Genomic DNA, 114,588 nt, shown 5'->3' with positions numbered 1-114,588 from the left:
TTACTGGCTCAGTTGGTGATTGGTACAGGCCAAACGCTACTGCAAACTGCGGTGAATCCCTATGTAGTTCGGCTTGGGCCTGAAGAAACCGCTGCAGTTCGAGTCAGTATTATGGGTATTTTAAACAAAGGCGCAGGCGTCATTGCTCCTTTGGTCTTTACCGCTCTGGTGCTTGGTAGTTTCACCGCTCCGGCTGGTGCCGAACTTACTCAGCCACAGATTGATACTATGGCCGACCGGATGGTGCTTCCCTATCTCGGGCTGGCTATCTTTCTGGGGTTATTGGCAGTAGCTGTGCGTTATTCGCCATTGCCAGAACTGATCAGCGAAGAATTAGCACAAGATGCTGTTAATGAAGGGAAAAGCCCATTAAAAGCCGCGCTGGCAATTCCATCGCTGGTATTTGGTGTGGTCGCGTTATTTGTCTACGTCGCCGTAGAAGTAATTGCCGGTGATACCATTGGTATGTACGCCTTATCGCTAGGAGTCGAACGCTACAGTGTGATGACCTCCTACACCATGGTATGCATGGTGGTGGGCTATTGCCTTGGGATTGCCTTGATCCCCCGGGTATTGTCGCAGCAAACCGCGCTATCTATTTCGGCTGTATTGGGCGTGGTGCTCACGCTGTCGGTGGTGTTTGGCAACAATGAATCCTATGCCATCGCCAATGCAGTGTTGGTTCCCTTTGGTGGTGTAGCCTTACCCGATACTCTGATGTTTATTGCTTTGCTAGGTCTTGCCAATGCCATTGTGTGGCCTGCGGTTTGGCCGCTGGCACTATCTGGCCTTGGGCATCTGACCAGCATTGGTTCGGCGTTATTGATTATGGGCATTGCCGGTGGTGCTTTTGGTCCCTTATTCTGGGGCATCTTCAGTGGAACAGGTCTTGGACAGCAGGGGGCTTATATTGTGATGTTGCCTTGCTACGCCTTTATTCTGTTTTATGCGCTCAAAGGACATAAGATAAAAAGCTGGAAATAATCATGAATCAACCAGCAGTCCAGCGTTTTGTCGCGCTGGATGCCCTGCGCGGGCTTGCCATTGCGTTGATGATTCTGGTGAATACACCCGGCTCCTGGAGTCATGTGTATTCACCGCTGCTCCACGCCGAGTGGCACGGCTTTACATTCGCCGATATCGTTTTTCCGATGTTTTTGTTTGCCGTCGGGGCCGCCATGGCTTTTTCCATGGCAAAAGCGCAGCCATCGGCGGCGACCTTGCTGAAAATCAGCAAACGCACTCTACTGCTGTTTGGTTGTGGTGTATTCCTGCACTGGTTTCCCTTTACCAGCAGTTTGGTTGAACTGCGTATCCCTGGTGTACTGCAACGCATCGCGCTTTGCTATGGCATTGCGGCAGTACTGGTATTGTATTTCAAGCCCAGAGGCTTGTTGCTGTTAGCCCTGCTGCTGCCTTTATTGTACTGGGGGCTGCTCTGGCAATTTTCGTTGCAGCACCCCTACGAGCTCACCGGCAATGCGGTGCAGCGCTTTGATCTCTGGTTGCTTGGCCCTGCGCACCTGTACCAGGGGTTTGGCGCGGCCTTTGATCCGGAAGGGTTACTCAGTACCCTGCCAGCGATTAGCTCGGTTTTTATTGGTTATCTGGTCGCTGTTGAGTTAAGGCGCACTCACAAAGACAACAGTGTCTACTTGCTGACCTTGTGGGGCCTGGCGCTTGCTGTGGTTGGATTGCTTTGGCATCTGCTTTGGCCCATCAATAAGCCGCTCTGGAGCGGCAGCTATGTGGCGTTTTCCAGTGGTCTGATTTTGTTGTTGTTGGCGGCTATGGTTTGGCTGATGGATATTCGGCAAAAAAACTGGCTGCAGCCGCTGGTGATCTATGGCAGCAATCCGCTGTTTATTTACATGCTGTCCTGGCTCTGGGCATCGGCCGCCAGTCAGCTGATCCACTTTACGCATGATGGGCAACACATCAGCCTGTACCAATTTGGCTTTGACAGTCTACATGTGTTGCTACCCGCCAAACTGGCATCGCTGCTGTTTGCCTTGCTGCATGTGTTGCTGTTCTGGCTGCTGTCGTACGTGCTGTATCAGCGGCGGATTTTTATAAAGCTCTAAACCGTTTCCTGTTGCCGCAATCGCAATTCCAGCCGTCGAATTTCACGGGCGGTATGGTTGCGGTTGGTTTCCATAAAAATCCACAGCTTAATGGCTACCTGGGCCTGAAAGGCCAGTATCAGCCAGACACCCCAGAATAACTGTTGCTCAGGGCTAGCGACCACAAACTGGTAACCACACCAGAAAATAACGGCCGTCAGCACGACGGCCATCACATAACTCAGTTTCATCACCCAGCTAATGCCAGAGACGAAACCAGTTTTCAGGTAGCCTGCCAGGCCCTCTTGTTGCTGCATCATCCGATCCAGTTCAGCGGCTTGTTCGGCCAGATCTTGTTTGATTTTATCGTCGATAGTCATGGTATTTTCCTCTGTAGGTATTAATTAGCTTCGCCGTATAGCTGCTGTAACTGCTGCCTGGCCCGATGCAGGCGAGATTTCACAGTGCCTTCCGGCAGTTGCAACGCCAGCGCCGTTTCATGCACGGATAAATCGTGTAAATAATACAGCTCCACCACATCCCGCTCGTTGGCAGGCAATTGCTGCAACAGTGGTAACAGTGAGGGCGTCTCATCCGGCTCATCGCTCACGGCATGCGCTTCGGTGATGGCATCATGCGGTTGATTGCCACGTGCTTTGTGAAAGTCCATTAACTCCCAGCGCAAGGCACGATACAGCCAGCTGCGAAAGACCCGCGGGTCGTCCAGACTACGAATGCGCTGATTCACTTTTAACCAGACATTTTGCACCAGATCGTCCGCCACCGAGCTATCTGCTAAGCGACCCGCCGCAAAACGACGCATGCCGGGGTAAAAGTAGCGGTACAACAGCGTAAACGCTTTGCGCTCTCCGTCTTGAACCGCCAGTACCAGCAGCTCTATCTCTGCATCATGCATTCATGGTTTCTCCTGTAGTCTGGTTAAAAGACGAGGCACAAGACGGTTTGGTTCGCGGCAACAAAAATAAATGCATGAAAGCGGCTAAGCGTGCGGTTTGCAATGCTTAGGGCTACACAAAATCGCCCAATGCGGAGGCTTTAATTCGAGCTATATCTTTCTTGGGAGGCATGCCGAACAAGCGGGAGTATTCTCTGCTAAATTGAGCGGGTTCTTGATAGCCTACTTCAAATCCAGCTTGTGCGGCATGGTACCCTTTGGCAATCATGAGCTTTCTGGCTTTCACTAAACGCAGGCGGTTGCGGTATTGTAATGGGGAAATTCCGGTTACAGCTTTGAAGTGCGTGTAGAAGCTGGACAAGCTCATACCCGCCAGCTGCGCTAAGTGCTCCACGTTATCCGACTGCGCGAAGTTCTCTTCAAGCCACTTGATGGTTTTATACAAGGCATACTGTTTGCTGTCTTTTACCAGCTGTAGCAGCAGTGTCTCGAGTGGCACCTGCTGTAACAGACGCCAGTAGATTTCTTTTTGAATGAGGGGAGCCAATGCCTGAGATGTGGCTGGCGAATGCAAGGAATCCAACAGTCGGCCTACCGTATCCATCATGTATTCATCCATTTTGGCAACTGCCATGCCGGAGACAGGCTGGCAGGGCTGCTGTGCCAAGGCTTGGCTATCGACCAATTCCGCAATCACCTTTGAGTCGATATCGATGCGCAAACAAAGGTAGGGGCTGGTATCAGAGGCCTCCATTACCGCCCCCAATACCGGTAAGCTCAGAGCACCTACTACATAGTTTGCAGTATCGGTCTGATAAGTAACCTGTTCCAGCCGGGTCTCTTTCTTGCCTTGCAAAACGATGCAGACGGAGGGCTCATACAGCACCATTTCAAAGGTGGTGGGCTTGTTAGAGCGAACAATGCTGAGCCAGGGGAGGGCGGTTGTGTGCAAGCCTTCCTTGCGAGTGAAGGATAGCGTTTTTTGCACTGCATACTCTAAGTTACGCATAGCTATGGCCTTGTGATATCAAACCAGATGAAATCGCTGATTTGGACAATTGTACAAGAAATAGAGAGTTGAATGATATCGATATTCGCCTGACCCCCGGTAAAGTACCTGCTCTTGTTACAACACAAAGAGGTTTCAAATGAGTAAAACATGGCTGATAACCGGTGCAAACCGAGGCATTGGATTGGAAATTGCGCAATCTGTGTTAGCTAATGGTGACAATGTGGTGGCGACAGGCCGAAGCTTAGCAAAACTGGAAGCTGCTTTAGGCAAGCCTTCGGCGCAGTTAGCTTTTGCCCAACTTGATGTACAGTTCCCAACGCAGGCGCAAGGTGCAGTCGATGTTGCGCTGCAAAAGTTTAAACGGATAGATGTATTGGTAAACAATGCTGGTTATGGACAGTTAGGACATTTCGAGACGGTGTCTGATGAAGCAGTAGCTCAGCAGTTCTCAACCAATGTGTTTGGCTTAATGCATGTGACGCGTGCGGTTCTCCCGGTGATGCGTGCGCAGCGTTCAGGTCATCTGTTCAACTTGTCCTCTATTGGCGGCACATTAGGATTCAACGGTGCTGCTATTTATTGCGCTACCAAGTTTGCGGTAGAGGGGGTATCGGAAAGTCTGGCACTTGAGTTGGCTCCTTTTGGTATTAAGGTAACTATCGTTGAGCCAGGGTTCTTTCGCACCGACTTTCTGGATATTTCCTCCGTGAAATATGGTGATCAAACCATTGAGGATTATGCTGAGGGTATTAGGCAGCAACGGGCAGAGTTTGATAGCTATAGCCATGCTCAGCCCGGTGATCCACGCAAGTTGGCAGAAGTCATGGTTAGGCTATCTAAAGAGGATGCGCCGCCATTAAGGCTGGTTGCTGGCTCAGATGCACTGGAAATGAGCCGGAGTTTACTGGCTGCTCGGTTGGATGAACTTGAAAAATGGAGTGATACTTCGGTATCGACCGCCCATGAGTAACATAGTGCGTACGGTACTCACTGTGTTGCTTTTGGGGGCATTCGCTCCTGCTCAGGCGGAACAGCTGAAAGCTATGGTTGCCGACAAGTTTTCAGCCTGGCAACAGGGTTCTGGTTCACCTTTTGAATTACTGGCTGATTCAATGCTATGGCAGGTTGAAGGGGAAGGGCCTCTGGCAGGTGTCTATAACAAAGATACTTTTTTGCAAGAGTTGGTGCTGCCGTTTAATAGCAAATTAGCCCAGCCACTTGTTCCGACAGAGGCTGAGTTTTATCAGGATGGGAAGACGGTGATTGCATTGTTTTCTGCAGAAGCAACCTTGCATTCCGGGGAGTATTACAGCAACAGGTATGTATGGGTTATGATCTTTGAAGGCAATGAAATTGTGCGGGTGCATGCGTTTTTGAATTTACCCGCCTTTGAGCGGGTGATGTGATGTAGTTGATACTGGCTTAAGCTTCTGAGCGGTGCCAGTATCTTCATTATCTATAACTGTATCTATAACTGTATTAATACAGTTAGTCTAACTTTCGCGTTAAATTTAAATTAATAATTTGTTTTTTTATGTATGTTGAAAAGTATAGGCACAGAATCTCCTTTACTCTTCTGATTCTGGTAGAATCTATATAACCCTGCCATCGTGGTGATGGTACTGGTTTGACCTAAGACTAGGATTTATTTTGACTACCAATGATATTTTGCGCCGTATACGCTATGTGTTTGATTTAAAAGATAGCGACATCAAAGATGTGTTCGCTTTGGCCGATGTGAGTGTGACCAGAGAGCAAGTGATCGCTTGGCAGAAAAAAGAAGAAGACGAAGCCTTTATCAGCATGACTGACCCTGAGTTAGCTGCTTTTTTAAATGGGTTTATTGCGCTCAAGCGCGGTAAGCGTGATGGCGAGCAGCCGAAGCCTGAAGCAAAACTGACCAATAACATGGTGTTCCAAAAGCTTCGCATTGCTCTAAATCTTCAGGCGGAAGATATTCTGGCCATCATGCAGCGGGTTGATTTTAACTTAAGCAAGCATGAATTGAGCGCTTTTTTCCGCAAGCCAGATCACAAGAATTACCGCGAGTGCCAAAACCAGGTACTGCGGAATTTCTTAATGGGCCTACAGCGTCAGTTGCGGCCGGGTGACATGGCTGACGACGCTTAACAATATGTTGTAATCAGATTAAAGCGCGTAGTACCGTTGCGCGCTTAACTATCGTCATTGCCACCATTCATTACTACCAATAAAATTCATTATTTATATCTGCTATAGCGAAATAAATTATCTTAATATATCGATTTATCTATTTTGGTGGATGTTTCATGCCAAATCATCTACTATTACACAATAAATTGAATAATATGGCTGATTAGTATGCTAAAGCAGAATTAATCTGTGCTTTTTAACTGAAACGCAGGACGTGGTGATGAGCAACAAGACAATAATCGCAGAAGAAAAATCCCTGGCCAAAGACGCGTCAGCAGGCTCGAACATGCCCGGTGTAGCACCTGCTGCCGACAGTGTGCGGCTTATGCTGATGCAACGAGATCAGATGATGGCGCAGCTAAGGCAGATTGATGAGCAGATCACCGAGCAGTTAACCAAAGGCGCGAACAACAGCTATCAGCCACTGTCGCAAACATCTATCAAGCAAATGATGGAACAAAATATCGGGAGCCTGAAGGTTGCAGAGCTTTGCATGGTCTCCGAACTGGCCCCGGCAACCTACTACAATGCCTTATCCAAACTTGATACCGTCAAAGTCGGCTCGATACAGCGATTACTAAATGCAGTAGGGCTTGATCTGTTTATTGGCAAGAAAATAAACGCGCCTGTCGTGAGTGATAGGGATGACTAAAGGTCGGGTTGGTTACATCTACAGCCATCAGCACTTTGTTGGCGAGCTGGCTGAGGTCAATACACCAAAGGGAAGCGAATACCACTTTTCTTATGCGGCCTCCTATCTGGCTAAAGGGCTTGCGCCGATTGGCTTTCATTTGCCGTTAACCACTGAGCCTTACATCAGAAACAGCCTGCCGCCATTTTTTGCCAACCTGATGAGTGAGGGCTGGGTGAAACGGCATCAGGCACGTCGCGCAAGGTTGGATCAAGACGATAAATTTGGCCTGCTGCTTGGCCATGGTGCTGAGCTGATAGGCCCGCTGTCCATTGTCACGGCCTTTCAAGGGAATGAACTGACCACTCCAGGGCGGGCACTGCCGTCGCCGGTCAGAAAGCTCGATGGTTACAGTATCAACTTTGCCCGCGCTGAATTTAATGATGTGGCTTTTGAGTCATTGGATAAAGCATCCATCTCCGGGGTGCAGCCAAAGATGTTTTTGAAGGTAATGCCGAAAAAGCATGGGCTCAGTTTGACCAATGCAGTGGGCATGGGCCCATACATCGTCAAGCCATCACCTGCCGGCCTTCCTGAGCTTGCAGAAAACGAATACATGATCATGCGGCTATGTAAGCGAGTGGGTTTTGATGTGGCCGATCATCACCTGGTGCCATTTAGCTGTGGTGAGCTTGCCTATGTGACGGGTAGGTTTGATCTTGAAAGAAAAGGCAAGCGTCCTGAGTTTATCGAGGATATGGCCTCGGCACTTGATGTCGCGCCGGGCAATAAAAGCGATGATAGCTTGTCTTATGAACGAACCTTAATAGCTGCTCATCAGCTATGTGGTGGCCATGCCCAGGTACTGATTATGGGATTCAGGCAGGTGGTGATGGCGTATATCGTCGGCAACAACGACATGCACCTGAAAAACCTGGCGTTACTACGCCCGATGGATAGCCTTACTGCCACCGGCTTTACCAAAGTGTACGATATGCTCTCGGTAGCGCCTTATCGGTTATACGATAGGGCAGGATATCTCAGCTTATGCCTGCTGGAAGCAGAGGCTACAGATAGCGAATTCACCTCATCCTATGAACACTATGGCTATTACACCCGCCATGATTTTATACAGCTGGCGAAAAAAATAGGCCTGGGAGAAAAGCTGGGTGACAAATTGATATCGCAGCTGTGCGAGAAGGTCGGGCGCGCGGCAGAGGATGTTATCCTGAAATCCCCCGGCTCAGATGCGCTCAAGCACGTGATACTTGAACGGATCAAAGAACGACTAAAAGTGCTTAGGCAACCAGCTTTCTAAGTGCTTCCCTATTGCCCAAACTTAGCCTTCAACGCCGCTTCCACCGATGGGCAGACAAAGCCGCTGACATTGCCGCCGTGGCGGCAGACTTCTTTCACCAGAGTGGAAGAAATAAAGGTGTTTTTTTCCGACGGTGTCATAAAGATGCTGTCGAGCTCTGGGTTGAGTGTACGGTTCATGCTGGCGAGCTGAAACTCGTACTCAAAATCTGCTACGGCGCGAACACCGCGGATCAGCACCTGGGCCTTTTGTTCTCTGGCTAAGTCGGCCAGTAAGCCTGAAAAACCAATCACTTTGACATTGTCATGCCCTTCAAACAATTGCTTGGCCAGCTGTACCCGTTCGCCTAAGGTAAATAATGGTTTTTTGCTTGGGTTGGCGGCTACGGCAACCAGTACGGTACTAAACAAGCGGGCAGCCCGGAGTACCAAGTCGGTGTGGCCATTGGTAAAGGGGTCGAAGGTGCCTGGGTAAATGGCGATAATATTCATCAGTGAGTGGTTATCCTGTCGGGAAAAATCTCTGACTAGAGTTTTTAGTCAGTTTAGCGTTACTATACAAAGAAAGCGCCCAAAGAAAAACAACAAAGACAGGCACCGATGGAAAAGAAACTTCGCACCAAAGATAAAATCGTGCAGGCCAGCATCGAGTTATTCAATGCTCAAGGCGAGCGTGCGGTCACCACCAACCATATTGCGGCCCACCTTGGCATCAGCCCTGGTAACCTGTATTACCACTTTCGCAATAAAGAAGATATTCTGCGGCATATTTTTAAAGAGTACTGCAAGCTATTGGATAGCCGCATTCAGCCACCAGGCGATCGCAGCGAAGCCTTGGATGCGTTGGCTAATTATCTGGATGTGGTGTTTGAATTAATGTGGCGTTTTCATTTTTTCTATGCCAATTTACCGGATATTCTGGCGCGCGACCTGTCGCTCCACAAAGAGTATCAGGCAGTGCAAGAGCAGGTACTGCAGCGGGTGGTGAAAATTTTGCAGGCTTTGCGTCAGGCTGGAGTGCTTGAACTGCCGGAGGCCGATTTGGCTGAGTTTGCCCACACCATTAAATTGCTGGTGACTTTCTGGATCAGTTATTTAAAAACGCAGGCACCGGATAAAAGCATTGATCAGGCCAGTGTGTATCAGGGTGTGTTAAAAGTACTGTTGTTGTTTAAGCCTTATGCCAGTAAGTTAGCGCAACCACGTATTCAGCAACTGCAAGAGCACTACCAACAGCTGGCCGAGCAAACGGCGACTCCAGCGCTCGTATAGCAATCTTTACGAGCGCAGCGATGTTCAACAGGTCTGCTGTGAAAAAGACTGCAGTTTCAACGCCGAGTTAGTACAATATGCACTACTTGCGAATGACCATGCAGTTTTTCAGGAGACCCCTATGCCAGCCAATGCATTCTTGCAGCATCTTCAGCACCAAATTGATGACGTCAAAAGCGAGGGCTTATACAAAGCCGAGCGCTTGATCCGCTCACAGCAAAGTGCTTCCATCCGAGTCGGTGAGCGCGATGTGCTGAATTTCTGTGCCAACAACTATTTAGGCTTGGCCAATCATCCCGATTTGATTAAAGCCGCCCAACAAGGGCTTGATAGCCATGGTTTTGGTGTCGCTTCAGTGCGCTTTATCTGTGGTACTCAGGATATTCATAAACAGCTGGAACAAAAAATCAGTACCTTTCTGGGCATGGAAGATACCATCTTGTATTCGTCCTGCTTTGATGCCAATGCCGGCTTATTTGAAACTTTGCTCGGCCCGGACGATGCCATTATTTCCGATGCACTGAACCATGCCTCCATTATCGATGGCGTGCGCTTGTGCAAAGCCAAACGCTATCGTTATGCCAATAACGATATGGCCGAGCTGGAAAAACAATTGCAGCAAGCCAATGCTGATGGCGCGCGCTTTAAATTAATTGCCACCGACGGGGTATTTTCGATGGATGGCGTTATTGCCGACTTAAAATCCATCTGCGACTTAGCCGATAAATACGATGCCATGGTGATGGTAGACGATAGCCATGCCGTTGGCTTTGTTGGTGCCCATGGCCGCGGCACCCATGAGTACTGTGATGTGATGGACCGAGTGGATATTATCACCGGCACACTGGGCAAAGCCTTAGGCGGTGCCTCAGGTGGCTTTACTGCGGCGAAAAAGGAAATTGTGGAGTGGCTGCGCCAACGCTCGCGGCCTTATTTGTTCTCCAACTCGTTGGCACCCTCCATTGTCACGGCCTCGATTAAAGTGCTTGAAATGCTTGCAAGCGGCGACCAGTTACGGGCGCAGTTGTGGCAGAACGCAACCTATTTCCGTGAACAAATGCAGGCGGCTGGCTTTACGCTGGCGGGTAAAGATCACGCCATCATTCCTGTGATGCTGGGCGATGCCAAAGTGGCTGCTGAAATGGCGCAGCGCATGCTGGATGAAGGGATCTATGTCGTAGGTTTCTCCTTCCCGGTGGTGCCGAAAGGGCAGGCGCGTATTCGCACGCAAATTTCTGCTGCCCATACACGTGAGCAACTGGATCAGGCGATTGCCGCCTTTATTCGCATTGGTAAAGATATGGGAGTGATTGCATGAAAGCCCTCGCTAAACTGAAAGCTGAACCGGGTATTTGGCTGACGGAGACTGACAAACCGGACGTTGGCCCCAATGATGTGTTGATCCGCATTCATAAAACCGCCATCTGTGGCACCGATGTGCATATCTATAAATGGGATGAATGGGCGCAGAACACCATTCCACATGGCATGGTGGTTGGCCATGAGTACGTCGGTGTGGTGGAAGGTATGGGCTCCGAGGTGCGCGGTTTTCAGGTTGGTGATCGGGTGTCTGGCGAAGGCCATATTACCTGTGGTCATTGCCGAAACTGCCGCGCTGGTCGGGTGCATTTATGCCGTAATACCACCGGCGTCGGCGTCAATCGCCCAGGTGCTTTTGCTGAGTACCTGGTGATCCCCGCCTTTAATGCCTTTAAAATTCCGGACAACATCCCGGATAACATTGCCTCCATTTTCGACCCCTTTGGTAATGCAGTGCATACCGCGCTGTCGTTTGATCTGGTCGGCGAAGATGTACTGATTACAGGTGCTGGCCCGATTGGAATTATGGCTGCTGCGGTTGCACGCCATGTTGGTGCCCGCCATGTGGTGATCACTGATGTGAATCCATACCGGCTTGAGCTGGCGTTGAAAATGGGCGCCACCAAAGCGGTGGATGTCAGCAAACACAAACTGACCGATGTGATGAAAGAGCTAGGCATGACCGAAGGCTTTGACGTCGGTTTAGAAATGTCCGGTGTGCCTTCCGCGTTTAACAGCATGCTAAGCACCATGAATCACGGTGGCAAAATTGCCATGCTGGGTATTCCCCCCTCGGATATGGCGGTGGATTGGAATCAGGTGATTTTTAAAGGACTGATTATCAAAGGTATTTATGGCCGCGAGATGTTTGAAACCTGGTACAAAATGGCCAGTCTCATTCAATCGGGCCTGGATTTAAGCCCGGTGATCACCCACGAAATGTCGGTGGATAACTATCAGGAAGGCTTTGAAATCATGTGCTCCGGCCAGTCGGGAAAGGTCATTCTGAACTGGAGTTAATTCGCTCTGCTTTCTTAACCCCTCGGGACCCCGAGGGGTTATTGCTCATCAGCCAACTGAAACAGCCAGCGCATGCCGTTACGGTAGCTTGCCGTGCTATCGGCAGCATGGGTACCACCTTCAATAACCCTCATCTCCAGCTGCCAAGCTTTATTGTCACGGTCTCTCCAGTAAGCAAACCATTCGCTGGCTGCTGCCCGCAACTCCGGCCTGTCGGCTGAGCCACTGGTCACCATGAGGCGTAAATCGTCACGGCCGGCAACAGCAGGTGCTGAGAAAAATAGCTCACGACCAGGGGCAAAGGCCGGGTTGCTAGCAATTCGGCCCCAGAACAAATCCGGCTCGGTAAAGGCTGAGTAGAGCACCATGCTGCCGCCCCGGCTTTGACCAAATAACACGCGTTTGCTGGCATCGGCTCGGTAACGGCTTTCTACTTCGGGCAGCAATTCGTGCTTTAAAAATTGCAAGAAAGTGGCGGCAGCGCCATCCCCAGCGATCCCATCCGCTGCACCAGGGGTAAAGTCCAGGTGCCTTTTATTGATCTCCGGTGAAAAACCGCCATAGGCAATGCCAACCACGATGGCTTCCGGCAACTGGTCGTCATAAGTGAGAAATAAATGATTCGCCGCCAGAATTGGAAATAAGGAGTCGCCATCCAGCAGGTAGACTACCGGGTACTGGGTCTCGGCGTTGCTGTCATAGCCTTCTGGCAAACGGATATAAATATGAAAAGCACGGTCAACGGTTTCGGAGTGCAGCTTAAAATAGTCGCCCTGAAGAGCGGGCAGATGGTTCAGCGGCACCAGAGTCTCTGCTGGCTTCGTCAGTGGTGTATTCGTGGGCACTTCAGGAGGCTCCGCTATGACGGCTGCTGGTTGTGCAGCCGTAACCAGCAGCGTTAGGGCAATAAACAACGAGCTTGAGCGATAAGCTGGCATCAAAAAATCCTGTCTTAAGGGGGCCCTCGAATCATGCCATAAGTGGGCTAATCTTGTCGATTGGCGGCCTTTTTATGTCGATTCGCTCTCTTCGCGATAACATCAGATCAAATTCTTAATATGTTGACTATGCAGCGCCGGATCATGCCTTTTTGGCCTGCGTTCAATTAAAAATAAACGAAAGGAAATTGAGATGAATAACGTAAAATCAAGTAAAAAGTTAAACTTTTATGTGTCCAATGATCGTACTCGCGGTGTGAGTTCATTTGGCCTGGCTATTAAAGCTGGTCGTTGTTCTTCAACGTCATCGACATGTTGCTGCTGCTGTAACGGTCCTGTCAAGTAAGGTTGCAACTGACGAGAGCTATCGTCTGGTAGCTCTCTTTTACCACCAAACCGGAGAATGATCATGCAAGAAGACAGCCAGCTACTTGTTCATCCAGCCATTTCATGGCTTCAGTTTGACAGTGAGCACTTACAAATACGTGTTCCTGATGGACAGCATATTACTTTGGAAGAACGTGCCAATGAGACGCGTCAGATACTTGAGATGTTAAGTCAGCCGCACAGCTATGAAGCGACTATTGCCTGGGCTGATAGCCAGAACATAGACAGGGATATTGTTGATACTGTGCTCAGTACCCTGAATGATTACTCCATGATTGTAGAAACCAATCATGCACACCAGTCTGGACTTCCGGGTGTGTTCAGAAATGTGCTTGATTTTAATATTAACGCCAGTAAAGCGCTGCGCTCCGGCCTTGCTTTTCCCTATTTTAATCAGGTTGAAGTGGTGGGTGACTGTGACATTCAGGCGATGGTCGCGGATAGCGCGGCTGAGGTAGAAACCTTTTTAATGGCGCAAACTACTGGAAGTGAAAGGCGTCCCATTCGGATCGTTTGTACAGTCACAGGTGATCAACAGTTTCTCCGTAAACAGAACCAGCAGGCGGTGGCTGAAAAGGTAGCCATGTTGCCTATTCAGTGGTCAGACGATATGTTCACTATTGGTCCTCTGTACATTCCGGATGAATCAGCTTGCTACGAATGTCTCACCATTCGTCGAAGGGCATCTTCTAACTATCTGGCTGAGCTGGATGGCTGGCTAAGCAGTGCGGTTCAGCGCAGTCATACTCCTAAGTTTGACCGGCCCATGCAAAACCTGATCGGCTTTGCGGTAAGCCGTTACTTATTAATCGTCGGTTGCGGTATGTTCCATCTGATCAAACCTAATGAGGTTGAATCCTGGGATGTAATTAAGGCAGAAAAAAAGATTGGTGAGGTACTTAAAGTACCGCGTTGCGGGGTTTGTGGTCGTAAGAAAGCATCTGATCCGACTCGTGCCATTCGCGATCTGAATAGCTAAAGGAGTAGCAGATGGACCAGCTAAATGAAACCCTGTCCAGGCTTGTTGCTCCCAATTTTGGTTTATTAACCTATGTGAGCGAAGTTCAGATCCAGGCTGCAGAGCCTGATATCTTTGTGGCTGTTGCGGAGTATCAGGATCCAATCCGGGTGTCCGAGCATACCCGGCATATGCCCCTCGGTTCGAATGATGACCGGCAAGCATCAGGCGCAGGTCTGGACAGAGAGGCGGCCCTTTGGTCTACTCTGGGAGAAGCGGTAGAGCGCTATGCAAGTTCGATCGTCGATACAGATAATCTTTACTATGCATCATTTGATGAGCTTGATGGGGGAAAACTCAACCCCAGAGATATGATCCTGTTTGCTGACTGGCAATATGATTCAGAGAACTTTCCTTATGCCAGGTTCTGTGAAAATAAACCCTACGGCTGGGTCAAGGGTTACAACCTGAGCAGAGGGGAAGAAGCACATATTCCGGCACGGTTTGTCTACTTAAATTACATGGCCCGTTATCCACATGAAGCCCTGGATAATGGCTACAGCACCGGTTTGGCGGCCGGGCCGACTATGGCTGCAGCACTCTGTTCCGGCATCAGAGAGATTCTGGAGCGGGATGCTTTTTCATGTCATTTTTTGAATCGCATTTCTGCCCCCAAGATCGATCTGGCGGTTATCTGGGATGACTTGCCCGGAAAACTCCAACGCGTACTTTCACAGTCTAATATTGATTACAGCATCAGTAATATTACCTCAGAATTTGGTTATCCAGTGGTGATGTCAATCCTGAAATCCGGCGATAAGCTAGGTTTCTCAACAGGCACCAGTTGCCACTCAAAAGCAGGACTGGCACTTCAGAAAGCGGTGGTGGAATCTTTCCATACGTTCAACTGGGTGCTGGATATGAACCGTTGGCAAGAGCCTTTGGATGCTCCGGAAAAAGTCCGTTCATTTGCCGACCATGTTGCTTACTATCTGGACCCGGCCCGTCATCAGGACCTGCAGTTTATGACCGATCAGAAGCCTGCAGTCCCATTTCATGTGTGTTTAGAGGATTTTCAGAGCAGTGGCTTCGCTGATAAAGCGGAGTTACAGCGGATGCTCGATGTTTTAAAGGCGCACGGTTATGAGGTGTTTGCCGTCGATCTGACCACAGATGATATCGCATCACTGGGTTTCACTGTTGTCAAGGTCGTGATCCCAGGTTTGCAGCCGCTCTATTGCGGCCATGGCAATCAGCATTTGGATCCCCGACGTTTACGTCAGTTCACAGAGAAAATGGGATACCAGGCTCCAGAACAATTTAACACGACGCTGCATGCGTTTCCGTAGGAAATGATTATGAACTCAGAATATCAACAGTACATGACAAACATCGGTCTGCCACCAGCCAATTCGGAGTTACTGGAACTTTTTCATGAGTCTTCAAAAGTCATGTATTCCACCGCACTGAAGCGTGACCTCAGGATCGGTGCTTATTTGTATGACCCGCGCTGCGTATTGGAAGCGAGCCGTAACAAAAAGCTGTATCAGACATGCCCAATCACCGAACTTCCCAGGCCACAACGATTAAGTATGGCGCTGGACGATGTTTTTCAGAACCGGATCTCATGTCGTAGCTTTAGTGGAAAAGACATAGGTGCGCAATCCCTTGCCAATATTTTGAATGCTTTACGGGTAACCCGACAAGGTTTCTCAACAGAGTTTGAAGAGGTGCCGATGGTCATGCGCTCTTACCCCAGTCCGGGAGGACTCTATCCGGTAGAAGTCTATGTGCTTGCCGTCAACAGTGATGAGATTGAGGAAGGTGTCTATCACTATGACTTCGATGCGCAAAACCTCGCTCGCATCAGAGCGCTCCCGGCAAAAGAGTCGTTGCGACTGATGTTTGGGGATCACGACAATATGTGCACCAATACCGCGACTTATGCGGTTGTGATGACGGCGATCTTACCTCGCAGCACAGTCAAGTATGAAGCGCTTGGCTACCGTTTTGCGCTACTTGAATCAGGGATCGTGGGACAGCATTTGTCACTTGCGGCAACCGCCGCGGGTATTGGCAATTTGTTTTGGGGCAGCTATTACGACGATGAGATCCATGATCTGATCGGCCTGGATGGGGTGGAGGAAATTGTCACGAATTTCCTGTGGCTGGGAGACAAATTATGAACACCGAGCCAGCCAGGATTGTACCCTCTTCATCCAGCAATACCTTGGCATCACTGGCAATCACAGATGTCGTGAACGACATCTGTGAGCATGCCAGTCAGGGTAACTATCAACACAGTATGAGCGCTTTGCAGCAGATTATGCCTTTACTTAGTGGCGGGGAAGTGATGTCACTTTTGTCAGAGTTGGCTTTAGGGCGTCGATCCTGTTGCTGGCGGGAAGGGGTTTGGTTAACAGGAGCTGCCACTGATCTTGACGCTGACAAGATACAGCTGCTTAAGCAATGTGCTGAGCAGATAGCTGAGCATTTTCAGCTTAAACCGCCAGTCATTTTGGTAGCATTGCTGGATCAAGCAGAGTTACCACCCTACATGATTAGGATCATTAATGGTGTCGGTGTGTTATTTGCTCACCAGGCACACTTCCAGCGCCATATACTGGCGCACGAACTCACTCATGCGATTGCAGCAACAGGTCATCATTTCTTGGATGAGTCGCTGGCCTATTATGTTGAGAATCTGATAAGCGGTCAGTCGTTTGTAACCGCATTGCAGGCGTTTGAAATGGAAACCCTGTTGCAAATCAGTGATATCACAACACTCAAAGATCGAACCCCAAATGAAGTGAATCACCACTATCAGCAAGGTGCAGCACTGATCTACTGGTTGGTTTGCAAGACCTCGTCCAATAAAGTCTATCAGTTTTACTGTTGCTACCCTCTGATTACCACCGGTACTTCAGTTTATAAAGCGCTCGAAGATTTTTTTGACATCAGGCTCTGCGAACTCGAACCGACACCTTTAATGCAACCTGATAGCCCTTTGCTATGTCTTGAACAGGCCGCCTATGCACTGAACCAGAGTTACTTTAGTGGCAAGTTGAGTGATATCGATAACCATATACGGGCATTACTCCAACATGCTTCTGCACTGAGCCGGCACCAACAGCTGGCCTTAATCAGAGGATTATTTAGCCGTATTTGCTACGCTGAGAAAAATATCGAGCAGGACAGGGCGACACTGCTGGCACTGGCCGAGCGCTATCTGGAGCAGCAGAATAAAGCGGATGCCACAACCTTCAGTGTTGCCATTATGATTGACTGCATAAAGATGGGCACTGCTGCGTCTTATCTTGATATACAGGAGCTTGCAACAAGCATCAATCAGCATTTCCGTCAGGGGCTGCAACTTCACCCTGATAATGGTGAGCTCAACCTGATGAAAGCGAAAAGCCTGTACGATACGCCAGAGGTGCAAGGGGGAGATAAAAAACTGGCGCAAGCTTTCTTTGCCAAAGCAGAACAAGATCCAGAGTTTGGACGGTTTATTTGCTTATTAACAGCCCACTATCATGAGGACGCTTGATATGGAAAAGCTGATGACAATCCAGCAGCTATTAGTGACACACAGCAATGACACCTTGCTTGACATCCCTGAGCTCGATCTGCTGAAGGGGTGCCAGATCGCCCTGGTGGGGGCGAATGGAGCCGGCAAGACAACGCTGTTGGAAAGTATACTGGGCTTGCGCAAAGCCGCAGGTGGTATAGCGCGGCTACACTGCGCCAAGCGCAATCTGGGCGTACAACTGCAAAATGCCACCTACAATCCGGAGATTCTGGTCAGCGATGTGGTCTCATTGCATGCAACCCTTTATGGGCAGAGCGACGCGGAGTTGTACGACAAATTTTTGCTCAAAGAACTTGCGCACAAAAAGTATGGCCGCTTATCACGGGGGCAAAAACAACGAGTGGATCTTTATGTCGCTCTTGCTCACAAACCTACTACCTTGATTCTTGATGAGCCAGGTACTGGCCTGGACAAGTATTTCTATGAGCAGTTTCTTCAAGTGCTTGCTGATTATCAGGATAATCCGGCAATCAGCATTGTGATGGCCACGCACACCGCTTCAGAGGTTGAGAATTCCTCCCATATTTTGTGGATTGAAGCCGGGAAGCTACAAGATTTTTCCGCCAGAAACACCATGTTGAATAAACACCTTGGTTCCTTTAAAGCGCATCTTTGTTACGAACCTCAGTTGGGCCTGGATGCACGTCTTGGTGAGCTGCTGCAGCTTGCTGGCGTCCGTCACCTTAGACGTCCAACTGTTCATGAAGCAGTTCTCTATGGCGATGAATCATTGAGACAGCCAATGCTGGAGCTCGCAGCTGAATACAAGTTCTCAACCTTCAGTTTAACCAAAACAGATGCTGGGGATTTTTTAGAGCTGGTGTCCGCAAACGGCTTCACAAAGCACTAGGAGAGTCATAATGTCAGTAATATCGATATTAACCTGGATAGAAATCAAAGCCTACCTGCGAAATTGGGGGGCAATTTTCTGGACATTTATCTACCCGGTGGCATTGCTTATTTTGCTGTCACTGATGTTTGGCGGTGACAAGGGGTACACTGCACGGATTGAAGTCGTGCAAGCTGCAGGCAACCCCGTTGCTGAAGAATATATCGAGGCCCTTCACGACAGAATGGACATGATCCCAGGCTTGAGTGTGCATACGGTTTGGCTTGATGATGCAACTCTGCCGCAAGCTGCTGTGATACGGTTGTCGTTTTCGCCTGATTTTGGACGTGACAATGCGCCCTCGGCAATAGGTGTTGAAGTGCTTGGTGAGGTTGATGCCAATCTTGGTGGGGTTTTGGCGCTACTGGGCGAACTGACCGAAGTGTTCAATCGGGTAAAAACCGGCGCCAGTCAACAGTTCTTTGTTGATTATGGACAAATCAACAGCAGTTCAGGCAATGGTTATAACTACAATGCATTTTTAGTGAGTGGCCTCACTGCACTGACTGTGATTTCAACAGCGATGTTTGGCTTTACCACCGTCCTGGTTGAGATGCGTCAGAATGGGGCCTTGAAAATGTTTCAGATCTTCCCTATGCGAAGAGGGCATTTTATCACCAGCTTTGTATTATCCCGCACCTTGGTGCTGGCCTTATTTTGCATCGCTTTTTTCTATCTGGCCAATGTGGCATTGCAAACTGGTGTCAGCATCACTGGACAGAGTATTGCTGGTTTTGTTTTGCTTCTGCTCTTGGGGATTATCACCTTTCTCGGTGTGGGACTGCTGCTGGTCAGCCTGATCAAGAAAGGCTCAACCGCAATTGCTATTATCAACATTGTAAACTTGCCGATTATTTTTCTCTCGGATTTGTTTATACCTGTTGCCAGCATGCCTGCCGCCATTCGGGATATCGCCGAACTCTCGCCGGTTTATCTGTTTGTCAATGCCATGCGCTCGGTCACTCAGCCTGAATTTGTGCTGAATGCTATTGTGCCGACTGTACTAACGCTGATTGGCATCAGCCTGGTGAGTTTCATGATCTCATCAAAGTCCTTTCAATGGAGAACAATCTAATGCGTACTATCAAAACCTTAGCTTTGACGGCTGGAGTTCTGAGCAGCAGTGTGCTGCATGCAGGGGATATTGCCGTGACTATCGACAACCTGACCGCAAATAAGGGCAAAATTTACGCAAGCCTGTGTCAGCAGAATGATTTTATGAGGGGGCGCTGCGGCTTCGAGATTGTCCGTCAAGTGCTGCAGCCACAGCAAACACTGATCTTTAACGACGTCGTTGCTGGTACCTATGCGGTTTCAGTTTTTTACGATGTGAATGACAACGGCAAGCTGGATACCAACTTGTTTGGGATCCCCAAAGAGCCCACAGGTGTCAGCAATAATGTGACTGGCAGAAATGGTCCTCCGAAGTTTGAAGATGCCAGCTTTGAGGTGAAAACCGGTCAATCCATACAGCTGCAAATTAGAGTCTTCTAGGGGAAAGATATGTGTAGTCATAGTGAAGCTGTTGTCATGTGTCGTCAGATGAGTAAGCGGTATCGAAAAGGTGAACTGGTTATCGATGCTCTTAAACAAGTTGAGCTGTCGCTGGACAAGGGGCAGCTGATTGCTGTCAGTGGCCCGTCCGGCAGTGGCAAAAGTACCTTGTTAAATCTTATTGGTTTACTTGATCAGCCCAGCGCCGGAACCATAGAGCTGTTTGGTAAGCGATGTGAATCACTGAATCGTGCCGAACGTCAGCGAATGCGCCGAAAGTATCTGGGATTCATCTTTCAGAACTTCAACCTGTTACCCGTCTTGAATGCTGTGGAGAATGTAGAGCTGTCGCTGTACGGTCACGCGTTGAGCAAAGAAAAAATGCGTGAAACGGCATTGAACATGCTGCGGCAAGTGGGGCTGTTAAATCGTGCTTACCATTATCCCAGAGAACTGTCAGGCGGTCAGCAGCAGAGGGTTGGTATCGCCCGGGCGCTTGTGCACCAGCCCAGGCTTGTCATGGCTGATGAACCGACAGCAAACCTGGATACCAAAAGCGCAACTGATATCATCGAGCTTATGCGTCTTTTATCCCATGAAATTGGCACAACCTTTCTGGTGTCAACCCATGACCCCCGGTTGCTAAAAAATATGGACAGGGAAGTAACATTAACAGACGGGGTATTATTATCATGATTTGGTTTACATTGGCATGGCGAAACTTTATTCGTAATACCCGCAAATCATACTTCACTTTACTAATTATTGTGGTAGGGACGGTCGCTTGTTCCATTGGTATCGCCTATATGAGTGCCACTTTTATGTTGGTCAAAGAAGGGACTATTCGTGGTGGTGCGGGACATCTGCAAATTGCCTCAACAGACTGGTTCGATGGCTATGAGGAATCAACACTTCAGCATGGCCTTTCACCCGATCTGGTTCGCAGCATTGAACAAATCAGCACCGCTCATCCTGATATACAACTGGCTATGCCGCGGATCCGCTTCCAGGGGCTGATCAGCCATGGCGATGCCAGCCTGGTTTTTATCGGTGATGCTGTTCATGCAAAGCTGGAGCGACAATTGTCGCAGGCTTTTGTCAGCACTGTCGAGGGCGTTGGGCTTGAGTATTTAAACGCAGAGCAGGTCTATTATGTGGTGATTGGCAGTGAGTTGGCACGCTTACTGGGCGTTCGTCCCGGTGATGATATTACCCTGATGGCAGTGACTGTGCACGGCGGCATTAATGCAGTGGATGCTACTATTGCAGGGATTTCCAGCTCAGGTAACCCTGATATTGACAAGATGCAGCTTTATGCACCCTTAGAGCTGGCCCAATCACTCCTGCTTACCGATAAAGTATCTAAATTTGTGCTGCTGTTAGAGGATGCGCAAAGAATACCCAGCGTACAAGCGGAACTGATTGCCAGCTTTCCGGAGTTAACCGTCAGAACCTGGCAGGAGCTGTCTCCGTTTTATGCTCAGATGGTAGCGCTGTACACCCGGCAATTCATTGTTTTCGGCATCATTATTGGGTTGGTTGTTGCGCTCACTACGGGCAATGCGATGCTGATGAATCTCTTTGAGCGCAAGCAGGAACTGGCCACTATGTCCAGTATGGGGCTGCCAGAGCGTGGCATTCAGGCCAGTTACTTATTTGAGAGTGCCTTTCTTGGGATTAGCGCCGGTGCACTTGGGCTACTTCTAAGTGTTGCTGCCTGTGAGCTGATTAACCTGGCATCTATCGACATGCCACCTCCGCCGGGGCGCTCTGAAGGATACACTCTGTTTGTATTATTCGATGCATTTCCGAGCTTGCTGTTATGGGGGGCGGTCATTCTTCTTTGCGTGCTGGCAGCAGCATTCGCAACGAACAGAATCAATAAATTACAACTTGTGGAGGCCATCAATGGCTAAATTCGTCATGTTTTACTGCCTACTCTTTGCACAGGTAGTGATCGCCGATACTTCAGCTCAGGCAGAGGTTGCACTAAGCAAAGCACAGCAGATTATTGCGTATATAGACAAAGGTCGGGCTGCCGATTCCCCTTTTGAAGTCAGGCTGGATGTGACCAGGACAAGCGAACAGAAATCGTTCTCCTATCGCCTGGTGGACGATGGGAAAAGCCGTTCGATACTGTATTTTTTAGATAAAGACCAACGTGGTCAAAAAGTATTGGCAACAGAAGATGAAACCTGGTTTTTTTCCAACCGCACCCGCCGGGCGATAAAGATCCCTGCAGCTCAAACGCTGTTTGGCGATGCCAGTATTGGCGACATTGCCAGGATCCGATTTGCTGCCGACTATACGCCAATCTCGCTCGCTCAGGACGGTGAGCACTATATTTTGTCCTTAAACAGTACACACCCGGCTGCGACCTATCAAAGGGTTATTATGACAGTACGCAGGGCGGACAGCTTGCCTTTGCAAGCCGAATTCTTTGCCGCATCAGGCAGGCATATGAAGACCGCCAGATTCACCCGGGTGAGCGTAGAGCAAGACATTCCGGTGTTTCACGAGTGGGAGCTGTTTACGCCAGGCAATGAGCAGTCTGTAACTATTGTTCGGTCTTCTCACTTTCAAGAGATCTCAATACCTGCGGTGGCTTTTACCAAATCCTACTTGGAACTGATGGCAAAGTAATGAAAGCACTCGTAATCACTCCATTCCTCTTCGCTGTCATCCTGCTGTCACCGGCTACGGCCTTAGCCAATGCACCGATAGCAGAAGTGATACAGGTCAGTTCTGTGGTCAATGAGCGCGAAACACTGTTAAACCCAGGAAAATTCTTGAATATTCCCACGCCATCCCATGAAACGGCTTTGATCCTGTCTGGTCAGCGTTCAACGGGCATGTTCACAACGTTCAACTACCGCACACGGCTGACTTATGATAGTGCGAAAGCGGGGCAGCGTTTTGATGCAAAACTGCAGGAGGCTTCTGTGAATACGTTTATCCAGGAACGCTGGGTAGTGAATGTCGGTAAGACACAGCTAAGTTGGGATATGGCTACCTCTTTTCAGCCGTTGGGCTTTTTTCAGGCCAATGAAAACCTGTATGATCTGACGGATATGCAAAGCCGATCCACTGGCTTGCCACTGATGGCTGCAAGCTATTTGCATCCATCCTGGAGCGCAACCCTGGTATACAGTGATGATCGATGGTCTGCCTATGATGGTTTCAATCGTGGAGTAGAGCAATGGGGGGGGCGTTTCCAATACCACACCAGGCTCGGTGAGCTGTCGTTTATTGTACAAAAACCTGCCGGGCAAAATACAGGGGCTGGCTTTAGCTACATCTTTTCACCGGCAGATTTTGTGGTGACCTATACGTCTGCTTTTTACCGGCAAGGCACCCGCAGGCCTCAAAACCTGTTGCTGGTATCTGAGCAACCTCAGCTAGTCGATTATTTTCCTTTCTCCCATCATGAAAAGGAGTCGGTTACACCATACTGGCGCGGTGTACTGGGTGCTAGCTTTGTATTCAGCCATCTGGATTTGACACTCGAATTGAGCCATGACAAGCGTGGTTTGGATAGGTTGATGTGGGACAGGTTAAGCAATTTGATCCAATTTCACAATGAACTGCTGAAAACGGAAATGAGGCCGGAAGTACGTGCCATGATTGGCCGCAACCTGTTCTTTGCCAGTCAGTCATTGTCGGTTCATGGTGCTCAGGAAAACTATTTGTTTGCCTACCTGAAGAAAGACACTGACTATGCAAACATGTCTCTTTATGGCCGTATGGCGATACAGGATAAGAGCGCTTTGGTTGGCCTGAACGTGCAAAGGACCTTTGTCAGGAGGCTGACTGTTTCAGTTAATGCTCAGAAGTTTATTGGCGGTCAACAAGACGAATTTGGTCTCACTCCGGTAGGCTCCTCCTATCAATTAACCTTCAGATACCTGTTGAATTAAGGAGGTAAGAGATAATGACTGGCATGCTTGCGCCATTACAAAGAACTTTGCCCCCTCAATTTTATTACAGTGACGATGTGTTTTTACAGGAGCGTGCCGAGGTTTTGGCGGAGCAATGGTTTTTCGTTGCGCATCGCAGTGAGTTCATGCACTGCGGGGACTTCAAGCGGATAAAGCTGTTGGGCACAGACATCATTCTGCGGTTGCAACCTAGTGGGGAAGTCAAAGGGCTGGCAAACCGCTGCCTGCATCGAGGAGCTACATTGACACAGCAACAAACAGGCAATATGCCCGTGTTAACCTGCCCCTACCACGCCTGGCAATACGATGCGGAAGGTACACTGATTTCAACTCGGCGACAAGCCCCTCAACTTGAACACAAATTATGTTTGCGTTCATTCACTACGATAGAGGTATCCGGTCTGATCTTGCTGAAACTCAGCCATTCAAAACAAGGATTGCAAACTGAAATTGAAGAGCTACGCCCTTATTGGGACTTCTATGGTTTAGCCGATGCCAGTGTTATCAATACCAAGAGGATCCAGTGTAAAGCCAACTGGAAAATCGTTACTGAAAACTTTCTCGAGTGCTATCACTGTGCACCATGCCACCCTCAGTTATCAGAAGTGGAAAAACATGTAGCCTTACTTGAAGCGCAGCAGATGGGGGAGTTTATGCAACTACAGCGTAACTATTTCAACCGGGCATTGGCACTTGGGCATCCAATCCCACCACCACAATTTATCAATAGTCAAGCGCGGGTTTACTCTGTGATTAACGCCGTTCCTCTGATGGAAAACACCGAAACCGGCACACGCGATGGTAAGTTAGTTGCGCCGTTAATGGGCAAGCAGAAAGCCTCCGATGGCGGTTTTTTGTATGGCTCTCTTGGTCCTTTTCTGCACTTTTCGTTGTATTCAGATCATGCGGTATTGTTCAGTTTTACACCCATCAGCAGTCAGTTTACGCAAGTTGATATCAGTTGGCTGGCCTGCGAAATACCTGATGCTGAGAGTAAGCGTAATTTGTGTTGGTTGTGGGATGCAACCATCGAGCAAGATTGCAAACTTTGCGAGCTTGTGCAGCAGCAAGTGGACAGCTTTGATGCCAAGCTTGGCTACTATACGCAGATGGAAGCCGATTCAGCGGCATTTTGCAAATGGTATCAGCTGCACTTTCAGAGTCTTAAAGATTAAACTGGCGTTTAAGTACTTTTGCTCCGTCCCGGCTGCTGGATATTTCAGTTAAGTTACTGTCAGACATAATCACGAGCAGCTTGCCACCAAACCAACGTTGCACTTCCTTGATGTGATGCACATTGATAAGGAAGCTTCTGTGGAATCGTATGAAATTTTGCGGGTTTAGTTCGGCCTCAAGTTTTTCCAGACTGGTCGAGAAAGGGTATGCTTTGTTTACAGTATGGCCGTAGACAGTACCCTGCATTGATTTAAAGTAGTAAATATCGGCCAGTTTAACAAAAAAAATCCTGTCCCCCTGTTTCGAAACCAGTATGTCCTGATTGTATTCCGGGGCTATCTCTTTGCGATTGTCTATATCCCCGGAAGCGCTGATTGCATGCTCAACCTTAACGATGGCTTTGAGCAGCCTGTCGGTATCAAAAGGTTTCAGCAAATAATCTACCGCCGATTTTTCAAAAGCCTGAATCGCATGTTTCTCACTGGCTGTAGTAAAAACAATCTGAGTTTTAACGGGAAGAAAAGGAATAATATCGAAGCCACTCAGCTCTGCCATATTGATGTCCAGAAAGACCAGATCAGGCTGTAATTTATTGATCTCTTTAATTGCCTGTGTGGGTGACTGAGATGAGCCAATGACTTCAACGCTATCTAACGGTGATAACTGCCTTTCGAGTTTCATGATCGCAGGCTTCTCATCATCAACGATGTAGGCTTTTAACATTGCAATTTCTTCTTGCATAGTTAGGGTTCCCATCAATCACTAAATATCAAAGGAAATCATGACATGAGCGCCATGGCCCAGCACATCTGAATAATTTGAAAACTTAATCACTGCACGGTGCAATAGCTTGATCTGTGACTCGATATTTTTCAGCCCGGTCCCTTTGAAGTTTTGTTCACTGTTGAGCTTGGCGCCAAAACCAACGCCATTATCGGCAACCTCAATGGAGACTCGATGACCTTTGTTGTAAACACGGACATCAATCAATAAGCCATTTGAAAAACTGTTATGCTTTATAGCATTTTCAACCAATGACTGGAGTATCAAGGGGGGGAGCAATAGATTCAGACAGTCTTGCTCTATCGCAAAGCTTACATCTAACTTATCTTCAAATCTCGCCTGCTCAATCTCAAGATACTTTTTGACCACATCAATCTCGACTGAAAGCGTTACAAACTTGTTTGATGAGACATCCAAAGAATATCGCAGTAATTCGGCTAGCTTATGGAGGACCATATCGGCTTTTTGAGGATCCGTATAAATAAGGGATGAAATCGTATTGAGTGAGTTAAACAGCATATGAGGGTTTAGCTGATACCGCCTTGCGTCAGCCTCTGCTTTTATAGTTTTAATCTTACTGGAAAGGAGCAACTTACCAGAGTAATAGGCTCTTTCTATGGCATAGAATATAGCTGCCCAGAAAAATGTAAGCGATATGAGTTCGTAAAAAGATGAGCTGGGTGTTAAAAGATAGACTGAATTTACTGCCTCTTTTAGCAAGGAGCCGAATAGAAAGATAATCCAGATTAATCCGAATTCAAGAGCAGTATGATGTATGCTCCTTCTGCGGAGAGCAAAAACAATCCAGCCACTAAGCCACAGCGGCACAAGAAAAAAGAAGAAGAACCAGTTCATTGACGTCAGTATAAAGTGTGTGAGATTTAGACTGTCCTGCAAAAAGAAAGAGGATGTTATCAGGACGATGATAAATGAAAGCCCAAATGTGAAATGGTAGTAGCCTCTGTGCTCTTTGCTGAATTGTGAGTCCATCTTTTTTGTTTTTTTGCTGGGGAGGATAATTATTGTGACACTTAACGTATTTAAGTGCAACTTGTTAACTCTTGGGTAACCCAGGAGTTAAGTTAAGTTGAGTGCGGTGACAGGGGATAAATGCAAGGTAGCTGGTGGTCGTATCATAACGGCTTAGCTTTTGCCCAACCGTTGCAGCAGTAGCTGATTTTCCCGCTCGATATGGCGGTAAAACTCCAGATCAGCCAGCTTGCTGGCGGCGGCTTCATCCAGCACTACCACCGCATGTTGATGCAACTGCAGGGCCGAGGCCGGGCAGGCGGCGCTTAATGGCCCTTCCACCATGGCTTTGACGGCATCGGCTTTGGCCTCACCGGTTGCCAGCAGCAGTACTTTACGGGCATCCAGGATGGTGCCGATACCCATGGTGATGGATAAATGCGGTTGGTACTCACCTTCGGTAAAAAAGCGGGCATTGTCGTCGATGGTGGCCTGGGTCAGGGTTTTGACCCGGGTGCGCGAACGTAGGCCAGATGAGGGTTCGTTAAAGCCAATATGACCATTGCGGCCAATGCCAAGCAATTGCAAATCAATACCACCGGCGGCTTCAATAGCTGCCTCGTAGTCGTGGCAGGCAGCGATGGGGTCGGGGGCATCGCCCGGCGGTACATGAGTGCGCTCCGGGGCAATATCAATCAAACCAAACAATTGCTGCTGCATAAAATAGCGGTAGCTTTGCGGATGCTCGGGAGAGAGGCCCAGGTATTCGTCCAGATTAAAACTGGTTGCTTTGGCAAAGCTCAGCTCGCCCGCCTGGTAGCGGGCAATCAGCTTTTGATAGAGCGCAACCGGGGTAGAGCCGGTGGCCAGGCCCAATACAGCGTCGGACTTTTTACTCAGCAACCGACTAAACTGATCGGCACCGTACTCAGCAACGGCATCGGCATTGGGCTGAATCACAATCTGCATAACGGTTTCCTGTGTGGTTAGCAGCAAAACCACCTGGTCAGATGGCTGAGCTTTATGCCGCTAACATAGCAGAAAAAAGGCCAAATGACAACGTTGTCATTTGGCCTTTCCTGGTTCGGAGGTCTTACTTCTCAGCAGGGCCTGCCGCGGTAAAGCGAGCCAGCGGAGCCATGCGAGCCCGGTTTAACGTCAGGGTATCGTCGGTCAGGTTAAAGTTATCAAAGCTTTGCAGTACTTCGGAAAACTCCGGCTCGATGGTATCCTGCATACAAGCCATCTGAGTCATGCCAATACCGGATAAACGAAGCCGCATTTGCCCGGTATTTAGCTCATAGCTGCCAAAAAAGCGGTTGCAGCCGGCATTGCCATAAACCCGTGGCTCTGTGCTACTAAAAACGATGTAGGCCGGGTTATTGGCTGACAGTGGCTGACCCATCAACTCGGTCAGTTGCCAGCGTGTCCCTGCCAATGGAGCAGAGGCAAGCTCTGCCGGAGGCGCTTTGTGCAACTGGTACTGCTCAGCCAGTTCACCGGTGATGCGTTGACCCGCCATATCCAGTTGCCACAGTCTGTTTTCACCGACAAAGAATTGATCGCCTCCCGGCTGTGGCCTTTGCAGCTGGATGATTTGACCGCTGCTATCCCATTCAAAAGTGCCTTGCTCACGAAATACTTGATTGGATTTGCCCAGATACTGGCTTTCCAGTTGATAACGGCCATCTTGTTGCAAGGTTAATTTGGTTTTGATGCCTTCGCAATCGGCGCAGGGCAATACGCCCTCATAGCGACCATCCCAGTCCAGAGCATTGCGACTATTGTGGGCTGCGTCAGCCACCGTAGCTGTGGCGCCATTGTCAGCACTTAAAGACACATCGGGCTCGGCACAACCGAGCAATAGCATGCTGGCTACTAGAAAGCTTGCTGGTAAATAGTTCATCGCATCGTCCTCAATTGCTCTAAAAAACCAGTTCAGTATAGGCTGGCTCTCTGAATCATCCCTGAATTAAGGGAATCTAAACTAACGCCGGATCTGAAAGTCCTGCCATTCATCAGTGGGTAAATCTTTATCGACATCAATGGTGGTTACTTCTGCCCCGGCAGGGCCTTGCCAGCACCATTCCAGCAGTTGTTGCAATTGTTCGGGCATACCCTCTGCCACGACCTGCACCCGGCCATTGTCCAGGTTCTGGCAGTAACCGGTCAGGCCCAGCATCCGGGCTTGTTGCTGGGTAGAGGCGCGGTAAAACACGCCTTGCACTTTGCCATGGATCAGCAGTTGCCAGCGTTCGTGGTGCATGAAGCCTCCATTGATACTCTGTTGGACACTGAAGTATAGATTAGCCTGTTTGGCAAGCGTGGCAAAGCAGCAAATAAAAACGGCAGCCGATGGCTGCCGTTGCATGGGGAAGCCGTGAGGTTAGTGACGGAAGTGACGCACGCCGGTAAATACCATCGCCATGTCGTGCTCATCAGCGGCAGCAATAACTTCAGCATCGCGCATCGAGCCACCTGGCTGGATCACGGCGGTAATACCGGCAGCTGCGGCAGCATCAATACCATCGCGGAATGGGAAGAACGCATCCGAGGCCATGACAGAGCCTTTGACTTCGAGTCCTTCATCAGCCGCTTTAATGCCAGCGATCTTAGCGCTGTACACCCGGCTCATTTGACCAGCACCAACGCCAATAGTCATGCTGTCTTTCACATAGACAATGGCATTTGATTTCACATACTTGGCAACTTTCCAGCAAAACAGTAAATCGTTTAACTCCTGCTCACCAGGCTGGCGCTTACTGACTACTTTTAAGTCATCAGCGGTCACGGTCGCTTGATCACGGTCTTGCAGCAGCATGCCACCATTGACCTGTTTGATATCGACTGCTGGCGTGGCTGCACTGAACTCACCGCATACGAGTAGACGCACGTTCGGCTTGGTGCCGATGGCAGCAACTGCTTCGTCGGAAGCCGCTGGGGCAATGATCACCTCAACAAACTGACGGTCGATAATGGCTTGAGCCGTATTGGCATCCAGTGGGCGGTTAAAGGCAATGATACCGCCAAACGCAGACGTTGGATCGGTCTGGTAAGCGCGCTCGTAGGCCGCAAGGATAGTATCGCCAATGGCGACACCACATGGGTTAGCATGTTTCACAATGACACAGGCAGGCTCGTTGAACTCTTTCACGCACTCTAAAGCTGCATCGGTATCTGCGATGTTGTTGTACGACAGTGCCTTGCCTTGTAACTGAGTCGCGGTGGCCACAGAAGCAGCGGTGTTGGCCGGGTCTACGTAAAAAGCTGCTTGCTGATGGCTGTTTTCGCCATACCGTAAGTCCTGCTTCTTCATGAACTGGCTGTGAAAGGTGCGCGGGAAGCGACTGGCAGGCTCGGCTGGTGTGTCGTACGCGGGTAACATGGTACCGAAGTAGTTGGCAATCATACCATCGTACTGAGCGGTGTGTTCAAAGGCCGCAATAGCTAAACTGAAACGTGTGTTATGGGTGGTGCCACCTTGATGGGCCCGCATTTCTGCCAGTACCGTATCGTAATCACTGGCATTGACCACAATGGTCACGTCTTTGTGGTTTTTGGCCGCTGCACGTACCATGGTTGGGCCGCCAATATCGATGTTTTCGATAGCATCATCCAAACTGCAGTCTGTGTTGGCTACAGTCTGAGCAAAGGGATACAGATTGACAGCCACCAAGTCAATCGCATCGATACTATGTTCAGCCATGACGTTTTCATCCTGACCACGACGAGCCAGAATACCACCATGCACTTTCGGGTGCAGCGTCTTGACCCGGCCTGCCATGATCTCTGGGTGACCGGTGTAAGTTGACACCTCAATGACAGGAATACCTTGCTCGGCGAGTAACTTTGCCGTGCCACCAGTAGATAAGATTTCAACCTGCATCTGATGTAAGGCGGTGGCGAACTCGACGATGCCGGTCTTATCCGAGACACTCAGCAGTGCGCGACGAATGGGACGATATGTGGTCATGTGTGTTTCTCTTTTGCGTAACGGGGATAATTAAAATGAAAAAAGCACCTTGCGGTGCTTTTAAGCAGGGGCGGTGCCCCTGCACCAGTATCAGCTCATGCCGTACTGTTTTAACTTCTTCCGCAGCGTGCCGCGGTTGATGCCCATCAAGTTTGCAGCGCGGGTTTGGTTGCCGCGGGTGTACTTCATCACTTCTTCCAGCAATGGGCGCTCTAATTCAGACAGCACCAGTTCGTATAAATCATTGACATCCTGACCGTTCAGTTGTTGCAGATAGTTAGCAACCGCTTTTTGAGCGGCGGTTCTCAGTGCCTGAGGCTTTTCCTGAGACTGTACGTGAGCATTGGTGATAAAAGGCGAAGAAACAGTATCATTAAACATTGCGATTCTCTTTACTTAAGTTGCTGCTAGTTGATGAAAATACATAGTTAACGCTTCAAGTTGCCGCTCTGGCAATTCGATGGCGTTGAATTCTCTTCGAAACGCACCGGCTGCATCATGTTCGGCCAAATACCAGCCGACATGCTTGCGGGCAATGCGGGGACCCAAGTGGTCGCCATAGAGCTGATGCAATCCTTGCACATGCTCTAGCATAATCGCCTGCACCTCTGCGAGGTCAGGTGCTGCTAACAGGTGTCCTGTGGCCAGAAAGTGCACGACTTCCCGGAATATCCAAGGGCGACCCTGTGCAGCCCGTCCAATCATAATGGCATCAGCGCCAGTATAATCGAGCACGCGCTTAGCTTTTTCTGGTGAGCAAATATCACCGTTAGCGATCACCGGTATGGTGATTGCTTGCTTAATAGCGCGAATTGTATCGTATTCTGCGTCCCCTTTATACATACACGCTTTGGTGCGGCCATGAACCGCTAAGGCTTGTATGCCATTGGCTTCGGCAATACGCGCAATTTCGACACCATTTCTGTGATCCGGATGCCAGCCGGTACGGATTTTCAGTGTCACTGGCACCGACACCGCTTGGACCACAGCCTGGATGATCTGTTCCACCAACTGCGGATATTGCAGCAGGGCAGAACCAGCCAGTTTTTTATTTACTTTCTTTGCCGGGCAGCCCATGTTGATATCAATGACATCAGCACCCAGCTCGACATTGTATTGTGCCGCTTCCGCCATTTGAGCAGGATCCGCTCCGGCGATTTGCACCGAACGAATACCCGACTCATCCTGATGGGTCATGCGCTTCAATGACTTTTCGCTTTGCCAGACCTGAGGGTTGCTAGATAACATCTCAGAGACCGCCAGCCCAGCGCCAAAACGACGGCATAGCTGTCGGAATGTCACATCGGTGACGCCCGCCATTGGCGCACAAATCACATTGTTAGCAAGCTGAAATGAACCTATATGCACAACGAAAACTCAGGTGACACCCCAAAGGGGCGCTAAGTTTACGGATTTTTAGGCCGGTTGCAAAGGCTAATATTTAAACAATGCACAAATATATTGCATCAAACCGGGTTGACAAAAGCTAACTGGCTGAAATTTAAACAGTCTGAAGCCGCTGTAAATCCACAATAAAAAAGGCGCCGCAAGCGACGCCAAATAACCAACACTCAGGAACCAAGTGTGGAAAGCTTACAGCCGTGAATTAATGATCGTGATGATCATCCGATGGTTCAACAATCCCCAGCCACGTCATCAGCGCTGGTTCAAAGTCGAGATCGATACGTTCCACGGTCAGGCTGTGTAAGTCGACCACAACCAGTTGGCGAGCGACTGGATCAGTCAGGTAGATGGTTTCGTTGTGCGGGTTTACCGCAACACGAGGGCTGTTATTGACATCAATGGCCTCAATCAAATGCAGGCTATCTTTTTTAGCAAAACCAACTTCCCACTCAAAGACATGCAAGTGGCCAGTGCTATCCAAAATCACATAGTGCTCACCTTCACCATCGACGGCAGCGGTAAGGCGGGTGACTTCGCTGTCACCACGCCAGTCCAGTGCTTCCATGGTGCCGTGTACAGCATCAATGATCCAGACGTCCTGACCGGCATAGCCCACCACTTCAATATGGTGCTTGTGGCCAGTAAAGCTGCCAATACGTCCGGCTAATTCAGCTGGGTTAGCAATTTTGCTGGCAAAAAACTCATCGCCACGTTGCTCAACCGACAGCACGCCATCGCTACAGCCAAATAAGGTATAGTCTTCAATGGAGTAACTGCCATGCAGTAATTCGCAGCTTTCATCAAAACGAACTTCAAAATGGTAGTGATCACCGTGTTGGTGGTACAGTTCAACCTGTGTGGGTAAGGTGGTGGCGCTACCTTCCTCTCGATAGGTGGTCAGCAGGTATTCTCCACGTACTTCGGCGGTACCGTGTTGATTAATCGGCAATGTAAGCGAAGCGCTGATTCGGCCATGAGCCAAATCATCATCACTAAAAACGCTGATGCTGGCTGGCATCATAGGATCCGCTGCGCCATCATAAAACAGTGCGGCCAGACCTTCATGGGCTTCATAATGCGTGGGAGCAACGCCCTCTAGCTGGTAGCTCAGCATAACAGGGGCTTGTTCGTAATCGTGCATGTGATCGCCATGATCTTCTTGCCATAAGCCACCATCCAGAACTTGAGTGATGTTTTCAGAACGTTGGTTCAGCAGTGCAAAACGATAACCCGGGCTGGTGTATAATTGCGAAACTTCATGCTCTGACTCCAGTTCGGCAATGATTTCATTGTCATGCAAATCATAAATATAGACATGATGATGTGAATGATCATCATGGTCATCGTCGGCATGGTGAGCTGCAGTAATAACGAGGCGACCATCGCTGCTGACGCCATGCCCGTGATCATGGTCATGATCGTCGTCGTGTCCGTGATCATGGTCGTGATCATGATCATCGGCCACGGTATCCTGATAGGTATGGCTGTCATTACAGGCGGTTAAAGAAAGTGTACAAGCCAGAGCAATAGCCAGGGCCAGCGGGGAAGTTTTTACAGTTAACACGTAGTGCTCCAAATCGATTTTTTGTGATTTGTTATAACATAATATTAGTCGATTTGATTGACTAGTCTGAGTTGTCTAAAACTTCAGCCTGATAAAGTTTTAATCGCATGATTTAGTGCTTGCGGGCACTCAGTCGGATCCATTCATCCTGCTCTGCTACAGCATCAAAATCAAATTGATGCTGGTAGGCCGCCATCACTGCATCGGCCTGGCTGGGTAAGATGCCTGACATCACCAGAGCGCCGCCGGGTTTGACATAGCCGGCAATGATCGAGCTAAGTTCAACCAACGGGCCTGCCAGTATATTCGCTACGACCACATCGGCAGCTAATTCAGGCTGGTCTTTCGGCAAGTACAGCTCCAGCCTGTCGACTACCTGGTTTCGCTCCGCATTGGCCATACTGGCTTGGATCGCTTGCGGGTCAATATCAATGCCGACTACGCGTTGCGCGCCAAGTTTTAGCGCAGCAATAGCTAAAATACCAGAGCCACAACCAAAATCGACCACTGTCTGATCAGCTTGAATGTGCTGATCCAACCACTGCATGCATAATGCGGTCGTGGCATGGGTACCGGTGCCAAAAGCGAGGCCCGGATCCAGCAACACATTGACGGCATCTGGCTCTGGAATATCACGCCAGCTTGGACAAACCCATAAGCGCTTGCCAAATTGCATCGGATGAAAGTTATCCATCCACTCGCGTTCCCAGTCTTTATCTTCCAGTTGCTCAAGCTTGTAGCTCAGGCCCTGCTTAAACAAGCTGGTTTGTTGCAGTTTATCCAGCACCGGTTGCATCGGGTGCTCGGCATCGTATAAACCAATGACAGTGGTGTCTTGCCAATACAAGACTTCACCCGGCAGCGGTTCATAGATCGGCGTGTCTTTGCTGTCGATAAAGGTGACGGCCTGAGCCCCCCAACCAACCAGCATATCGCTGACTTGTTCGGCTGCTTGTTCGGTGGTTTGAATGCGAAGTTGGATCCAGGCCATGGGGGTAAATTCTCGTGCTGATGTCTGCATAAAAACGGTATTCTACCATGATGCGGGTAAAATCTGGGAAGGCAGATAAAAAAACAGGCTCCGAAGAGCCTGTTTGTTTGATTTACAATCCCAATTTCTTTTCCAGATAATGAATATTGGTGCCGCCTTTGCAAAACTCGACATCATTCATTATATTTTTGTGCAGGTCGATATTGGTTTTAATGCCACCGACCAGAATTTCCGCCAGTGCATTGCGCATCCGGGCAATCGCCACATCTCTATTTTCACCATAGGTGATCAGCTTACCGACCATGGAGTCGTAATTTGGCGGTACGGTGTAATCGGCGTATATATGCGAATCCCAGCGCACGCCATTGCCACCTGGTGGGTGAAAACGAGTGATGGTGCCCGGTGATGGAATAAAGGTCACAGGGTCTTCAGCATTAATCCGACACTCCATGGCGTGGCCACGAATAACGATGTCTTCTTGTTTGATGGTCAGTGGCATGCCAGAGGCAATACGCAGTTGTTCTTTGATCAAATCGACACCGGTGATCATTTCGGTCACGGGATGTTCTACCTGAATCCGGGTGTTCATTTCAATAAAGAAGAACTCACCGTTTTCAAACAAAAACTCAAAGGTACCTGCACCGCGGTAGTTCATTACTTTACAGGCATCGACACAACGGCCACCGATAAAGTCACGCAGTTCCTGGGTAATACCCGGCGCTGGCGCTTCTTCCACGACCTTCTGGTGACGGCGCTGCATAGAGCAATCACGCTCGCCCAAATGAATGGCGTTGCCCTGGCCATCGGCCAGTACCTGTACTTCGACATGGCGTGGGTTTTCCAGAAACTTCTCCATGTAGACCATGTCGTTGCTGAAGGCTGCTTTGGCTTCCGCCTTGGTCATCTCGATGGAGCTCACCAGCTCAGCTTCAGAGCGAACCACCCGCATACCGCGGCCACCGCCACCACCAGCAGCTTTAACAATCAACGGGTAGCCAATACGTTTGGCAATGGCTTTGTTGGTTGCAGGGTCATCGCCTACTGCGCCATCAGAGCCGGGCACACATGGTACACCTGCTTTTTTCATCGCTACAATGGCCGATACTTTGTCACCCATCAACCGGATAGACTCAGCACGAGGGCCGATAAATACCAGGCCGCTTTCTTCGACCTGTTGGGCAAATTCAGCATTTTCAGCTAAAAAACCATAGCCTGGGTGAATCGCCTGTGCGTTGGTGACTTCAGCGGCTGCAATAAGTGCAGGTACATTCAGATAGCTTTTGGGTGACGGTGCTGGACCGATACAGATGGTTTCATCAGCCAGCAGTACATGCTTCAAGTTACGATCAACCGTAGAGTGTACGGCGACCGTCTTGATACCGAGCTCTTTGCAGGCACGTAAAATACGCAATGCAATTTCGCCCCGGTTGGCAATCAAGACTTTTTCTAACATAAGTAGGCCTTACTGTTATTCGATCACGACTAAAGGTTGATCAAACTCAACCGGCTCACCATCCTGTAGCAGAATGTCTTTGACCACACCAGCTTTGTCAGATTGGATCTGATTCATCATTTTCATGGCTTCAACAATGCAAAGGGTATCGCCGACATTAACGGTTTGACCCACTTCAACGAATGGCTTGGCGGTAGGCGATGGCGCCCGGTAGAAAGAACCCACCATAGGTGAGCGCACCATGTGACCACTTTGTTGAGCTGGCGCTGCTGGCTCTGCGGCGATAGCGGCTGCTGGCGCCGGAGCGGCATATGCAGGAGCCTGCATGGCTGGGGCGGCAGCATAATGAACTTGCTGAGGTGCCGTGCTTTGGCGGCTGATACGAACCGACTCTTCACCTTCGGTGATTTCAAGTTCGGAAATACCTGATTCTTCAACCAGCTCAATTAATTTTTTAATTTTTCGAATGTCCATAGAGGTTAAACCTGTTCTTGTTGGTACGATGGATTGGATGATACATAAGATACAGCTGCATCGAGCGCAAAGCGGTAGCCCTGAGGGCCTAAGCCGCAGATCACGCCGCGAGCAATATCCGATAGATAAGACTGTTTTCTGAAATCTTCCCGCGCATGCACATTACTGATATGCACTTCGATAAACGGAATGGCCACAGCCAATAAAGCATCACGAATGGCAATACTGGTGTGGGTAAATGCACCTGGATTGATAATGATAAAATCAATCTGGCCGAGGCTTTGTTGAATTCGGCCAACCAGCTCGTGCTCAGCATTGCTTTGCAAGTGGCTCAGTTCAAGTTGTCGTGCTGCTGCATAATCCTGCAGATCACTCACCAACTCAGTTAACGTTTGCGAGCCATAGACCGACGGCTCCCGTACACCAAGCATGTTGAGATTAGGGCCGTTTAACAACAAAATTCGAGTTTTTGACGCCATAAGCTACACAATTCCTGCACGTTTGCGTTATTTTTTCTAAGTATGCCAGAATTTGTTCAGAATGACAGTTCAGGCAGTTACTTGGAGTCGGTAACGGGTGCTTGGTTCCGATTTAACGGCTTATTATAGTGTAATCGTGACAAATGGCAGCAAAATACTGGTCTAATCAGCAAGATCAGACCAGTGTTTATCATTTTTTTGCTGTTTTATTGAGCATCGCTGTCCAGTATCGCCGCCAGATGGCGGGCAAAAGGACGGGCGGCCATAAAGCCAGTGACGCGGGATTGTGTCAGCTCGCTGCCATCCGGGCCAAAAAATAATAGAGTAGGCAAACCAAGCACCTGATATTGATCCAACAACTGCTGGTCGGCACGTGTCATGCGGGTGACATCAATTTTTAACAACACCATTTGTTGCATGTAGGGTTGTACCGCATCGGCAGGGAAAGTCAGTAGTTCAAACTCTTTACAGGCAACACACCACTCGGCGTATAAATCCAACAACACAAATTGACCATTGGCTTTGGCAGCCGCTAATGCTTGCTCCAGCTCTGATTGGTTCGCCACAAGCGTAAACTGGCCCATGGCGCTGCTTTGTTGGCCAGAGGTTGGGTTCTGGTTACCGCTGCTTTGCGGCCACCAGATATTGACATTAATCAGTACCGTCAGGATCAGCAGCAGTTGCGCCGGTAGCCACAGCGCAGAACGTGCTTTAGCGCTTTGAACTTGTTGCGACAGGTAGTACAGATAGAGTGCCGTGGCTAACGCCAAGGCCGACCCCAGCACCACAGTGATCCAGCCCGGCACGAAGCGGTCCAACAACCAGATCGGTACTGCCAGCAGCAGGAAACCAAAGGCATTTTTAATGGCATACATCCACTGACCAGCTTTGGGCAGTAGCTTTCCGCCAGAGCTGCCCAGCAACAGCAATGGTAAGCCCATACCTAAGCTCAGTACATATAAGGTAATCGCACCACGCAGTAAATCTCCACTTTGCGCCACGTAAATCAAGGCCGCCGTTAAAGGTGCCGTGGTGCAAGGCGAGGCGATTAAACCCGATAAGGCACCCATGACAAAAGCACCCTTACTGGAACCTTGTTTTTGCTTATTGCTGATGGCCGCCACTTTGGCTTGCCAGGCAGAGGGCAGGCTAAAGTTAAGGGCACCAAACATTGCCAGAGCTAATAGCACAAACAATGCGCTGACCACCAGCAGAATTGCCGGATGTTGCAGCATCGCTTGAAAGCGGACTCCCAGACTGGCAATCACCAGACCAAGCAAGGCGTAAGTCAGCGCCATGCCTTGTACATAAGCAAAGGAAAGTGTGAAGGCTTTTTTATTGGATAATGACTTGCCCTGACCAACAATGATGCTGGATAAAATAGGGTACATTGGAAATACACAGGGGGTAAATGCCAAGCCAAGGCCGAGCAGAAAAAACACGCCTAAGGTGAGTAAGAATCCAGAGCCCGCAAGTCGATCAGCCAGCGTATTTTGGCTGGATACCGGGCCAGTACTGGTGGTGGCTGCTGCCAGGTCGTCTTGGGCGCTGCCATCGTTACCCGAAGGCATCAGGCCGGCACTAAGGGGTACCGTCTTCGTGGTCGGAGGGTAACAAAAGCCGGCTTCGGCACAGCCCTGATAACGGACCCGAAGTTCGGCATCCTCGCTAATGTCCGTTAATGGTAATCGCAACAGCACCTGATGGTAATACACATCCGTAACACCAAAAAACTCATCCTCGATCGTCATGGCTGCCGGGTAACTGGGGTGCGAAAAGCTGACAGCAATGCCGGCAAATTTAAATTGCTCTTTATACAAGTAATAGCCATCTGCAATGGTCCAGCTGAGTAGCAACTCACCATCCTGCTGGCGAAAATCAAACTCAAAGGCCTCATCGACGGGTAAAAACTGATTGGATTCACCGGTAATAGCAGACAGCACACTGTTGTTGGCCTGCAGTGGCAGAGCGGTCAGACAAAACAGTAAGCATGTGGTGAGCAGGACTCGTAACATCGGCAGTTCTCTTATTCAATCATTCTAATGTATTAGCATGGACTATACGGTGCTTGCATCCGTTCAGTCTTGTTTAATTCGACACAATACCAGTTCCGTGCTGTCAGTAGCAAAACATCTGTATCTGAACGCATCACAGCCATGTATGAAATACGGTGAAAATTTTTTTGTGCAGCCCCTTGGATTCAGTTCGACATCGCCCCATATATCGGCTAACCCAATTTAACAATCCATGTTAAAACGCAAACTCGCTTTAGGAGATAGAGCATGAATATTCGTCCTTTACATGATCGTGTCATCATCAAACGTTTAGAAGCAGAAACCAAGTCCGCTGGTGGCATCGTGCTGACCGGCTCTGCCGCAGAAAAATCAACCCGTGGTGAAGTGGTTGCTGTCGGCAAAGGTCGCATCCTGGACAATGGTGAGGTTCGCCCACTGGATGTTCAGGTCGGTGACAAAGTGATCTTCGGCGCCTATGTAGAGCGCACTGAGAAAATTGAAGGTGAAGAGTACGTCATCGTGAAAGAAGACACTATTTTGGGTGTGATCACTGAATAAGCTTGGCGTCATCACTGAAAAAGTGACGACACGAATCATTTCCCACAGTTTTAATTTGATGGAAGGAATTTAATCATGGCTGCAAAAGAAGTACGTTTTGGCGACGACGCCCGTAATAAAATGCTGAAAGGCGTTAATATCTTAGCAAATGCTGTTCGTGTGACGCTTGGCCCTAAAGGCCGTAACGTCATTCTGGACAAATCTTTTGGTGCGCCGATCATCACCAAAGACGGTGTTTCAGTAGCGAAAGAAATCGAACTGGAAGACAAGTTTGAAAACATGGGTGCGCAAATGGTGAAAGAGGTTGCCTCTAAAGCCAATGACGAAGCGGGTGACGGCACCACCACTGCCACTGTACTGGCACAGAACATTATCAGCGAAGGTGTGAAAGCCGTTGCTGCTGGTATGAACCCAATGGATCTGAAGCGCGGTATCGATAAAGCAGTCACTGCTGCAGTAGCCGAGTTGAAAGCGCTGTCTCAGCCTTGCACTGACAGCAAAGCCATTGCTCAGGTCGGTACTATCTCTGCCAACTCTGATGCTGAAATCGGCAAAATCATTGCTGATGCGATGGACAAAGTAGGCAAAGAAGGCGTTATCACTGTTGAAGAAGGCCAGGCGCTGGACAACGAACTGGACGTGGTTGAAGGTATGCAGTTCGACCGTGGTTACTTGTCTCCGTACTTCATCAACAATCAGGAAGCGGGCCAGATTGAACTGGATAACCCATTCATCCTGAACGTTGATAAGAAAATCTCTAACATCCGTGAATTGCTGCCAGTACTTGAAGGTGTAGCAAAAGCAGGCAAGCCGCTGTTGATCATCGCAGAAGATGTGGAAGGCGAAGCCTTAGCGACTCTGGTTGTCAACAACATGCGCGGTATTGTTAAAGTTGCTGCGGTGAAAGCACCAGGTTTTGGCGACCGTCGTAAAGCCATGCTGCAGGATATCGCTGCGCTGACCAACGGCACCGTGATTTCTGAAGAAATCGGCATGGAACTGGAAAAAACCACGCTGGAAGATTTGGGTACCGCCAAGCGCGTCGTTATCACCAAAGACAACACTACCATCATTGATGGTGCCGGTGATGAAGAGACCATTGCTGGTCGCGTCAAGCAAATCCGTCAGCAAATCGAAGAAGCCACTTCAGATTACGACAAAGAAAAACTGCAAGAGCGTCTGGCCAAGTTGGCTGGCGGTGTTGCGGTGATCAAAGTCGGCGCTTCTACTGAAATGGAAATGAAAGAGAAAAAAGCTCGCGTAGAAGATGCGCTGCACGCAACCCGTGCGGCAGTTGAAGAAGGCGTAGTCCCTGGCGGTGGTGTGGCTCTGGTACGTGTAGCTGCTAAGCTGGTTGATCTGACCGGAGAAAACGAAGATCAAAACCACGGTATCAAAATTGCGCTGCGTGCGATGGAATCTCCGTTGCGTCAGATCGTTGATAACGCTGGTGAAGAATCGTCTGTTGTGGTCAACAAAATCAAAGATGGCTCAGGCAACTTTGGTTACAACGCAGCCAACGAAACCTATGGCGACATGCTGGAAATGGGTATTCTGGATCCAACCAAAGTCACGCGCTCTGCTCTGCAGTTCGCCGCTTCTGTTGGTTCTCTGATGATCACCACCGAAGCCATGGTGACCGAACTGCCAAAAGATGACTCAGCTGCCCCAGATATGGGCGGTATGGGTGGCATGGGCGGTATGGGTGGAATGATGTAGCGCCAGCCAGTAACACGGCTATACCAATGAAACAGGGGGATGCATTAGCATCCCCCTGTTTTTTTATGTATGACTCGGCCTGATAACATTGAGAAATGGACTTGGGTTGCTCAGTATCAATCAGTAGTTGGCAGCACAGTAAAGACCTGCCATGAACTTTCATGCCGAATAAAATACACGGTTCTATCACTGAGTTTAACCTCAATGATTTTTGCATGATCATGCTGAAGAGACATTGAGTCTTCATGGGGAGTCACTGCCACGATAAAACCATCAAATAATGGATCATGAATATCGTAATCAGAGAAATCAGGGTTGTGCTGGTATTGCTGTGCGAACTCGAATAGTGTTTCAAAGTGATGCGAACTGGTAATTTGGTGTTCTATAATGGCATCAATATTTTCCTGACATTCCGAGTAAACAACTGTGGAATTGTCAAACATAGACTCTTGCTGATTACAAAGATGTGAGGGAGTAGGGACTTCAATGTCACCCTCTGCAGAACTTAAGGCAATAGCACAGATTAAAACCAAGAGTATCATTTTCATAGGAAACCAGCCCTTTCAAGACGCTTAACCATTTTTGTTTCAAGGTCATTCCGCCAAAAATCAAAACTACGATGCTCAGCCATCAGTTCAGCAACAACCTCCGCTACGTTGGACATTGTTTTTAACGATAAATAAGTAGCAAAGTATTGATTTGCGCGCCCTAAGTTTCTGGTCGTTGCCCCAATACGGCCAGACGTTTTGTGAGTACCGTGCTCCAGAATACGGCCACTTGTATCCATCTCAAATCCGGTAGGGTCAGCTACAGCATCAACAATAAGTTGCAGGCTTTCTTCAAGACTAACCTTCCTAATGTCATCTAGAAGCTGAGTACGGGTTGCTATCGCCATGGCTTTGGAGCGAAGTATATTGCTTATTGTGCCCAGTGATAACTCATTCTCAGAAAAGAAATCATAAATCATAGCAACCTAGACACGCTCCATTACAGCGGAGCATTTATTTTGTAGGAGCCTGTTTCTGATATTGAGCAGTTTATTTTTAGCTTTGATGACATCCATGTGCGTAACTCTTTTGTAAAATGAGTTATCTTACACATTGTTTTTATTATGTCAATAATTTGTATTTTTTGTGGTTATTTCGTCTTGGTGGTATTGCTCGGCTACGCAGTAATGGGCTGCTGCTACCCGACATGCACCCAGATTTGTTCTGAACCTGAGAACCCGGCCTTTGCGCCGGGTTTTTTATTGCGATAAACAATGAAAACAATTTTACACAACTAAATGAACTCAATTCAGTCTATAGTCATATAGTAATGATTAAAGTTTAACCATGCTTGGGGTAGAAAACTTTATGGTAAGGTTGCACCCAAGCTGAGCTCGTTATCAGTTGAGTACAACTCAATTGCATTAAGTAGTGGAGGGCACTATGTTCGGTAACAATCGCAACGGTAAAAATTGGCGTCAATTGATCATAGCTAGTGCTGTGGCCGGATTCATGGGATTTGGTTTTGCTAGCATGGCCAGTGAGCCAGCGGAGCTAAACTTAAGTTTTGATGAGCCCGAAAAGTTTACGGATATTCGTCCTGCCAATGAAAACCGGACACGGTTTCGTGAGCGGACGCTGGCTAGTTTTGAGCGTATATTTGAAGAGTTTGCGGCGGAATTGCCAGCAGGCTACCAGTGGACAGTCACCGTCACTGATATTGATTTGGCGGGCGACGTGAATCCCATGTATACCCGCAATGGTCAGGACATCCGGGTGGTGAAAGATTTATACTCGCCCCGGGTTGCCTTTAGCCATGAATTACGAGATGCCTACGGAGCGCAGGTTGTAGCGGATGATGAAAACATCCGCGATATGGGCTTCTTGCAAAGCCCGCGTATGGTGGGGCCGCGTCATCAGGAGCTTCGTTACGAGTACACCATGCTCAAGCGTTGGTTCGAGCGTGACTTGATGCCAAAAATTGAAGCGCATCAGGCCAAGCTACCTAAAGTAAGTGAGTAGTGAATACGATCTGCTCAGGCAGTCAGCAAAACGGCAAGCTTAGGCTTGCCGTTTTTTATGGATGAACTAAGTGAATTAGTGATTATCTTTTAAGGCGAGCTGAAACTCTTGCACCGTTTGATGCAACCATTTCAGTTGTTGCACGGCTTTTTGCAAGGTAGCGGTATTAAATTGCTGGCTGTGTCGCATGGCAGCCACTAGCTCGGCCGTTTCTGCCAAATAAGGCATAAAGCGCGGACTATCGCTTTGAAAGCCAGCTTCTTTGGGGAAAATCGCTTTGTGCTTGCCCTTGCCGTGTTGTTGCAACTGATTGAGGGCCGCATCGGCGTCAACCACTTTACGGTACAGTTCTTTTAAGTTGGCATCCAGTTGATCCAGCAGTTGATCCATTCAGCGTGCATCCTACAGTGGTGTATTAAAGCGGCCCCATGCATAGGGTAACGTATACCGCCAGAATGGCACCTATTATGCCATAAAGTTGTCAGGACGGCAGTACAGCAATTGCTCGCTCAATATTTCATTTTGCACTGATTTGTTATATCATCTCACTCCAATTGATGATGCAGGTGTTCGTGGTGATTAGCCAAAGTAAAAGTTTACTGGATAAAGCAGGTATTGCATTAACGTCGCTCTGTGCGGTGCACTGCATTTTATTGCCTGTATTGCTGCCAGTGATCCCATTGCTGGGGGCTAGTTTTTTAGCGAATGAAAGCTTTGAGCGGGCGGCTTTGTTGTTGACCATGGTGCTGGGGTTTATCGCACTATTTTCTGGTTTTCACCGCTACCATCGTAAACTTTACCCCTTCTACTCGCTATTTTTAGGCGGTTTTATCTACTGGCATAAAGATTCGTTTGGCCACCACTTAGAGCCTGCGGTGCTTACCGTTGGTGCGGCCTTTGTTGTACTGGCGCATGTGCTCAATATGCGGCTGTGTCAGCGTTGCACCGATTGCAAAACCGATTCCGAGCCCGTTCAGGGCTAATCCCTTCCTGCTTTTTACTATCTATTGACTATTTTAAAGCATTTGTCAGCTTATTTGACTTCACTCTATGCGTCATGTAGCTTTTATAAAAGACTTAGAGATTGAACTACATTAGACCCTTGAAGGGTTTATGCTTGATTCCGAAACTACGCGGTTTATGATTGATATTAGAATTCTTTATTTTGTAACTATATTTACGTTTGTTTTTACAGTGGTTCCTCTTTACATCATAAAGTACTATAAACCAGACGGATATCGTCCAAATATTATATTTTGCGGAGCTTTAAGCTTTATCGTACCTCCATTCGCCTGGTTATACTTTGCTTGGGCGATAGGTAATTACCTACGCTATAAGCCAGACAGAGAAAAAATAGAATCGTAGATGCTGTCAAGCCGGTCTTATACCGGCTTTTTTAGTTTGTCATGCAACCACATTCGGCTACGGGCCGGGTAGTTGGTAAAGATCCCATCCACCCCCAGTTGTAGCATTTCTTCAATTTCGTCTGGTTGATCAACGGTATACACATAAACACACAGACCCAGCGCGTGTGCTCGCTCGACCAGTTCTTGATCCATAAAGTTAATTTCGCAATGCACTGAATACATACCCAACTGCCTGGCGTAATCAGCATAATTCAGCTGCAGGCTGGCGGTTAAGGCACCAAGCCTGAGTTCTGGTACCGCGTTTTTGAGTTTCAGCAGCAAGTGATGATTAAATGAGGACACAAGCAGCTCGGATAGTTCGAAACCCAGTTCGCTTTGTGCCCGGGTCAGCAGTGCCAGCAAGGGCTCGACAGTATTTTTGCCCTTTAACTCAATATTAAGCCAGCAGCGACCATGCACCAGTTGCAGCACTTGCCATAAAGTGGGAATGCGCTGGCCTTGGCCAGCATCCAATTGCATCAAATACGATAAGGTATGTTGGTAAATGGTGCCGGAGCCATTGGTGGTGCGCTCCAGCTTTGGGTCGTGGATGACAATCAGCTCGTCATCGACGGCATAGACGTCGATTTCAATAGCATCAGCCCCTTGCAACAAGGCTTGCTCGATAGCCAGCAGGGTATTTTCCGGGAACTCACCACTGGCGCCACGATGAGCAATGATGTGCATGCTACCTCCGTGTCATCTGTTCTATTGAGCTTAGCCAGCTTGCAGACGATTGGCAAAAGGTGCACCCATTCGGGTGATGCTGCCGGCCTCTTGCCCATCCAGAAACTCGATTTGCTCTGGCGCAAAGGCCAGTACCACGGTCGAGCCCAATTTAAAGCGGCCCATTTCTGCACCCTTTTCCAGCCGCACTGCGGTAGACCCAGTGGCCGGGTACTGCCAGCGATGGATGCTTTTACCGGTCGGTGGCGTGATGGTGCCTGCCCAGACAGTTTCTATACTGGCGACAATGGTGGCTCCGACCAATACCAAAGCCATCGGGCCAAGCTCGGTATCAAAAATAGTCACCACTCGTTCGTTGCGGGCAAACAGATTAGGTACATGTTCAGCCGTTAAAGGATTCACCGAAAATAAGTCGCCCGGTACATAGACCATTTCACGCAAGGTCCCACTGACCGGCATATGAATACGGTGGTAATCTTTAGGGGCCAGATAAATGGTAGCAAACTGGCCGCCTAAAAAAGGCTCTGCGGTAGCGGCTTCGCCACCCAGTAAGGCTTGTAAGGAATATTGATGATTCTTGGCCTGCACCAGTTCGCCGTTGGTGATAGGACCTAGTTGGCTGATGGTGCCATCGACCGGGTGGGCAACAATGGTTGGATCATCGGCCAGTGGACGAATGCCGTCTTTTAATGGCCGGGTGAAGAATTCATTAAAGCTGGCGTAATCGCGGGCCTGCTCGTGTTGAGCTTCAGTCATATCGATTTTGAATGCTTTGATAAACAGTTTGATCAGAAGGTGGCTAAACACACCAAGCCGGGCCGCAGCCAACCAGCCTACCATTCTGGAAAGCAGATGTTTGGGCATGATGTATTGCAAGATTATTTTTACTTTATCCATAGGGTACTCAAGTTAAGTCACAGGTTACGATTAAAGGTAATTGGGTTTATCTTCCGCCATGCTGGTTAGGATCTTCAGATAACTCTGATAGCGTATCTCGCTGATATGGCCATCAGCAACTGCCTGAAGAATAGCGCAGCCGGGATCGGTGATGTGTTTGCAGTCGCGGAATTTGCAGTGGCCAAGGTAATCCCGAAATTCAATAAAACCGGCGGTGACTTGCTCCGGGTTAAAATGCCATAAGCCAAATTCACGAATACCGGGCGAGTCAATCAGTTGGCCGCCATCGGGCAGATGATACAACCGCGAAGCCGTGGTGGTGTGCTGACCAAGGCCGGACACGCTGGAGACATCCCGCGTCGATAACTGCAGTTCGGGCAGGATGCTGTTCATCATCGATGATTTCCCCACGCCGGATTGGCCGACCAAAATACTGGTGCCCTGGCGCAATAACGTCTTGAGCGCGTCCATACCAAGACCGGTATGAGCACTGACCCACAGGTAGTCGTAGCCAATGCGTTCGTAAACCGCCAGTTGCTCTTCCAGCACTTCACGTTCAGCGTCGCTCAGCATATCGGCTTTGTTGATCACCAGCAATGGGGGGATGTCGGTCACTTCAGCCGCGACCAGATAGCGATCGATGATGTTGCAAGAAAACTCTGGTAGCACGGATGATACCACCACAATGCGGTCGATATTGGCGGCGACTGGTTTTAAGCCATCGTAGAAATCCGGACGAAGTAGCACGCTCTGGCGATCAGCGATGGCATCAATAATGCCTTCGACGCCACCTTGCGGCTGACGGGCTTTACGCCAGACCACTCGATCACCGGTAACGGCCGAGTTTAAAGAGCGGCGTAAGTTGCAACGGATGACATCGCCGTTCTCTGATTCGACATCGGCGTGTTGACCAAAGCGGCTTAAAATCAAGCCTTGCTCAGATCCAAGGTACAGCGAATCTTCCGCTGGTGGCGCTTGCTTTTTATCCGCATCGCTCAGCCGGCGCTGGTTCTGCTGCGCTATACGTTGTTGTTGCTGTTTGGTTAAGCGTCGTTTTGGGCTCACACAATTTTGCCTGTAGCTCTGCTCCGGCCTGAGCGTTTCGCACTGACTAGGAGCGGATGAAGATGCGGTGTATGATAACCGGAATCCGATAAGTTACAAAGTAAAGACGCAGCGAGGCAGCGATAGCAATGAACGAACAAAACTTGATTTGGTTGGATCTGGAAATGACCGGCCTGAACCCGAAAACCGATGTTATTTTGGAAATCGCCACCATTGTTACCGATAGCGAGCTGAATGTACTGGCTGAAGGGCCCTCTTTAGCGATCAAACAGCCTGACTCGGTGCTGGATGGCATGGACCCTTGGTGCGTGAAGCAGCATGGTCAAAGTGGCCTGACCGAACGCTGCCGTACCAGCTCGGTCAGTTTGGCCGAAGCAGAGCAGCAAACACTGGCCTTTTTGCGCCAGTATGTGGCTGCGGGAAAATCGCCCATGTGTGGCAATAGTATTGGTCAGGATCGCCGTTTTCTGGTGGAGTATGCGCCTGAGTTGGAAGCCTACTTTCATTACCGTAATCTGGATGTCAGCACTGTGAAAGAGTTGGCTCGTCGCTGGGCACCCGACGTATTGCAGCAGGTGAAAAAGCAGGGCAGTCATCTGGCGTTGGATGATATCCGTGACTCGATCGCTGAATTAGCCACCTACCGCACCCACTTTTTTAAATTCTAGGTCTAAAAGGGCTTGCTTTCGGCGCTGGTTTTTGTAAAATGCGCGCCATCAGGACAAACACCAGTGTTCTGCATTGCGAGTATAGCTCAGCTGGTAGAGCGCGACCTTGCCAAGGTCGAGGTCACGAGTTCGAACCTCGTTACTCGCTCCACATTCCCAAAAAGCAGCCGTCAGGCTGCTTTTTGCTTTTCTGATTCTTACTATTTATCAGGCATCCCGTGGCAGACCCTTTTGAATGATTCGTACCAATCGCTCGGTTTGTCTTGGCAGGATGGAATCATTAAGCCATTGCTTTTTTTGCTGCTGGTGCAGTGCCCATTGAATATGCTCCTGTACCATGGAGCTGGCTAGCTGTAGTCGAGTATTCAGTTCTGCAACTATCGCTTGATCATAGGGTGCATTTCCGAGTGCTACTGCCAGGTTACGTTGCCAGCGTTCATAGCCAATTCGTCGAATTGGGCTGCCCTCTGTCCGTTGTAAAAACTCGGTTTCATCCCATTGAAACAAACTCAGTAAGCTTTGCTCGCGCCAGTGCTGGCGAATTTGGTAATCCGGCTCGATGCTGAGCGGCGCCTGACGATTTTCCGGGCATACCAGTTGGCAGTCATCGCAGCCATAAATCCGATTACCGATTAATGGCCGAAGCGCTTCCGGAATCGCTTCTTTTAGCTCAATGGTTAGATAAGAAATGCAGCGACGTGCATCGACCACATAAGGTTCAACGATGGCTTGGGTTGGGCAACTGGTGATGCAGGCAACACAAGGGCCGCAATCGCCGGTGGCTGGCTCATCAACCGGCAGTGGGATATCCACCAACAATTCACCGAGGAAAAACCAGGAACCAGCCGTTTCATTCAGCAATAAGCTATGTTTACCAACCCAACCAAGTCCGGCTTTTTGCGCTAAGGGCCGCTCCAGAATGGGAGCCGAGTCGACAAAGGGGCGGTAGCCAAGCTCAGTGACGCTGTGCTGAATGCGTGTTGCTAATTGCTTAAGTTTATTACGGATCACCTTGTGGTAATCGCGGCCCAGTGCATAACGGCTAATGTAGGCTTGTGAAGGGTCACTTAAATTGGTGGCAAAACGAGCCTGCTGTGGCAAGTAGTCCATGCGAACGGAAATCACCCGCAAAGTTCCGGGCAGTAGCTCATGAGGCCGGGCACGCATCATGCCGTGGCGCTCCATGTAGTCCATCTCACCATGGTACTGCTTGTCCAGCCATGCTTGCAGGCGCGGCTCTTCCCGGCTTAGGTCGGTGTCGGTAATGCCGCACTGTGAAAAGCCAAGCTCAAGGGCCCAGCTTTTAATTTGATCTGCCAGTGATTGCAAAGCCATACATAGGTGTTGTTGGTTTATGGTGTGGTTATCTTACCATAGAGCGGCTTACCCTTGGTTTATTCTGTATTAAGCGGGTTTCAGCCTATTAGGGATAACAGTGGCGCTGAATTTTTGATAAAATCGACGGTCATAACAGCAGTAGAACAAAGGCGAGTGCAGTGCAACCAATATCTTACCGTCTGATTTTGTCCGATGAAGCGGCGACACAGGCTGTTTCAGCCCAGCTGGCGCAGTTGCTGCCGGGTCGCGCTCTGTTGTACTTAGAAGGCCCGCTGGGTGCTGGTAAAACGACCTTTAGTCGCGGTTTGTTGCATGCGTTGGGGCATAAAGGGGCGGTAAAGAGCCCGACGTATACTCTGGTAGAGCCGTATCAGCTGGCGACTAGACAAATTTATCATTTTGATTTATACCGGTTAACAGATCCGGAAGAGCTTGAATTTATTGGTGGTAGAGATTATTTCAGCGCCGATGCACTTTGCCTGGTCGAGTGGCCAGAGCGTGGCGTGGGCTTTTTACCACCCGCTGATTTACAGCTGCAATTGGATTACGACGTCGAAGACCCTGAACACAGCCGGACTCTGACGTTGCATGGCATGAGCCCGTTAGGCCGGTCGATTGTAGCTACCATGAGTGTCGATAAAAAATTGAGTGCTGATGAAAAATAATAACAATAATTTTGGCTTTGCTCTGTTTTGTTTGCTGGTACTTAGTTACCCATTGCAGCTATGGGCTGCCAGCAACGAGGTCCAAAGTATTCGTATCTGGCCTTCACCAGAGAATACCCGTGTTGTGTTTGATCTGGCCGCGGAACCGGCTCATAACTCTTTTGCGCTCGATAATCCGGATCGCTTTGTCATTGACCTGCGCCAGCACAAGGCACAAGCCCGTTTACCCGGTACGGATGGCGAAGCAGACCTGATTACCTCGATCCGCTCCAGCTACACTGCCAGCAACCAAACGCTACGCATCGTTTTGGATTTATCGTCCAAAGCCTCAGCCAATGTGTTCTCATTACCGCCGACAGGTCCTTACGGTCATCGCCTGGTGGTGGATTTTAAGGGCGAGCAGCGCGAGTTGCCGGTGGCGCAAGCCAGAGCGCAGCGCCAGCCCGGCAGGGATATTATTATTGCCATTGATGCCGGACATGGTGGTGAAGACCCTGGCTCCATTGGTCCTTCGGGCACTTTTGAGAAAAATCTGGTACTGCCGATATCTCGTCGTCTGGCCGAGTTGATTAACAATGAGCCCGGCATGAAAGCGGTACTGGTTCGCACCGGCGATTACTTTGTCCATCTGAACCGGCGCACCGATATTGCCCGTGAGCTGCAAGCTGACTTACTGGTATCCATTCATGCCGATGCATTTACCTCGCCGCAGCCACGGGGCGCAGCGGTGTGGGTGTTGTCACTGCGGCGTGCAACGTCTGAAGTAGGCCGGATGCTGGAACAAAAAGAGCGGCACTCTGAGCTGCTCGGTGGGGTGGGTGATGTCATCCGCGATTCGACGCAAGAGCGCTATTTAGCGCAAACGGTGTTGGATTTATCAATGAATCACTCGATGGTCTCAGCCCATCAGGCTGCAACCCATGTTTTGACTGAACTTGGGCAAATCACCCGGTTGCACCGGCGTGAGCCGCAAGCCGCCAGCCTTGCGGTACTGCGCTCGCCGGATATTCCATCGATTCTGGTTGAGGTCGGCTTTATCTCCAATCCGCAAGAAGAGCAACAGTTGCGTACGGCACAGCATCAGCAGCGTTTGGCACAATCGATGTTTCAGGGGCTGCGGCGTCATTTTCGGGCATCGCCACCGGCCGATTCATTGTTTGCCCAGCAGCGTACCCGAGAGTACCGGGTACAAAGAGGTGATTCCTTATCCATCGTTGCTCAGCGCCACAATGTATCGGTGGATGCCTTGCGCCAACACAATCAGTTAAACGGTGACACCATTCGGATTGGTCAGGTTCTGCGGATCCCAGATTGATGCCAATTCAAATCCTACCGCCACAATTGGCCAACCAAATTGCAGCGGGCGAGGTGGTTGAGCGCCCTGCCTCCGTGGTGAAAGAGCTGGTGGAAAACGCCTTGGATGCAGGTGCCAGCCAAATTGATATCGATATCGAAAAAGGCGGAGCTCGCTTAATTCGGGTGCGTGACAATGGCTGTGGTATCGCGCAGCAAGAGCTAACACTGGCACTAAGTCGTCATGCTACGAGCAAGATTGGTAGTCTGGATGACTTGGAACATATCATGAGTCTCGGTTTTCGCGGCGAAGCACTGGCTAGTATCAGCTCAGTGGCCCGATTGCGATTGACCTCTCGTCCGGCTCAGCAGGAAGCAGCATGGCAGGCGAGTGCTGAAGGCCGTGAAATGAATGTGCAATTAAAGCCAGCAGCGCACCCAACCGGTAGCAGTGTTGAAGTGCAGGATTTATTTTTTAACACGCCAGCCAGGCGCAAGTTTCTTCGTACGGAAAAAACCGAATTCTCCCATATTGATGAATTGATCAAACGGCTGGCATTAAGCCGTTTCGATGTTGGCTGGAGTTTAACGCACAATAGTCAAAGCATTCGGCGACTCAAACCCGCGAGTACGGCGGCTCAGCAGCTTCAGCGTGTAGCCAGCTTGTGTGGCCGGGTTTTTGCGGAACACGCCTGTTGGATTGAAAATCAACATCAGGAATTGAAGCTATGGGGTTGGTTGTTGCCCCCTGCAGCCATTGAGCAACAAGGCTGTCAGTATAGTTACGTCAACGGCCGCATGATGCGTGATAAACTGCTTAATCATGCCATCCGTCAGGCCTATGGTGAACGATTAACAGACAGCCAACAACCTGTGTTTGTGTTGTATCTGGAGTTGCCTGCGCATGATGTCGATGTCAATGTGCATCCAGCCAAGCATGAAGTGCGTTTTCATCAGGCACGGTTGGTGCATGACTTTGTCGTGTCTGCACTAAGTGATGCACTGCAGCAAGTGACGCCTGTAACGACTCCGTCAGCAGCGCGTTCGGTTGAGGCGGCTTCAATGCCTGTTTCTGATAGTTATTCTTCAGCGATATCCGCGGCTCAGCCTGGCCACAGGTCAGAATCGGGCTCAACGTCGAACAAGGCCTCGCCTTACAGCAGTGCATACCGGTCTCAGACGTCGACTAGTCAGGTGGGGTCACAGCTGAATTATTTGGCGATGCAGCAGCAGGCAGTTCGTGATCAGCCTGCGCAAGCAATGACCGCATCCGTCTTAAGTGTGCAGAATCGTTTTTTACTGCAAAGCAAACAGGATCAGGTGCAACTGGTTAGTGTAGCCAAGGCACTGGTACTTCAGTGGCAGCAGCAGTCGCCCGAGCCTCGCCCGCTACTGGTGCCACTTCGGATGGTGCTTTTGAGTGAAGAGCAGCAGCAGCTACAACACGTCGCCAGCTGGTTGGTGCAGCTCGGGATTGATGTGCTACTGCATGATGAGTTGGCGATTATCCGGGCCGTACCCGCATGGTTGCAGCGTAGCCCGCTGGAACGCTGCTTTATGCCGTTTTGTTTGCATCTGGCAACGCAGGACACTTCGCAGCAGGATGCTATCCAACAAGAGACTATGCAACAAGAAGCTATGCAACAAGAAGCGATGCAACAAGAAGCGATGCAACAAGAAGCGATGCAGCGAGTGCTGATGCAAGCGGTTGATCTACTACTGAAGGCGCATTGGGTCCAACTGGACTATGTTGTACAATGCTATCCATCGCTGCAGCAACAGCCGCCTGAGGAAGCCATCATGGACGTTGACCTAAGCTCGGTGCTGGCGGCTCTGGAGGCATCATTTCAATGATGCAGCACGAAAATACCGTTATTTTTCTGATGGGACCGACGGCATCAGGTAAAACCGAGTTAGCACTGGCGCTGGCTGCTGAGCGCCCGGTAGACATTATCAGCGTAGACAGTGCCTTAATTTATCGCGGCATGGATATTGGTACCGCTAAGCCTTCAGCCGCAGAATTGGCATTGGCGCCGCATTATTTGATTGATATTAAAGACCCTGTTGAGGCGTATTCAGCGGCAGATTTCCGGCAGGATGCGCTCAGCTGCATTCAGCAGAGTGTGCAGCAGGGCCGTTTGCCAGTGCTCGTGGGTGGTACCATGTTGTACTTTAAAGCCTTACTGGAAGGCATTTCGCCTTTGCCCGCTGCCGATCCAGCCATACGCGCACAGATCGAGCAGCAAGCATCAGAGCATGGCTGGCATGCATTGCATCAGGAACTTTCTCTGGTCGATCCGGTCTCAGCTGAACGTATACATCCAAATGATCCGCAACGTATTAATCGGGCTTTGGAAGTTTACCGTATAACAGGTCAGAGCATGACTCAGCTGACGCAACAGAAAGGCGAGTTGTTCCCGTATCCGGTTCGACAATTTGCCATCGCACCAGGCGATCGATCTGAGCTGCATCAGCGTATAGCTGTACGATACCAGCACATGCTTTCTGCAGGTTTCGAGCAGGAAGTTCAGCAATTGAAACAACGGCACGATCTGCATTTAGATTTGCCGGCAATACGCTGTGTTGGCTATCGACAAATGTGGCGCTATCTGGATGGAGACATTGACTACCAGCAGATGACCGAACAAGCGATTGCAGCCACACGACAACTAGCGAAGCGGCAATTGACCTGGTTGCGCGGCTGGCCGGATGTAAACTGGTTGAAAACTGAAGCAAAAGTGAATGAAAACTTGCAAGCGGTGTTAACTTCGCTAAGCTAAATTTGGAAGCAAAAAAATAGTCAGTAGTAGAACTTGAAATTTTTAAAATAATCCATATATCAAGCGGACTTATAAAAATAAGGAATGCGGCACATGGCAAAAGGCCAATCTTTACAGGATCCTTTCCTGAATACATTACGTCGGGAACGTATCCCGGTTTCAATTTACCTGGTGAATGGTATCAAGCTGCAGGGGCAGGTTGAGTCTTTTGATCAGTTCGTCATTTTGCTGAAAAATACCGTCAGCCAAATGGTGTATAAGCACGCCATTTCAACGGTTGTGCCTTCACGTGCTGTCAATACTATGATGGCAACCAATAGTGGGAATGACTCTGACGACGTTGAAGAGTGAGTCGACTGCCAAAGTGGCAGGCCATGATACCGGATCGTTTGCTGAAATCGAGCGAGCGATTTTGGTTCAGGTGGAGTTTTCGGCTGACCGACAACAAGACAGTCTGGATGAGTTAAAGCTGCTAGCCAGCTCTGCCGGTGTCGATGTTGCAACCGTGGTACGTTGTCGTCGGCAAGCACCGGACAGTCGCTACTATGTCGGATCAGGCATTGCCGATCATTTAGCTGAGCAGGTCGAGTCTGCTGAGCTCAGTGTCATCATCTTTAATCATAATTTATCGCCAGCACAAACCCGTAATTTGGAAAAACGTTGTCAATGCCGGGTGATTGATCGTACCAGTTTAATTTTGGACATATTTTCACAGCGTGCTCGCAGTTACGAAGGCAAGCTGCAGGTTGAACTGGCTCAATTAAAACATTTGTCTTCGCGTCTGGTTCGTGGCTGGGACAATATTGAACGTCAAAAAGGCGGTATTGGTTTACGCGGTCCGGGGGAAACCCGGCTGGAAACCGATCGTCGTTTATTACGACAGCGCGTCACTGCATTACGTCAACGTCTGGATAAATTAACCAAACAGCGGCAGCAAGGTCGTCAGGCCCGGCAACGAGCAGAGATCCCAGTGTTGGCCTTAGTGGGTTATACCAATGCAGGAAAATCATCGCTATTCAATCGCTTAACTCAAGCCAATGTCCATGCGGCCGACCAGCTGTTTGCCACCTTGGACCCCACCCTACGTCGTATTGATATCGCGGATTACGGTCCTGCTGTACTTGCCGATACGGTTGGCTTTATTCGTGAGCTGCCCCATGATTTGGTCGCTGCGTTCAAATCAACTTTACAAGAAAGTCAGGATGCCGATTTAGTTTTGCTGGTGGTAGACTATGCGGACAGCGATCATCAGAGTAAACTGGATCAAGTTCAGCTGGTGCTGACTGAGATTGAAGCGGACTCGGTGCCACAATTGTTGGTGTGGAATAAAATTGATCAATGTGACCTAACTGCCCGTATTGATTACGATGAGCAGGGGGTTGCGCAGGCCGTGTTTGTCTCTGCACATAGCGGCGATGGTATTGATTTATTGCAACAAGCGATCCGGCAGCGACTATCGACAGATTATGTGCAATTGAACTTGTCTTTACCTTCATCTGCAGGGGAATGGCGAGCACGTTTGCATCAACTAAAAGCGGTCAAGCAAGAAACATTTACCGAGCAAGGCCATGCCTTAATCACGATTTCACTATCGGCTGCTGACTGGGGGCGACTACTGCAGCAAAGTAGTGGTCTGCTGGAAAACTATATCGTCAGTTGAACGCTTTTTTGATACATTAACCGCATGAGTAATTAATTGGAGTAAACCATGGCTTGGAATGAGCCGGGCAAGAACGGCAAGGACAACGACCCCTGGAAACAGGGTGGACGTGATCAAGGCCCGCCCGATTTAGATGAAGTATTTCGCAACTTTGGTAAAAAGTTTGGCGGTATTTTTGGTGGCAAAGGTGGAGGCTCGGCTGGCTCCTCTGGTGGCGGCTCTATCACGACCCTGTTGTTGTTGATTATCATTGTCGCTGGTCTGGTATGGGCTTTTAGTGGTTTTTACACCATAAAAGAATCCGAACGCGGTGTTATTTTGCGCTTTGGTCAGTACCACAGTGAAGTGGGCTCTGGTATTCACTGGAAGCCAACCTTTGTTGATCGAGTGACACCAGTTGATATCACGAGTGTCCGGTCATTCAGAACCGATGGTTTCATGTTAACGCAGGATCAAAATCTGGTACGGGTAACCTTTGAAATCCAGTACCGTGTGTTTGACGCACGTTCTTATTTGTTCTCTGTCGTGAACGCCGATAGCAGCTTGCAAGAAGCCACTGATGCTGCCTTGCGTTTTGTGATTGGTCACTCACTGATGGATGATATCCTGACCCGGGGCCGTGAAGTGGTTCGGCAAAATACCCGGCAGGAACTGGAAACTATCATTACACCTTATCAAATGGGTCTGACCTTGGTTGATGTCAACTTCCGTGATGCACGCCCACCAGAAGAAGTGCGTGATGCCTTCGATGATGCCATTGCGGCACAGGAAGATCAGGAGCGTTTTGTGCGTGAAGCCGATGCGTATGCGCGGGAAATTGAACCGAGAGCTCGTGGTCAGGTTAACCGTGTGATGCAAGAAGCGGAAGCCTACCGTCAGCAAGTGATTCTGCGCGCACAAGGTGAAGTAGCTCGCTTTGCACAGTTACTGCCTGAGTATGTGGCAGCGCCTCGCGTTACCCGTGAGCGTTTGTACATCGAAGCGATGGAAGAAGTGTACAGCAATACCTCGAAAGTTATGGTTGATGTAACGAGTGGTAACAACATTATGTACTTACCTTTGGATCAAATGATCAAAGGTGGTAGCTCCGGTTCCGGCTCCAGCTCGTCCAGTGCGATCCCGGTGACACCGCAGCGTTCATCGCAGGATTCACAAAATACGGCACCACGGCAGGACGTTCTGCGCGGTGGCACTAATCGCGATGGGAGACGTTAAGCCATGAAGAATTTAATTGTTGCAATTGTAGTGGTGGCTGGCCTTATCGTAGCTTCGGCACTGTTTGTTGTGCCAGAAGGCGAACGTGCCATTGTCATTCAGTTTGGTAAAATCCAGCGGGATGCTGGCGATCAGGTGCGGGTGTTTGAGCCTGGCTTGCACTTCAAAATTCCGATGATCGATACCGTGCGGAAACTGGATGCAAGGGTGCAAACCCTGGACGATCAAGCAGACCGTTTTGTGACCGCAGAGAAGAAAGATTTGTTGGTCAATAGTTACGTGAAATGGCGCATTCGTGACTTTGGTCAGTACTTCCTGAGTACTGGTGGTAACACCATGCAAGCTGAAGTGCTATTGAAGCAGTACATTAACAACGGCTTGCGGACTGAGTTTGGTACCAGAACCATTCCAGAGATTGTCTCTGGAGAGCGTACTGAGTTGATGGATAGTGCCTTGCAACAAGCCGGTATTGCGGCGCAAGAGCTGGGAATTGAAGTCATCGATGTACGTGTGAAGCAAATCAACCTACCCGATGAGATCAGTATCTCCATCTTTGCCCGGATGCGTGCAGAGCGTCAGGCCGTTGCGCGTGAGCATCGCTCTCGTGGTATGGAAGAAGCAGAGAAAATTCGCGCCGATGTAGATGCTCGCGTCACCGTTATGCTGGCGGACGCGGAGCGTAACTCCCGTACCGTTCGCGGTGAAGGGGATGCGCAAGCTGCCAATATCTATGCGGAAACCTACAGCCAGGATGCCGAGTTTTACTCCTTCATCCGCAGCTTGGAAGCGTATCGTCGTAGCTTCCGTAGTAAAGACGATGTGCTGGTTATTCAGCCGGATAACGATTTCTTCAAACACATGAAAACCAATCAAAAACCCTAGTAAGCTCAACCAGAGCAGGGTTTTAGGATGAAAACGAATGAAAAGGCCCTATGGGGCCTTTTTTGTCATCAGGTTTTGTAAAAGGCTATTGCGTATGTATCAGCACCTCTATCAGCATTTTTTATCCGGCCATCAGGGTAAACAGCACTTTGCCAGCCATTCGCATCACTTTTGGCCAGACGTCACCCGTCAGGCCATGCTGGAGTACTGGGACTTGAGCGCTGTGCATTCCGATGAGAAATGGCAGCAGGTGTTTGGTGACAAAGTCCCGGCCACCCAACAGTTACTCGCCGATGTATTAGGAAGTAAGCATCCGCAGCAATTGGTGTTTGCACCGAACACTCATGAGCTGGTGATGCGGCTGCTCAGTTGCTTTGATTGGCGTCAGCCGGTTCGCATTCTTACCACTGATAGTGAGTTTTATAGCTTTCAGCGCCAGGTTAGCCGCTTACAGGAAGATGGTCAGGTGGAGCTCACCGTGATCCCAACGGCCCCTTATGCCGATTTTGAACAACGCTTTATTGCTGCAGCAAACGAAGCTGAGTTTGATTTGGTGTTCTGCAGCCAGGTGTTCTTTAATTCAGGGGTGGCACTGACTGATTTAAATACCTTTGTGCAGCAGCTGGCTGCTGCAACCGATGCCATGATTGTTATTGATGGTTATCATGGCTTTATGGCACTGCCGCTTGATGTAAGTACCATTGAACATCGCATCTTTTATCTAGCTGGCAGTTATAAGTATGCCCAAGCGGGAGAAGGCTGTTGCTTTATGCTGACACCTGCAGGCAACCAGTACCGGCCTTTTTATACCGGCTGGTTTGCCGAGTTTGGTGCGCTGCAGCAAGAGCGCAGTGCGCAGGTACCTTACAGTGAGGATGGTTTTCGCTTTGCTGGGGCCACCATGGATTTCTCGGCCTTGTATCGATTGCATGCAGTGTTGCAGTTATTTCAGCAACAAAACATCACGGTGGCCAAAATTCACCAGTATGTGCAGCAGTTACAGCAGGCGTTTTTACAGCAACTCAAAGCCGTGGATCAGAGTATTTTAGGTGAAAAACAACTTTTACGGCGTGATCTCAGTTTGCATGGGCACTTTTTGACCTTTGCGCTCGAAGATGCAGCGATTGCCGAATCTTTATCGCGCTATTTAAAACAAAATCATATCCTTACCGATTTCAGAGGCAACCGTTTACGCTTCGGTTTTGCCATGTATCAACGGGCTGAGCAATTCGATTTAAGCTGCTTGTCGTTTTTTTCGCATAAAAAGTGAGTTTTTTTCAGCCATCCAGATGCAGTTTGCACAGAGTTTTGGTAGAATCCACGCCTTATTTTTTTCCGTGATGTAGGTACCATGGCCAAGAACGTCGTCGTGCTAGGCACCCAATGGGGTGACGAAGGTAAAGGTAAAATTGTTGATCTGCTAACTGATAAAGCCAGCTATGTTGTGCGCTATCAGGGTGGACATAACGCAGGCCATACGCTGGTCATTGATGGTGAGAAAACGGTATTGCACCTGATTCCATCAGGTATTTTGCGTGAGAATGTTACCTGCGTGATTGGTAATGGTGTGGTGCTGTCACCAGAAGCCTTGCTAAAAGAAATGGCAATGCTGGAGCAACGCGGCGTCCCAGTCAAAGAGCGGCTGGTACTTAGTGAAGCCTGCCCATTAATTTTGCCCATTCATGTTGCACTTGATGTCGCTCGTGAAAAAGCCCGTGGTGCCAAAGCGATTGGGACCACAGGTCGTGGTATCGGTCCTGCTTATGAAGACAAAGTGGCTCGCCGTGGCTTACGGGTTGGTGATTTATTTAACCCTGAGCTGTTTGCTGAGAAACTGAAAACGGTGATGGAGTTGCACAACTTCACCCTGACTCAGTACTACAAAGAAGAAGCCGTCGATTATCAGCAAACGTTGGATGATGCGCTGGCCATTGCCGATACGCTCAAAGCCATGGTCACCGATGTGACCGACTTATTGGATCGTGCCCGCCATGACGGCAAGTCCATCATGTTTGAAGGTGCCCAAGGCACCTTACTGGACATTGATCACGGAACCTACCCGTACGTGACCTCTTCGAATACTACGGCGGGTGGTGTTGCCACTGGTTGTGGTTTTGGGCCTCGCTACCTCGATTACGTACTGGGTATTGTCAAAGCCTACACTACACGTGTTGGTGCTGGCCCATTCCCGACGGAATTAAGCTGCGCAGCTGGTGAACACTTAGGTGTGAAAGGCCACGAGTTTGGTGCGACCACAGGCCGGAAGCGCCGCACTGGCTGGTTCGATGCTGTAGCGGTTCGCCGTGCGGTGCAACTGAACAGTATTTCTGGTTTTTGCTTAACCAAGCTGGATGTACTGGACGGCCTTGAGAGCATCAATATTTGTATTGGCTACCAGCTACCGAATGGTGATGTCACTGAGATACCACCTATGGCAGCAGAAGGCTACGAGCAAGTCATTCCAGTCTATGAAACTATGCCTGGTTGGAGCGAAAGTACCTTTGGCTGTCAGTCGATGGAGCAGTTGCCGCAAGCGGCACTGAACTATATCCGTCGTCTGGAGGATTTAACCGGTGTGCCAGTGGATATTGTTTCTACCGGGCCAGACCGGGTTGAAACCATTGTATTGCGTCACCCATTTGCTGATGCTTAACGACTGACTGAACCAAACACATTTAATCATCATATAAAAAGAGCTGCCTTCAGGCAGCTTTTTTTATATGATGGATAATGTAGTAACTATGAGGTTATCATCATGAAGCAGTATATTGTTGTTATTGCGGCACTTTTGTTGTTTGGCTGCGGGGGATCAGGCTCAGGCTCTGGACCTGTCTCCAGTGGCAATTCTGCTGATTTGACGCAGTTCCGGGGCAATAACTGCCCATCGACAGCATCAGCCAATGCTGAAGCATTTTGTTTGATGTTCCGAAATTACTTGTGGTACCAACAGATGCCGCAAACGGTGAACTTGACACAATTCAATTCGACCAACCAATTAGTGCAAGCGCTAAGTGCGCCAGATGACCGTTTTAGCTACACCTTGTCAGCCGACGAGTACGAGTCGCGTTTTATTAATGCTCGTTTTTTTGGTTTTGGCATGTCATTTAGTATTGTTGATAACGATAGTGCCTTATTGGTGCGTTTTGTGTATGACAATGGCTCTGCGGCCGAAGAAGGGCTTCGCCGTGGTGACCGAATTACTGAAATAGAAGGCAAGTCAGTTCAGCAATGGTATGCTGACATTGATGCCGGTATTGCGACCAACGAGGATATGTTTGGTGGCAATGACGATGGCGTGATGCGCGACTTTGTCTGGAGCAAGCCCGATGGCACTGAAATACAAGCGTCCTTTATCAAACGTGAAGTGACCACCAATACTGTCTTACATACCTCGGTGATTGAACAAGAAGGTCAGCGCATCGGTTACCTCGTCTTTAATTCGTTTATCGAGTTCTCAGAAAGCGAACTGGAAGAAGCCTTTAGTTACTTTAAGCAACAGAACATCGATGAATTGGTATTGGATGTGCGTTACAACGGCGGTGGCTTGATCCGGGTAGCTAGTCAGTTGGCATCGCATATTGCCTGGCCCAAAGTGCAGGATGAAACCTTCGTGACTTTTGCCTACAATAATAAAAACTCACAGAACAATGAGACGTGGCCATTTAGTCTGGGACAACGTGGCCAGAGCTTCCTTGATCTGGACCGGGTTATGGTGCTGACCACGCCCGGTTCTTGCTCATCCAGTGAATTGGTGATTAATTCACTCAGCCCATTTATTGACGTGGTACAGATTGGTGGCGCAACCTGTGGTAAGCCTGTGGGCCAGAGCCCGGAATACTTTGACAGCCGCCGTCAGGTTATGTTTGCGGTAAATTTCCAGACGGTCAATGCACTCGGCTTTGGTGATTATTTTGATGGTTTAATGCCAAATTGTCCGGCATCAGAAGTGATCAATGGTGATTGGGGAGCTGAAGATGAGCCTTTGTTGGCAGAAGCGCTGCACTATGCTGCCACCAATGCCTGCTCTTCTGCATCTCAGCAACACTTTGATGATCGAGTGCAATCTCAAGGGTTGCCTGTGCAGTTACGAGCGCCAAAAACGGATTTAGCCAAGCCGTTCTGGCATCATTGGAACGAGCATTAGCATGGATCAGCAAGGCCAACGAGAGTTGGCCTTTTTTTTGCTATGATTTAGGGTATGAGTAAATAAAAACCACACTGAAGTGTGGTTATCAGTCGCTGTGCTTTGTGGTGCCGACTTGTTGATTGATGAGATGATGACCGATGCGATTAGCTGTGTGGATACTAACAGTCTGTTCTTACACTAGTGTTTTTGCTGGTGCTTTTGTTACGAGTACAGTGCAAGCCGAAGAGGTACAGATCCGCCAGTTGGAAGCCATTCAGCTGTATACGCAAGATGAGTTGCTAGCGCTGATCCAAACCAACAGTCATTTGCGCCGGGTACAGGATGACGACTGCCAACTGGTGCGGGATATTGAAGCCCGCGCTGATATTATGAAGTTGCCAGCTTATCAGTTTTTATGGGGTGATATGTTGGCCTATGCCGTCTGTGTGCCTCGCGACATTGAACGTGGTTGGCAATTGATGCAAGATGCCGCTGCACAAGGCTTGCCCGCTGGCTTGGAGCAGGTTGGACGTTATTATCATATCGGTCGTTTTGTCCAGCCAGATGAGCGCAAGGCCATCCTCTATTTACGTGAAGCCGCGGCCTTGGGGCATGTACCTGCCACCATTCGTCTGGCCGATATTCTGCTGGCTGATGCCGGCAGTCCACGCGATTACGAACAAGTGTATCGTTGGTTGCATCACTCCGTCACGGCCGATAGCAGCACCCATCAGAAAATAGCCGATTTATTGCGTCAGCTCGAGCAAAGAATGCCAGAGCGTGTCGTGTTACAGGCACGTGAACCTGTCCGCTAAGCAAAGCGATAACTATAGCAAACTGCGCTAACGCTGTTACACTAAAGGCAATAGTAGTGACAGAAGGGTCATGCATGACCATTAAAGATCCACATCTTGCCCGTGAGCAAGAAAAGTACGACAACCCGATCCCCAGCCGCGAATTTATTCTTGAGCACATTGAGAAGCGGCAAGAACCTGCCTATTTCGAGGAACTGGTTTCCGAATTAGCCTTGCAGGATGACGATGCTATCTTTGCCTTGAAAAAGCGTTTACGCGCTATGGAGCGAGATGGCCAACTTATTTACACTAAAAACCGCCGTTATGGCTTAGTCGACCGGATGGACTTAAAAAAAGGTCGGGTGATAGGTCACCGCGATGGCTTTGGTTTTCTCAAATTAGATGAAGGCGGGCCAGACTGGTTTATTCCGCATTACGAAATGACGCGCTTGCTGCACGGCGATCATGTGTTAGCGACGCTGGCCGAGGGCCGGCATAACAAACATAAAACCGAAGCGCGCATTGTCCGGGTACTGGATGCCCGTCAGGATCCGGTGGTCGGGCGCTATTTCCGTGATTACGCTTTGGCTGTCGTGGTGCCAGAAGATCCGCGTATTGGTCAGGACATTGTGATCCCTGAAGGTGCTCAGGCGGATGCACGTCACGGTCAGGTGGTGCTGGTTGAGATAACCGAGCGGCCGACCAAGCGGGTGAATGCTATAGGTAAAGTGGTTGAAGTACTGGGTGAGCATATGGCGCCTGGTATGGAAATTGATGTCGCCATCCGCAATCACCAAATCCCTCATGTGTTTCCTGATGCCGTCAGCAAGCAAGTCGCACACTATGGCGAAGAAGTGGATGCTGCGGCCAAAGCCAACCGGGTGGATCTGACCAAGGTCCCCTTTGTCACCATCGATGGTGAAGATGCGCGTGATTTTGATGATGCTGTCTATGCCGAAGCCAAAGAAGACGGTGGTTGGACGCTGTGGGTTGCCATTGCCGATGTCAGCAGTTACGTCAAGGTTGATACCGCCTTGGATCAAGAGGCCATTCTACGCGGCACTTCGGTGTATTTTCCTGATCACGTGGTGCCAATGCTACCAGAAGCCTTATCGAATGGGCTGTGCTCACTGAATCCGCATGTTGATCGGCTTTGTCTGGTGGCGAAAATGGACATCAGCGCCCATGGCAAACTGATGAGTTATCAGTTTTTTGAAGCCGTGATGAATTCACATGCCCGCTTTACCTATACCAAGGTACACGCCATTTTGCAGGGCGACAAAGAACTACGTCAGCAGTATGAAAGCAGCCTCAGCACGCTGGAAACCTTGCATCAGTTGTACCGCTGTCTGGCGAAAACCAGAGCCAAACGAGGTGCGATAGAGTTTGAAACGGTAGAAACCCGCTTTATCTTTAATAGCCATCGTAAAATTGAAGCCATCGTGCCAGTGCATCGCAATGAAGCCCATAAGCTGATTGAAGAATGCATGATTATGGCTAATGTGGCGGCCGCTCGTTTTCTGGAGAAACACAAAACGCCGAGCTTGTATCGGGTGCATGAGCAACCCGATCCAGATCGGCTGGGTAACTTCCGTCGCTTTTTGGCTGAGCTGGGTATTGAATCGACCTTACCGGACGAACCAAAGCCCTTACAGTTAGTACAAGAGCTGGCTCATTTAGCGGACCGGCCAGATAAAGAACTGATTGATATTACCTTGCTGCGATCAATGAAGCAGGCGGTGTACCAAGGTGAAAATGTCGGCCATTTTGGCTTGGCCCTGGAGGCATATGCCCACTTTACCTCGCCCATTCGCCGCTATCCCGATCTGGTGGTGCATCGCACCATTAAATCCATTTTGCACAAACAGGGGCAAAAGACTACAGGCGAACATCATTACAACCCTGACCAAATCGAAAAGCTAGGCGAGCACTGCTCCATGACCGAGCGACGGGCAGATGATGCCACTCGTGAAGTGTCCGATTGGCTGAAATGCGAGTACATGCAGGATCATCTGGGTACGGTGTTTGATGGTGTGGTATCGACCGTGACCAGCTTTGGTTTGTTTATCCGCTTGACCGAGCTTTACATTGAAGGCTTGGCGCATGTCACCTCATTGAAAAATGATTATTATCACTTTGATGCCGAACGGCAGATGCTGATTGGTGAACACTCGCGGCAAAGCTACCGCTTGGGTGATGCGGTAAGAGCCAAAGTAGTGGCGGTTAATCTGGATGCCAGAACCATTGATCTGACGTTAGAAGACTTACCGGGGGATCACCGGGCGGCGGCCAGAGAGCAACGGAAAGTCGTGAAGGGCGCTGCAGCCAGACCGGGCGCTGCGAAAGCACGACCATCAAAGGCTGGGGCGGCTAAGGCCAAAGCGGCAAAACCAAAGAAACCAAAAGCGGCTGGCGCTACGAAAAAACCAAAACCACGCAAAAAACGCTAAGCGGCTGTGCGCTCGCTAAACGTTTGGGGTGCGCTGAAATAGCCGGTACGCCAGTTGACCGGCTATTTTTTCTTTGCGCAACTGCCAGTTGGCAGGCAAAGTGGTTAGTGCTAACTCTTTTTCGGTTTCTAAATAAATCAGCGCATCATCGGTCAGCCAGTGATGTTGCTCCAGCAACTGACAGCAAGGTTCTGCTAAGCCCTGGCGAAACGGCGGGTCAATAAACACCAATTGGTAAGGCAAAGCAGGCGGTGTACGCAAGTGCTGCAGGGTGTCGGTTTGAATGACATCGGCGCTTGCGCCCAATTGCTGACACAATCGTTGCAGCTCTGTAGTCAGCTTTCGGTCCTGCTCCAGCAAGGTGGCATGCACCGCGCCCCGCGACATGGCCTCAAAAGCCAGAGCACCGCTGCCGGCAAAGCAATCCAGCACTCGGTTACCATCTGTTTCTTGCATCAACCAGTTAAATAAAGTTTCCCGCACCCGATCGGTGGTAGGGCGCAGCCCCTCGGCATCGGCTACGGGGATTTTGCGGCCACGCCAACGGCCACTGATGATACGGACCTGCCCGCTGCTGGTGGTTTTTTTATGTGCTTTGGCTGCCTTCATCAAGTGCTCTTTTCAATGAATAATGAATGATTCAGTCGGAACTAGAATGCCCTCAGGCAACGAAGATAAACACACACTAGTTGTTTATGCGCTGCATTGAAGATGCTAGTATAAACACCAATTTTACCTGATCTTTAGTGTACTGACATCGGCTTATGAGCAAAGAATCGAAACTCTTTTCCTGGCTTGGTTTTGGCAAGAAGCCAGCCACACCCTCCGAAACCTCAGATCAACATGAAACACCGCCGCCGACTCCGGTTGATGCAGCACTTGAGTCTGATGAGGAAGCGAATAAAGCGGCACCTGAGTCCCAGTTTGTGTCCAAACCTAAGCCTGAACCAACACCGGGCTCAGAACCAACCGCCGAAGCTGAGTTGACCACTGAAATCAGCCCTGCGACTAAGGTTAGTCCGTCTGAATCGGCTGACACAGTAGCGATTGAAGCGACAGCCCAACCTGCAGCGACGTCTAAGCCTCAAGCGATCTCTACGTCAGGTGCAACGTCGAAGCCCGGGCTATTTGCCCGCTTGCGCCAAGGGCTCAGTAAAACCAGCCAAAATTTAGGCTCGGGTCTTGCCAGCTTATTTATAGGCAAGAAAATTGATGATGATCTGTACGAAGAGCTGGAAACTCAATTGCTGATGGCCGATGTTGGCGTGGATACCACGCAGAGTCTGATCAAACAACTGACGCAGCATGCCGATAGAAAGTCGTTGAAAGATGCGGAGCAACTGTATCAAAAGTTACAGCAAGACATGGCAGCGCTGCTGCATGATGTCGAGCAACCGCTGGATCTGGAGCAGGCCAACGGGCCCTTTGTTATCCTGATGGTTGGTGTCAATGGGGTGGGCAAAACCACCACCATAGGCAAGATGGCACAGCAATTTAAGCAACAGGGCAAACAGGTGATGCTGGCTGCCGGTGATACTTTTCGCGCCGCGGCTGTCGAGCAGTTGCAGGTCTGGGGTGAGCGCAACTCTATTCCAGTGATAGCCCAGCATACTGGGGCTGATAGTGCCTCGGTTATTTTCGATGCCTATCAGGCCGCTAAAGCCCGCAAAGCTGAGATCTTGATTGCCGATACCGCAGGACGCTTGCAGAACAAAGCGCACTTGATGGAAGAGCTGAAAAAAATAGTTCGGGTGCTGCAAAAAATTCAGCCCGAGGCACCGCATGAAGTGATGTTGACGCTGGATGCCGGAACCGGGCAGAATGCATTGAGTCAGGCGCGCTTATTCAATGAAGCGGTGCCGCTAACTGGCATTACGCTGACCAAGCTGGATGGCACGGCCAAGGGTGGGGTGATTTTTGCCATCGCTGACCAATTTCACATCCCGATCCGCTATATCGGCGTCGGTGAGAGTATTGATGATTTGCGTGCCTTTAACAGCACCGATTTTATTGCCGCATTATTTAACAAGGATGCCTGATGTATGCTGACCTTTGATCAGGTAAGTAAAAGCTATCCGGGTGGTTTTATCGCCTTGGATCGCATTAGCTTTGAGCTGGCCAAAGGTGAAATGGCCTTTCTTACCGGTCATTCTGGCGCGGGCAAGAGTACCTTGCTGAAGCTGATCAGCCTGATTGAACGTCCGACCTCGGGGCGGGTGTTAATCAATCAAATTGATTTGAGTCGTATTCGGCGCCATCAGGTACCTTTTATCCGCCGCGACATTGGCATTATTTTTCAAAACCATCGCTTGTTGATGGAGCATACCGTGTTTGATAACGTCGCGCTGCCATTGATTATCGAAGGCTTCACCGGTAAAGACATGGTGAAGCGGGTGCACGCGGCGCTCGATAAAGTCGGTTTGTTGGATAAAGTCCGATGTTTGCCTGAAACCTTGTCGGGCGGTGAGCAGCAACGGGTCGGCATTGCCCGTGCCGTAGTGAATAAACCGCCGCTATTGCTGGCGGATGAGCCGACAGGAAATTTGGACCCGGAATTATCGAAAGACATTATGCAGGTATTTGAAGCCTTTAATCAGGTCGGCGTGTCAGTATTGATTGCCACCCATGATCATGGTTTAGTCGCTCGCATGCGCTACCGTACCCTAACGCTGAAGCAGGGTAAAATGATCAACGATGGCTTATTGCAGTTCGAGGAGCCATTGTGAGTATTTTATTTTCTGGCCGGGCGACTGGCGCGACGGCAAAAAAAATCAGCCTGATGCAGCGCTGGTGGATGTCGTGGACCCACCATTTACGTCAGGCCATTGGAAGTTTGGGTGAGTTATGGCGCACGCCACTCGCTTCCTTGATGACGATTGCGGTGCTGGGCGTCAGTTTAACACTGCCTACTACCTTGCACCTGTTGGTAAAAAATGTGCAGTCCATCAGTGGCAGCTTTACTCAAGCCGCTGAAATCAGCTTCTTCATCAAAGATGATGCCACCGAGGCTCAAATTACCACCCTGCGAACCATGTTAAGTGCCGACCCAGAGATCGAGCAAGTGCATTTCATTTCTAAACAACAAGCGATGGAAGAGTTTAGCCAACTGTCTGGTTTTGGTCAGGCCATGCAACATGTAGCGGACAACCCGCTACCGAATGTGTTGCTGGTGCTGCCGCGCAATACTCAACCTCAGGCGGCCGAGACCTTGCGCGCCAGAATTGAGCAGGAGCGAATCGTCGAGTTTGGTAAATTGGATATCGCCTGGCTGGAGCGGCTCGATGCCATGCTGCTGTTACTGCGCCAAGCGGTGCTGGCGATTGCTGTTTTATTACTGAGCGCGGTGCTGCTAATTATTGGCAATACCATTCGCTTATCCATTATGAATAAAAAAGAAGAAATTGAAGTGATGAAGCTGGTCGGGGCGACCGATGCGTTTATTCAGCGGCCTTTTTTGTACACCGGCGTCTGGTTTGGCTTGTTTGGCGGTTGCCTCGCATTTTTAATTGTGGAGCTGATGCTGTGGTGGCTAGAAGCCGCTATTGGGCACATTACCGAGCTGTATCACAGCCACTTCACTTTAATGGCGATGTCGTTATCGGAGTTTATGGCCTTGATTGGCATTGCAGTAGCACTGGGTCTGGCTGGCTCGTATTTATCGGTCAGTCGGCATATTCGCGCAATTGAGCCGACCGGGCCCTAGTAGATGTAGCGGCGGTTTTTATTAACTGAGCTGCTGCAATTGCTCTGCCCAATCGACTGCATCCAGATACAGCTCCCGCACATCGGTTTGCCCATCAATGGTACCGTTAGCTTGCTGCTGATAGTGCCGCCAATCGGCTTGCTCGTAATGCAGCACCATTTGCAGTGACTTGCCGAGGGCCCCTTGTTGCTGTAACAGCGCACTCTTAATAGCTTCCTCTAAAGGCAGTTGAGCTAAGACTTGCTCCAGTGGCTGTTCTAGTAAGGCATCGATCAAAGACAACATACCAGTTAAAAAAGCACTGGATTGCAGTTCCAACTGGCCCGATGCTTTGGTCAATTGATCGCAAAAGCGGGCACGGATAATCGACATCTTTAGCAATTCAGGCTGATCGGTCACCGACAGATTCGATAGCGCCACCAAAGCAATGAATTTTTTCAGCTCGGTTTCGCCCATAAACACCATGGCATGCTTGAGCGATTGGATAGGGTTAGCACGAGCGTAGTAGGCGCTGTTGATAAAGCGCAGCAATTTATACGACAAGCCCAAGTCCCGTTCAATGACCTGTACCAATTTATCAAAATCGAGTTCTGGTTCGGCCGCTTCAGCAATCAATGAAAGTAAGTGCATCTGATGATGCCCCAGCTGTTTATGCTTAAGCATCTCAGGCCGGGCAAAAAAGTAACCCTGAAAGTAATGAAACCCCATGGCCTGCAATTGATGAAACTCAGTCATGGTTTCGACTTTTTCTGCCAGCAATTTGCCAGTAAAGCCTTTGAGCTGACGAAGCAGCTGTGGCAATTCGTCCATGGCATTTTGCCGGATATCTACTTTCAAAAAGCTAATCAATGGCAGCAGCCGTTGCCATTCAGGTTGAAAGGTGTAATCGTCCAGTGCCAGTTGATAGCCCATTTCGTGTAACTCGCGACAAGCCGTCATCAGTTCACTGCTGTAGCGAACCGACTCTAAGATTTCAATCACTGTGGTGGCTGGGTCTAGTGAGGTTGGGAAATGATACAGCAGGCTATCTTCGGCAAAGTTAATAAAGGCTAATTTGTTGGCGGTAATGCGTTCAACGCCAAACAATAAATGCTGCTCGGACAGCAAGCGGCTGGTGGCTTCATCCGGGTCAATGTCAGGAAAGGCATTGTGCTCGCCATCACGAAACAATAACTCATAGCCAATCAACTGTTGTTGCTGGTTAAAAATAGGCTGACGTGCGACATAGCCATACATTCGGCAGAGTTCCCTGATGATGATTTTCTCCAGTGTAAATCAATTTTCCAGTAGCGTCATATTTCTGATCAGAATGAAAGCAAATGCCTTTAGACGAAGCTGTTCTAGCAAAGATGAAATAAAAATTAGCACTCTCGGCTAAAGAGTGCTAATATATTTTCATCTTGAAATGGATGGATGTAAGCAATGACAAAATCTTCTGAACTGATGACCCTGACGATAGGTGCCAGCAGTAGCTTTGAGGCCTATGCTCAAACTGTCAGCTCAATCCCGATGTTAACTGCGGAAGCAGAAAAAGACCTGGCCGAGCGCTTGTTCGACCAAGGTGATCTCACAGCAGCACGTCAATTGATTATGTCGCACCTGCGCTTTGTGGTCCACATCGCCCGTAGCTATTCTGGTTATGGTTTGCCAGTCAGCGATTTAGTGCAAGAGGGCAATATTGGCCTGATGAAAGCGGTCAAGCGTTTTAACCCCGCCGTTGGTGTGCGCCTGGTCTCCTTTGCTGTGCATTGGATCAAAGCAGAAATCCATGAGTATGTGTTGAAGAACTGGCGTATTGTGAAAATAGCCACTACCAAGGCTCAGCGCAAATTATTCTTTAACCTGCGTAAATCGAAAAAGCATCTGGGCTGGTTCAGCCAGGATGAAGTGCAGCACGTTGCCGAGTCGCTTGGTGTAGCCGAGCACGAAGTACGGGAAATGGAATCGCGCATGAGCAATTACGACATGCCATTCGATGCCCCGGAAGGCGACGACGACCAAGCCTATACTGCGCCTGCGTATTACCTGGAAGACAAAGGCTCAGACTTAGCTGGTCAGGTACAAGAGCAGCAATCGGACGACCTGGCGGTCGATCAACTGCAATCAGCCATGCGTACGCTGGATGAACGCAGCCAAGACATCATTCGCGCCCGTTGGTTAAACCAAGACAAGATGACGCTGCAAGAACTCGCCGCCCGCTATGCCGTATCAGCAGAGCGCGTGCGTCAGCTCGAAAAGAACGCCATGAAAAAGCTACAAGCCGCCATGAGCTAAGCTTGCACGCTGCACAAAAAAACCACCGCTAAGCCGGTGGTTTTGTACTTTTCACCCCGCCTAAATCGCATAACACAAACTCTTCATAAGTAAGACGCAACCTGCACGGCAAACCAAATAAAGCGTTAATTATGTTTTTATTTTGTTGACGGTGTGGGTCGTGCGTTTATAATGTTGCGCATTATTGTATAGGCAGGATGGCCGTAATGCTTGGGTGGCAATCATTGAATCATAAGGCGATAGTCGTAGGTTTAGGTTTGATGCTATTGATGGTCGCAACAAATGTGGAGGCGGGTGTGTTTGGTTGGCTAAAAGGAACAGAAATGCAATGGTCGCCGGAGGTAAAAGGTGTTATCACCTCCGAGGGAGAGCCTGTCGCTGGCCTGGAGGTAAAACGCTACCTGTACCGGGGCGATAAAAAACACCAGGACATCGTAAAAACAGCTGCTGATGGCAGTTTCTACTTTCCTCGAAAAATCCTCAGAGTTCGGTCGCATATCTTGTACGAAATCCCGATAGGTATTCAGGTTTTTGTTTTAAATTATCCTGTTGCTGGTGAGGATGACCAGATTTTTCGTGTGTATGGTTTAAATGACCTTAATTATAAGAGCATTGATCTGGTGTTGTCGGGTATGCATTGCGAGCTGTCTGCTTCGCATCAAAGTTTTGAGCTTAAAAATCTTGAAATACCGGGTAACAGCACTCCCTCGATGGGCTCTAAGTGTACCTTTACACATGCAGATAAAGCTTTGTATTCAGAAGCAGAGGTCCAAGAAATGCTGGCTGAACTAGAAAGCCAAATTGAAGAAATTGATATCAAATAAGGATATTACCAATGTTAGCACTTCCTCCTCAAACCGCAGTTTTTCTTGCGAAAGAGGCCTATGACGCTAAAAACCTTAAAAAAGGAAATGTGTTTACAGCTGAGAAACGACAACTAACCAGCTTTTTTGATTTCAGTGAAGCAGGGGTTGTGCATGGCTGTTCTGGCAGTGTGCTGTCGAGTTTATTCAACCGCACTACTGGCTTTGCCATCGTTGGAAAAGGCGTAAACCGCTTTACTGGTGATGTGGCTTTGGGTATTCGTGGTACGGCAAGTCTGCGGGATGCTTTCACTGACCTTAATGCCGGTATCGCCATAGCGGATAACCAGAGCCGGGTGCATTCTGGCTTTCAGAAGGTATTTAAAAGCATGCAGCCTGCGCTGGAGCAGCAGCTGTCCCCTTTATTACGCAACAATGGCAATGGAGTGGTGCATTGCTCCGGTCATAGCTTAGGTGGTGCGCTTGCTCATCTGGCCGCCATTTGGATTAAACAGCGCTTTGGTAATAAGGTGGTGCTCTACACCTTTGGTGCTCCGCGGGTTGGTTTGAATGACTTTGCTCTGAAATCATTGGGTAGCATTGATAAAATTTTCCGCTGTATTCATGGTAATGACATCGTTCCTATGGTGCCGGTATGGCCGTTTTTTCATGCGCCGCTAAATGGCAGTAGTGTGCAGCTTACGGCTGCTACCGGGGTTTCAATAAAGGCCCACTTTATGGATAGTGGGCCCGGTTACACCAATACAGCAAAAGGGCAATGGGAAAACCTGCAGCGTCGTAGCGATACCATTAAAACTGTACGTTTATCGTACGAGCGTCGCTTTGAATGCAACTTTAGCACTCACTGGCAGGAACGGCTGAGCCATGCACTGATCACCTTATTAAAAGATGCTGGTTATTTAACGGCGGTATCTGCACAGGTTGGTGTGAGCGGTATCATGACATTCTACGATTACCTGGCCGCCACAGTTGAAAAAATTGCGGACCTAGGGGGACAATTTGCCGAGCAGGTAAAAGGTTTGCTGGGCCATATGCTGGTATTTGCTGGTAAAGTTGCGACAACGGTAAAAGATCTGAGCGCGCGATTTATTCGCTGGGTTTTCAAAGTAACACTGGAAGCAATGTACCGCACGGCTCGCCGAGCCATTGAATTGCTGGATTAGTCGGTATACAGGTTAGTTTAAGTAAAGCTGTAGCCCCATTTTATGGTGGTGCTTTTCAAAAGGTGTATTTACAGTGTCAGATGTAATCAGTAAAAAAGAAGCGATAGATCTGCTGCAGCATTGGCAAAAACAAGGACACTCTTTGCTGCCATTGTTCAGAGTACAAAAGAAAAACAAGCGTCATTTGATGATTACGCTACCAGACTATGCTAGCAATCAGTGGTTTACCGTAGCAGGGAGTTACCCAAGCTATGAAGCTGCCTTAGCCGTTTTCGGCAAATGGCTGGACGGATTTGTCAGGGCTTAGGGCTAAATTCTAATATCAGAAGGTTATTCCAAGGTCGCAATCGCTGGAGCGGTGAAGCCTGCGGCTATCACCTGATGCTCTTTCGGCAATAGCGACGACACCGGCACCAGCTCGATGCCTAGTTCGGGTAGTTCGGCCAGTCGCTGCTTTAAAAAGGTGTAGGTTTCAGGGTAGGGGTGGGCGATAGCTATTGCTTGCTGATGGCGCCTGGCAATACGAATGAGTAAATCAAACTGCTGCTGCAACGCTGCTTCACTGACATCGTTATCCAGAAAAACATGCCGGCTTAAGTTGGTCACGCCATGCTGCTGCGCCTGATAACGTGCTCTGCTTTGCACGGTGGTCAGACTATCGACGAAAAATAACTGCCGTTGCTTCAGATGTTGCATTAACCACGACATCGGTTGGTCTAGTTCAGTCAGTAAGCTGCCCATATGATTGTTGACGCCAATCGCATAAGGGATATCACTGAGCGCTGCATCCAACTCCTGCAAAAAATCGTGTCGGTTCATGTCGCGAGTGAGGCCACCAGGGCCAAGTTCTTTGTTATTGCTGGCTTGCATGGGCATATGCAGCATGACATCTTTACGTTGGCTAAAGGCCAGCTGTGCTGAGCGTTGTCCGTAGGGTGTGAAAGGTAAAATGGCAATGGTAAGCGGGTAGGGCAGCGACACCATATCCAGATCAGTGCGCTGGTAACCAATATCATCAATGATGATGGCTATTTTCGGCTTCTGCTGGTTAGCCTGTAATGCGGCACTCAGGCAGATTAGAACACAAAGTAGTAAGCGGGTAACTTGTTGCACGGCATCCATTCATTCTTATACATGGGTCATTTCCCACTACCTTTGGCAAAGACCTGTTTATTTCATAACCTCATTATAGGGCGTTTTTCGGACAGTAAAAGCGCTAATTTACGCCTTTACTCAACCGTTTATTTTTCCTAACGACTTTGCAACCAAGACAACGGATTGACGGCCTCGCCCTTATCCCTGATCTCAAAATACACGCCGGCACTGGCTTGACCGCCACTGCGCCCGACCAGGGCAATCTGTTCACCTGCGGCTACTTGCGCGCCGGGCTCTTTGAGTAAGCTTTGGTTGTGGCCATACAAACTCATAAAGCCCTCCCCATGATCCAGCACCAACACCCAGCCATAGCCTTTTAGCCAGTCGGCATAAATCACCTGACCATTTGCAATGGCCGCGACTTCGGCGCCTTCACTACCGGCGATTAAGATACCCCGTGAGCGTAGCCCTCCCTCACGAGCTTGATTGTAGCGTTGCAATAACTGGCCCTGTAGAGGCCATTGCAGGCGACCTTGCAGCGCGGTGAGGCCGTCCATGGTGATTTGTTGCGCTTTGGCTTTTAACGCATCAATGGTGGCTTGCAAGCTACTTTCGTTCTGGCGCAAGTATTCCAGCTGGCGGCCCTGCTCTTGCAACAGGGCTTGCAGCGACTGGACGGTAGCCTGCTGTTCTTGACGCGCACTTTGCAGCTGCTGTTGGCGTTGTTGCAAACTGGCCAGTTGCTCGGTCAGTTGCTGTTGTTGCTGTTGCAGCTCTACTTGTACCTGCTGCAATTGGGCTGCAGTGGCCTCAATGGCCTGCAGTTGTTGCATGCGAGCGCGATTGAAGTACTGGTAGTAAATCAATACCCGTTCTAGCTGAGCGGCATCTTGCTGGTTAAGCAACATCTGGGTGTAATCATGCTTGCCCAGCTGATAAGCGCTCCGAAGCTGTTCGGCTAATCGCTTTTGTTGTTCATCAAACTGCTGTTGCAACTGATCTTGCTCGCTTTCAAGCTCCTGCAGGCGCTGCTGGGTTCGATCTAAGGCTTGTTGTTGGCGACGCACTTGATTGCCTGCCTCGGCCAAGGTTTGATCGGCTTGCTGCAACTGTTTTTCTGCTGCAGCAAAGGCTTGTTGCTGCTGTTTTAAGCGCTGCTCGGTACTGCGGATATCTTCTTGCACTTGAGCCAGCTCTTGCTCTGAGCTTTGCTCTGGGTTGCTAAGCGCAGGGTGACTTAGCAGCAAGCAGCTCAGCAGCATGGCACTTAGCCTAGTACTGATTCTGGCTCTGAGCACTACTGGCTTTAGCCGCCGGTTGCCATCAAGGCAGCACGACGAAGGCTGGCTCTTTTTCAAGCGATTATTTTGTTTCAAAAAGTGCATGACCCGTCATTTCAGATGGGATATCCATGTTCATCAGCTTCAGCATGGTGGGGGCGATATCACTTAAGATCCCCTCGCTTGCGGCTGTGGCTGGGCGGCCGACATAAATCAGAGGCACCGGGCAGCTGGTATGGGCGGTATGGGCTTGACCAGAGGCGGCATCGGCCATTTGTTCAGCATTACCATGATCGGCGGTAATTAAACACTCGCCACCGACCTGCTGCAGTGCGCTGACCACGCGGCCAATACAGTGATCAACGGCTTCTACTGCTTGGATGGCGGCTGATAAAATACCCGTATGGCCTACCATATCGCCATTCGGGTAGTTGCAGACGATCACATCATACTTGCCGCTCTGGATGGCCTCGATTAGTTGGTCTGTTAGCGCTTCTGAGCTCATTTCTGGCTGTAAATCGTAGGTGGCAACCTGTGGTGATGGGATTAAAATGCGCTCTTCACCAGCGAATGTTTCTTCACGACCACCGCTGAAGAAAAAGGTCACATGAGCATATTTTTCGGTTTCTGAGATCCGCAGTTGCGTTTTGTCATGCTTGGCTAACCACTCGCCAAGCACATTATTGAGGGCCACTGGCGGGTAGGCGACTGCCGCCTTCAGATCGGCCGCATACTCGGTTAAGGTAGCAAATTGGCTCAGCCGGGGCGTAACTTCACGCTCAAAGCCATCAAACTGCGGCTCGGTAAAGGCCTGGCTCAGTTCACGAGCTCGATCTGCCCGAAAGTTCATAAAGACTAAGCTATCGCCATCCTGCATGCGGATCACCTTGCCTTCCGCATCAAGAATGGCTGTTGCTTTGACAAACTCATCGTTCTCATCTCGCTGATAGGCTTGCTCCAAAGCCGTTACGGCACCTTCGGACTGAAACTTAGCTTCACCTTGTGTAAGCAAGCGATAGGCTTGCTCTACCCGATCCCAGCGGTTATCACGGTCCATGGCGAAGTAGCGCCCGATGATGGAAGCAATTTGACCACATTGGTGCGTATTGAAGTAATCCTGAATTTTTTGCAATGATGCGATTGCGCTGCGTGGTGGTGTATCACGACCATCTAAAAAAGCATGAAGATAGATGTGTTTGGCGCCCTGTTGACGGGCAAGCTCCAGCATGGCAAGTATATGGTCTTCGTGGCTATGCACTCCGCCTGGCGATAACAGCCCCATCACGTGAACGGCGCCGTTCGCTGCAATGGCTTGCTGCACGGCATCAACCAGCACTTCGTTTTGAAAAAAATCACCGTCGTCGATGGCTTTGGTCACTCGGGTAAAGTCTTGATACACCACCCGGCCAGAACCCAGATTGACATGGCCTACTTCAGAATTGCCCATTTGCCCCTCGGGTAAGCCAACATCCATGCCTGAGCCAGATATTAAGGTATGGGGGTACTGCTGCCACAACCTGTCCATCACCGGGGTATTCGCCTGAGCAATGGCATTGGATTCGGAGGATTCGCGATGGCCCCAACCATCCAGAATCATCAGAACTAACGGTTTTTTGGCTGTGGTCATGGTGGTGCGATCTCCATTGGCTTGGCATGAAATACGAATACTCTATCTTACCTGTTTTTTCACTTTTCTCCAGCCCTGAAGTGGCTTGTTTGGGGCTGTTGGGGCTGTTTTATTGCGCTAAAGCGGGTATACTCAGGCCACTTTAAATTGAAGTAATCATAGAGTGCATCATGGAGCAGTGGATTGAATTTGTCGGGAACAACCCGATTTTGAGTCTTATTTGGGCTGCGCTGGTATTTTTGCTGGTGTTTGGCACCATCAAAGCCAAATTATCCAACATCAAGCAAATTAGTCCGACCGAACTGACCATGCTGGTCAACCGGCAAAATGCGACCGTCGTGGATATTCGCAGCGAGGACGACTTTAAAAAAGGTCATATCACTGGGGCAAAGCAGATAGCCGCGGCAGAAATTCAGCAAGGTACGGTCAAAGGGCTTGAAAAGCTCAAGTCGAACCCCATTATTGTAGTATGCCAGGCAGGAATGACTGCACAGAAAGCTGCGTCTGCTCTGCTGAAGCAAGGTTGTACCACGGTTTCTGTGCTTAAAGGTGGTATGAACAGCTGGACCGGCGCAAGCTTACCGGTCGTTCGCTCAAAGTGAGGGTGCGATGTCTAACGTAACAATCTATACCAAAGCGTACTGTCCATTCTGTGTACAAGCAGCGACATTACTGATGAGCAAAGGGGTGAAGTTTCAGGAGTACCGCATTGATGTACAGCCTGAGTTGCGCCCGGAAATGATTGAAAAAGCCGGTGGCCGTACGACGGTGCCGCAAATCTTTATCAATGAACAGCATATCGGCGGATGCGATGATCTGGTTGCTCTAGATGCAGCTGGTAAACTAGACCCGCTATTAACTCAATAATGTAGTTTTACTATTTAGGATTTATCATGGCCGAACAACAAGCAAATGGCGTTGCAGCAGAGCAACCGGATCAACAAACACAGTTTTCTATCCAGCGCATCTTTGTGAAAGATATCTCTTTCGAAGCACCGAATGCCCCAGCTATCTTCCGCAAAGAGTGGAAGCCAGAAGTGAAGCTGGATCTGGATACGCGTAGCGATAAGCTGGAAGACGATGTCTATCAAGTGACGTTGTCTTTAACCGTGACCACCACTGTAGGTGATGAAACCGCGTTTTTGTGTGAAGTGCAGCAATCTGGTATTTTCAGTATTGCTCAATTACCAGAGAATCAATTGGCGCATATGCTGGCTTCATTTTGCCCGAATATTTTGTTCCCATACGCTCGTGAAGCTGTATCGAATCTGGTCAACCGTGGTACCTTCCCGCAGTTGAATCTGGCTCCGGTTAACTTTGATGCCTTGTTTGCTCAGTACGTGCAAAAGCGTCAAGCCGAGGCTGAAGGTGCTCCAGCACGCGCTGATGCCTAAGCATCAACACGATCGATAGCCTATCGATAACCATAAAAAAACGCGCTCAAGAGCGCGTTTTTTTATGGAGTAAATAGCTGCAGGAAAATCAGCCTAATGCTTTGTGCTGAATCGTTCGAGCTTCTCTGGCTATAACGGCAGCTAACTCTGCAGGCAGTACGGCTTTACTAAACACATGCCCTTGCACCGTTTCACAACCCATCACATGCAGCAGGTACGCCTGCATTTCATTTTCAACCTGATTAGCGACTACCCCTAACTGAAGGTAACCTGCAATCCGAATAATACTGGCGGTCAGGTTGCGCTCCAGCTCAGATTGCTCGAGCTTCTGAACTAATTTGCCATCAATTTTAATTTGGTCCAGTGGGTAATCACGCAGGTAATGCAGGGCTGATAAACCACTGCCAAAGCGGTCCAGAACCAGTTGAAAGCCACTCTCTCTTGCTCGCGTCAAAATGCTTTTACAAAGGTCAGGTTGATGGGCCAGAATGGCTTGATCCAGCTCTAACTCAAAAAAGTCGGGTGTTAAACCGTGCTCTGTTATTTTTTGCTGATAATGCTGCAGAAAGTCAGGGTGATAAAAGGTCTGACAGGAAATGTTTAATGCCAAACGGCCCCGCATCATGCCCGTTTTTTGCCAGTGACTGACTTGTTGGCAGACTTGATGCAAGACTTGATGATCCAACTGAATGATGCAATCGCTTTCTTCTGCAATGCTGAGAAACTGACTTGGGGCCAGTAAGCCCTTGGTCGGATGCTGCCAACGAACCAGTGCTTCAAAGCCAGTGACCCGGTTGCTACTGACACAAAGTTTGGCTTGGTAGGTTACACGGAGTTCATCGTGCTCTACGGCTTGCTTTAGCTCCTGCTCCAGGGCGAAGGACTCGGCAGAGCGGGGCAGTAAGGCTTGATTGAATAATTGAATGGATTGGGCCGATGCCGCCTGCGCTCGTTGCAAAGCATGATCTGCGCTGCGCAATAGTTGGTCATAGCTATGGCCATCCTCCGGGTACAGAGCGATACCGATGGCTGGGTTTAGGTTGTCGGTATAATCTGCAAACTCGGTGTATTGTAGCGTAGAGATCAGCTGACTGGCCAGTCGATAGCTTTGAAGATCGATGCGTTTTGCTGCTAAGTGACTTGGCAGCACAATGGCAAATTCTGTGGTACTTAACCGAGCTAGCAACATGCCTGCGGGGACGGCTGCTCGTATTGTGCTTGCTATTTCCAGTAGGGGTAACGAAGTTTGATCATCTTGCTTTTTTAACACCGCCAGGTGGAGAATGATGATGGCAAATTGAGGCGTTTGCTCGCTGACGGCACTGAACTCTCGTTCAAGGTAATCCAGAAACATAGCTCGGTTCGGCAAACGAGTGACCGGATCTTTGGTATTGACGCGACGCAGCTCAAGCTCACTCATTTTGCGAGCGCTGATGTCAGCAAAAGTGGCAACAAACACAGCGTCATCTTGCAGGCTACTTGGGCTGATGCAGCTGATGGATAAATCCATGGCGTACACGTGTTGGTTAGCTTTACGGCTCCAAATGTCACCATGCCAAAAACCTTTTTGCAGCAAGGCGGTCTGGATGCTTTTGGCTATGTTTTCTGGTTCGCCCTGACTATTAAACAGTTTGAGTGGTTGCTTGATGGCCTGATCTGCATCAAAGCCGGTAATTGTCTCAAAGGCCGGGTTCACCTGTTGAATGACTAAATCGGCATTGATTAAACAGACCGCATCTTTGTTATTACGCATTAAAAAGGAGAGTTGTTCTGCTTTGGCCCGAGCTTTGGATAACTGCATGAAAAGGAAGACACAGCCACCGAGTAAGATTAAAATCGCAGGCAACAGATAATAACTGCTCTGAAGTATTAACGGGCCTGGTTGAGCTACTGCAGGAAAAGACCATGCCAGCACACTGCATAAAATGAGTCGGCAACTGACCTGTGGCATGATATCAACATCCTTGTGATCACTAAAAATCTGAGCATTAACTATAGCGTTTGCAGCGCTTAGAATGCAAACTTTAATGGTCATTTAGCGACTTTTTGTCGTAGTTTCTGTTTAAGTGCAAACTAATGTGACAAACATTGTCGGAGCACTTTACAAAAATAGATTTTTGCGGCGATTGACACCATGCAGCTTCATATGGCCGATACGCTTTTGTCATGAATTAAACCTGCGGTTTTAGGATTACTATGTTTGAAATTGCTTTATTTGAGCCACAAATTGCCCCAAATACCGGAAATATAATTCGGCTCTGTGCCAACATGGGGGCTCAACTGCATTTGATAGAGCCTCTTGGCTTTGATTTAGAGGAGAAAAAACTACGCCGTGCCGGGCTGGACTACCATGATTTGACCCGGGTGCAGCGCCACCCAAATTATCAAGCTTTTGCCAAGGCGATGGCGGGACGCCGACTATTTGCCTGTACCACCAAAGGAAGCCAAAGCTACCATCTCACGCAGTATCAGCCAGATGATGTTTTACTGTTTGGCTCTGAAACATCAGGCCTGCCGGATGCCGTTCGGGATGCCTTTCCAGCAGAGCAACGCATCCGTATTCCGATGCAATCCTCGAATCGAAGTCTCAATCTGGCCAATGCAGTTGCCATTATTGGCTATGAAGCCTGGCGCCAGCATGGGTTTAGCGGCGGTAGTTAAGAGGGTAAGCTATTGATAAAAGCATTGATGGCATGATAGCAGCGTGCACGGATCGCATCTTGCTCCATCAGTAGCTCATGACGGGCACCATCCATGCCGATCAATTGCCGTGAGCTTGGGCGTTGTTTGACGAAACGCCGTTGATAGCCATTGGACACGACTTTATCTGCTTTAGCTTGCAAGACGAGCAGCGGTAGCTGAATGGATGATCCCTCTTGCTGCAGCCGCTGAATGACCTGCCATGCGGCAATGAGCCAGCTTAAGGTGACGCCACCAAGTTGCAGCCCAGGTTCTGCTTGATAGATGCTTTGAAACCATTGGTAGCGCATTTGGCAACTGGTGAGACGATTCTGCTGAAACGGTTGGGGTTTGTAGGGGCCTTGCCCTGTCAAATAACTGCTTTGTGGCCGTGCCAATTGATCCAGCCAATGTATGGCTGCTACCCCTGGGATCAATAAAGGCATAGGAATACCGGCGGTGTATATTCCGAGCATGGGAGAGCAGAGCACCGCCCCGACGAATGGATGCGTAGGGTAGTTCAGAAGATAATTGCAAAAAATCGCCGAGCCCATCGAATGACAGAGAGCAATCAGCCGTTGATGTGAGTGCGATTGCACCACCTGCTCAACAAATTGGTGCCAATCAGCGCTGTAGTGGTCAAAATGTTGAATATGGCCTTTTTGCCGATCATCAAGCAGCCGATCCGACTGCCCTTGACCACAATGATCCAGAATAAATACACTGCAACCAGCACCAACGATATCGTACATCACCTCACTGTACTTAGAGGCCATTTCAATGCGCCCGTTGCTGAGGACGATAGCGGTATTTGCATCCGGCACCAAATGAAAGTAATAGTGCAAGGTCTGGCCACGTTCATTCTGCAAGGTACCGTGTTGCAGTTGTTGCCAGAAGTCTTGCACTGGCGCTGGCCAGCCTGAGCTAAAGTCATTGGCAGAACAGCGCGCTTGCAAATGAATCATGGCGGGTGGCTGCTGGTTATTCATTGTGTATTTCCTTTCTGAGCCGTCTCGGGGCTGTTGGTGGGCAGCCACATGTTGATGCATAACCCTGTCGGTGTATTGGCTGAGGCTTCTATCGTTCCTTGATGGTGCCGGATGGACTCAGCCGCTATGGCCAAACCGAGACCAGTTCCTCCGGAATCGGCAGTACGGCTATCACAGACCCGGTAAAAAGGATTGAAAATGGCATCCAGTTGCTCTTTAGGAACGCCCGGGCCCTGATCGCAAAAGCGGATCTGTACGCCTTGTACTGTGGATACGATCTCGCAATGGATTTGGCTTTGCACCGGGCTGTATTTGATGGCATTTCGCAGTACATTTTCCAGCGCACGACTGAGTAGACGTTTATCAGCGTACACAAGACAACTGGGTTCCGCTTCTAAGTGCATCACTTGCTGCTTTGCATCCGCTTCAACCTGATTGGTGGCAAAGAGTTGCTTACTAAAATCAATAATATCAAAGGTTTCAGGCTCGAATGGGTAATGCCCACTGTGTAGGCGGCTGTAGGTCAGCAGCTCTTCGAGCAGTTGATCCACCTGCTCCAACTCTTGCTGTAAGCGGGGTAATTGCTGGCCTTGCCCTTGACGAGCCTCTAGCGCTAGCGCCAATTGTGCTCTTGTTAGTGGCGAGCGAAGCTCATGCGACACATCGCGTAACAGCCGCTGCTGGCCCTGCAGTAAAGAGTGAATACGATCGGCCATGGCATTGAAACCTCGGCCCAGAGCTCCCAATTCGTCGCGGCGACTGGCTAACCGTTGCAGGCGGTGGTCGAGCTGACCGGAGGCAAAGGTCGCGTAGCTGTGCAGTAACTCACGCAGTGGTCGGGTAATAGAGACTGCCAGAATCAAACTGGCAACAGCTGAAAATAAAAACAAACTGATCAACAGTACGTGCTGGGGCAATGCGCTGACATTCCACCATGGCTGCACTGGCCGCTGACGCTGCTGATAAAGCGCTAATGAATGCCCATCCACCTGCACCGGGAATGGGCCAGCCAGATACAGGTTGGAGTGACGAAGCAAGCGAGCTTGCTCCAATTGGGAGAGCTCGGTCAGCCAGTTATGATCAAACTGAGCAGGTAAGCCTGCAGGGTTTAACACCCGCTGTCCGACAGGGTCGACCAGCAGCCAGCGCCCCTGACGGCGATTATCCAAGCGCTGCAGTAATTGTTCGACAGAGTTGGCTTCGGCATAGCGATTGGCGATGCCTTGCAGTTGCTGTTGCACGGCAGGAGGTAAGCGACGAATTTCTGTTTTTTCTGGTACACCTTTGGAAATCAGTAAGGTACCTGCGACGGTCGCGAGGATCACCAGCCAGAACCAAAGAAAAATTCGGCTGGCCAAGTAATGAGACGGATGCAATGTCATGACGGTTATCCTGCTGCCGGTATAAAACGATAGCCACTGCCACGCAAGGTCTGAATGTATGCTTCTGGATTTGCAGGGCAGATTTTACGGCGAATATTGCTTAAGTGCATATCCAGACTGCGATCATGCAGCTGCAGGGGGCGGCCCAATACGGTTTGGCTCAGGACCTCTTTACTGACCACCTGACCGGCATGGCGCATCAGATGTTCCAGTAGTTGAAACTCAGTGGCTGTGAGTTGCACATCTTGCTGTTGACAGCTGACCTGACGACTTTGTGGGTCGAGCCGAATATCGTGCAGTTCCAGTGGTTGGCTGCTTTCCTGCTGCGCCTGATGCACCAGCTCAATGCGTCGCAGGATGGCTTTGATCCGCGCCACCAATTCACGTGGATTGAATGGCTTGGCCAGATAATCATCGGCGCCCAGCTCAAGGCCGAGGATCCGATCAATATCATCACCTCGAGCTGTCAGCATTAACACCGGGCAATTGCTGGTTTTGCGCAGCGTTTTTAATAAAGTTAGCCCATCCATGCCGGGAAGCATCACATCCAACAGCAACAGATCAATCTCTGGTTGCTGCGCTGCTATGAGTCCGGCTTGGCCATCATGAACAGCTTCAAATTGAAACCCGTCCATTGCCAGATAGTCACGCACCAGTTCAGTTAAGGTGATGTCATCATCAATCATCAGGATCCGGTTCATTGACCTATGCTCCTTTTGCCCTGCAGTTTGTTGTTTTTCTATCCTGTCATCAGCCCTTAGTTTACCTGCATCAATCGTCAGGGCATACACCTTTACCTAACCTTTACACGGCCTTTGCACTGCTTTGCATTCAGAGTGCTAACCTTGAAGCGGTCCACAAAAGGAGATCCAATTATGAAAGTCGTCCAGTTTGTATCTAGTATCATGGTGTGTTCATCGTTGTTGGTGATGGCACCAACCATGGCTGTTGAGTCTGCCGCTCAGTTAGAATCAGCAAAGGCTACCTATAGCCGTGATGATGCTAGAAATAGTCGGGATGGTGGTAAGAAGAAATATCGGCCATCGTATGGCGGTGCCCCTCGACTGCATGGCATCGAGTTGACTGAGCAACAACAAGAGCTGCGAGCTTTGCGCCAGACACATCGGCACCAGTTCAAAGGTCAAGACGATCGCCAGCATCGCGCTGAGCATCGGCAGGCGATGCAACGTTTGATGCAAGCTGATTATTTTGATGAGAATCAGGCTCGTATTGTGTTGGAGCAACAGCAACAATCCAGACTTGAGCATCAATTGGCTGAATTGCAATGGCGTCATGCCGTGTATCAACTATTGACCGAAGAGCAGCGGCAACAGTGGCAGCAGATGCCGCCGCGTCAACGAGGTGCGAAACGTTCATCAGGAGGGCAACGTCAAGGAAAATCGACGGTAGACTAACCGCCAGGACATTCGATTGATTGGCCATTTTACCGGGTGGTTAACCACCCGGTAATTCAAGTTCCTTTAACTTTCGTGTCAGCGTATTACGGCCCCAGCCTAAGCAACGGGCGGCTTCCTGCTTGTGTCCGTGAGTAAATTGCAGCGCCTGCTGCAATGCGATGCCTTCTACCATGCTGGTGGCTTCGGTCAGAATATCCTGTTTGCCTTGCAACAATTGCTGTTGTAGCCACTGTTTGAAACCATCCTGCCAACTTTGCTCGTTCTGAGTGGGTTGTGCGCTGCCGGGTTCAACTGCGTTGCTATCGGTGAGTTCAGGAGGCAAGTCTGACAGCAGAATATGTTTCCCACTGGCCATCACCGTGAGCCAGCGGCAGGTGTTTTCCAACTGACGGACATTGCCAGGCCATGGTAGTTGTTGCAGAAACTTTTCACAATCTATGCTCAGTTGCTTTGCTTCTACATTCAACTCTTTGGCTGCTTGCTGTAAAAAGTGTCTGGCCAGCGCGGGGATGTCTTCTCGCCGTTCTTTTAAGCGCGGCAAATGCACACGAATGACATTCAGTCGATGATACAAATCTTCCCGGAAAAGATGTTGTGCCACCAACTGTTCAAGATGCTGATGCGTAGCGGCGATGATACGAACATCGACGCTGATGGCCTGATGGCCACCGACCCGGTAAAACTGGCCATCGGCCAGTACGCGTAATAATCGGGTTTGCACATCCAGCGGCATATCACCAATCTCATCCAGAAACAGCGTACCACCATCGGCTTGCTCAAAACGGCCTTTACGTACAGAGCCAGCACCAGTGAAGGCGCCTTTTTCATGACCAAACAGCTCAGACTCAATCAAATCCTTCGGGATGGCCGCCATATTCAGGGCAATAAAAGGCTGCTCACTGCGTGGGCTGTGCTTATGCAATGCATGCGCAACCAGTTCTTTACCGGTACCGGATTGGCCGTTGATCAGCACACTGATACTGGAGCGGGATAAGCGACCAATGGCACGAAATACTTCCTGCATCGCTGGCGCTTCACCGATGATTTCTGGCAATAGCTGGGGTTTGGGCGCTTTACTTTTTTGTGAGCGAGCCTTGCTATGTTCCAGTGCGCGGCTGATCAGTGCGACCGCTTCGTCCATATCAAAGGGTTTGGGTAAATACTCAAAGGCACCACTTTTAAAAGCATTGACGGCACTATCCAGATCGGAGTGGGCGGTCATAATGATCACAGGTAATTCCGGGGACAGTTGCTGCAAACGTTCGAGCAATGCCATGCCATCGGTGCCAGGCATTCTGATGTCGGATAACACCACAGCTGGTTGCTGGAACTCTAAGCGTTGCAGCATTAAATCAGCTGACGCGAAACTCTCGCAGGGAATATTCGCTCGATCGAGCGCTTTTTCCAGTACCCAGCGGATGGAGTTATCATCATCAATGATCCATACGTCTTGATTCATAATGCATCCTCAGTATCACTGATTGGAAGATAAAGGGTGAATTCGGTGTGGCCCGGCCAACTGTCGCAGTCGATCCAGCCGCCATGTTGGTGTAGCAATGTTTGGGCGATGGTGAGGCCGAGTCCAGTACCGCCGGCTTTGCCACTGACCATCGGATAAAACAGCGTATCTTTAATCTCTGCCGGGATACCGGGGCCATCATCGATGACTTTAATGGCGGCAACCAGTTTATGACGTTGGCCATGCAGGGTATGCTGATACAGAATCCGGCTTTGCAGCAGGATGTGCCCCCCTTGTTGCAGGGCTTGTTGCGCGTTGCGGACGATATTTAGCAAGGCTTGTTCAATCAGTTCAGGATCAAAGCGAAACACTGGGATACTGGGGTCGTAATCACGCTGCATGGTCACGGCGGAGGCATTGTCCAGCATGGCCAGTTGATAGACTTGTTCAATCACTTGATGCAGATTGGCAAACTTTTGCTGAGGAGGGCGGTACGGCCCGAGTAAGCGATCGACCAGCTTACGCAACCGGTCTGCTTGGGCAATGATCAATTGGGTGTACTCTCTTTGCTCTTCATCCAGCGATGATTCCAGCAGTTGAGCTGCGCCCCGTAGGCCACCCAAAGGATTTTTGATTTCATGGGCCAAGTTACGTACCAGCTCGCGCGCTGCGTGGTGCTGATGCTGCTGCACATTGTCTTGACTGATCTTGCGTTGCCGGTCGATTTGACGGATCTCCAGCAACAGGTAATCCTGCTGTTGATGATTAAAAGGTGTCAGATAAAAATCCAATAAGGTGGGGTGGCCGTCATGCAAAATGGTTTGGACATCGCTAATCGCAATACTTTTTTGTTGTTCAATGGCATGGCGTAGCGGCTCTTTGCCGAGCTCACAATGTTGAAAGAGGCTTGGGAAGTATTGACCACTAAGTCGCTTTTCGCTGATGCCGAGGACTGCGCTGCAGGCAGCGTTGAAAGAGCTAATCTGAAGTTGTTGATCCAAAATAAGCACAGCCGTGCTCAACAGATCAGACACCAGTTCAGCTGGGAATGCTACTTTTGTTTTGTCGCTTGGCTTTAATTCGCTCACACTCAATCCTTTCGCACCATTATGGTGCATTTGCGATGTCAGTGTAAGTTATCTCGTGTAAAAATGCACCGCAAATGCCCTATCGAGGGTTGATCACCGAGGCTCTATGCAAATAGAAGGTGATGGTATCACTTGCTGCAATAAGCTTGCCGCTTTGATCAATCAACTGCATTTGTAGTTGATACTCACCGCGGTCCAGGTTTCTTAGGGCAAAGGTGGTGTTGGTTTGCGGTTGCCCGGTCTTGTCACCATTGAGCAGTAGCTGAACTTGGAAGCCTCTGGGGAAGCTGGGTGCGATACGACCTGAGACATAGACGGTACCTGTGTTCTCCCGCACCGTGCCTTCATGCTCTGGTTGCACGATTTCAATGGTAAAAGGTTCGGTAGTGGCTTGTTGACGAGGCTGGAAAGATTCACCGGCCTGCATGATATTCGAGCGAGTGCTGAGCTTGAGTTCTTCAGAGCCAGCTTTGGGGCTGTCAGAAAACACCAAGACGCCGTTTTTATCCCGGTAGACATAGACCTTGTTGTCACTGGCGACTACCGCAGCAGGGCACGTCAGTATAAGTATCAGCAGCGCTGTAAGCAGTCGGTACATCACGGGTAGCGTTCCTGTCATCAAATAGTTGCTTTCATCTATTTCACTGTACGCTGCTTTTTGTCTTTTTTCTAGTTGCAGGCAAAAAAGCCGATGCCAGAATGATAAAAAACCCGCCATATAGACGGGTTTGATAAAAGAGCGGTGCTTAAACCAAGCAGGCTTAGGCTCTAAGCGTTATACGCTGTAGTACAGCTCAAACTCAAGTGGATGAATTGCTGTATTTACACGGCGCGCTTCTTCGCGCTTAATGCCGATATAAGCATCGATCATGTCGTCGGACATAACACCGCCTTTAGTAAAGATGGCGCGAGATTGATCCAATGCATCCAAGGCTTCGGTTAGAGAGGTCGAAACCTGTGGAATGTTAGCTGCTTCTTCGGCTGGTAAATCATACAAATCTTTGTCCATGGCATCGCCAGGGTGGATTTTGTTTTGAATACCGTCGATACCCGCCATCAGCTGTGCGACAAAGGCTAAGTACGGGTTGGCTGCTGGATCCGGGAAGCGGCACTCAATGCGACGCGCTTTGGCACTAGGCACCATAGGGATACGGATAGATGCCGAACGGTTACGGGCGGAGTAAGCCAGCATGACCGGTGCTTCGTAGTGAGGAACCAGACGCTTGTACGAGTTGGTCGATGGGTTGGTGAAGGCATTAATTGCTTTGGCATGCTTGATGATACCACCGATGTAGTACAGGGCAATTTCTGACAATCCAGCGTACTTATCACCGGCAAACAGATTGACACCATCTTTGGCTAAAGACTGGTGACAATGCATGCCTGAACCGTTATCGCCAAACAAAGGCTTCGGCATAAAGGTGGCTGTTTTACCATAAATATCAGCGACATTGTGAATCACGTATTTGAGAATCTGTACTTCATCTGCTTTTTTGGTCAGCGTATTAAAGCGAGTGGCAATTTCATTTTGTCCTGCTGTTGCTACTTCATGGTGATGCGCTTCGACTACCTGACCCATTTCTTCTAACACGGTACACATGGCACTACGGATATCATGACCTGAGTCGACTGGAGGCAGAGGGAAATAGCCGCCTTTAACGCGTGGGCGGTGACCTTTGTTGCCATCTGCTAACTCTGTACCTGAGTTCCAGGCCGCTTCACCGTCGTTGACTTTAAAGAAAGAGCCGGCCATATCGGTGTGGAAGCGCACATCATCAAACATGAAAAACTCTGGCTCAGGGCCAAATAGTACGGTATCGGCAATGCCAGTCGACTTTAAATACTCTTCGGCACGCAGGGCAATAGAGCGCGGGTCGCGATCGTAGCCTTGCATGGTGCTTGGCTCGATGATGTTGCAACGGATGTTTAGGGTACTTTCTTCAAAGAAAGGGTCCATAACCGCGGTGTCGACGTCTGGCATCAGGATCATGTCGGAGTCATTGATGCCTTTCCAGCCCATGATAGAGGAACCATCAAACATTTTTCCGTCTTCAAAGAAATCCTCTGAAATCTGGCTGACCGGAATGGTCACATGCTGCTCTTTACCTTTGGTATCGGTAAAACGCAAATCTACAAATTTAACTTCATTCTCTTCAATCAACTTCATTACAGAAGCAGCCATATGTTCCTCCATTGGTTCCATAGGAAAATTTATCTTGTCGCACCTTAATATGCCAGATGTGTGCCACTCTAATAAGGTTAATTAAATCAGCTATATAACCCTGTGGCACTATTCTGAATACATTAAACTGCACTTGTTTGGTGCAGGTTTTGTCGATAATGGTGCATTCTAGCCTAGCACAATCCAGCCTGATAGATCGTGGTGCAAGGGCACCTTAGGATAAAAAGTACGACTTTATTTCTTCTTTTCAAAGAAACAGAGTAGAATATGCGCCCATATTTAAAGAGTTTTTATGTTTGCCTGGTGGTCACAGCTACGGTCACAGGGTGCCACAGAGGAAAAGAACACAATGAGCGTTACCGCTACTGATATTCAAAAATTACGCAACGTTGCCATTATTGCGCACGTTGACCATGGTAAAACTACGCTGGTCGATAAATTGTTACAGCAATCCGGTACTTTTGATGTACGCGCCAAGCTGCAAGAGCGAGTGATGGATTCCAATGATCAGGAAAAAGAGCGTGGAATTACTATTCTGGCCAAAAACACCTCAGTCCGCTGGAATGGTTACCATATTAATATTTTGGATACCCCTGGACACGCTGATTTCGGTGGTGAAGTAGAGCGGGTTTTGTCGATGGCAGACTCTGTTTTGCTGTTGGTTGATGCGGTTGATGGCCCGATGCCGCAAACTCGCTTTGTAACGCAAAAAGCCTTTGCGCACGGTTTAAAGCCCATTGTCGTGGTGAATAAAATTGACCGCCCTGGCGCGCGTCCGGATTGGGTGGTTGATCAGGTGTTTGATTTGTTCGATAACCTGGGCGCGACCGATGAGCAGCTGGATTTCCCCATTGTTTATGCATCGGCTTTAAATGGCTGGGCAACACTGGATGCCGACGAGCCAAAAGAAGATATGACTGAGCTGTTTGAGTCGATCGTGAAAAATGTAGCTCCGCCAGCTGTTGAAGTAGATGGCACCACCCAGTTACAAGTGTCTCAGCTGGATTACTCCAGCTACCTGGGCATTATCGGCATTGGCCGTATTAAACGTGGTTCGTTAAAAGTAAACCAGCAAGTCACTATTGTGGGTGCTGATGGTAAAAAGCGTAACGGCAAAGTAGGGCAGGTGTTTGGTTACTTAGGTCTGGAGCGTGTTGATACCACCGAAGCGACGGCTGGTGATATTGTGGCCTTTACTGGTTTGGGTGAATTAAAAATCTCCGATACTATTTGTGCGCCAAATGCCGTTGAAGCCTTGCCGCCGTTATCGGTTGATGAGCCAACGGTGACCATGACTTTTCAGGTCAACACCTCACCTTTTGCTGGCAAAGAAGGTAAGTTTGTTACCTCTCGTCAAATTCTGGAGCGTCTGCAGAATGAGCTGAAGCACAATGTGGCGCTGCGGGTTGAAGAAACGGCCGATGGCGATAAGTTCCGTGTATCTGGTCGCGGTGAACTGCACCTGGGCGTGTTGATTGAAAGCATGCGTCGTGAAGGCTTTGAATTGGCAGTATCACGGCCAGAAGTGATCATGAAAACCGTGGATGGCGTCAAAATGGAGCCTTATGAACAGTTGACCGTAGACTGTGAAGAAATGCATCAGGGTTCCGTGATGGAAAAAATGGGTGAGCGTAAAGCTGACATGACCAATATGCAGCCAGATGGCAAAGGCCGGGTGCGGATGGACTTTGTAGTACCTAGCCGTGGCCTAATTGGTTTCCGTACCGAGTTCATCACCTTAACCTCTGGTACTGGTTTGATGTACCACAGCTTTGACCATTACGGTGACTTCAAAGGTGGTACTATCGGCCTGCGTAATAACGGCGTCATGATCTCCAATGCGATGGGTAAAGCAGCAGGCTATGCTATTTTCTCATTGCAAGAGCGTGGTCGTATGTTTATAGGTCACGCCGAAGATGTGTACGAAGGCCAGGTGATTGGTATTCATAGCCGTAGCAACGATTTAACAGTGAACTGCCTAAAAGGTAAGCAGCTGACCAACGTGCGTGCATCTGGTACTGATGAAGCCATTAACCTGGTACCACCAATCCGTTACACACTGGAGCAAGCGCTGGAGTTTATCGATGATGATGAACTGGTTGAAGTGACCCCGGCCTCGATCCGCATTCGTAAGCGGTTCCTGACCGAAAACGAGCGCAAACGAGCATCACGAACCACCACCTCCACCTCCAATTAAGTGAACACCACAAAGCCGGCAAAAGCCGGCTTTGTTTTGTCTGATGCTGCCAACGTCATTTAATCTGTCATACTGTATGTAGTTTTGACGCCATTGAGAAGCTGAGTCAGGTAGAATTATTTGATATGATGCTGGGCGACCAACGATAAGGAGATGTTGAGTGCATCCAATTGCATGGCGGACATTAGCCCAAGGGCGGACCCTGGCCAAAAACAGTCTGGCTTTTCTGATAGGTTATTTTCAGCGCTGTAAGTCCGATCAGATCAACGTGATCGGCGGCTATCTGGCCTATATTTCATTGTTGTCGCTGGTGCCTTTGATCACGGTGATGCTTTCCATGCTGGGCGCATTTCCAATGTTCGCTGAACTCAGAGACAGTCTTGAGGCGATGATTTATGCCAATGTGGTGCCGTCTCGTAGCGATGAACTTCAGCAGTATCTTTCCACCTTTATTGGTAATACCCGTGGCATGACCACCGTTGGTATTCTGGCATTAATCTTCGTCGCCCTGTTGCTGATCCATAATATTGATAAAACACTGAATAAAATCTGGCGAGTAACTAAACGGCCACGACCGGTGATTTCGTTTTCCATTTACTGGATGATCCTGACGTTAGGTCCCATCCTGTTTGGTTCTTCAATCGCGGTAAGCTCTTACTTACTCACTTTGACGCGTTTTGCTGATGACTATACCCCAGGTCTAGCCAACTTTATATTGGGTCTCGTGCCCTATGTTATGTCATTGCTAGCTTTCTGGATCCTCTACCTGGTAGTACCCAATATCAAAGTTAAATTGCGCCATGCGTTCTGGGGCGCGCTGCTGGCAACGATATTTTTTGAGTTATCGAAGTCAGTTTTTGCACTGTATATCACTTTTTTCCCAGCCTATCAGGTGATCTATGGTGCCTTAGCTCTGGTGCCTATTTTGTTTGTTTGGATATATTTGAATTGGTTGGTGGTGCTGATCGGTGCCGAATTAACCGCTTACTTGCAAGAGAGAGAGTTGGAGCGAGAGGAGCTGATTGAGCGGCAATCTGAGGAGGAACTTGATAGGGATGAATCAGATACGGAAAAACCAGATAAAAATGTCCCAAATGCGGATGTTGTAGGGGGGTAACGCCAGTGAAAGCATTATTACAACGTGTCAGCTCAGCGGCTGTAAGGGTGAATGGCGAGGAGATAAGTCGCATTAACTCGGGCTTGCTGGTGCTGTTAGGTGTTGAGCAGCAGGATAGTGAGCTGGCGGCAGCAGTGCTGGCGGATAAAGTCTGTAAATACCGTTTGTTTGCCGATGAAGCAGGGAAAATGAATCTGAATGTACAGCAAGTCAAAGGCCAGTTGTTGGTGGTTTCACAATTTACGCTGGCCGCCGATACGGATTCAGGTTTACGACCAAGCTTTACCCCTGCAGCGGCACCTGAGCTGGCACAGCGGCTGTATCAGCATTTCATCCATCGCTGTCAGGAGCATCATCTGGAAGTCGCAAGCGGGCGTTTTGCCGCTGATATGCAGGTTGAGCTGGTCAACGACGGCCCGGTGACGTTTTTATTGCAAGCGGGTGCTCGGTAAGTGGCGGCTTTTAAAATCATCAGCCCAAGTACTCCAGCAGAGTGGCAACACTATTATCAATTTCGCTGGCAACAACTTCGAGCGCCCTGGCAGCAACCACTTGGCTCTGAACAAGATGAGCTGGAAAGCAGTGCTATCCATCGTATGATACTCGATGAGCAGCAACAGATTGTGGCGGTGGGCCGTGTGCACCAATTGGACTCTCAGTGTGCCCAGATCCGTTATATGGCGGTTGCGGAAGCGTGGCAAGGGCAACGGCTTGGCCAGCGATTGCTGCATGCTCTTGAGCAAGATGCATTCAAGCTCGGCTGCAGCACAGTGGTGTTGAATGCTCGTGAATCTGCGTTGGGCTTTTATCAGAGACAGGGGTATTGCGAGCTAGCTGCTGCGCCTACCCAGTTTGGTATTGTGCACCTACGCATGCAAAAAAGATTGCGGCTATTCGGCTCGGCGGAACAATGGCAGCTTTGGTGCCAGCAATTGCAGCAGAGCTGGCATCAACAAATCCCGTTGAGTGACTTTATGCAGCTTGAGATTGGTCAGTTTGATGGGACTGAATTGCGTTGTACTGCGCCTTTAGATCCCAATATCAATCTGCACGGTACCATGTTTGCGGGCAGTATCTACAGTCTGGCGACTTTGACCGGATGGGGCCTGCTGCACCTGCAATTGCAAGCGCTTGAGCTTGACGCTGATCTGGTGCTGGCGGACGCCACTATTCGTTACTTAAGACCGGTTAAACTCCATCCTCAGGCTCGTTGCTCGCTGTTGAATGCGAAAGGAGATTTATCGGCGTTGCAGCGCAACCGCAATGCCAGTCAGCATCATACCGTTGAGATATACAGTGGCGATAAAGTTGCTGCGGTATTTGAAGGGCATTACAAAGCTTTAGTGAAAGGGCAGCGCACATGAAAGTCATACTGGTGGGAGTGGGATGGCTTGGCCAGCAACTGCTAGACCCTTTGAAGTCTGATGGTCACCGCGTGCTGGCGACCCGGCAATCAGCTGAAGGGCTGGCGAGCTTGCCGCCTGATGTTCAGGGAGGAGTGCTTCGCTTACCTCAGGAGCAGGCATCCACAGCAGCATTAAACGCCATGTTTAAAGGGGCGGTCGTCATTTGCTCGGTGCCACCAGGGTGGCGAAAGTTGCAGGGACAAGGTTACCTTGCCAGTTTAACCTCCTTGGCTGAGCTCATGGACACTGCAGGCAGTCTGGCTTGTATTCACTTAAGTTCCACCGGTGTGTATCAGGGGCTGGATGGCGAGGTGACCGAAAAGAGTTCGCTGCAACTTAGTGACGCCAAAGCTGACTTATTGTTTCAGGGGGAACAACGGCTACGTCAGAGCATCTCCTGCTGCACCTTGCGACTGGGTGGGTTAATAGGGCCTGATCGGCATCCGGGGAAATTTTTGGCTGGCCGTTTGCTATCTGACCCTGCAGGGGCGGTGAATATGGTGCATAGCACCGATGTTATTGCTGCCATACGGCTCATACTACAGCAGCAAAGCTGGCCAGCTGTGTTTAATCTCTGCTGCCCTGAGCACGTTTCCCGTCAGCATTTCTATCAACAGGCAGCTGCGGCTTTAGCTTTGGCTGCACCGATCCCCGCCGAGAATAGCCAGACTTCTCGTCGAGTCATTGCCACATCCATTTGCCAGCAACTCGGGTTTAGTTATCATTATGCCTCGGCATTGGAAGCCGTCACTTGAACGGCTACCGATTGATTATTTTATCGTCAGTTTTGATGTGATGAGCTATTTTATCGGATTAGTCGTGCCTTTATCCTGATTTTATCAGGCTTTTGTCAGGACATGCATCCCCTTACTACGCATACTACTCGACATAGTTTTGCAACTCAGGGTTGAGTTCTTATGCGTAGCCAATGGTTATTATTATCCACCATCAGTACTTTACTCGGTATTGGTTCTGGTGCCTTATTTTTGCTTTTTTCAGAGCACTCCATCCTGTTTGCACAACCAGAGCTGACCTTGAGTCAGTTTTGGTCCACTTTCCTGTTGTGGGCGTTTATCCTGCTGTTTGTATCGGCCCTGATGTTTAATTTGATCGCATTTATCGAACTGGATTCTGGCAACTCTTGGTTGGCGCTACCAAAACGATTTAGACGAGGTCAGGACCGTTTCGAGCAGCAGGAATTTTTTTTCACTCGCCTGAAACAATATTTCCAGCAGCATGGTGAGGTAGAGCTTGCTACTAACGATGATAGTGAAGTGTTATTTTGGTACAACGGGCGAGGCAAAACCTTAGTTTACTTCCATCCAGATGCAGATTGCATGGTCAGTATGGAGTGCTTACGTGAACGTTTCCAGCAGATGCTGAGTACGGATTGTGACCGTGGCATTATTATCAGCTTCCAGGGCTTTACCAGCCAAGAGCGCATCTTTGCTCGTGAGGCTGGAATTGAGCTGATCGAGCATCATGCTAACCAAAATGATCCTGTGTTCAGCAGTCAGTTTGCATTGAACTGATGCTGCTGAACTCTCCTGTAAGCCGACACCTAGCTCTTGAGTCTGAATGCAGCGCTGGCTTGCTCCAACTCATTGGCTAGTCGGGTCACATCCTGACTGTGTGCTTGGGTACTGTCTGCTTTGTCTGAGCTGGTATGGGCCAGCTGAACCACCACCTCCATAGATTGATTAATTTGCTCACCTTGTTGTAATTGAACCGCAGTCGCTTCCGCAATGCTGGCATTAATACTATGCATTTGGGTAATGGCGCGGTTAATGTGCTGCAATGCGGTTAAAAGATGCTGATTCTCCTGCACGCATTGACTGGCATCATCATTGCCTTGTTGCACTGCTTTCACTGCCGTGGAGGCTACTTTTTGCAGTGCCTCAATCATCTGCTGAATATCATTCGTGGCTTGCTGAGTGCGGCCAGCCAGCGTTCTGACTTCATCAGCGACCACTGCGAAGCCACGACCTTGTTCGCCAGCTCTGGCTGCTTCTATCGCTGCATTAAGTGCCAGTAGATTGGTTTGTTCAGCAATGCTGCCGATGGTATCGAGAATGGTGCCGATTTGCTCTGTTTGTTGGTGCACCTGCTGCATCAGTTGGTCGATGCCATTCAGTTGACTAGCCAGATGCTCAATCCGTTGATTGTTTTGCGAGGATAGCTCATGCACTTTATCATTATGTTGCATGCCTTGATTCATCTCTTGCAACGCTTGTTCAGCTTGCGTGGTGATGTGTTGGCTTTGTTCACTGAGCTGGTGCGTACTTGAGTTGATGCTGGCGATACGATCGGTTTGCTGCAGCAGGGATTGTCGAATGTCATCGATATCATGGCCAGAGAGCTGGGCACTTTGTGTCAGTTCAGTGGAGTAACTTTGTATACGTTGGACCAGCCCACTAAGTGCTTCAACCAGTCGATTGACATTCGCTGCCAGAGTCCCAAACTCATCTTGACGTTGGATGGTTAAGCGTGGGCTTAAATCGCCCCGGGCCATAATGCTAAGTGCTTCATTGATCTTTGCCAGAGGTTGCAACATAGCGCGGATGGTGACCCAGGCTATCGCAGTTGCTAGTACCACCAGCACCAGCAGAATAATACCATTTCTGATATTGCCGGATTGAATGGTCCGGCTGACGGTTTGTTGCAACAAGCTGACTTGTTCATCCGCTGCAGCGGCTGTTTGTTGCAAAGCGGACATGACTGCTTCAAACTCTTGTTCGGCTGATGCCAACTGGTGGCGGGCATTTTGTTGTAAGGTCAAGCGTTGTTGTTGCAGATTAAGTAAGGTTTGCTCGACCGTGAGGGCTTGCTCCACTGCGGCCAGTTGCTGTTGAAAATCTTGCCAAAGGCCATCGGTATTGATGGTTTCAACCAATTGGTCCAGATAGTCGATATTGACTTGCATATCACTAAAGACAAAAAGAATGTTCTCTTCGCTGCGTTGCAGTTGATCGATATCGGTGGCATTGGCTACTTCTCGTAAAGTATTGATCAATCCGAGAAGCTGGCCATCGATTCTTCCTGCCGTGCCTTCGATCAGTTCCAGCGCCTCGGTCTGTGGAATATTCATGTAAGACAAATCCAGCAGTACCGCGCCCAAGGCATCTAAATCTTGCTCTAGCTGGTTAAAAGTATTCTGCACCTGCTGTTGGCTACTTTCCACCTGAAGCCGGTTTTGAAACATGCGTTGAGCGGATTGTTGGTACTGTTCGCGCTGTTGGGAGGCACGTTGCAAGGACTGTTGCATCTGTTCATGACCTGCAGTGAGCCGCAAGCCTTGGGTTAATAATTGTTGCAGCTGTGAATCGTTGTCTTGGAAGCTTTGCTGATGATGCTGGATCTGAGCTGGTTGTTCGGTGGCAAAGCCTTGTGCACTGGCATTGGCCATCCGGAGTAAGCGAATTTGTGCTTGATTGCTCAGTTGCTGTGTCGGTATAGCAAGCTCATTGACGTTGCGATTCGATTGTTCAATAGAGACAAAGCTAAAAAACGCTGAACTGCTTGCGATCACCAGCAATAAAACGATTAGGCCAAACCCAAGAATAATACGGTGTGCAATAGTAAGCGTCATAGTTATAGTCTCAAGCAAGCTGGTTCTTTTAATTATAGTTTGCTTAGAAAATAACAAATGTAGAGCAACTGGTCTAGCCAGATTTGGTGGGACAGCATATTTAGCTGAGTACGCCAGTGTGAACTGGCGTACTCAGGCGAATTAACAGCTGACTAAGCTGTTGGCAGGAATTAACGGTGTTAGCTGACCTTCGGCCAGTAGTTGCGCCGTGGCTTTGATATCAGGTGCAAAGTAGCGATCTTCAGCATAAAAAGCGACCTGAGCTCGCAAGATCTGACGTGCATGCTCAAGTGGTGGTGTGCTTTTCAGTGGAGCTCTAAAATCGAGCCCTTGCACTGCGGCTAAATATTCCACCGCGAGAACACCGCGGGTGTTGTTCGCCATCTGGGTGAGTCGTCTTGCCGCAAAGGTCGCCATTGAGACATGATCTTCCTGGTTGGCGGAGGTAGGTAAGCTATCGACACTGGCGGGGTGGGCCAGTGATTTGTTTTCAGAGGCCAGTGCCGCCGAAGTGACTTGAGCAATCATAAAGCCGCTGTTGACGCCACCATTGTTGACTAAAAACGCGGGCAGTTTGCTTAGGCTGGCATCAATCAACAGAGCCATACGGCGTTCAGACAGGGCACCAATCTCTGCAATCGCCAATGCTAAGTTATCAGCGGCCATAGCAACGGGTTCGGCGTGGAAATTACCACCCGATAAAATATCGCCTTCCTCGGCAAACACCAGCGGATTATCGGTGACACCATTGGCTTCGGTTTGCAGCACATCAGCAGCCTGGCGGATCTGCGTTAAGCAAGCACCCATCACCTGAGGCTGACAGCGCAAACTGTAGGGATCTTGCACCTTTTCACAATCCTGATGCGATGCGCCTAATTCAGAGCTGTCTTGCAATAAGTGCCGGTAAATAGCGGCGGCATCGATTTGGCCGCGTTGGCCGCGAATGGCATGAATCCGTGCATCGAAAGGGGCTCGGCTGCCAAGGGCAGCCTCGACACTTAGGGCACCGATGACGCTGGCTGCTGCGTAGAGATCTTCGGCATAAAATAACCCTTCAAGAGCTAATGCGGTGGAGACCTGAGTGCCGTTTAACAGTGCCAGGCCTTCTTTAGCAGCCAAAGTAACCGGAGTTAAGCCAGCCAAGGCCAGCGCTTCTTGTGCCGGATAGATTTTACCTTGATAACGAACTTCGCCTTCGCCAATCAGCGGTAGCACCATGTGAGCCAGCGGGGCCAAATCACCAGAAGCGCCGACAGAACCTTGCGCAGGAATGCAGGGGTACAACCCGTGATTGACCATGGCGATCATGGCATCAATGATTTCTGGGCGAATACCAGAATAGCCACGTGCCAGTGAGTTGATTTTTAGGATCATGATCAATCGTACGGATTGATCATGCATTAAATCGCCATAGCCCGCGGCGTGGGATAACACGATGGAGCGCTGCAATAGCTCCAGTTGATCCGGCGCAATTTTGGTGTTGGCTAACAGGCCAAAGCCGGTATTGATGCCATAGACGGTTTTGCCAGTAGCGACGACATCAGCCACTGTTTTGGCCGAGGTATTGATGGCTTGGTAGGCGCCAGAGTCCAGCTCAAGGGATTGCTCCGTTTGCCACAGTTGGCGCAATTGGCTCAGGCTTAACTGGCCTGGTGTTAAGGTAAATACTGTACTCATGGCTTACTCCGTAATGGTCGGTTGGTCCAACATAGGTAAATCCAGGCCTTGTTGGCGGGCGCAGTCTTTGGCAATGTCATAACCGGCATCGGCATGACGCATGACACCGGTACCCGGGTCGTTCCACAAGACTCGCCCCAGCCGTTTTGCTGCTGCCTCGGTGCCGTCGGCAACGATAACCACGCCCGAATGCTGGCTGTAGCCCATACCGACTCCACCACCATGGTGCAATGACACCCAACTGGCACCACCGGCCGTGTTTAGTAAGGCATTCAAGAGCGGCCAGTCTGAAACGGCATCAGAACCATCCAGCATGGCTTCGGTTTCACGATTGGGGCTGGCCACAGATCCAGAATCCAGATGGTCACGACCGATGACGATAGGAGCGCTTAATTCGCCACTTTTCACCATCTCATTAAATGCCAGCGCAATGCGGGCCCGATCTTTTAAACCGATCCAACAAATACGGGCTGGTAAGCCCTGAAAATGAATTTTTTCTCTGGCCATATCCAGCCAGTGGTGCAAATGTGGGTGATCCGGAATCAGCTCTTTGACCTTTTGGTCGGTTTTGTAGATATCTTCCGGGTCACCAGATAAAGCAACCCAGCGGAAGGGGCCAACGCCTTCACAAAACAGAGGGCGGATATAAGCCGGCACAAAGCCTGGGTAATCAAAGGCATTTTGTACGCCTCCGTCTTTAGCCATTTGCCGGATGTTATTGCCGTAATCGACGGCCACTGCCCCCTTCGTTTGCATATCCAGCGTCGCTTGCACCTGCACCGCCATCGATTGTTTCGCTGCTTTGACCACGGTTTGTGGATCCTGCTGTCGCATATCGGCTGCTTTAGCCATGCTCCAGCCTTGAGGTAAGTAGCCATTGAGTGGATCATGGGCAGAGGTCTGATCGGTAACGATATCAGGGATGATGTTGCGCTTTACCAGCTCAGCAAAGATATCAGCGGCATTGCCGAGCAAGCCAATTGAGGTTGGCTTGCTGCTCTGCTTGGCGGTTTCAAGCAACTCAAGCGCTTGATCGAGGTTGGTGGCTTTCACATCAACATAACCGGTACGCAAACGGAAATCGATACGGCTTTCATCGACTTCACAAGCAATCATATGAAAACCGGCCATGGTGCCAGCCAAAGGTTGAGCGCCGCCCATGCCACCTAAACCACCGGTGAGGATCCATTTATTGCTGGCATTACCGTTAAAGTGCTGCTTAGCCATGGCGACAAAGGTTTCATAGGTGCCTTGCACGATGCCCTGCGAGCCAATGTAAATCCAAGAGCCAGCGGTCATCTGGCCGTACATCATCAGACCTTTTTTATCCAGTTCGTTAAAGTGCTCCCAGTTAGCCCAGGCTGGTACCAAATTCGAGTTGGCAATCAGCACTCGGGGGGCATCAGGGTGTGTTGGAAAAACACCTACTGGTTTACCACTTTGCACCAGTAAAGTTTGGTCGTCTTCCAACCGGTCCAGTACCTCGATTATTTTATCAAAGCAGGCCCAATCGCGGGCGGCCCGGCCAATACCACCATACACCACCAAGGCTTGAGGATGCTCAGCAACATCGGGATCCAGATTATTCATCAACATGCGTTTGGCGGCTTCGGTTAACCAGCTTTTGGCGGTGATGGTGCTGCCATGTGGGGCGCGAATAACGCGCGCTGGATCGAAACGTGAGTCAGACATAGGATGCTCCTAACTGCGCTTTTCAAGCGCAAAATTTAAGTGACCACCCAGCCGGTAGCGACTACCTGGCGAGGTAAGATAAGCCAAACTCACGGCACCATCGCGACTAAAAGTGCGGCGGGTTAATCGTAAGCAGGCTTCTGGTTTTTTCAAGTGCAAATGCTGGCAAGTAAAATGATCAGGCAAGATCGCTTCGACGGTATGCTCAGCTTCGGTTAAGGGCGCGACCTGACTTAAATACAGGTGCGGCGTAATGTGAGAAAAGTCTTGCTGAATGTAATCTGGGATCTGCTGCGGGTTGACGTAGCGTGCTTCCAATTGCAGTGGTACTTGATCTTCGTAATGCACAATCAAGGAAAAAAACACTTGTTGCTGGTGCTTTAACCCCAAGGCAGACGCAATCACCGCAGGGCAAGGCAGTTCGGTCAATTGCAGCAACTGCGCGCTGTAGCTATGGCCCCGACTTTGGATTTCATCAGCAATGTTGCGAATTTCCAGCAAGGATGATTGTGATTTTAAGGCGGCGACAAAGCTGCCCACGCCCTGAGTGCGGTACAGAATGCCTTGCTCAGTCAGTTCTTGTAATGCCCGGCGTGCGGTCATCCGACTGACGGAAAATTGCTCGGCCAATTCATTTTCTGACGGCACACGACTGTGCTCCGGCCAGGCACCGATTTCAATTTGCGTCAGCATGTGTTCTTTAATTTCTGCGAATTTCGCCACAGCCATCTCGGTTGCTCCAACCATTGAGGATTCTTAATCGTAAAAATAACGGATTTTGGTTGTATATACAAGTTTTGTGGTACACTATTTTAAAGAAGGATAGCTACTGGAGTAAACCATGACTGACTTTGATGCGGTTTGGATCAATGCCCGTATTGCCACCATGCAAGCTAATCAAGCGCCTTATGGTGTGATAGAGCAGGGCGCATTGGCCAGCAAGGATGGCTATATCGTCTGGCTAGGCCCAGAGGCGCAATTACCCGCTTATGAAGCAGCGAAGACCCGGGTCTATGATGTGCAGGGGCAGTGGCTGTTACCGGGGTTGATCGATTGCCATACTCATTTGGTGTATGGAGGCAGCCGTGCGAATGAGTTTGAAATGCGCTTGCAGGGTGCCAGCTATCAGGCGATTGCTCAGGCTGGCGGCGGCATTCGCTCGACGGTGAAAGCCACACGCGAGGCTAGTGCTGAGGCGTTATTTGAACTGGCGAAAGCTCGGGTCAATACGTTGATGCAGCAAGGGGTGACCCGGCTGGAAATTAAGTCTGGTTATGGACTTGATCTGGCTAGCGAACGCAAAATGTTGCAGGTGGCCCGGCAATTGGCACAGCACTTTCCTCTACACATCCACACCACCTTTCTTGGCGCGCATGCGCTACCACCAGAGTTTGATGATGCTGATGCTTACATGGATTACCTTTGTCACACCATGCTGCCTACTTTGCATCAAGAGGGTTTGGTCGATGCGGTGGATGTGTTTTGTGAAGGCATTGGTTTTAGTGTTGCGCAAAGTAAACGCTTATTTCAGTGTGCGCAGCAGTTGGGGTTGCCGGTGAAAGCCCATGCGGAGCAGTTATCGAATTTAGGTGGTACTGCCTTGGTGGCTGAATTTGCTGGTTTATCCGCCGACCATATTGAATTTTTAGATGAAGCAGGCGTAAAGGCCATGGCGCAGGCTGGCACGGTTGCCGTGTTGTTGCCAGGTGCTTATTATTTCTTAAAAGAAACGCAGTTACCACCGATTGAGCTGCTGCGACAGTATCAAGTCCCTATGGCGGTGGCGACTGACTTGAATCCAGGCACTTCGCCATTGTGTAATTTGCCGTTAATGTTGAATATGGCCTGCACGCTGTTTGCACTCACCCCTGAAGAAGCCTTACTGGGAGTAACCCGACATGCGGCCAAAGCGTTAGGGGTCGATGATGCCGGTATGCTGGCGGTTGGGCTGCGTGCTGACTTTGGTTGTTATACGATGGTGCAACCGGCTGAATTGGCCTATCAACAAGGGGTGAACCCATTAACCCAACTGGTGATTGGGGGTAAAACGATTCCCTTTTAACTCACGCTTTACAATGTATATTTACACGCTATGCTAGGCAGACCAGATGTTCAGGATTTCGCGGTTATGCGGTACTTCATCGTTGCCTTGATGGCGCTAACAACACCTCCTGTCGTGGCTGCGAATGTCGTTGCCACGCCAAACTGGCTGTTGTGGTTGCCACTTAGTTTGGTCGCCGTCATTGTGGTATTGATATGGCGTATACGTAGTTTACAGCATCGCTTAGATCAGCAGATTACAGCACCTGTGGAACAAAAGTGGCTGCATGATGAAAGTACCGGTTACCCGAATAAACAATTGCTGCGCATACAGTTGCAACCACTGTTGCAACATAGCGAAGATCGTCATTACGCGCTGTTGCTATTTAAAGTCACTCAGTTTGAAAGTATTAATGAAGCGCTTGGTTACCAGCATAGCAATATTCTGCTGGCTCAACTGGCCCATCGCATCAATCAGCGCTTGCAAGATCATGACGCCTTACTGTGCCTCGAATGGCGAGAGGACAAGCCGGTTCGGTTGTGTCATCTGGGAGGGGTAGACTTTGTCGCCTGGGCAGACATCACCGAGCAGCCTTATTTGGCCGAACAACTCACCAGAGAGATAGAGCAGACAGTCGTGCAACCACTGGTATTGCACAGTTGTGCGATGGATTACCAATTGGTTAGTGGTATTGCCTATTACCCAGAGCATGGCAGCCAATTGAATGAATTACTGGATCGTGCTTACCAGGCTTTGCAGCATCACCGAGTGCAGTCCGATGCTGCGGTATTTGATCCGGCCTTATTGCATTATACCGATGAGAAGCTGCGACTGATGGCTGAATTGCGCCAGGCCATTGAGCAGAATGAACTGGTCTTGTACGTACAGCCGCAAATCGATTTAAAACAACGAAACTTGGTCGCCGCTGAGGTCTTGATCCGTTGGAAGCATCCTCGCTTAGGGATGCTGGCACCGGAAGATTTTCTGGCGTTGGCTGAGCAGTTGGGGGTGATTTATTCGCTGACTGAATGGGTGCTTGATCGGGCTATTGCTATGCTAGCTGAGCTGAAAGCCGACTTTCCAAAGATGAAAATAGCGGTGAATATTTCGTCGAAAGATTTGTTGCAGGATGAGCTGCTGGATACCATCAATCGTTTACTTCAGGAGTACGATGTTAAACCAGACCGGTTGGTGTTGGAGCTAACTGAGCGGGCTTTGACGGAGGACCCGGTGCAAGCCATCACCATGCTGCAACGTTTGAAAAACTTAGGTATTGAGCTAGCGCTGGATGATTTTGGTACTGGATTTTCATCGCTGTTTCATTTACGGCAACTTCCTATCAGTCATGTCAAAATTGATTGTAGTTTTATCAATCAACTGCACAAAAGCGATACCCATATGGCCATCACTGGCGCCATTATCGATATTGCCCGTAATCTTGAGCTGGGAGTGGTTGCCGAAGGCATTGAGGAATCATTGGTGGAGCAAAAGCTGATCCGCATGGGCTGCACGTTAGGACAAGGCTTTTTCTATTCGCGTCCATTTGAACTGAAAGGGTTACAACCCTGGCTTAACCAATGGCAGCATCAACATGGGAATCCACCAGCCCCGCCTTCGCTTGCATAAAGGCATCGCATAAAGCAGCCAACACCTGACCGCAGTGCTGCATGCCTGCCGCTTGCCCAGCTGGATGTCTGGCTGGGGCGGCTTCTGCTAAATGCAGATAGCGACTTCTGGGTAAAAAAGCCAGCTGATGCACGTACTGAGCGGCCTGATGCACCGAGACACCGACCGTGGTGAAGGCGCTGGCAGGCATTAACTCAATGCTGTCTGTATCTAGTTCAATACCTATGGACCCAGTAGAGTCAGCGACAAAGTCGATGCAGCGATCCAAGGCCTCTTGCCAGCTGATTTGTTGGCGGGTAAACATCGCTTGCAAGCTGATAAACTCAGCCCCGGCTTGTTGTAACTGGTCTATACTGGCTTGCGAGTTTTTCAGCTCATGCAACCCCAGCACAAAATAGTTGGCCAGCAGTTGCTGTTGCCATGCATAGCTAAACCCATTGCCACTGTGGCGGCCCTCTTGTGGCCGAAAGTCTGCATGTGGGTCGAGGTTAGCACAATGAATGGGTTGTTCGGTCGCAGCAGCTAAGGCTTTAATCAGTGGGTAGGCATTATTATGCCCGCCTCCTATTACGACTACATAGAAACCAGCCTGGAACAATTGAACCATCACATCCTCAACCCGTTGGTCCAGCTCGGTACAGAGCGCACGCAACTGCTGCAGTTGCTTCGGTTGGCTTACATCCAGATCGTTTGCTTGATGTTGCAAATCGTCACACTGTACGGTGCCAGCCATGAGCACGGGGCCAATTTTTTGGCTAAAGGCATTGGCTTGCAAGTTCAGCCAGACCGATAAAAAGGCTGACCAGCCCTGGTCGGCGCCGCCAAGCCCAAGATTGGCTCTGGGGCCAATGTCTTCCGGGATACCAAGCAAAGCCACCTTGCAGTGTTGCTGGCGGGCAGCCAACAACGCATCAGCGAGTGGCAAGTCCGCAGATAAAAACAGCAACTTTTCTGCCAGACGTTCTTCCTGCGGCCGTTTTTTCTGCCACAACTCAAGATCGGTTGGTTGATAACGATGCAAGCTCATGCCAATTACTCTATATCGAGTGGGTCTGGAGACAAAATAATGCCGGTATTATCAGCGTATAAATGATCATCGGGTAAAAAGGTGACGCCAGCAAAATTCACCGGCACATCCAATTCACCAAACCTTTTGTCATCGGCTCCGACCGGAATGGAATTCATGGCTTGAATGCCAATATCAAAGTCTTCCAGTGCATCCACATCACGAACGCTGCCATAACAAACGATACCTTCCCAACCCTGACTTGCAGCCAGAGCTGCTGTATCGGCATCAATGAGTGCACGTCGGGTAGAGCCGCCGCCATCAATCAACAGAACTTTGCCAATGCCTGACTCAGCCAGTACTTTACGGATGAGGCCATTGTCTTCAAAGCATTTGATGGTTCGCACCTGACCTCCAAAAGAATGACGACCTCCGAAGTTGCTAAACAAGGGTTCGACCACATCGATCATATCAGCATAGAGATCACATAACTCGGACGTGTTGTATTCCATCTGGTGCTCCTGGGAAATACGGTAGGGTGTGTTGACAGTATAACTGCCCTGTAGGGCAGCTCAAGTAGTTACTTCGCGTTTATTTTTTTAGGCATGCTAGATGGTTAGCGGAACTATTGGCGAGTGTATTTTCCAAGTTCGGGAATTTCATGGTTTTCTGATGAAACCAGCTGTATTTTTTTGAAGAGTGACTATGATTGTTAATGAAAACACGTTTATCTCAGGTGGATCAATCTCATGTTTCGACAATTTAGTATCAAGCAGCGGTTAATGATGAATGGGGTAGCTTTGGTAGCCGGTATGCTGATTATGCTCATGTTACTTTTCTATCAAAGTAATCAGTTGACCAGTCTGGCACAAGCGCAGGAAAGTGTGCAACGCCTCAATACCGACGTATTGATGTTTCGTCGCCATGAAAAAGATTTTTTGCTTCGATTTGAAGCACGTTATCTGGATCGAATGCAGCAGCATTATAGTGGTATGCAACAGTTAGCCAGCAGTTTGGATGCTCGCCTGCAGCGGCATGGTATTGATCGGGGAGCCTTGCAGGAGTTTAGTCGGCTGACCGAGCAGTATCAACGAAGCTTCAGTGCCTTAGTGCGGCAATATGAGTTCATGGGATTGACTCCAGAGCAAGGACTGCAAGGGGAACTACGTACCGCAGCACAGCAAATAGAGCGGATGATACAGCAACGCTCCGATGATCGCCTGATGGCGCTGTTGTTGCAACTGCGCCGGCATGAAAAAGATTTCTTACTGCGTCGAGATGCCGATTATTATCAGCGATTTTCTCAGGATATGCAGCAGCTGCAACGTTTTATTCAAACCGGTATTGTCGATGCTGGCAGTCGACAGCAGATAGAGCAGCTGAGCACTGATTACCAGAGCGCTTTTTCTAATCTGGTATCGGCTTATCAGCAGGCTGGGCTGGACCAAAACTCGGGCTTGCAGGGGGAGATGCGCAGTGCCATTCATGCCACCGAGCAGAGTTTGCAACAAATGACTGAAGCCACAGGAGAAGCCATTACTGCAGCGGTCAATCGTACGCAAAACCTTGCCATTGGTTTTTTTGTGTTTGTGTTGGCCTTGGTGCTCGGGTTGGTTTTTCTGACCAGTCGCAGCATATTGCAGCCAATTATGGCGGTTTGTCAGACGGTTGGTTTGATCCGGCGGGACAATGATTTTCGCCAGCGTATTGAGGAGCAAGGCCAGGATGAAATGACGGCGCTGGCAATGGATGTCAATGGCATGATTGGTGATTTTCAGGAGTTGGTGAATAACGTCAATCAGGCGCTGGAGATGCTGGATACCGCCACTCAACAACTGGCAAAGTCTACCAATGAAACCAGTGATGGCATGCAGTTGCAGCAACAGGAAAGCGATATGGTGGCGACAGCGGTGACAGAAATGGGCGCTACCATTAATGAAATCGCCAGCAATACTGAAAATACGGCCAGCCGGGCCAGCAGTACCAACGATAATGCCCAGCATGGTCAGCAGGAGGTAGAGCGAACCGTGCTAGGTATTCAGCAATTGTCGGCTGAATTGCAAGGAGCGACGTCAGTCGTAGAAGCCTTAGAGCAGGATGGCCATACTATAGGTTCGGTGTTGGATGTGATCCGAGGCATTGCCGAGCAAACCAACTTACTAGCGCTCAATGCTGCCATTGAAGCTGCGCGTGCGGGTGAGCAGGGGCGAGGCTTTGCCGTGGTGGCAGACGAGGTGCGTAATTTAGCGATGCGCACTCAGGAATCAACCCGGCAAATTGAAGACATCATTAGCGGCTTACAAGGCCGAACCCAGCAAATTGTGCAGGTGATGGTGAGTTGTCGTGAGAAGGGCTTATCCAGCGCTGACCAAGCACAGTTGGCGACCAATTTGTTACTGCAAATTACCGAGGATGTCAGCGGTATAATGGATATGACGACGCAAATTGCAGCAGCTATTGAAGAGCAAAGTCAGGTTGCCGCAGAAGTGAATCAAAATGTGGTGAAAATCCGTGATATTTCAGTAAATTCATACCAATTAGCACAGCATAATGCTGAAATAAGTGAAGAAGTTGCGATGCAGGCAGCGCGTTTGCACCAAACGGTGGATCGGTTTAAAGCTTGAGCCGTATCGGGATCTGTTGTTGTTGTGCCACGTTTTCTTGGTACTGTTGCCACAGTTCCTGATGATGTTGGCAAAGGTGATACAGATAGTGCGTGCTGAATATGCCGGTTTGGTGGCCATCATCAAACACGATCCGGACACCGTAGTGTCCGGTCGGTTCGATTGTGCTGATGCCGACTCCTGATTTATTTAACACCAGTTTCGGATTGCCATGACCCTGAACCTCAGCAGATGGTGAGTGCACCCGCAAAAACTCTGCGCTTAAGCAGCTTTCAGTGCCATCGGCAAAGCATATATCCAACTGCTTGCTTCGCTGATGGTAATGCAACCGGGTCAGTGCAGGTGCCGCGGCCATGGTCAGTCCTTATCAATAACCAGTTTTACAGAATAAAGCGACTCAGATCTTCATCTTGTACTAAAGCATCCAGATGTTTATCTACATAGGCGGCGTCAATAACCACGGTCTGGCCAGTATGATCGGCTGCTTCGTACGAGACTTCATCCAACAAGCGTTCCATCACGGTGTACAACCGACGTGCACCGATATTCTCGGTTTTTTCATTCACATGAAAAGCAGCATCAGCTAAACGTCGAATGCCATCCTGTTTAAACTCCAGCGAGACCCCTTCAGTGCCGAGCATAGCAATGCTTTGTTCGGTCAGGGATGCCTTCGGTTCTGTTAGCACGCGCTCAAAATCATCAGCCGTAAGAGCAGAGAGTTCGACCCGGATAGGTAGGCGACCTTGCAACTCAGGCACCAGATCGGAGGGCTTGCTCATCTGAAAGGCCCCTGAGGCGATAAATAAAATGTGATCGGTCTTGATCATGCCATGTTTGGTATTGACGGTGCAGCCTTCAATCAATGGCAGTAAGTCGCGTTGCACGCCTTCGCGTGAGACATCGGGGCCGCCACTGTCAGCACGTTTACAGATTTTATCCACTTCATCCAAAAATACGATACCGTGCTGTTCGACCAACTCGACGGCTTGCAGCTTTAATTCTTCTGGATTCACCAGTCGACTGGCTTCTTCTTCCACCAGCAGTTTAAAGGCATCTTTGATTTTCAGTTTGCGTTTTTTCTTGCGATCCGCGCCTAGGTTTTGGAACATGCTCTGTAATTGAGAGGTCATCTCTTCCATGCCCGGAGGGGTCATGATTTCAATGCCCATTTGCTGCTGTGCGACATCGATTTCAATCTCTTTATCGTCCAACTGCCCTTCGCGTAGTTTCTTGCGAAACACCTGACGGGTATTGCTGTCTTGCGCTGGTGCATCGTCTTTCCACTGATCGCGGCTACCGCTTGGCAGCAAGGCATCCAGAATGCGCTCTTCAGCGGCTTCTTCTGCCCGATATTTGTTCTTCGCTATCTCCTGCTCACGCAATAATTTTACTGCGCTGTCGGCCAAGTCGCGAATAATGCTCTCTACATCTTTGCCGACGTAACCCACCTCGGTAAACTTAGTGGCTTCTACCTTGATAAATGGCGCATTGGCCAACTTTGCTAATCGACGGGCAATTTCGGTTTTACCGACACCAGTCGGGCCAATCATCAGGATATTTTTGGGAGTGACCTCCTGACGCAGCGCTTCTGGTAACTGCATACGGCGCCAGCGGTTGCGTAAGGCAATAGCGACTGCGCGCTTGGCCTGATGTTGACCAATGATGTGCCGGTCCAGCTCATGGACAATTTCTCTCGGAGTCATATCTGACATAAGTTAACCTGCTTATAATTGTTCAATGGTGTGATGCTGATTGGTGAAAACACAGATATTGCCAGCGATGGTAAGGCTTTTTTCAACGATATCGACAGCATTAAGATCGGTATTTTCCAACAGAGCCGTCGCGGACGCCTGGGCAAAGGGCCCGCCGCTGCCAATGGCAATTAAGTCGTGTTCCGGCTGAATGACATCGCCATTACCGGTGATGATTAACGAGGAGGTGGCATCAGCAACAGCTAACAGTGCTTCCAGCTTGCGTAACATGCGGTCGGTGCGCCAGTCTTTCGCCAGCTCGACGGCGGCACGCATCAAATGACCCTGATGCATCTCCAACTTGGCTTCAAAACGCTCAAATAAGGTAAAAGCATCGGCGGTACCGCCGGCAAATCCAGCCAGAACCTGATCTTTATAAAGGCGGCGCACTTTACGCGCATTGCCTTTCATTACGGTATTGCCGAGAGAAACCTGGCCATCGCCGCCGAGTGCGACCTGGCCATTACGGCGGACAGAAACTATGGTTGTCATGGTAAGCCCTTATGACGATGAGATTGACTGGGATCTAAGGGCTTAGGTGGCGGTTTTCAAGTCCAGTTCCAGATCTGACAGGTGTTTATACCATTGCGACGTAAACGATTGCGATCAGCTTCTGCCTGGCGACGACTCTCATATGGGCCCAATACCACGCGGTACCAAACGCCATTGCTCCCCTCAGTACGACGGGTGATTGATGAGAAGCCAGCAAAGGCTATTTGAGCCCGCATGGCATCAGCCTGCTCTTCACTACGAAACGAAGCGCATTGCATCTGGAATGGCCCTTTAGCTTCCAGTTCAGGAACTTCGACCACGATCTGACGATTTTCCAGCTCCTCAATGTATTGATAAGGCTCTTGGGTAGGGCGCTCGGGCAGATCGTCCTTCACCACAGCAGGTACTGGCGCCGGCATCTGTTGTACTGGCGCTTGCTTATTCAGCGTCCACAAAAACCAAACAAACAGCAGTACCAACAACGCAGTCGCCACCATCAGCAACCATGGGAAAGGGGCTTTAGCCGGTGCTTTTTTGCGGCTAGTGGTTTTGGGGCGTGCTGTTTTTACATAATCACGTCTTGGCATGCTGTACAACGATATCTGAGTTAATTCGAACCGCTATTCTAGCTGGTTGTGCCGGCAAAGGACAATGCCGTTTGTCGTTTTGCCGAGGTATGCGGATGTTGCCGATTAGATTTTGCGCATTGATATGCGATTTTATGTACTCAAGCTAAATCAATGGGGTCAACATCCAACTGCCATCGTAGTTTGCGGCTGAGTGGCCAACGCTCAGCTTCAATAATTAGTTGTTGTAACAGCTGGTGCAGTGGTCGGCGTTGCTTGGCATAGCAATGCAATTGCCAGCGATACTTGCCGGCTTTGCGCTCAAGTGGCGCACGAATAGGCCCCAGTAACTGTATCTCCGGTGCCAGCTTTTGGGCGAGCTCAACCAGTTGCTGCAGCCATTGTTGGCCCACGTCATCTTGTAACGACTCGGTACGAAACAGTGCCAGCGATAAATAAGGCGGAAGCAGGGTTTGTTGCCGTTCTTCCAGTGCTAAGCGGGCAAAAGAGTCGTAACCATTGTGCAGAATATCCTGCAGCATGCTGTGCTCTGGATAACGGGTTTGCAACAGTACGCTGCCTGCATGTTGGGCCCTGCCGGCCCGGCCTGAGACCTGCGTGATCAACTGTGCCAATTGCTCTGGCGCCCGAAAGTCACTGCTGTACAAGGCACCGTCGACATCGACAATTACCACCAATGTCACCAATGGGAAGTGATGCCCTTTGGCCAGCATTTGGGTGCCGACAATCAATTGTGGCCCACCAGCGGCGATTTGTTGTAATGCCTGATCCAAACTACCTTTACGCCGGGTGCTGTCGCGGTCGAGTCGTACCAGCGGGTAATCGGCAAATAAAGGTTGTAACTGTTCTTCCAGTTGCTCGGTGCCCTGACCGAGCGCCACCAGCCGGGTGCTACCGCAATTGCCACATTGTTTCGGCACCGGGCGTATAGCCCCGCAGTGGTGGCATATCAGCTGGCGGCTTTGTTTATGCCAGGTCATGCTGGCATCGCAGCGATGGCAATCACTCAGCCAGCCGCATTCCTGACAGGTTAAGGCAGATGCATAGCCACGGCGATTCAGAAACAGCATCACCTGAAACCCTTGCTTAAGCGTATGGTGAATGCGCTGAATGCATTGCTCGGCCAGACCATAGCGCATGGTTTGCTGTTGCAGATTAATCAGTTCTAGTTTTGGCAGTTGTTGGCCGGTGGCGCGCGAGCTGAGCGTGAGCAGCTGAAAGCGGCCTTGCAAACTATTGTACAGGCTCTCAAGGCTGGGCGTGGCTGAGCCAAGTATCACCGGGCAGGTTTCCAGCGCAGCGCGTTTCACAGCCAAATCACGGGCATGGTAACGAAAGCCATCTTGTTGTTTTAGCGATGAATCATGCTCTTCATCAACAATAATCAGACCAAGCTTGCGAAAGCGTAAAAACAGTGCGGAGCGGGTGCCAATCACAATGGCTGCACTGCCGGTGGCCGCATGTTGCCAGCAATTCAGCCGCTCTGTATCGGTCAGCCCGGAGTGCCAGCTCAGCACGGGTACGGCAAAACGGTTGGCAAAGCGGGCCAGTGTTTGAGGCGTTAAGCCAATTTCAGGCACCAGTACTAATACTTGCTGGCCCTTTGCCAGTAGCGGTGAAATGCTTTGTAAGTACACCTCGGTTTTACCCGAGCCGGTAATGCCTTCCAGTAAAAAAGGTTGAAACTGGCCTTGCGACTGCACAATACGGCTGACCACCAGCGCCTGATCGGTGGTTAGTTTTAACCCGGTGTTGTGATCCGCTGCCGGCGTGTAAGGGGCAAAGGGCTTTTGCTGGCATCTGATCAGTGCTTTGTTCAGCAGCTGGTTTAAGGTGGTGCGTTCATGCTGTTGCAATAACGCTTTTTCGTCGATTGGGCCTTGTATCAGGTGTTGCCATAGCGCCAGTTGGCGGGCAGAGCGTTTGAAATCTGCTTCGCTGGCGCTTTGTCCATCTTCAGTTAACTCATAATAGCGTGATTGACAGTCGGGTAGGGGCTTGCCTTCCCGCAGCAAAGCCGGCAACGCAGCAATAAGCACTTCGCCAAGCGGATGATGGTAGTAATCGGCTGCAAAAGAGAGTAATTGGCACAGTCGCTCCGATAGCACAGGTGCTTCGTCCACAACGTGTAAAACGGACTTTAATGCATCGCTGGCAAAGGCATCGTCTGGCTGAATATGCCAGACCACACCGACCAGCTCACGTTTACCAAAAGGCACCTTAACCCGACAACCGATCTGAACCTGCAGCGGAGGGGGTAGCTGATAATCAAACGATTGGCGTAATGGCACCGGCAGTGCCACGCGGATCACAGTCACTGATAATACTCACATTTCTGGGCTATGGGTTTGCGGGTAGCACGTAGTTTATGACTTAGTGTATCGGTTGCTGCTACTGTATAGCAATACAAATACCAACCCAGCCAGTTTCCCGATCTAATTGATGTTTTTTTAGTTGCAAGCATAAACCAGAACGATTAAACTACGCGCCCTAATTGAACTGTAACTGCGTATGGTGCTCGGCGCAAAGCGACCAAGTGGCGATACGGCCTTAACGAGGTAATCCATGAAACCAGGAATTCACCCAGAATACCAAGAAATTACGGCAACCTGTACTTGCGGTAATTCTTTCAAAACCCGTTCAGCACTGTGCAAAGACATCCACTTGGATGTGTGCTCTGCTTGCCACCCGTTCTATACCGGTAAGCAAAAAGTACTGGACGTTGGTGGTCGTGTTGACCGCTTCAAGAAGCGTTTCAGCATGGGCAGCAAGCGTTAATCACGCCTGCTATCAGCAAAAAAAAGCACCTACGGG

The 114,588-nt window shown here is 49.6% G+C and carries 113 protein-coding genes and 1 tRNA gene (1 of these 114 only partly in view); 63 read left to right on the top strand and 51 right to left on the bottom strand.

Annotated features, from left to right (window positions below; genetic code table 11):
• Both nagP and Q3O60_RS02935 read left to right on the top strand, forming a co-directional pair.
• Positions 1–984: the 3' portion of an N-acetylglucosamine MFS transporter NagP gene (gene nagP / locus Q3O60_RS02940; RefSeq protein ID WP_305892411.1), read on the top strand. The gene continues 327 nt to the left of window position 1, outside the view; 984 of the gene's 1,311 nt are visible here — the last part of the coding sequence; the start codon falls outside the window, past its left edge; it ends in the stop codon at positions 982–984.
• A gap of 2 nt (positions 985–986) precedes the next feature.
• Complete coding sequence (locus Q3O60_RS02935; protein WP_305892410.1) at positions 987–2,084, top strand: acyltransferase family protein; 1,098 nt, start codon at positions 987–989, stop codon at positions 2,082–2,084.
• On the opposite strand, the gene Q3O60_RS02930 is transcribed toward Q3O60_RS02935, so the two are convergent.
• From Q3O60_RS02930 to Q3O60_RS02920, 3 genes are all read right to left on the bottom strand, one after another.
• Positions 2,081–2,443 carry a DUF6768 family protein gene (locus Q3O60_RS02930; protein ID WP_305892409.1) on the bottom strand — a complete coding sequence of 121 codons (363 nt, stop codon included), beginning with the start codon at positions 2,441–2,443 and terminating at the stop codon, positions 2,081–2,083. The genes Q3O60_RS02935 and Q3O60_RS02930 overlap by 4 nt on opposite strands.
• 20 nt (positions 2,444–2,463) lie before the next feature.
• On the bottom strand, positions 2,464–2,979 hold the full coding sequence (locus tag Q3O60_RS02925) for an RNA polymerase sigma factor (RefSeq protein ID WP_305892408.1): 516 nt from the start codon (positions 2,977–2,979) through the stop codon (positions 2,464–2,466).
• Positions 2,980–3,091: 112 nt separating this feature from the next.
• A complete protein-coding gene (locus Q3O60_RS02920) occupies positions 3,092–3,988 on the bottom strand; it encodes an AraC family transcriptional regulator (RefSeq protein ID WP_305892407.1) in 897 nt (298 codons plus the stop codon).
• Positions 3,989–4,127: 139 nt separating this feature from the next.
• Between Q3O60_RS02920 and Q3O60_RS02915 the strand changes: the two genes are divergently transcribed.
• The 5 genes from Q3O60_RS02915 to Q3O60_RS02895 all read left to right on the top strand — a co-directional run bounded on the left by Q3O60_RS02915 (position 4,128) and on the right by Q3O60_RS02895 (position 8,112).
• Positions 4,128–4,961: an SDR family NAD(P)-dependent oxidoreductase gene (locus tag Q3O60_RS02915; RefSeq protein WP_305892406.1), complete on the top strand. Its 834-nt coding sequence runs from the start codon at positions 4,128–4,130 to the stop codon at positions 4,959–4,961.
• The gene (locus Q3O60_RS02910; RefSeq protein ID WP_305892405.1) at positions 4,954–5,397 is read left to right on the top strand and encodes a nuclear transport factor 2 family protein; all 444 of its coding nucleotides are present in this window, start codon (positions 4,954–4,956) and stop codon (positions 5,395–5,397) included. Before Q3O60_RS02915 ends, Q3O60_RS02910 begins: the two co-directional genes overlap by 8 nt.
• A 244-nt stretch (positions 5,398–5,641) precedes the next feature.
• The gene (locus Q3O60_RS02905; RefSeq protein WP_305892404.1) at positions 5,642–6,121 is read left to right on the top strand and encodes a YehS family protein; all 480 of its coding nucleotides are present in this window, start codon (positions 5,642–5,644) and stop codon (positions 6,119–6,121) included.
• 262 nt (positions 6,122–6,383) lie between these two features.
• Positions 6,384–6,815, top strand: coding sequence for a hypothetical protein (locus Q3O60_RS02900; protein ID WP_305892403.1), 432 nt, complete (start codon positions 6,384–6,386; stop codon positions 6,813–6,815).
• On the top strand, positions 6,808–8,112 hold the full coding sequence (locus Q3O60_RS02895) for a type II toxin-antitoxin system HipA family toxin (protein WP_305892402.1): 1,305 nt from the start codon (positions 6,808–6,810) through the stop codon (positions 8,110–8,112). The genes Q3O60_RS02900 and Q3O60_RS02895 overlap by 8 nt, the downstream gene beginning before the upstream one ends.
• Positions 8,113–8,120: 8 nt before the next feature.
• Here Q3O60_RS02895 and coaD read toward each other — a convergent pair whose 3' ends face one another.
• Positions 8,121–8,603 carry a pantetheine-phosphate adenylyltransferase gene (gene coaD / locus Q3O60_RS02890; RefSeq protein ID WP_305892401.1) on the bottom strand — a complete coding sequence of 161 codons (483 nt, stop codon included), beginning with the start codon at positions 8,601–8,603 and terminating at the stop codon, positions 8,121–8,123.
• Between the two features lie 108 nt (positions 8,604–8,711).
• Between coaD and Q3O60_RS02885 the strand changes: the two genes are divergently transcribed.
• The 3 genes from Q3O60_RS02885 (at position 8,712) to tdh (ending at position 11,723) form a co-directional block, all read left to right on the top strand.
• A complete protein-coding gene (locus Q3O60_RS02885) occupies positions 8,712–9,383 on the top strand; it encodes a TetR/AcrR family transcriptional regulator (RefSeq protein ID WP_305892400.1) in 672 nt (223 codons plus the stop codon).
• 121 nt (positions 9,384–9,504) lie between these two features.
• On the top strand, positions 9,505–10,701 hold the full coding sequence (locus tag Q3O60_RS02880) for a glycine C-acetyltransferase (protein WP_305892399.1): 1,197 nt from the start codon (positions 9,505–9,507) through the stop codon (positions 10,699–10,701).
• Positions 10,698–11,723 carry an L-threonine 3-dehydrogenase gene (tdh, locus tag Q3O60_RS02875; protein ID WP_305892398.1) on the top strand — a complete coding sequence of 342 codons (1,026 nt, stop codon included), beginning with the start codon at positions 10,698–10,700 and terminating at the stop codon, positions 11,721–11,723. The genes Q3O60_RS02880 and tdh overlap by 4 nt, the downstream gene beginning before the upstream one ends.
• A gap of 38 nt (positions 11,724–11,761) precedes the next feature.
• Here the strand turns inward: tdh and Q3O60_RS02870 are convergent, their stop codons facing one another.
• Positions 11,762–12,661, bottom strand: a complete 900-nt coding sequence (locus Q3O60_RS02870; RefSeq protein WP_305892397.1) for an alpha/beta hydrolase — start codon at positions 12,659–12,661, stop codon at positions 11,762–11,764.
• Positions 12,662–12,889: 228 nt separating this feature from the next.
• Positions 12,890–13,072: a hypothetical protein gene (locus tag Q3O60_RS02865; RefSeq protein WP_305892396.1), complete on the bottom strand. Its 183-nt coding sequence runs from the start codon at positions 13,070–13,072 to the stop codon at positions 12,890–12,892.
• Between Q3O60_RS02865 and Q3O60_RS02860 the strand changes: the two genes are divergently transcribed.
• The 12 genes from Q3O60_RS02860 to Q3O60_RS02805 are packed head-to-tail and all read left to right on the top strand — an operon-like array spanning position 13,071 to position 25,094.
• Positions 13,071–14,027 (top strand): hypothetical protein, encoded by a 957-nt coding sequence (locus tag Q3O60_RS02860; protein WP_305892395.1) that lies wholly within the window; start codon positions 13,071–13,073, stop codon positions 14,025–14,027. The two genes, Q3O60_RS02865 and Q3O60_RS02860, sit on opposite strands and share 2 nt — an antisense overlap.
• 11 nt (positions 14,028–14,038) lie before the next feature.
• The gene (locus tag Q3O60_RS02855; protein ID WP_305892394.1) at positions 14,039–15,355 is read left to right on the top strand and encodes a YcaO-like family protein; all 1,317 of its coding nucleotides are present in this window, start codon (positions 14,039–14,041) and stop codon (positions 15,353–15,355) included.
• Between the two features lie 9 nt (positions 15,356–15,364).
• Positions 15,365–16,192 carry a SagB/ThcOx family dehydrogenase gene (locus tag Q3O60_RS02850; RefSeq protein WP_305892393.1) on the top strand — a complete coding sequence of 276 codons (828 nt, stop codon included), beginning with the start codon at positions 15,365–15,367 and terminating at the stop codon, positions 16,190–16,192.
• Complete coding sequence (locus Q3O60_RS02845; RefSeq protein ID WP_305892392.1) at positions 16,189–17,556, top strand: hypothetical protein; 1,368 nt, start codon at positions 16,189–16,191, stop codon at positions 17,554–17,556. The genes Q3O60_RS02850 and Q3O60_RS02845 overlap by 4 nt, the downstream gene beginning before the upstream one ends.
• 1 nt (position 17,557) lies before the next feature.
• A complete protein-coding gene (locus Q3O60_RS02840; RefSeq protein WP_305892391.1) occupies positions 17,558–18,448 on the top strand; it encodes an ATP-binding cassette domain-containing protein in 891 nt (296 codons plus the stop codon).
• 10 nt (positions 18,449–18,458) lie between these two features.
• Entirely contained in the window at positions 18,459–19,562 is a 1,104-nt protein-coding gene (locus Q3O60_RS02835) for an ABC transporter permease (RefSeq protein WP_305892390.1), read from the top strand.
• The gene (locus Q3O60_RS02830; protein ID WP_305892389.1) at positions 19,562–19,981 is read left to right on the top strand and encodes a DUF2141 domain-containing protein; all 420 of its coding nucleotides are present in this window, start codon (positions 19,562–19,564) and stop codon (positions 19,979–19,981) included. The genes Q3O60_RS02835 and Q3O60_RS02830 overlap by 1 nt, the downstream gene beginning before the upstream one ends.
• 48 nt (positions 19,982–20,029) lie before the next feature.
• The gene (locus Q3O60_RS02825) at positions 20,030–20,677 is read left to right on the top strand and encodes an ABC transporter ATP-binding protein (RefSeq protein ID WP_305892388.1); all 648 of its coding nucleotides are present in this window, start codon (positions 20,030–20,032) and stop codon (positions 20,675–20,677) included.
• Positions 20,674–21,897 (top strand): ABC transporter permease, encoded by a 1,224-nt coding sequence (locus tag Q3O60_RS02820; RefSeq protein WP_305892387.1) that lies wholly within the window; start codon positions 20,674–20,676, stop codon positions 21,895–21,897. Before Q3O60_RS02825 ends, Q3O60_RS02820 begins: the two co-directional genes overlap by 4 nt.
• On the top strand, positions 21,890–22,624 hold the full coding sequence (locus Q3O60_RS02815) for an outer membrane lipoprotein-sorting protein (RefSeq protein ID WP_305892386.1): 735 nt from the start codon (positions 21,890–21,892) through the stop codon (positions 22,622–22,624). The genes Q3O60_RS02820 and Q3O60_RS02815 overlap by 8 nt, the downstream gene beginning before the upstream one ends.
• Entirely contained in the window at positions 22,624–23,898 is a 1,275-nt protein-coding gene (locus Q3O60_RS02810) for a hypothetical protein (RefSeq protein WP_305892385.1), read from the top strand. Before Q3O60_RS02815 ends, Q3O60_RS02810 begins: the two co-directional genes overlap by 1 nt.
• A 14-nt stretch (positions 23,899–23,912) precedes the next feature.
• Positions 23,913–25,094 (top strand): aromatic ring-hydroxylating oxygenase subunit alpha, encoded by a 1,182-nt coding sequence (locus Q3O60_RS02805; RefSeq protein ID WP_305892384.1) that lies wholly within the window; start codon positions 23,913–23,915, stop codon positions 25,092–25,094.
• Here the strand turns inward: Q3O60_RS02805 and Q3O60_RS02800 are convergent.
• The 14 genes from Q3O60_RS02800 to Q3O60_RS02735 form a co-directional block, all read right to left on the bottom strand.
• Entirely contained in the window at positions 25,084–25,836 is a 753-nt protein-coding gene (locus tag Q3O60_RS02800; RefSeq protein ID WP_305892383.1) for a LytR/AlgR family response regulator transcription factor, read from the bottom strand. The two genes, Q3O60_RS02805 and Q3O60_RS02800, sit on opposite strands and share 11 nt — an antisense overlap.
• Before the next feature lie 21 nt (positions 25,837–25,857).
• Positions 25,858–26,868 carry a sensor histidine kinase gene (locus tag Q3O60_RS02795; RefSeq protein ID WP_305892382.1) on the bottom strand — a complete coding sequence of 337 codons (1,011 nt, stop codon included), beginning with the start codon at positions 26,866–26,868 and terminating at the stop codon, positions 25,858–25,860.
• A 153-nt stretch (positions 26,869–27,021) separates the two neighbouring features.
• Entirely contained in the window at positions 27,022–27,816 is a 795-nt protein-coding gene (nagB, locus tag Q3O60_RS02790; RefSeq protein WP_305892381.1) for a glucosamine-6-phosphate deaminase, read from the bottom strand.
• A 124-nt stretch (positions 27,817–27,940) separates the two neighbouring features.
• Complete coding sequence (locus Q3O60_RS02785; RefSeq protein ID WP_305892380.1) at positions 27,941–28,753, bottom strand: copper resistance protein NlpE N-terminal domain-containing protein; 813 nt, start codon at positions 28,751–28,753, stop codon at positions 27,941–27,943.
• Between the two features lie 81 nt (positions 28,754–28,834).
• Positions 28,835–29,113, bottom strand: a complete 279-nt coding sequence (locus Q3O60_RS02780) for an acylphosphatase (RefSeq protein ID WP_305892379.1) — start codon at positions 29,111–29,113, stop codon at positions 28,835–28,837.
• 120 nt (positions 29,114–29,233) lie between these two features.
• Complete coding sequence (purH, locus tag Q3O60_RS02775; protein ID WP_305892378.1) at positions 29,234–30,820, bottom strand: bifunctional phosphoribosylaminoimidazolecarboxamide formyltransferase/IMP cyclohydrolase; 1,587 nt, start codon at positions 30,818–30,820, stop codon at positions 29,234–29,236.
• 90 nt (positions 30,821–30,910) lie between these two features.
• Entirely contained in the window at positions 30,911–31,201 is a 291-nt protein-coding gene (fis, locus tag Q3O60_RS02770; RefSeq protein ID WP_305892377.1) for a DNA-binding transcriptional regulator Fis, read from the bottom strand.
• 15 nt (positions 31,202–31,216) lie between these two features.
• Positions 31,217–32,188 carry a tRNA dihydrouridine synthase DusB gene (gene dusB / locus Q3O60_RS02765; protein WP_305892376.1) on the bottom strand — a complete coding sequence of 324 codons (972 nt, stop codon included), beginning with the start codon at positions 32,186–32,188 and terminating at the stop codon, positions 31,217–31,219.
• 238 nt (positions 32,189–32,426) lie between these two features.
• Positions 32,427–33,788, bottom strand: coding sequence for a YncE family protein (locus Q3O60_RS02760; protein WP_305892375.1), 1,362 nt, complete (start codon positions 33,786–33,788; stop codon positions 32,427–32,429).
• A 112-nt stretch (positions 33,789–33,900) separates the two neighbouring features.
• Positions 33,901–34,779 carry a 50S ribosomal protein L11 methyltransferase gene (gene prmA, locus Q3O60_RS02755; RefSeq protein ID WP_305892498.1) on the bottom strand — a complete coding sequence of 293 codons (879 nt, stop codon included), beginning with the start codon at positions 34,777–34,779 and terminating at the stop codon, positions 33,901–33,903.
• Positions 34,780–34,891: 112 nt separating this feature from the next.
• Positions 34,892–36,232, bottom strand: a complete 1,341-nt coding sequence (gene accC, locus Q3O60_RS02750; RefSeq protein ID WP_305892374.1) for an acetyl-CoA carboxylase biotin carboxylase subunit — start codon at positions 36,230–36,232, stop codon at positions 34,892–34,894.
• A gap of 15 nt (positions 36,233–36,247) precedes the next feature.
• Complete coding sequence (gene accB / locus Q3O60_RS02745; protein WP_305892373.1) at positions 36,248–36,706, bottom strand: acetyl-CoA carboxylase biotin carboxyl carrier protein; 459 nt, start codon at positions 36,704–36,706, stop codon at positions 36,248–36,250.
• A gap of 5 nt (positions 36,707–36,711) precedes the next feature.
• Positions 36,712–37,185 (bottom strand): type II 3-dehydroquinate dehydratase, encoded by a 474-nt coding sequence (gene aroQ / locus Q3O60_RS02740; RefSeq protein ID WP_305892372.1) that lies wholly within the window; start codon positions 37,183–37,185, stop codon positions 36,712–36,714.
• 206 nt (positions 37,186–37,391) lie between these two features.
• A complete protein-coding gene (locus Q3O60_RS02735) occupies positions 37,392–39,200 on the bottom strand; it encodes a protein-disulfide reductase DsbD (protein WP_305892371.1) in 1,809 nt (602 codons plus the stop codon).
• 267 nt (positions 39,201–39,467) lie between these two features.
• Here Q3O60_RS02735 and Q3O60_RS02730 point away from each other — a divergent pair, with 267 nt between their 5' ends.
• Both Q3O60_RS02730 and groL read left to right on the top strand, forming a co-directional pair.
• A complete protein-coding gene (locus tag Q3O60_RS02730; protein ID WP_305892370.1) occupies positions 39,468–39,758 on the top strand; it encodes a co-chaperone GroES in 291 nt (96 codons plus the stop codon).
• Between the two features lie 75 nt (positions 39,759–39,833).
• Positions 39,834–41,477 (top strand): chaperonin GroEL, encoded by a 1,644-nt coding sequence (gene groL, locus Q3O60_RS02725; RefSeq protein ID WP_305892369.1) that lies wholly within the window; start codon positions 39,834–39,836, stop codon positions 41,475–41,477.
• A 116-nt stretch (positions 41,478–41,593) separates the two neighbouring features.
• Here groL and Q3O60_RS02720 read toward each other — a convergent pair whose 3' ends face one another.
• On the bottom strand, positions 41,594–41,920 hold the full coding sequence (locus tag Q3O60_RS02720) for a hypothetical protein (RefSeq protein ID WP_305892368.1): 327 nt from the start codon (positions 41,918–41,920) through the stop codon (positions 41,594–41,596).
• Between the two features lie 101 nt (positions 41,921–42,021).
• Positions 42,022–42,444: a hypothetical protein gene (locus Q3O60_RS02715; RefSeq protein WP_305892367.1), complete on the bottom strand. Its 423-nt coding sequence runs from the start codon at positions 42,442–42,444 to the stop codon at positions 42,022–42,024.
• Positions 42,445–42,907: 463 nt separating this feature from the next.
• Between Q3O60_RS02715 and Q3O60_RS02710 the strand changes: the two genes are divergently transcribed.
• Positions 42,908–43,486, top strand: coding sequence for a DUF3016 domain-containing protein (locus tag Q3O60_RS02710; protein ID WP_305892366.1), 579 nt, complete (start codon positions 42,908–42,910; stop codon positions 43,484–43,486).
• Between the two features lie 75 nt (positions 43,487–43,561).
• Here the strand turns inward: Q3O60_RS02710 and Q3O60_RS02705 are convergent, their stop codons facing one another.
• The gene (locus Q3O60_RS02705; protein WP_305892365.1) at positions 43,562–43,876 is read right to left on the bottom strand and encodes a prephenate dehydrogenase; all 315 of its coding nucleotides are present in this window, start codon (positions 43,874–43,876) and stop codon (positions 43,562–43,564) included.
• 185 nt (positions 43,877–44,061) lie between these two features.
• Here Q3O60_RS02705 and Q3O60_RS02700 point away from each other — a divergent pair, with 185 nt between their 5' ends.
• Positions 44,062–44,469 (top strand): MerC domain-containing protein, encoded by a 408-nt coding sequence (locus Q3O60_RS02700; RefSeq protein ID WP_305892364.1) that lies wholly within the window; start codon positions 44,062–44,064, stop codon positions 44,467–44,469.
• A gap of 399 nt (positions 44,470–44,868) precedes the next feature.
• On the opposite strand, the gene Q3O60_RS02695 is transcribed toward Q3O60_RS02700, so the two are convergent.
• From Q3O60_RS02695 to rsgA, 3 genes are read right to left on the bottom strand one after another with little or no spacing between them, the layout of a single operon-like run.
• The gene (locus tag Q3O60_RS02695; RefSeq protein ID WP_305892363.1) at positions 44,869–45,579 is read right to left on the bottom strand and encodes a glycerophosphodiester phosphodiesterase; all 711 of its coding nucleotides are present in this window, start codon (positions 45,577–45,579) and stop codon (positions 44,869–44,871) included.
• A gap of 30 nt (positions 45,580–45,609) precedes the next feature.
• Complete coding sequence (asd, locus tag Q3O60_RS02690; protein ID WP_305892362.1) at positions 45,610–46,476, bottom strand: archaetidylserine decarboxylase; 867 nt, start codon at positions 46,474–46,476, stop codon at positions 45,610–45,612.
• A 30-nt stretch (positions 46,477–46,506) separates the two neighbouring features.
• Positions 46,507–47,541, bottom strand: a complete 1,035-nt coding sequence (gene rsgA / locus Q3O60_RS02685) for a small ribosomal subunit biogenesis GTPase RsgA (RefSeq protein ID WP_305892361.1) — start codon at positions 47,539–47,541, stop codon at positions 46,507–46,509.
• Between the two features lie 122 nt (positions 47,542–47,663).
• Between rsgA and orn the strand changes: the two genes are divergently transcribed.
• Positions 47,664–48,209, top strand: a complete 546-nt coding sequence (orn, locus tag Q3O60_RS02680) for an oligoribonuclease (protein ID WP_305892497.1) — start codon at positions 47,664–47,666, stop codon at positions 48,207–48,209.
• Positions 48,210–48,284: 75 nt separating this feature from the next.
• Positions 48,285–48,360 (top strand) — tRNA-Gly (locus tag Q3O60_RS02675).
• 56 nt (positions 48,361–48,416) lie between these two features.
• Here Q3O60_RS02675 and queG read toward each other — a convergent pair.
• Positions 48,417–49,544: a tRNA epoxyqueuosine(34) reductase QueG gene (gene queG / locus Q3O60_RS02670; protein WP_305892360.1), complete on the bottom strand. Its 1,128-nt coding sequence runs from the start codon at positions 49,542–49,544 to the stop codon at positions 48,417–48,419.
• Positions 49,545–49,705: 161 nt separating this feature from the next.
• On the opposite strand from queG, the gene tsaE reads away from it, so the two are divergent.
• From tsaE to rnr, 13 genes are all read left to right on the top strand, one after another.
• A complete protein-coding gene (tsaE, locus tag Q3O60_RS02665) occupies positions 49,706–50,212 on the top strand; it encodes a tRNA (adenosine(37)-N6)-threonylcarbamoyltransferase complex ATPase subunit type 1 TsaE (protein ID WP_369812617.1) in 507 nt (168 codons plus the stop codon).
• Entirely contained in the window at positions 50,202–51,527 is a 1,326-nt protein-coding gene (locus tag Q3O60_RS02660) for an N-acetylmuramoyl-L-alanine amidase (protein ID WP_305892359.1), read from the top strand. The genes tsaE and Q3O60_RS02660 overlap by 11 nt, the downstream gene beginning before the upstream one ends.
• On the top strand, positions 51,527–53,359 hold the full coding sequence (gene mutL / locus Q3O60_RS02655; protein ID WP_305892358.1) for a DNA mismatch repair endonuclease MutL: 1,833 nt from the start codon (positions 51,527–51,529) through the stop codon (positions 53,357–53,359). The genes Q3O60_RS02660 and mutL overlap by 1 nt, the downstream gene beginning before the upstream one ends.
• On the top strand, positions 53,359–54,285 hold the full coding sequence (gene miaA, locus Q3O60_RS02650; protein ID WP_369812621.1) for a tRNA (adenosine(37)-N6)-dimethylallyltransferase MiaA: 927 nt from the start codon (positions 53,359–53,361) through the stop codon (positions 54,283–54,285). Before mutL ends, miaA begins: the two co-directional genes overlap by 1 nt.
• 93 nt (positions 54,286–54,378) lie before the next feature.
• On the top strand, positions 54,379–54,636 hold the full coding sequence (gene hfq, locus Q3O60_RS02645; RefSeq protein ID WP_305892356.1) for an RNA chaperone Hfq: 258 nt from the start codon (positions 54,379–54,381) through the stop codon (positions 54,634–54,636).
• Positions 54,611–55,945 carry a ribosome rescue GTPase HflX gene (gene hflX / locus Q3O60_RS02640; RefSeq protein WP_305892355.1) on the top strand — a complete coding sequence of 445 codons (1,335 nt, stop codon included), beginning with the start codon at positions 54,611–54,613 and terminating at the stop codon, positions 55,943–55,945. Before hfq ends, hflX begins: the two co-directional genes overlap by 26 nt.
• A 48-nt stretch (positions 55,946–55,993) precedes the next feature.
• Positions 55,994–57,160 (top strand): FtsH protease activity modulator HflK, encoded by a 1,167-nt coding sequence (gene hflK, locus Q3O60_RS02635; RefSeq protein ID WP_305892354.1) that lies wholly within the window; start codon positions 55,994–55,996, stop codon positions 57,158–57,160.
• A 3-nt stretch (positions 57,161–57,163) separates the two neighbouring features.
• The gene (gene hflC / locus Q3O60_RS02630) at positions 57,164–58,042 is read left to right on the top strand and encodes a protease modulator HflC (RefSeq protein WP_305892353.1); all 879 of its coding nucleotides are present in this window, start codon (positions 57,164–57,166) and stop codon (positions 58,040–58,042) included.
• 94 nt (positions 58,043–58,136) lie between these two features.
• The gene (locus tag Q3O60_RS02625) at positions 58,137–59,312 is read left to right on the top strand and encodes an aminotransferase class V-fold PLP-dependent enzyme (RefSeq protein ID WP_305892352.1); all 1,176 of its coding nucleotides are present in this window, start codon (positions 58,137–58,139) and stop codon (positions 59,310–59,312) included.
• Between the two features lie 81 nt (positions 59,313–59,393).
• The gene (locus Q3O60_RS02620) at positions 59,394–60,695 is read left to right on the top strand and encodes an adenylosuccinate synthase (RefSeq protein WP_305892351.1); all 1,302 of its coding nucleotides are present in this window, start codon (positions 59,394–59,396) and stop codon (positions 60,693–60,695) included.
• Between the two features lie 102 nt (positions 60,696–60,797).
• Positions 60,798–62,186 (top strand): S41 family peptidase, encoded by a 1,389-nt coding sequence (locus Q3O60_RS02615; RefSeq protein ID WP_305892350.1) that lies wholly within the window; start codon positions 60,798–60,800, stop codon positions 62,184–62,186.
• Between the two features lie 140 nt (positions 62,187–62,326).
• A complete protein-coding gene (locus tag Q3O60_RS02610; RefSeq protein WP_305892349.1) occupies positions 62,327–62,983 on the top strand; it encodes a tetratricopeptide repeat protein in 657 nt (218 codons plus the stop codon).
• 74 nt (positions 62,984–63,057) lie between these two features.
• Entirely contained in the window at positions 63,058–65,412 is a 2,355-nt protein-coding gene (gene rnr / locus Q3O60_RS02605; protein ID WP_305892348.1) for a ribonuclease R, read from the top strand.
• 15 nt (positions 65,413–65,427) lie between these two features.
• Here rnr and rsmD read toward each other — a convergent pair whose 3' ends face one another.
• On the bottom strand, positions 65,428–66,021 hold the full coding sequence (rsmD, locus tag Q3O60_RS02600; RefSeq protein ID WP_305892347.1) for a 16S rRNA (guanine(966)-N(2))-methyltransferase RsmD: 594 nt from the start codon (positions 66,019–66,021) through the stop codon (positions 65,428–65,430).
• 155 nt (positions 66,022–66,176) lie between these two features.
• Here rsmD and ftsY point away from each other — a divergent pair, with 155 nt between their 5' ends.
• The 3 genes from ftsY to ftsX are packed head-to-tail and all read left to right on the top strand — an operon-like array spanning position 66,177 to position 69,115.
• The gene (ftsY, locus tag Q3O60_RS02595; protein ID WP_305892346.1) at positions 66,177–67,451 is read left to right on the top strand and encodes a signal recognition particle-docking protein FtsY; all 1,275 of its coding nucleotides are present in this window, start codon (positions 66,177–66,179) and stop codon (positions 67,449–67,451) included.
• Between the two features lie 3 nt (positions 67,452–67,454).
• Positions 67,455–68,138, top strand: a complete 684-nt coding sequence (ftsE, locus tag Q3O60_RS02590) for a cell division ATP-binding protein FtsE (RefSeq protein WP_305892345.1) — start codon at positions 67,455–67,457, stop codon at positions 68,136–68,138.
• Positions 68,135–69,115: a permease-like cell division protein FtsX gene (ftsX, locus tag Q3O60_RS02585; protein WP_305892344.1), complete on the top strand. Its 981-nt coding sequence runs from the start codon at positions 68,135–68,137 to the stop codon at positions 69,113–69,115. Before ftsE ends, ftsX begins: the two co-directional genes overlap by 4 nt.
• Positions 69,116–69,136: 21 nt before the next feature.
• Here the strand turns inward: ftsX and Q3O60_RS02580 are convergent, their stop codons facing one another.
• Entirely contained in the window at positions 69,137–70,351 is a 1,215-nt protein-coding gene (locus Q3O60_RS02580; RefSeq protein WP_305892343.1) for an EAL and HDOD domain-containing protein, read from the bottom strand.
• Positions 70,352–70,537: 186 nt separating this feature from the next.
• On the opposite strand from Q3O60_RS02580, the gene rpoH reads away from it, so the two are divergent.
• The 4 genes from rpoH (at position 70,538) to Q3O60_RS02560 (ending at position 73,683) form a co-directional block, all read left to right on the top strand.
• Positions 70,538–71,389: an RNA polymerase sigma factor RpoH gene (gene rpoH, locus Q3O60_RS02575; protein ID WP_305892342.1), complete on the top strand. Its 852-nt coding sequence runs from the start codon at positions 70,538–70,540 to the stop codon at positions 71,387–71,389.
• A 206-nt stretch (positions 71,390–71,595) separates the two neighbouring features.
• Positions 71,596–72,213 (top strand): DUF6795 domain-containing protein, encoded by a 618-nt coding sequence (locus Q3O60_RS02570; protein WP_305892341.1) that lies wholly within the window; start codon positions 71,596–71,598, stop codon positions 72,211–72,213.
• An 11-nt stretch (positions 72,214–72,224) separates the two neighbouring features.
• On the top strand, positions 72,225–73,376 hold the full coding sequence (locus Q3O60_RS02565) for a lipase family protein (RefSeq protein WP_305892340.1): 1,152 nt from the start codon (positions 72,225–72,227) through the stop codon (positions 73,374–73,376).
• 73 nt (positions 73,377–73,449) lie between these two features.
• On the top strand, positions 73,450–73,683 hold the full coding sequence (locus tag Q3O60_RS02560) for a hypothetical protein (protein ID WP_305892339.1): 234 nt from the start codon (positions 73,450–73,452) through the stop codon (positions 73,681–73,683).
• Between the two features lie 23 nt (positions 73,684–73,706).
• Here Q3O60_RS02560 and Q3O60_RS02555 read toward each other — a convergent pair whose 3' ends face one another.
• From Q3O60_RS02555 to gpmM, 3 genes are all read right to left on the bottom strand, one after another.
• On the bottom strand, positions 73,707–74,489 hold the full coding sequence (locus tag Q3O60_RS02555; protein ID WP_305892338.1) for a divergent polysaccharide deacetylase family protein: 783 nt from the start codon (positions 74,487–74,489) through the stop codon (positions 73,707–73,709).
• Between the two features lie 137 nt (positions 74,490–74,626).
• Positions 74,627–75,733: a murein hydrolase activator EnvC family protein gene (locus Q3O60_RS02550; protein WP_305892337.1), complete on the bottom strand. Its 1,107-nt coding sequence runs from the start codon at positions 75,731–75,733 to the stop codon at positions 74,627–74,629.
• Positions 75,734–75,833: 100 nt separating this feature from the next.
• On the bottom strand, positions 75,834–77,378 hold the full coding sequence (gene gpmM, locus Q3O60_RS02545; RefSeq protein ID WP_305892336.1) for a 2,3-bisphosphoglycerate-independent phosphoglycerate mutase: 1,545 nt from the start codon (positions 77,376–77,378) through the stop codon (positions 75,834–75,836).
• A 170-nt stretch (positions 77,379–77,548) separates the two neighbouring features.
• Here gpmM and Q3O60_RS02540 point away from each other — a divergent pair, with 170 nt between their 5' ends.
• Genes Q3O60_RS02540 through secB form a run of 3 tightly spaced genes read left to right on the top strand, consistent with a single transcriptional unit; the run spans position 77,549 to position 78,772 of the window.
• Entirely contained in the window at positions 77,549–77,980 is a 432-nt protein-coding gene (locus tag Q3O60_RS02540) for a rhodanese-like domain-containing protein (RefSeq protein WP_305892335.1), read from the top strand.
• 7 nt (positions 77,981–77,987) lie between these two features.
• Complete coding sequence (grxC, locus tag Q3O60_RS02535) at positions 77,988–78,245, top strand: glutaredoxin 3 (RefSeq protein ID WP_305892334.1); 258 nt, start codon at positions 77,988–77,990, stop codon at positions 78,243–78,245.
• Between the two features lie 26 nt (positions 78,246–78,271).
• On the top strand, positions 78,272–78,772 hold the full coding sequence (gene secB / locus Q3O60_RS02530; protein ID WP_305892333.1) for a protein-export chaperone SecB: 501 nt from the start codon (positions 78,272–78,274) through the stop codon (positions 78,770–78,772).
• An 88-nt stretch (positions 78,773–78,860) separates the two neighbouring features.
• On the opposite strand, the gene Q3O60_RS02525 is transcribed toward secB, so the two are convergent.
• Positions 78,861–80,723, bottom strand: a complete 1,863-nt coding sequence (locus Q3O60_RS02525; RefSeq protein WP_305892332.1) for a putative bifunctional diguanylate cyclase/phosphodiesterase — start codon at positions 80,721–80,723, stop codon at positions 78,861–78,863.
• A gap of 245 nt (positions 80,724–80,968) precedes the next feature.
• Here Q3O60_RS02525 and Q3O60_RS02520 point away from each other — a divergent pair, with 245 nt between their 5' ends.
• Entirely contained in the window at positions 80,969–81,433 is a 465-nt protein-coding gene (locus tag Q3O60_RS02520) for a tRNA (cytidine(34)-2'-O)-methyltransferase (RefSeq protein ID WP_305892331.1), read from the top strand.
• Here Q3O60_RS02520 and Q3O60_RS02515 read toward each other — a convergent pair.
• From Q3O60_RS02515 to Q3O60_RS02505, 3 genes are read right to left on the bottom strand one after another with little or no spacing between them, the layout of a single operon-like run.
• Entirely contained in the window at positions 81,430–82,440 is a 1,011-nt protein-coding gene (locus Q3O60_RS02515) for an alpha/beta fold hydrolase (RefSeq protein ID WP_305892330.1), read from the bottom strand. The two genes, Q3O60_RS02520 and Q3O60_RS02515, sit on opposite strands and share 4 nt — an antisense overlap.
• On the bottom strand, positions 82,437–83,822 hold the full coding sequence (locus Q3O60_RS02510; RefSeq protein ID WP_305892329.1) for an ATP-binding protein: 1,386 nt from the start codon (positions 83,820–83,822) through the stop codon (positions 82,437–82,439). The genes Q3O60_RS02515 and Q3O60_RS02510 overlap by 4 nt, the downstream gene beginning before the upstream one ends.
• A gap of 5 nt (positions 83,823–83,827) precedes the next feature.
• Entirely contained in the window at positions 83,828–84,523 is a 696-nt protein-coding gene (locus Q3O60_RS02505; protein WP_305892328.1) for a response regulator transcription factor, read from the bottom strand.
• 174 nt (positions 84,524–84,697) lie between these two features.
• On the opposite strand from Q3O60_RS02505, the gene Q3O60_RS02500 reads away from it, so the two are divergent.
• Complete coding sequence (locus Q3O60_RS02500; RefSeq protein WP_305892327.1) at positions 84,698–85,237, top strand: Spy/CpxP family protein refolding chaperone; 540 nt, start codon at positions 84,698–84,700, stop codon at positions 85,235–85,237.
• Positions 85,238–85,277: 40 nt separating this feature from the next.
• Here the strand turns inward: Q3O60_RS02500 and glnG are convergent, their stop codons facing one another.
• The 4 genes from glnG to glnA all read right to left on the bottom strand — a co-directional run bounded on the left by glnG (position 85,278) and on the right by glnA (position 89,969).
• Positions 85,278–86,699, bottom strand: coding sequence for a nitrogen regulation protein NR(I) (gene glnG, locus Q3O60_RS02495; RefSeq protein ID WP_305892326.1), 1,422 nt, complete (start codon positions 86,697–86,699; stop codon positions 85,278–85,280).
• Complete coding sequence (gene glnL, locus Q3O60_RS02490; RefSeq protein ID WP_305892325.1) at positions 86,696–87,787, bottom strand: nitrogen regulation protein NR(II); 1,092 nt, start codon at positions 87,785–87,787, stop codon at positions 86,696–86,698. Before glnL ends, glnG begins: the two co-directional genes overlap by 4 nt.
• Before the next feature lie 79 nt (positions 87,788–87,866).
• The gene (locus Q3O60_RS02485) at positions 87,867–88,385 is read right to left on the bottom strand and encodes a DUF4124 domain-containing protein (RefSeq protein WP_305892324.1); all 519 of its coding nucleotides are present in this window, start codon (positions 88,383–88,385) and stop codon (positions 87,867–87,869) included.
• 177 nt (positions 88,386–88,562) lie between these two features.
• On the bottom strand, positions 88,563–89,969 hold the full coding sequence (gene glnA, locus Q3O60_RS02480; RefSeq protein WP_305892323.1) for a glutamate--ammonia ligase: 1,407 nt from the start codon (positions 89,967–89,969) through the stop codon (positions 88,563–88,565).
• A gap of 349 nt (positions 89,970–90,318) precedes the next feature.
• On the opposite strand from glnA, the gene typA reads away from it, so the two are divergent.
• From typA to Q3O60_RS02450, 6 genes are all read left to right on the top strand, one after another.
• On the top strand, positions 90,319–92,166 hold the full coding sequence (gene typA / locus Q3O60_RS02475) for a translational GTPase TypA (protein ID WP_305892322.1): 1,848 nt from the start codon (positions 90,319–90,321) through the stop codon (positions 92,164–92,166).
• A gap of 202 nt (positions 92,167–92,368) precedes the next feature.
• A complete protein-coding gene (locus Q3O60_RS02470) occupies positions 92,369–93,283 on the top strand; it encodes a virulence factor BrkB family protein (RefSeq protein ID WP_369812620.1) in 915 nt (304 codons plus the stop codon).
• A gap of 5 nt (positions 93,284–93,288) precedes the next feature.
• Entirely contained in the window at positions 93,289–93,735 is a 447-nt protein-coding gene (gene dtd, locus Q3O60_RS02465; RefSeq protein ID WP_305892321.1) for a D-aminoacyl-tRNA deacylase, read from the top strand.
• Positions 93,736–94,647 carry a bifunctional GNAT family N-acetyltransferase/hotdog fold thioesterase gene (locus Q3O60_RS02460; protein ID WP_305892320.1) on the top strand — a complete coding sequence of 304 codons (912 nt, stop codon included), beginning with the start codon at positions 93,736–93,738 and terminating at the stop codon, positions 94,645–94,647.
• Complete coding sequence (locus Q3O60_RS02455) at positions 94,644–95,444, top strand: Rossmann-fold NAD(P)-binding domain-containing protein (RefSeq protein ID WP_305892319.1); 801 nt, start codon at positions 94,644–94,646, stop codon at positions 95,442–95,444. The genes Q3O60_RS02460 and Q3O60_RS02455 overlap by 4 nt, the downstream gene beginning before the upstream one ends.
• A 162-nt stretch (positions 95,445–95,606) precedes the next feature.
• On the top strand, positions 95,607–96,221 hold the full coding sequence (locus Q3O60_RS02450) for a PDDEXK family nuclease (RefSeq protein ID WP_305892318.1): 615 nt from the start codon (positions 95,607–95,609) through the stop codon (positions 96,219–96,221).
• Between the two features lie 29 nt (positions 96,222–96,250).
• Here Q3O60_RS02450 and Q3O60_RS02445 read toward each other — a convergent pair whose 3' ends face one another.
• From Q3O60_RS02445 to hutC, 4 genes are all read right to left on the bottom strand, one after another.
• Positions 96,251–98,278: a methyl-accepting chemotaxis protein gene (locus Q3O60_RS02445; RefSeq protein WP_305892317.1), complete on the bottom strand. Its 2,028-nt coding sequence runs from the start codon at positions 98,276–98,278 to the stop codon at positions 96,251–96,253.
• A 141-nt stretch (positions 98,279–98,419) separates the two neighbouring features.
• On the bottom strand, positions 98,420–99,955 hold the full coding sequence (hutH, locus tag Q3O60_RS02440; RefSeq protein WP_305892316.1) for a histidine ammonia-lyase: 1,536 nt from the start codon (positions 99,953–99,955) through the stop codon (positions 98,420–98,422).
• A gap of 3 nt (positions 99,956–99,958) precedes the next feature.
• A complete protein-coding gene (gene hutU / locus Q3O60_RS02435) occupies positions 99,959–101,647 on the bottom strand; it encodes a urocanate hydratase (protein WP_305892315.1) in 1,689 nt (562 codons plus the stop codon).
• 9 nt (positions 101,648–101,656) lie between these two features.
• On the bottom strand, positions 101,657–102,376 hold the full coding sequence (gene hutC / locus Q3O60_RS02430; RefSeq protein WP_305892314.1) for a histidine utilization transcriptional repressor HutC: 720 nt from the start codon (positions 102,374–102,376) through the stop codon (positions 101,657–101,659).
• A 112-nt stretch (positions 102,377–102,488) separates the two neighbouring features.
• Here hutC and hutI point away from each other — a divergent pair, with 112 nt between their 5' ends.
• Positions 102,489–103,709, top strand: a complete 1,221-nt coding sequence (gene hutI / locus Q3O60_RS02425) for an imidazolonepropionase (RefSeq protein WP_305892313.1) — start codon at positions 102,489–102,491, stop codon at positions 103,707–103,709.
• A gap of 66 nt (positions 103,710–103,775) precedes the next feature.
• Entirely contained in the window at positions 103,776–105,314 is a 1,539-nt protein-coding gene (locus Q3O60_RS02420; protein ID WP_305892312.1) for a putative bifunctional diguanylate cyclase/phosphodiesterase, read from the top strand.
• On the opposite strand, the gene Q3O60_RS02415 is transcribed toward Q3O60_RS02420, so the two are convergent.
• A complete protein-coding gene (locus Q3O60_RS02415) occupies positions 105,259–106,341 on the bottom strand; it encodes a formimidoylglutamase (RefSeq protein ID WP_305892311.1) in 1,083 nt (360 codons plus the stop codon). The genes Q3O60_RS02420 and Q3O60_RS02415 overlap by 56 nt on opposite strands.
• A gap of 5 nt (positions 106,342–106,346) precedes the next feature.
• Entirely contained in the window at positions 106,347–106,832 is a 486-nt protein-coding gene (gene rraA, locus Q3O60_RS02410) for a ribonuclease E activity regulator RraA (protein ID WP_305892310.1), read from the bottom strand.
• A gap of 237 nt (positions 106,833–107,069) precedes the next feature.
• Between rraA and Q3O60_RS02405 the strand changes: the two genes are divergently transcribed.
• Positions 107,070–108,944: a methyl-accepting chemotaxis protein gene (locus tag Q3O60_RS02405; RefSeq protein WP_305892309.1), complete on the top strand. Its 1,875-nt coding sequence runs from the start codon at positions 107,070–107,072 to the stop codon at positions 108,942–108,944.
• Here Q3O60_RS02405 and Q3O60_RS02400 read toward each other — a convergent pair.
• The 5 genes from Q3O60_RS02400 to priA all read right to left on the bottom strand — a co-directional run bounded on the left by Q3O60_RS02400 (position 108,934) and on the right by priA (position 114,092).
• Entirely contained in the window at positions 108,934–109,299 is a 366-nt protein-coding gene (locus Q3O60_RS02400; RefSeq protein WP_305892308.1) for a gamma-butyrobetaine hydroxylase family protein, read from the bottom strand. The two genes, Q3O60_RS02405 and Q3O60_RS02400, sit on opposite strands and share 11 nt — an antisense overlap.
• 25 nt (positions 109,300–109,324) lie before the next feature.
• Positions 109,325–110,656 (bottom strand): ATP-dependent protease ATPase subunit HslU, encoded by a 1,332-nt coding sequence (gene hslU, locus Q3O60_RS02395; RefSeq protein ID WP_305892307.1) that lies wholly within the window; start codon positions 110,654–110,656, stop codon positions 109,325–109,327.
• Between the two features lie 12 nt (positions 110,657–110,668).
• Positions 110,669–111,187: an ATP-dependent protease subunit HslV gene (hslV, locus tag Q3O60_RS02390; protein ID WP_305892306.1), complete on the bottom strand. Its 519-nt coding sequence runs from the start codon at positions 111,185–111,187 to the stop codon at positions 110,669–110,671.
• Between the two features lie 56 nt (positions 111,188–111,243).
• The gene (locus tag Q3O60_RS02385; protein ID WP_305892305.1) at positions 111,244–111,774 is read right to left on the bottom strand and encodes an SPOR domain-containing protein; all 531 of its coding nucleotides are present in this window, start codon (positions 111,772–111,774) and stop codon (positions 111,244–111,246) included.
• 140 nt (positions 111,775–111,914) lie between these two features.
• Positions 111,915–114,092 carry a primosomal protein N' gene (gene priA / locus Q3O60_RS02380; RefSeq protein WP_305892304.1) on the bottom strand — a complete coding sequence of 726 codons (2,178 nt, stop codon included), beginning with the start codon at positions 114,090–114,092 and terminating at the stop codon, positions 111,915–111,917.
• 247 nt (positions 114,093–114,339) lie between these two features.
• On the opposite strand from priA, the gene rpmE reads away from it, so the two are divergent.
• Complete coding sequence (gene rpmE, locus Q3O60_RS02375) at positions 114,340–114,552, top strand: 50S ribosomal protein L31 (RefSeq protein WP_305892303.1); 213 nt, start codon at positions 114,340–114,342, stop codon at positions 114,550–114,552.
• Positions 114,553–114,588: the final 36 nt, after the last annotated feature.

It is taken from the genome of Alkalimonas collagenimarina, from assembly GCF_030717845.1.
Lineage (GTDB): Bacteria > Pseudomonadota > Gammaproteobacteria > Enterobacterales > Alteromonadaceae > Alkalimonas > Alkalimonas collagenimarina.
This window is presented reverse-complemented; position numbering and strand designations above follow the sequence as displayed.

Excerpts from the sequence above, each read along its gene's own strand:
- Q3O60_RS02420 (WP_305892312.1), top strand. The coding sequence starts at position 103,776 with ATGCGGTACTTCATCGTTGCCTTGATGGCGCTAACAACACCTCCTGTC.
- Q3O60_RS02405 (WP_305892309.1), top strand. The coding sequence starts at position 107,070 with ATGTTTCGACAATTTAGTATCAAGCAGCGGTTAATGATGAATGGGGTA.
- gpmM (WP_305892336.1), bottom strand. The coding sequence starts at position 77,378 with ATGACCACAGCCAAAAAACCGTTAGTTCTGATGATTCTGGATGGTTGG.
- hslV (WP_305892306.1), bottom strand. The coding sequence starts at position 111,187 with ATGACAACCATAGTTTCTGTCCGCCGTAATGGCCAGGTCGCACTCGGC.
- accB (WP_305892373.1), bottom strand. The coding sequence starts at position 36,706 with ATGGACATTCGAAAAATTAAAAAATTAATTGAGCTGGTTGAAGAATCA.
- Q3O60_RS02895 (WP_305892402.1), top strand. The coding sequence starts at position 6,808 with ATGACTAAAGGTCGGGTTGGTTACATCTACAGCCATCAGCACTTTGTT.
- coaD (WP_305892401.1), bottom strand. The coding sequence starts at position 8,603 with ATGAATATTATCGCCATTTACCCAGGCACCTTCGACCCCTTTACCAAT.
- Q3O60_RS02505 (WP_305892328.1), bottom strand. The coding sequence starts at position 84,523 with ATGAACCGGATCCTGATGATTGATGATGACATCACCTTAACTGAACTG.
- asd (WP_305892362.1), bottom strand. The coding sequence starts at position 46,476 with ATGGATAAAGTAAAAATAATCTTGCAATACATCATGCCCAAACATCTG.
- Q3O60_RS02610 (WP_305892349.1), top strand. The coding sequence starts at position 62,327 with ATGCGATTAGCTGTGTGGATACTAACAGTCTGTTCTTACACTAGTGTT.
- typA (WP_305892322.1), top strand. The coding sequence starts at position 90,319 with ATGAGCGTTACCGCTACTGATATTCAAAAATTACGCAACGTTGCCATT.
- Q3O60_RS02540 (WP_305892335.1), top strand. The coding sequence starts at position 77,549 with ATGGAGCAGTGGATTGAATTTGTCGGGAACAACCCGATTTTGAGTCTT.
- Q3O60_RS02730 (WP_305892370.1), top strand. The coding sequence starts at position 39,468 with ATGAATATTCGTCCTTTACATGATCGTGTCATCATCAAACGTTTAGAA.
- Q3O60_RS02570 (WP_305892341.1), top strand. The coding sequence starts at position 71,596 with ATGCTTGGGTGGCAATCATTGAATCATAAGGCGATAGTCGTAGGTTTA.
- rnr (WP_305892348.1), top strand. The coding sequence starts at position 63,058 with ATGACCATTAAAGATCCACATCTTGCCCGTGAGCAAGAAAAGTACGAC.
- mutL (WP_305892358.1), top strand. The coding sequence starts at position 51,527 with ATGCCAATTCAAATCCTACCGCCACAATTGGCCAACCAAATTGCAGCG.
- hutH (WP_305892316.1), bottom strand. The coding sequence starts at position 99,955 with ATGAGTACAGTATTTACCTTAACACCAGGCCAGTTAAGCCTGAGCCAA.
- glnA (WP_305892323.1), bottom strand. The coding sequence starts at position 89,969 with ATGGCTGCTTCTGTAATGAAGTTGATTGAAGAGAATGAAGTTAAATTT.
- Q3O60_RS02930 (WP_305892409.1), bottom strand. The coding sequence starts at position 2,443 with ATGACTATCGACGATAAAATCAAACAAGATCTGGCCGAACAAGCCGCT.
- Q3O60_RS02800 (WP_305892383.1), bottom strand. The coding sequence starts at position 25,836 with ATGCAAGAAGAAATTGCAATGTTAAAAGCCTACATCGTTGATGATGAG.
- Q3O60_RS02510 (WP_305892329.1), bottom strand. The coding sequence starts at position 83,822 with ATGACATTGCATCCGTCTCATTACTTGGCCAGCCGAATTTTTCTTTGG.
- nagB (WP_305892381.1), bottom strand. The coding sequence starts at position 27,816 with ATGCAGATTGTGATTCAGCCCAATGCCGATGCCGTTGCTGAGTACGGT.
- Q3O60_RS02880 (WP_305892399.1), top strand. The coding sequence starts at position 9,505 with ATGCCAGCCAATGCATTCTTGCAGCATCTTCAGCACCAAATTGATGAC.
- Q3O60_RS02500 (WP_305892327.1), top strand. The coding sequence starts at position 84,698 with ATGAAAGTCGTCCAGTTTGTATCTAGTATCATGGTGTGTTCATCGTTG.
- aroQ (WP_305892372.1), bottom strand. The coding sequence starts at position 37,185 with ATGGCGTCAAAAACTCGAATTTTGTTGTTAAACGGCCCTAATCTCAAC.
- glnG (WP_305892326.1), bottom strand. The coding sequence starts at position 86,699 with ATGAATCAAGACGTATGGATCATTGATGATGATAACTCCATCCGCTGG.
- hutU (WP_305892315.1), bottom strand. The coding sequence starts at position 101,647 with ATGTCTGACTCACGTTTCGATCCAGCGCGCGTTATTCGCGCCCCACAT.
- hflK (WP_305892354.1), top strand. The coding sequence starts at position 55,994 with ATGGCTTGGAATGAGCCGGGCAAGAACGGCAAGGACAACGACCCCTGG.
- Q3O60_RS02910 (WP_305892405.1), top strand. The coding sequence starts at position 4,954 with ATGAGTAACATAGTGCGTACGGTACTCACTGTGTTGCTTTTGGGGGCA.
- miaA (WP_369812621.1), top strand. The coding sequence starts at position 53,359 with ATGCAGCACGAAAATACCGTTATTTTTCTGATGGGACCGACGGCATCA.
- Q3O60_RS02795 (WP_305892382.1), bottom strand. The coding sequence starts at position 26,868 with ATGGACTCACAATTCAGCAAAGAGCACAGAGGCTACTACCATTTCACA.
- prmA (WP_305892498.1), bottom strand. The coding sequence starts at position 34,779 with ATGGCCTGGATCCAACTTCGCATTCAAACCACCGAACAAGCAGCCGAA.
- secB (WP_305892333.1), top strand. The coding sequence starts at position 78,272 with ATGGCCGAACAACAAGCAAATGGCGTTGCAGCAGAGCAACCGGATCAA.
- Q3O60_RS02900 (WP_305892403.1), top strand. The coding sequence starts at position 6,384 with ATGAGCAACAAGACAATAATCGCAGAAGAAAAATCCCTGGCCAAAGAC.
- Q3O60_RS02385 (WP_305892305.1), bottom strand. The coding sequence starts at position 111,774 with ATGCCAAGACGTGATTATGTAAAAACAGCACGCCCCAAAACCACTAGC.
- hslU (WP_305892307.1), bottom strand. The coding sequence starts at position 110,656 with ATGTCAGATATGACTCCGAGAGAAATTGTCCATGAGCTGGACCGGCAC.
- Q3O60_RS02835 (WP_305892390.1), top strand. The coding sequence starts at position 18,459 with ATGTCAGTAATATCGATATTAACCTGGATAGAAATCAAAGCCTACCTG.
- Q3O60_RS02925 (WP_305892408.1), bottom strand. The coding sequence starts at position 2,979 with ATGCATGATGCAGAGATAGAGCTGCTGGTACTGGCGGTTCAAGACGGA.
- hflX (WP_305892355.1), top strand. The coding sequence starts at position 54,611 with ATGACTCTGACGACGTTGAAGAGTGAGTCGACTGCCAAAGTGGCAGGC.
- Q3O60_RS02695 (WP_305892363.1), bottom strand. The coding sequence starts at position 45,579 with ATGCACATCATTGCTCATCGTGGCGCCAGTGGTGAGTTCCCGGAAAAT.
- Q3O60_RS02830 (WP_305892389.1), top strand. The coding sequence starts at position 19,562 with ATGCGTACTATCAAAACCTTAGCTTTGACGGCTGGAGTTCTGAGCAGC.
- Q3O60_RS02400 (WP_305892308.1), bottom strand. The coding sequence starts at position 109,299 with ATGGCCGCGGCACCTGCACTGACCCGGTTGCATTACCATCAGCGAAGC.
- Q3O60_RS02565 (WP_305892340.1), top strand. The coding sequence starts at position 72,225 with ATGTTAGCACTTCCTCCTCAAACCGCAGTTTTTCTTGCGAAAGAGGCC.
- Q3O60_RS02625 (WP_305892352.1), top strand. The coding sequence starts at position 58,137 with ATGTATCAGCACCTCTATCAGCATTTTTTATCCGGCCATCAGGGTAAA.
- hutI (WP_305892313.1), top strand. The coding sequence starts at position 102,489 with ATGACTGACTTTGATGCGGTTTGGATCAATGCCCGTATTGCCACCATG.
- queG (WP_305892360.1), bottom strand. The coding sequence starts at position 49,544 with ATGGCTTTGCAATCACTGGCAGATCAAATTAAAAGCTGGGCCCTTGAG.
- Q3O60_RS02450 (WP_305892318.1), top strand. The coding sequence starts at position 95,607 with ATGCGTAGCCAATGGTTATTATTATCCACCATCAGTACTTTACTCGGT.
- ftsE (WP_305892345.1), top strand. The coding sequence starts at position 67,455 with ATGCTGACCTTTGATCAGGTAAGTAAAAGCTATCCGGGTGGTTTTATC.
- Q3O60_RS02715 (WP_305892367.1), bottom strand. The coding sequence starts at position 42,444 with ATGATTTATGATTTCTTTTCTGAGAATGAGTTATCACTGGGCACAATA.
- Q3O60_RS02785 (WP_305892380.1), bottom strand. The coding sequence starts at position 28,753 with ATGAACTATTTACCAGCAAGCTTTCTAGTAGCCAGCATGCTATTGCTC.
- Q3O60_RS02735 (WP_305892371.1), bottom strand. The coding sequence starts at position 39,200 with ATGTTACGAGTCCTGCTCACCACATGCTTACTGTTTTGTCTGACCGCT.
- Q3O60_RS02515 (WP_305892330.1), bottom strand. The coding sequence starts at position 82,440 with ATGAATAACCAGCAGCCACCCGCCATGATTCATTTGCAAGCGCGCTGT.
- Q3O60_RS02580 (WP_305892343.1), bottom strand. The coding sequence starts at position 70,351 with ATGTATGGCTATGTCGCACGTCAGCCTATTTTTAACCAGCAACAACAG.
- Q3O60_RS02705 (WP_305892365.1), bottom strand. The coding sequence starts at position 43,876 with ATGGATCAACTGCTGGATCAACTGGATGCCAACTTAAAAGAACTGTAC.
- Q3O60_RS02520 (WP_305892331.1), top strand. The coding sequence starts at position 80,969 with ATGTTTGAAATTGCTTTATTTGAGCCACAAATTGCCCCAAATACCGGA.
- Q3O60_RS02845 (WP_305892392.1), top strand. The coding sequence starts at position 16,189 with ATGAACACCGAGCCAGCCAGGATTGTACCCTCTTCATCCAGCAATACC.
- Q3O60_RS02485 (WP_305892324.1), bottom strand. The coding sequence starts at position 88,385 with ATGTACCGACTGCTTACAGCGCTGCTGATACTTATACTGACGTGCCCT.
- purH (WP_305892378.1), bottom strand. The coding sequence starts at position 30,820 with ATGACCACATATCGTCCCATTCGTCGCGCACTGCTGAGTGTCTCGGAT.
- hflC (WP_305892353.1), top strand. The coding sequence starts at position 57,164 with ATGAAGAATTTAATTGTTGCAATTGTAGTGGTGGCTGGCCTTATCGTA.
- ftsY (WP_305892346.1), top strand. The coding sequence starts at position 66,177 with ATGAGCAAAGAATCGAAACTCTTTTCCTGGCTTGGTTTTGGCAAGAAG.
- hfq (WP_305892356.1), top strand. The coding sequence starts at position 54,379 with ATGGCAAAAGGCCAATCTTTACAGGATCCTTTCCTGAATACATTACGT.
- Q3O60_RS02865 (WP_305892396.1), bottom strand. The coding sequence starts at position 13,072 with ATGATCATTCTCCGGTTTGGTGGTAAAAGAGAGCTACCAGACGATAGC.
- Q3O60_RS02780 (WP_305892379.1), bottom strand. The coding sequence starts at position 29,113 with ATGCACCACGAACGCTGGCAACTGCTGATCCATGGCAAAGTGCAAGGC.
- Q3O60_RS02615 (WP_305892350.1), top strand. The coding sequence starts at position 60,798 with ATGAAGCAGTATATTGTTGTTATTGCGGCACTTTTGTTGTTTGGCTGC.
- Q3O60_RS02920 (WP_305892407.1), bottom strand. The coding sequence starts at position 3,988 with ATGCGTAACTTAGAGTATGCAGTGCAAAAAACGCTATCCTTCACTCGC.
- Q3O60_RS02720 (WP_305892368.1), bottom strand. The coding sequence starts at position 41,920 with ATGTTTGACAATTCCACAGTTGTTTACTCGGAATGTCAGGAAAATATT.
- Q3O60_RS02820 (WP_305892387.1), top strand. The coding sequence starts at position 20,674 with ATGATTTGGTTTACATTGGCATGGCGAAACTTTATTCGTAATACCCGC.
- Q3O60_RS02850 (WP_305892393.1), top strand. The coding sequence starts at position 15,365 with ATGAACTCAGAATATCAACAGTACATGACAAACATCGGTCTGCCACCA.
- accC (WP_305892374.1), bottom strand. The coding sequence starts at position 36,232 with ATGTTAGAAAAAGTCTTGATTGCCAACCGGGGCGAAATTGCATTGCGT.
- Q3O60_RS02915 (WP_305892406.1), top strand. The coding sequence starts at position 4,128 with ATGAGTAAAACATGGCTGATAACCGGTGCAAACCGAGGCATTGGATTG.
- rpoH (WP_305892342.1), top strand. The coding sequence starts at position 70,538 with ATGACAAAATCTTCTGAACTGATGACCCTGACGATAGGTGCCAGCAGT.
- Q3O60_RS02415 (WP_305892311.1), bottom strand. The coding sequence starts at position 106,341 with ATGAGCTTGCATCGTTATCAACCAACCGATCTTGAGTTGTGGCAGAAA.
- Q3O60_RS02810 (WP_305892385.1), top strand. The coding sequence starts at position 22,624 with ATGAAAGCACTCGTAATCACTCCATTCCTCTTCGCTGTCATCCTGCTG.
- rraA (WP_305892310.1), bottom strand. The coding sequence starts at position 106,832 with ATGGAATACAACACGTCCGAGTTATGTGATCTCTATGCTGATATGATC.
- groL (WP_305892369.1), top strand. The coding sequence starts at position 39,834 with ATGGCTGCAAAAGAAGTACGTTTTGGCGACGACGCCCGTAATAAAATG.
- Q3O60_RS02870 (WP_305892397.1), bottom strand. The coding sequence starts at position 12,661 with ATGCCAGCTTATCGCTCAAGCTCGTTGTTTATTGCCCTAACGCTGCTG.
- Q3O60_RS02840 (WP_305892391.1), top strand. The coding sequence starts at position 17,558 with ATGGAAAAGCTGATGACAATCCAGCAGCTATTAGTGACACACAGCAAT.
- Q3O60_RS02660 (WP_305892359.1), top strand. The coding sequence starts at position 50,202 with ATGAAAAATAATAACAATAATTTTGGCTTTGCTCTGTTTTGTTTGCTG.
- Q3O60_RS02550 (WP_305892337.1), bottom strand. The coding sequence starts at position 75,733 with ATGCTGCTGAGCTGCTTGCTGCTAAGTCACCCTGCGCTTAGCAACCCA.
- hutC (WP_305892314.1), bottom strand. The coding sequence starts at position 102,376 with ATGGCTGTGGCGAAATTCGCAGAAATTAAAGAACACATGCTGACGCAA.
- Q3O60_RS02815 (WP_305892386.1), top strand. The coding sequence starts at position 21,890 with ATGGCTAAATTCGTCATGTTTTACTGCCTACTCTTTGCACAGGTAGTG.
- grxC (WP_305892334.1), top strand. The coding sequence starts at position 77,988 with ATGTCTAACGTAACAATCTATACCAAAGCGTACTGTCCATTCTGTGTA.
- Q3O60_RS02935 (WP_305892410.1), top strand. The coding sequence starts at position 987 with ATGAATCAACCAGCAGTCCAGCGTTTTGTCGCGCTGGATGCCCTGCGC.
- Q3O60_RS02825 (WP_305892388.1), top strand. The coding sequence starts at position 20,030 with ATGAGTAAGCGGTATCGAAAAGGTGAACTGGTTATCGATGCTCTTAAA.
- tdh (WP_305892398.1), top strand. The coding sequence starts at position 10,698 with ATGAAAGCCCTCGCTAAACTGAAAGCTGAACCGGGTATTTGGCTGACG.
- Q3O60_RS02620 (WP_305892351.1), top strand. The coding sequence starts at position 59,394 with ATGGCCAAGAACGTCGTCGTGCTAGGCACCCAATGGGGTGACGAAGGT.
- Q3O60_RS02885 (WP_305892400.1), top strand. The coding sequence starts at position 8,712 with ATGGAAAAGAAACTTCGCACCAAAGATAAAATCGTGCAGGCCAGCATC.
- Q3O60_RS02445 (WP_305892317.1), bottom strand. The coding sequence starts at position 98,278 with ATGACGCTTACTATTGCACACCGTATTATTCTTGGGTTTGGCCTAATC.
- rsmD (WP_305892347.1), bottom strand. The coding sequence starts at position 66,021 with ATGAAGGCAGCCAAAGCACATAAAAAAACCACCAGCAGCGGGCAGGTC.
- Q3O60_RS02805 (WP_305892384.1), top strand. The coding sequence starts at position 23,913 with ATGACTGGCATGCTTGCGCCATTACAAAGAACTTTGCCCCCTCAATTT.
- Q3O60_RS02860 (WP_305892395.1), top strand. The coding sequence starts at position 13,071 with ATGCAAGAAGACAGCCAGCTACTTGTTCATCCAGCCATTTCATGGCTT.
- fis (WP_305892377.1), bottom strand. The coding sequence starts at position 31,201 with ATGTTTAATGATACTGTTTCTTCGCCTTTTATCACCAATGCTCACGTA.
- Q3O60_RS02710 (WP_305892366.1), top strand. The coding sequence starts at position 42,908 with ATGTTCGGTAACAATCGCAACGGTAAAAATTGGCGTCAATTGATCATA.
- Q3O60_RS02525 (WP_305892332.1), bottom strand. The coding sequence starts at position 80,723 with ATGCCACAGGTCAGTTGCCGACTCATTTTATGCAGTGTGCTGGCATGG.
- Q3O60_RS02455 (WP_305892319.1), top strand. The coding sequence starts at position 94,644 with ATGAAAGTCATACTGGTGGGAGTGGGATGGCTTGGCCAGCAACTGCTA.
- rpmE (WP_305892303.1), top strand. The coding sequence starts at position 114,340 with ATGAAACCAGGAATTCACCCAGAATACCAAGAAATTACGGCAACCTGT.
- Q3O60_RS02855 (WP_305892394.1), top strand. The coding sequence starts at position 14,039 with ATGGACCAGCTAAATGAAACCCTGTCCAGGCTTGTTGCTCCCAATTTT.